The sequence below is a fragment of the Azospirillum sp. FG154 genome (assembly GCF_057809575.1).
The window spans coordinates 1-112,236 of record NZ_JBMDKF010000006.1 but is presented as its reverse complement, the minus strand read 5'-3'; the positions used below and the strand labels follow the sequence as shown (position 1 = coordinate 112,236).

The window sequence follows — 112,236 nt, the reverse complement described above, 5'->3', positions numbered from 1 at the left end:
TGCCGATGCCCAGCGCGGCGGCGATGCGGCGCACGCGGTCGGTGCCGACCTTCTCGATCAACCGGACGGTGGCGGTGTTGGACGAATGGGCCAGCGCGCTCGCCAGCGTGATCGGCCCCCGGAATTTGCCGTCGTAATTGCCGGGACTCCAGGCGCCGATCTGGATCGGCGCGTCGTCGATCAGGGTTTCCGGCGTCAATCCCGCCTCCAGCCCGGCCAGATAGACGAAGGGCTTGAAGGCCGATCCCGGTTGGCGCATCGCCTGGGTGGCGCGGTTGAACTCGCTGCTGTCATAATCGCGCCCGCCGACCAGCGCCCGCACCGCGCCGTCGGGGGCCATGGCGACCAAGGCCCCCTGCCGCACGTTGGCGGCGGGACCGGAGGAGGACAACAGCGTTTCCAGCCGCTGTTCGGCGGCGCGCTGCATCTTCAAATCCAGCGTGGTCCGCACGACGACGTCGCCGTGATCGGCCCCGACGAAGCCCGACACCAGATCCGTCACCCAGTCGGCGAAATAACGGCCATCGCCGCCCGGCTTGCGGCGCGGCGCGGGCGGGGTGGTGCGGGCGGTTTCCGCCTCTTGCGCGGTGATGAACCCGGCGTCGGCCATCGCCAGCAGAACGATGCGGGCGCGTTCGGCGGATTCGTCCGGGTTGGCGGTGGGGGCGTAGCGCGAGGGGGCCTTCAGCAACGCCGCCAGAACGGCGGATTCGCGCATGTCCACCTGAGTCGCCGGTTTGCCGAAATAGGTGCGCGAGGCCGCGTCCACCCCGAAGGTTCCCGCCCCCAGATAGACCCGATTCAGATAGGCGGTGAGGATCTGGTCCTTGGTGAAGCGGTGTTCCAGCCACAGCGCGAGCATCGCCTCCTGGATCTTGCGCTTCAGCGATTTTTCCGCCGTCAGAAACAGATTCTTGGCGAGCTGCTGGGTGATGGTCGAGCCGCCCTGCGTCGCCCGACCGGAGCGCCAATTGACGTAGACCGCGCGCGCCAAGCCAATCGGATCGATGCCGAAATGAGAATAGAACCGCCGATCCTCGATCGCCAGCACGGCGTGAATCAGATGCGGCGGCAGATCCTTCACGCCCAGCGTCGTGCCGTGCAGATCGCCAAAGCGCGCGAACTCGGTCCCATCGGCGGCCAGCACGGTGACGGAGGCCCGCCGCTCGAACTGCGCCACCTTGGAAATGTCCGGCAAATCCAGCGCGAAATAGGCCAACACCGCGCCCAGCCCAACGCCGCACCAGATGCCGACCACCAAGCCCCAATGAATCAGAACGCCAACCCACAGCCCGGCCCGCTCGCTGCGGTTGGACGGCATACGGTTGGGCGGCGGTTTGGCGGCCTTGCGCGGCGGCTTGGGAGGGGGAGGCGGCGGCGGATAAGAGGGCGGCGGCGGCGCACTCCCCGCCCCGCGCTTGCCAAAGATCGGCAGCGTCGCCAGAGAGAAGCGCGCGGCTTTCCCGCCGCCGGGCCGCTTGGATCCGGCGGTCTTGCCCCCGGTCTTCGCGGTTTTGGCGGCGTGGCCGGGGCGCGGTCCCGCGAAAAGCTGATCCGGTCGGTCGGCGGTCACGGCGCGCTTCCAGCCCCTTGCGTTGGCGACTGCGACGCCGCGCGCCGCATCCCCGCCATATAACCCCCGCCACCGCGCGGCGGAAAGGGCCGCAACGGGCCGCCGATCATTTGCCCGGCGACCGTGGCGAAAGAATGACGCTTCGCACACCCAAACCCCGCGACACGGCTCAACCGATCAAGCCGTGCTTCTTCAGCATCCCGCGAAGCTGGTGATAGCCCAACCCCAGCGCGTCGGCGGTCTGGCGCTGGTTGAAACGGTGCCGCTCCAACGCCGCGCGCAGCTTCCCGGCCTCAAACGCCCGCAACTCCTCCAGCAAGCCGCCGGGCGCGTCGTCGGAAAGGGGTGGCGGCGGCTCCACCAACGGTTCAACCGACAGCCGCGTCGGCTGCGGACGCCAGGGCGAGGCGAAGGGGTCCAGAATGATCGCGGCGACCGGCGAGTCCGGTTCAGCGGCGGCGACGGAGCGTTCGACCGCATTGCGCAGTTCGCGCACGTTGCCCGGCCAGTCATGGCCCTGCAAAGTCTCAAGCGCCGCGTCGGTGAAGCCGGGAAACACAGACCGCCCCAACTCCCGCGCCATGGCCACCGCGAAGTGACCGGCCAGCAGGGCGACGTCCTCGGGCCGGGCGCGCAGGGGCGGCAGCGTCACCACGTCGAAGGCCAGCCGGTCCAGAAGATCGGCGCGGAACCGCCCAGCCTCGGCCAGCGCCGGAAGATCGCCGTTGGTCGCGCCGATCACCCGGACATCCACCGTCGCCGTGCGCCCGCCCACCCGCTCGATCTCGCCATACTCGACGGCGCGCAGCAGCTTTTCCTGCACGGCGGGGGACGCGGTGGCGATTTCGTCGAGAAACAGGGTGCCGCCGTCGGCCTGTTCGATCCGCCCGATCTGGCGGCGGGTGGCCCCGGTGAAGGCCCCGGCCTCATGCCCGAACAGTTCGGAATCCAGCAGGCTTTCCGGCAAAGCCGCGCAATTGACCTTCACGAAGGGCCGGTCCCAGCGCCGCGACAGGTAATGCAGCCGGGCGGCGATCAACTCCTTGCCGGAGCCGCGCTCGCCGATCACCAGCACCGGACGCTCCAGCGGAGCCACCCGCGAGACATGGGCCAGCGCCGCATGGAAGGCGGGGGATTCCCCCAACAGGGGCGGCGGCGCGGTCATCATCGCAAATTCTACTACTTTATCGTCTGTTTCACCAAATTATCGCGAAATCCACAACTCGGCAAGCCGTCCCATGCCCAGCCTGACCGGGGAAAACCCAGCCTTTGCAAGGCGTCGCCCCCGCCGCGCGGGATTGGCACGACGGTTGCGATGGGAGACGCATGGAAGGAGATCACCCATGACCGACTTCAACGACTATCGCCGCCGTTACAGCGACGTCGGCCCGCTGCTTCAGCGCGCCCGCCTGTTTCTGGCCTCCCGCCCAGCGGAAAGCTGGTTGTTTTTCTTCGCCGGCATCGTCGTCGGCGCCATCCTCGGCTGAACGACAGGACACCGATCATGAGCATTTTTTCCCGCCTGACCGACATCGTGCAGTCGAACCTGAACTCCCTGCTGGACCGCGCCGAAGAGCCGGAAAAGCTGATCCGCCTGATCGTCCAGGAGATGGAGGACACGCTGGTCGAGGTCCGCTCCTCCACCGTCAAGATCATCGCGGAGAAGAAGGAGATCGAACGCCGCGTCGCCGATCTGCGCCGTGAGCGCGACGAGTGGGACCGCAAGGCCGAACTGGCCCTGACCCACGACCGCGAGGATCTGGCCAAGGGCTGCCTGCTCGCCAAATCCAAAATCGCCGAAGAGGCCGACGCCTTGACCGAGCAATTGATCCATGTCGAAACGGCGCTGTCCAAGGCCAACGAGGACATCGGGCGGCTTCAGGCCAAGCTGACCGACGCCAAAAACCGGGAAAAGGCGCTGACCGCCCGCGCCCAGACCGCCGCCAACCGGGTGAAGCTGCGCGGCAGCCTGCACGACGACCGCATCAACGAGGCGCTGTCCCGTTTCGAGCAGGTCGAACGCAATCTGGACGAGATGGAAGGCCGCGTCGAATCCTACGACCTTGGCCGGACCAAGAGCCTGGTCGAGGAAATGGCCGAGCTTGAGGCGACCCACAAGGTGGAAGGCGAGTTGGCCGCGCTGAAGGCCCGCATCGCCGCCCGCCGCGCCACCTGATCCTGACTCTCCGGCTGGAAAGGCCCATCGACCATGGGGTTCTTCGCGTTCGTCATCGGCGTTCTGTTCATGGTGGTGGTGGCGCCGGTTTGGATCGTCTTCCACTACATCACGCAATGGCGCGCCCAACGCGGCCTGAGCGCGCAGGACGAGCAACTGCTCGCCGAACTGTGGGAGATCGCCAACCGGCTGGAAGGCCGCATTCACGCGCTGGAACGGGTGCTCGACAGCGAAGCGCCCGCCTGGCGAAACAAAATCTAACAGAAGGGCACGACCATCATGGACCGCTCGTCGCCTCCCCCCGGCTCCCCTCACGGCTCCCCGTTTGAATCGCCCAACCCGCACCGGCTTTATCGGAACCCGCAACAGGGCGTGTTGGGCGGCGTGTGCGCCGGGATCGCCGATTATTTCGGGGTCAAGCCGCTCGCCATCCGGTTGGCGGTGGGGGTGGGGCTGTGTTTCTTCGCCTTCCCGCTGATGATCGGCTATGGAATCGCCATGATGGCCCTGCCGGTGCGCCCGCAACAGCTCTACCGCAACCCGGAAGAGGAAGCCTTCTGGCGCACCGTGTCCACCAAGCCCGACCGCAGTCTGGCCGGGCTGACCCAGCGCTTCCGTGATTTTGAAAAACGCATCGCCGGGTGCGAGGCCTTCGTCGCGTCCAAAGAGTTCGAGCTGAACCGCGCGATCCGCAACCTGGATCGCTGACCCCCTCTTTTGATCCCCTCTTTTGTGTCTGGAGAAACCGCGTGATGGGACCAACCGCCCCTTCCCGATGGATCCCGCTTGCCCTGATGGCGGCGATGGCGGCCTTCCAGGCCGGTTCCGCCTGGGCCGCCGACGCGCCCGCCGTCGGTTTCCGCAAGATGGCCGTGCCGGAAACGGCGCAGCATCGCGCCCTGGAGGTCGCCGTCTGGTACCCGACCAACGATCCCCGCCAAAACGCCACGCTGATCGGCGACAACCCGGCCTTCGTCGGCGTGTCGGCGCTGGTGGACGCGGTTCCGCAGCCGGGCCGTCACCCATTGGTCGTGCTGTCGCACGGCTATGGCGGCAACTGGACCAACGAACAATGGTTGGCGGCGGATCTGGCGGCGCATGGCTATGTCGTCGCCGCCGCCAACCATCCGGGAACGACCAGCCGCGACATGGCTCCGCCCGGCGCGGTCAAATTGTGGGAACGCCCGCGCGACGTCAGCCGCGTCATCGACGCGCTGAACGACGATCCGCGACTCAGCCCCAGTCTTGCGCCGCAGCGCGCGGCGGTGATCGGCCATTCCCTGGGTGGTTGGACCGCCGTGGCGCTGGCGGGCGGTCGCTTCGACCCGCAGCGGTTTGCGAAATCCTGCAAGGCCCATCCCGAGATGGCCGCCTGTGGGCGCGAGATCGGCGCCGATCAGCCCGGCGCCGAAGATTTGGCCGCGCTGTCGCAACCCTTGGCGGACGCGCGCGTCCAGGCCATCGTCACGCTGGATCTGGGCTTGTCACAGGGATTCGATCCGGCCAGCCTCGCCGCCATGACGACGCCAGCGTTGGTGATCGCCGCCGGTCCCGGCGACGCGCGGATGCCTGTGGCTCTGGAGTCGCGTCATCTGGCCGACCAGATGCCCGCCGCGACGACACACTACGCCGCCATCGAGGACGCCAGCCATTTCAGTTTCTTGAATGTCTGCAAAGCGGACGCCATCCCCTTGTTGGAGGCGAACCGGCCAGGGGATGGGATGATCTGTCGCGACGGCCACGGACGGGACCGCGCCGCCATTCACCGGCAGGTCGCCAGTCTGGTGTCGCGCTTCCTCAACACGATCATGCCGCCAACGCCCTAAGGCGTTGAAAGCGCGCCTTACCGGCGCGACCGGCGCCGGTCACGGCTGCGGATCGGAACCGGCTTGAGCGCCGGAAGAGTCGCGATCACACCGGCCAGAACCACGGCCATCGCACCACCGAGCAGAATGACGTCCATCATTGGCCTCCACCATCAACCCTGCCTACCGGACTATGGTGCGACAAGATGGTTTCAACATGGTAGCGAAAAGAGCGATGAACAACCGCTCATCCCATCGGGAGCAACCCCTATGTGACGCTCTGATGTCACACCCCAAGCGCACCCCGATCCTTGATTCATGTCAGATGCGTCAAACGGTCGCAAGCGGATGATCCGCCGGTCAATCATTAGCGTTGCGGCCCGACCTCCATGATCGCGAAGCCCTTTTGTTCGGGGTACCGCGAGTTGGCCTTTTCCCGCGCTTTTTTCTCATCCTGCGCCCAGACCAGGAAACGGCGACCACGCTTCCAACTGTCCAGGGCGATGGGATCCAGGTCGGCGTTGACCCGCTTGCTGTATTCGATGTTGACGATTCGCAGGATCCAGGCCGCGTCGGTGTCGGTGCGCCGGTCGTCCAACACATAGACCCGGCGATCCGCCGCCCCCGCCGCCTTCAAGCGCTGCTCCAACTCCTCGCACCCCAATTCCGCCATGCTTTTGCGACGGCGGGCGTCGCGCAGATCGCGCGCCTGCTGCAACGTGACGCGGGCGATCTTCTTGATGCGCTCGACCTGCGTTTGCTTGCGGCTGACCGCGTTGGCGATGCGCTCCTCCGACGTCTTCAGACGACGCAACGCCAACAGCAAGGACACCGCCAGGGAAGCGAATCCAACCAGCCCCGCGAACAGAAAAGCCATGATGCGTCGTCCTCAGCCAGCCTTGGCGGTCGAAGTGTCGGCGGCCCCGACATCCTGCATGCGCGTGATGACATAGCCGAAGGCTGGAGGGAAACGCCGTTCGACCTCCGCCCGCGCGTCGGTCATTGATTTGGCCCACACCTCGACCATCTGCGGCTGAGACCAGTGCGGGTCGATGTAGGCGTGGGGCTTCTGCTGGAAGGTGGCGGTCCCGACATATTTGTTGACCACCATGGCGATGTAGCAAGGCGTGCCCTTGACCTCCTCGCCGATCAGACGAACCAGCCGTTCGCCCGCCATCTGCGAGTCTTTCATCTGCCGTTCCAGCACCTTGCGGCGACGCAGCGCATCCTCGACCGCGTCGTCGGCCTTCTTCAACTCGGCCACGCGGTCGCTGCGGCGCGCCTCGAACTTGGTTTCCAGCTTGGCGCGCCGCACAATGGCGTCGCGCACGCCAGACGTGCCATGCCGTTTCTCGATGGCCCGTTCGCCGAACACCACAACGAGTTTGGCGATGGCGAAACCAAGACCAGCCAACCCGAACGCGGTGATGAGTGCCTGCGTGTAATCATGCCACATGAATGTGCGCCCAACTCGGCCTGATTGCCGAAGCTATCAGTATCTCTTACGGCCTATGGGTTCAACGGTGGCGGCGCAACATTTTGCGGCGAATCTTTGACCTCTTGCGACAAGCCCGCCGCCGTCAACCGCGTTCCACGCGGTTGCGGCCCGTCTGTTTGGCGGCGTAGAGCGCGCTGTCGGCGCGGCGCAGGGTCTGCTCGATGGACGCCTCATCCGGCAGCCAGTTGGCGACTCCGATGCTTCCGGTGATCGGCACGGCCCGCCCGTCCGTCAGAACCGGCGTCTGCGCCAACGAAACGCGCACCCGTTCGGCGACGATGGAGGTTCCCTCCTCGTCGGTTTCCGGCAACAGAACGACGAACTCTTCGCCGCCAAAACGCGCGATGTGGTCCGACGCCCGCAACGCTTCCCGCGTGCGCTTGACCACCGTGCGCAACACCTCGTCCCCCGCCGCATGGCCGTAGGTGTCGTTGACCAGCTTGAAACGGTCAAGGTCGAGCAGGAAAATCCCCAGATGGCGGCCATAGCGGCGCGCGCGCCCCAATTCCGCCCCAGCCAATTCCAGGAAACGGCGACGGTTCCACACGCCGGTCAGCGGATCGAGCGTCGCCAGCCGGTTCAGCCGGGCGTTCGCCTCCTCCAGCGCGCGGGTGCGTTCGGCGACCCGCAACTCCAGCGTTTCGTTCGCCTCGCGCAACCGCTCATACAGGCTGACGTTGGAAAAGCTGATGGCGATCTTGGACGCGAACACCTCGACCAGCGCGCGGTCCACCCCGTCGAGCGGGCGGTCGGTGTGAATCCAGGCGGCGACTTCATGCCCGTCCGGCACGCGGATGTAGAGGGTGGAGCCGTCGGCGCCATAGACCCCGCGCTTGCTGCGAAACGCCTCGCTGATCCCAGCGACGACGACGGGGTTGAGCGCGGCGTCGGGGTTGTCCACCGCGTCGGCGTAGCGCCCGGCTCCGGCCAGCACGGTCAGGGAACCGCTCTCCGGCTCACGCTGGGCGCACAGGATGGCGTCGGGCTTGACCCGCAGCACGCCGGACAGTTGCGTCAAAACCCCCGCCGCGAATTGCTGCATGCTGCGCAGCTCGAACAAGCGGTCGGTGGATTGAATGATCTGTTGCAGGCCGCGCCGGTTGGTTTCCAGCGCCACGATGTCGGTGTAGGCGCGCAGGGCGGCGACCACGCTGGTGAACAGCTTTTGCGAGGTCAGCTCCGACTTGCCTTTGTAATCATTGATGTCATAGGCCAGGACCACATCCTCTTCCGGGGCCTGACCCGGCTGGCCGGTGCGCAGGATGATGCGGATCGCCTGGTTGCCGATCTCTTCGCGGATGGTGCGGACCAACCGCAGCCCGGCGTCCTCCGTCTCCATCACGACGTCGAGCAGGATGATGGCGATGTCCGGCGTCTCGCGCAAAACGCGTTCGGCGTCGGCCGCCGACAGACAGTTCAACAGCTTCAGAGGACGCCCGCGATAGCGCAGCCGGGTCAACACCAAACGGGTGACGGCGTGGACCTCCGGCTCATCGTCAACGACCAGAACCAGCCAAGGGCTGGCTTCGCTGGCCGCCACGAGAGGTGGGGCGACGTCGTCTTGAGCAAACAGATCTTCGTTGGACATGGCCCCCGGCTCGGGAAACAGCTTGGCACACGTAGGGATGGAAGCATTTAGCCAAAGCCGATGCAACGGTTCCGAACCCTAATTGCGCCGGGAGCCATCCCAGCGCCCGATTGCGGGAAAGTCCAGAAAAGACGCTCAGGATATGATTGTTGAATTTGGGAGCCGTTCGACCAGACTCCGCGTTTCTCATTCGGCTCTTGCCTTGCGGCGCGTCATCGCATTAGGGATCGAAGATCGCGACACGGTCATCCCCCTTCAAACGAGCGACGAGCGACAGGAACGCCGATGGAAGCCAGCATGACAGACCGCGAGCACGCGACCAAGCTGCGCGCCATGACGCTGGGGGCGCTGGGCGTCGTCTATGGCGACATCGGCACCAGCCCGCTCTACACCCTGCGCGAATGCCTGACCCAGGGCGGCGGGTTCGATCTGTCGCCCGGCATCATCCTGGGCGTGCTGTCGCTGATTTTCTGGGCGCTCATCATCACCGTGACGGTCAAATACGTCGTCTTCGTCATGCGCGCCGACAATCAGGGCGAAGGCGGCATTCTGGCGCTCACCGCGCTGGCCCTGCGCGGCATGCGGCCCGGTCATCGCAAGACCCGCGCGGTGATGGCCATCGGCATCGTCGGGGCGGCGCTGTTCTACGGCGACAGCCTCATCACCCCAGCCATTTCCGTGTTGAGCGCGGTCGAAGGGCTGAAGGTGGTCGAGCCGGTGTTCGACGAATACGTCATCCCGATCACCGTCACCATCCTGATCGGCCTGTTCGTTCTGCAAAGCTTCGGGACGGAACGGGTCGGCAAGCTGTTCGGCCCGGTGATGCTGCTGTGGTTCGCGGTGTTGGCGGTGATGGGAATCAGCCAGATCGCTCAATACCCGGCGGTTCTTGGCGCGGTGTGGCCGAGCCATGCGGTGGAGATGCTGCTCACCCATGGCTGGAAAGGCTTTCTGCTGCTGGGCGCGGTGGTGTTGGCGGTGACGGGCGGCGAGGCGCTGTACGCCGACATGGGGCATTTCGGGCGCAAGCCGATCCGGCTGGCGTGGTTCGCGCTGGTCCTGCCCTCGCTGCTGCTGTGTTACTTCGGCCAGGGGGCCTTGCTGCTGCGCGAGCCGGGGGCCATCGAAAACCCCTTTTTCCATCTGGCCCCGGATTGGGCGCAATTGCCGCTGGTGCTGCTGGCCACCGCCGCCACGGTGATCGCCGGTCAAGCGGTCATCACCGGGGCTTATTCGGTGACGTTGCAGGCGATGCATCTGCGCTATCTGCCGCGCATGGAGGTCCGCCACACGTCGGAGCATGAGAAGGGCCAGATCTACATGCCCCAGATCAACTGGGTGCTGCTGGTCGGCGTGCTGGCTCTGGTGCTGAGCTTCAAGACGTCCAGCAATCTGGCCGCCGCCTACGGCATCGCCGTGACCGGCACCATGGTCGCCACCACCCTGCTGGCTTACAAGGTCGCCCGCAGTCTGGGCCGCTGGCCGCTGTGGCAGGCGGCGTTGGCCGCCTTGGTCTTTTTGTCGGTCGACGCCGCTTTTTTCCTGTCCAACCTCATCAAGGTGGAAGAGGGCGGTTGGTTCCCGCTGGTCATCGGCGCGCTGGTCTTCCTGCTGATGGCGACGTGGCGGGCCGGACGCGAAGTGGTGCGGCAACGGCTGGCCGAAGACGCGCTGCCGCTGGATTCTCTGCTGGAGCGTTTGCGCGGCGGCTCGATCCAACGGGTTCCGGGCACGGCGGTGTTTCTGACCGGCAACCCGCGCGGCCTGCCGCCTGGGCTTTTGCACAGCCTGAAGCATTACAAGGTGCTGCATCAGCGCATCGTCTTGTTGACCGTGGACATTGAGGACGTGCCGCATGTGCCCGACGCCCAGCGGTTCGAGTTGAAACCCTATTCGGCGGGTTTCTACCGGCTCATCATCCATTTCGGCTTCAAGGACGAGCCCGACCTTCCCAACGCCCTGGAAAAGAAAAAGATCCCCGGCCTGCCCTTCGAGTCGATGGAGACCACCTATTTCGTCAGCCGCGAAACGCTGATCCGCTCGCGGCTGGCCATCGGTCTGCCGAAATGGCAGGAGCCGATCTTCATCTTCCTGTCCAAGCTGTCGGCCAGCCCGTCGGAGTATTTCTGCATCCCGCCCAACCGGGTGGTCGAATTGGGCATGCAGGTGGAAATCTGACATAAGCCTTTTCAAAGACGAGGGCAGAAGGAGGGCGGAACGCCGCATGAGTTCCGCCGCCTTCGGCTGGAAGCGCCCGACCTGGTCAAAACCGCCGGTCAAAATTGCCGGTTCTGGCAGGAACTGCCGATGCGCGGCAAAACGACCTCCGCCCCCCACTCACCAGACAATCGAAACGGGCGGCTTGTAGGGCGACGCCGCGAACATGTTGCGGATGGCGAACTCGATCTTGATCTGCGCCTCGGATCTTTTGACAAAGGACAGATCAATATCGCCCAAGGATTTCACCACGCAGCCTGAGCGGCTGAGATTGCGCAGAGCCGCTTCGGATTGTTTTTGCTTTCCTTCGGATATGGCGGTGATGGTCGCCAACCCTTCGGGTGGCCGCACGACATAGAGGTCGAATTTCGGCATGAGCCTCTCCATTGGCGAAATGTCGCGCCACCCCACGCAAAGGTCGGGCCAATTGTCGCCCCGACCGCGCCGGATGGATGTCTTCGCCGGAGCTTGCCTGCTATACCTCTGTCCAACAGGATTGGGCGTGTGAACGGAAAGACCGGAGAGCATGGGGTTGGATGACCGTTTCGCCAACGGCGGGCCGTGGCTTGAATCCCGCCGGGACGGCGCGACGCCGGACGGAACGCGGCGGGAGCCGCGCGTCGCCCAACGACCCATGCCGAATTTTCTGACCGCCCGCCAGTCCGACCCCGACGCGCCGCCGCTCGCGCCTTTGCCAGCGCGGCTTGGTCCGCCATCGCTTGAGCCGCTCTCGGCCCCGCCGACGCCGCCCTCCGCTCCCGCCGCCTTTCCGCCCGAACCCCGGCTGCGCGACGCCTTGAACCCGCTGTTGAGCGCCGCCGCCCCGGTGTTGGCGCTGGCCGCTTCTCTGCGCGACCGCGCCACCCACGAGAATCCCGACGGCGTGCGCGATTTGGCTTTGGCCGCGCTGCGTCGATTCGAGTCTGACGGCGCCGCCGCCGGTTTGGGGCATGAGGAGTTGCGGGTCGCCCGTTTCGCGCTCTGCGCCACCTTGGACGACGTGGTTCGCGCCACCCCCTGGGGCGCCCGCTGCGCCTGGGCGCAGGACGGCTTGACGGCCCAGATCGACCCCGACGCGGGCGGCCCCGACCGACTGTTCGAGCTGCTCGACACCATGCTGGGCGACCCCCGTCTGCACCGCCGCGAGTTGGAGCTGTTCTACGCCTGCCTGTCGCTGGGCTTTGAGGGCAAATACCGCGACAAGCCGCGCGGCGCCCATGATCTGGCCCATCTGCGCGATGAATTGTACCGCATCCTGCGCCGGGCGCGTGGGGAGCGGGATCCCGCCCTCTCCCCCTCCTGGCGCGGCATGGCTGAACGCTTTCGCCCCCTAAGGGTGACGGTCCCGCCCTGGATCGCCTGGGCGGTCGTGGCGCTGGCGCTGGCGGTTCTCTACGGCCAATTGTCGGCCTCGCTGGCCCGGCAGGCGGAGCCGGTGGCCACCCGCATCGCCGCTCTGCTGCCCGACGGCCCCATCGAAATCGCCCGCCTCGCCCCGCCGCCGCCGCCGACCGCCGGTCCGGCCCTGATCGCCCGCGTCACCGGCCTGCTGGCCCCGGAAATCCGCAGCAGCGCGGTGGAGGTTCTGGCCGGGGAGGATGGCGCGCTGGTCATCCGCATCCCCGCCGCCGCCATGTTCGCCACCGGCAGCGAGGTGGTGAAGGCCCGCCACCGCGCCATCGTCGACCGCGTCGGCCAAGCGCTGGGACCGGAGTCCGGCCATGTCATGGTGGTCGGCCACACCGACGACCAGACGCCGCGCACGGGCCGCTTCCCCAGCGCGCAAAGCCTGACCGACGCGCGGGCCGACGCGGTGCGCAAGCTGCTGGAGCGCCGCCTTGATCCCAACCGCCTGTCGGCGGAGGGACGGGCCGACAGCGAACCCATCGCGCTGAACAGCACGGCCGCCGGGCGTGATTCCAACCGGCGGATCGACATCCGCCTCTATCCGCAGTAAGGCGGTTGCGATGCGTCTGCCGACCCTGCCCCTTCCCGCCCCGCTGCGCCGCCTCGCCAAACCAGCGGACGGATCATCGCCCCTCCGGCCTTCCGCCGGTTTGCCCACGGGCGTGCCCGCCGCGCTGCCGACCCGCGTGCGCTGGGGCGTCTCGCTGGGCGGGGCGGCGCTGCTTGGCCTGATCGGCTGGCTGGTGGTTCCGCATCTGGCCGACACCGATTGGACCGTGCGGCTTTTGCCTCTGCTGGCCGCGTTGGTCGGTTGGGTCGCCGCCAATCGCCACATCGACGCCCATGAGCGCGCCGCCAACGCCAAGCTGGTGGAGGCGTTGGCCGCCGCCCACGACCCCGAACTGCGCGCCTCGCTGGACGAAATCGGCGCCGTGCGCCAGCGGTTCGACGCGGTTCTCGCCCGGCTGAAGACGCAGCGGTTCGGCGCCGGGTGGACCGGGCGCTATCTCTATCAACTGCCCTGGTATCTGGTGATCGGCGCGCCCGGTTCGGGCAAATCCACCGCGCTCGCCAACGCCCGGCTGGGAACCCCGCTGGCCAGCGGCGACATCGCCGAGCCGATTTCCAATCTGGGCGGCACCCGCAATTGCGATTGGTGGTTCACCGACCAAGCCGTTCTGATCGACACCGCCGGGCGCTACACCACCCAGGACAGCCGCCGCGCCGTCGATGGTCGGGTGTGGTCCGGCCTGCTCAATCTGTTGAAGGAGCACCGGCCCCGCCAGCCCGCCAACGGCGTGCTGGTGACGCTCAGCCTGCCCGATTTGGCGCATTGGAGCACCACCGAGCGGCGTGGCCACGCCGTCACCATCCGGCAACGCCTGACGGAGCTGCGGACCCAGTTTGGCTTGCGCGTGCCGGTCTATGTCCTGCTGACCAAGGCCGATCTGGTCGAGGGCTTCGCCACCTTCTTCGACCCGCTCGACCGCGCGGGACGCACCCAAATCTGGGGCATGACCTTTCCCGCCGAAGAATCCCTGGCCGGACCGCTGCCCGCCTTTCACGGCCTGTTCGCCGGGCTGATCCAGCGGCTGGACGAGCGGCTGCTTGAACGGTTGCATCAGGAGCCGGACATCCAGAGGCGTTCCGCCGCCTTCGCCTTTCCCTTGCGCGTCGCCGAATTGGAACCGGCGCTGGCCGACCTGATCGACACCGCCTTTTCATCCGACTCGGTGGACGGCGCGCCGCTGCTGCGCGGCGTTTATTTGACCAGCGCCACCCAAGGGGTGCGTGGCCAACCCGGCCCAGCGGTCGCGACGGACGAAGACAGCGAAACCTATTTCCTCGACCGGCTGCTGCCCGAGGTGATCTTCCCAGAGGCGAATCTCGCCGGAGTCGACAGCGCGCTGGAACAGGCCCGCCGCCGCGCCGCCGCCCTGTCGGTTGGCGGCGCGCTGACCGTCGGGCTGCTGTTGGGGGCTTTCTGGCTCACCAGCTATCGTGGGAACGCCGCGCTGCTGGCCCAAGCCGACGCCGCCGCCGCCGGGGTGGAGGAGGCGTTGCGCCCCCTCGACACGCCGCCGCGTTCGCTGACGCGGGTGGACGACACCGACGCCGCCGCCATCCTGCCCGCGCTGGACGCGTTGCGCGCTCTGCCGCTGGGCTACGCGGAGCGCGCCCATTGGGCGGCGCCCGGTCTGGCCGGCGGGTTGTATCAGGGCGCCCACATCGCGCCGCCCGCCGATCACGCCTATCAACGCGCCCTGCGCACCCTGTTCCTCGCCCGGCTGGTCTTGCGGCTGGAGGAGCAATTGCGCACCAACTGGGCGCGGCCCGACATTCTGCGGCTGGCCCTGCGCGCCTATCGGATGGTCGGGGGGGAAGAGTCGATGGACTCCGCCTATTTCGCCGAATGGCTGGCCATCGACTGGCAACGCACCCTGGCGGGACCGGCCAACGATTCCCGCCGCCGGGCGCTGGGCGATCATCTGGCCGCGTTGTTCGAGATCGGCTTCGCGCCGATCCCCGTCGACGACGCGCTGGTCGCCCGCGTCAACGAAGTGCTGGCGCAAAGCCAACCAACACGCGCGGCGGAACCCTGATGGCCGCCGATCTGGCCCTGCGCGCGTCCAGTCGCGGAGCGGCGCCCGCCGCGTGGCGCGGCCTCGGCCACACGCGGGACCATTACCCGCGCGGCGGTTTCTACGGCGTCGGTTTCCACGGCAAGCTGCCCGCGCGCGGCGATTTCGTCGGCCATGGCCTGCCGCGCGAGGTGTTGGAGCCGTGGGACGATTGGCTGTCGCGCGCGTTGGGCGAGGCCGGGCGGCGGTTGGGCGGCGGGTGGGAGCGCGCCTTCGTCGCCGCGCCCATCTGGCGTTTCGCCTTGTCGGCGGGTCTGTGCGGCGACACGCCGTTGGTCGGGCTGCTGACGCCCAGCGCCGACCGGGTCGGGCGGCTCTACCCCTTCACGCTGGCCGCCACCCTGCCCGACACGGTGGAACTGGCCGCCGCCCCCGCCGCCTGCGCCAGTTGGTTCACCCGCGCCGAAGCGGTCGCCGACGACGCCTGTCGCGCGGGCGCCGACGTGGAAGGGTTGCCCGCCCGCCTCGCCATCCTCGGACGCCCGGAACCGGAGCGCGTCCATCCCGCCTCCATCGCCATGGTCGAACGTCTGGCCGGGCCATTGTCGGCGGGGTCGAGCCTGTGGTGGACGCGCGGCGGCGGCCGGGTCGCCCCGTCGCTGCTGTCCTGCCACGGCCTGCCCGACGGCGCCCGCCTGACCGCCTTCCTGGACGGCGCGTGGGAACGCTGGGGTTGGGAGGACGCGGGGGAGTAAGAGGGGCGTTGTGGTCGAGAGGAACTTGGCAAGTTGCGCGATTCTTAGTTTTTTTGACACAGATGGACACAGATTAATATACACAGATTAATATACACAGATTAATATACACAGATTAATATACACAGATTTTATAAGAAAATTACACTCACCACTCTCAATGCAATGAAAGAATGCGGCAGGCGAAATCATTTCCGATTTTTATATTAAATTTCTGGGTTATCAGCCAAAAATCATCCCGCCCAATATCCTATTTAATCTGTGTTTATCTGTGTCCATCTGTGTCCATCTGTGTCAAAAAAATCCTCGCACCCCCTCACTCACCCAGATTGACAATCTCAACCCGCCGATTCGCCGCCGCCGTTGGTTGATCGGGCAGCAGCAACTCCCGCATTCCGCGCCCGGAGGCTTCCAAACGGTTGGCGGCGATGTGGTGATGGCCGGTCAGATAGGCGACCACCGCCAAGGCCCGCCGTTCCGACAAAGCGAGATTGGCCGCGTCGCCGCCCACCGCGTCGGTGTGGCCGACGACGCGGAAACGGGTCGTTCCGGCGGCGGGCGCGGTCATGACCGCCGCCACCCGGTCCAGGATCACCCGCGATTCGGGTCGGATGGCCGTTGAATTGAAATCGAACTCCACCCGGAACGCCGCTTTCAGCTCCGGCTTCGCCGACGGAGCGGGAGGCGGCGCGGCAATCGTCCCAGGCTTGGCGGCGGTCAGCGGCGGAAGCACGGCGGGCGGCGGGGCGGCGGGGCGCTGCATCCGCAGGGGCGGGCAACCGGGACCGGCGACGCCCAACAGCGCCGCCTGAATCTCGCACTCGCTGGGGTTCGGCCCCAAGGGAACGGCGGTCATCGGAGACGCGTTCAGGGGCGAGGTCTGGGCCAGGGCGGGAAACGCCGCAGCGATCAACAGCCCGGCAAGGCCAGCAAGAGGGATCACGCGCATGGCCGCATTGTCGGGCCTGCCGACGCGCGCGTCAAATTCCGCGTGGAAGACTTGTGCGCGCCTCTGTACCATCCCGGTCCGTATCTTTCGCGCCAGGCGCTTGGGAGGAAACAAGAATGACATCGTTGAAGGCTTTGCTCACCGGCTTCGCGTTGGCCGCGCTGACCATTCCGGCTCTGCTGCCGGGCGCCGCCGCCGCCGCTGATTACAAGGCGGAGTACAAGCTCTCCACCGTTCTGGGCAAGCCCTTCCCGTGGGGCGTCGGCGGCGACCGCTGGGCCGAGCTGGTCAAGGAGAAGACCAACGGGCGCATCACCGTCAAGATGTATCCCGGCACCTCGCTGGTGAACGGCGACCAGACCAAGGAATTCACCGCGCTCCGCCAGGGCACCATCGACATGGCGGTCGGTTCGACCATCAACTGGTCGCCGCAGGTGAAGGAGCTGAACCTCTTCTCCCTGCCCTTCCTGATGCCCGACCACAAGGCCATCGACGCGCTGACCCAGGGTCCGGTCGGCAAGCAACTGTTCGACCTGCTGGCCACCAAGGACGTGGTGCCGGTGGCGTGGGGCGAGAACGGCTTCCGCGAGATCTCCAACTCCAAGCGCTCGATCAAGGCGCCGGAGGATCTGAAGGGTCTGAAGATCCGCGTCGTCGGCTCGCCGCTCTACCTCGACACCTTCAGCGCGCTGGGAGCCAACCCGACGCAAATGAGCTGGGCCGACGCGCAGCCCGCCCTGTCCACCGGCGCCGTCGATGGTCAGGAAAACCCGCTGACCATCTTCACCGCCGCCAAGCTGCCGACGCTGGGCCAAAAGCATCTGACCCTGTGGGGCTACGTCGCCGATCCGTTGATCTTCGTCGTCAACAAGGAGGTTTGGGCGAGCTGGTCGAAGGAGGATCAAGACGCCGTGCGCGCCGCCGCCGTCCAGGCCGCGACCGAAGAAATCGCCCTGTCCCGCAAGGGCATCGCGGCGGGCGACGACAGCCTGCTGAAAGAGATCGCCGCCCAGGGCGTGGACGTCGTCCAGCTCACCGCCGATCAACAGAAGGCGTTCCAGAAGGCCACCCAGGCCGTCTATGACAAGTGGGCCAAACAGATCGGTCCCGATCTGGTGAAGGCGGCGGAAAGCTCCATCGCCGCCCGCAAGTGACCAACCAGCGGCGGCGCCCGGCCCATCCGCTGAGCGCCGCCGCTTCTTTTGAGCGCGACCGCCCATGACCGCTCCCGCCCCCGATCCGAACGCCGAAGCCCTGCCGCGCGCCGCGCGGCTGCCGCTGATCGGCGGGGCGCTGGCCTTTGATTTCACCAACACCGCCTCAGGCCGGGGCGGGCCGGAGGCGCGCGATCACCTGACCACGCCGGACCATGTCCTGCTGTGGGCCGAGCATGCCGGAATTCTGGAAACAAGCGAGGCGGAGGCGTTGCGCGCCCGCGTCATCGGGCCGACGCCGGAGATTCCCGACCTGCTCGACCGCGCGCTGGAACTGCGGGAGTGCGTGCACGCCATCGCCAGCGCGGTGGCGGCCCACACATCGCCCGACGCCGACGCCCTCACCCGGCTGAGCGCGCTGACCGCCACCGCGCTGGCGGCGGCGACCCTGACGCCGCAGGATGGCGGGTTCCGCTGGGCTTGGCCAACCAACCCGCCGGGGCTGTGGACGATTCTGGGGCCAATCGCCCTGTCCGCCGTCGGCCTGCTGCGCGACGGCGATCTGCGCCGGTTGAAGCAATGCCACGGCGAGCATTGCGGCTGGATCTTTTTCGACACCAGCAAAAACAACTCCCGCCGCTGGTGCGAGATGAGCGTGTGCGGCAACCGAGCCAAGCAAAAGACATTCGCCCAAACGGCCAAACGCCGCGCGTCAGACTGACCGCGCGGCGTCGGCATGGCCGTTTCGCGGATCGTTACGGCTTGTCGGCGATCTGCGTGTAGGCGCCTTCATGCCAGCGATAGACGACGTAATCGGTGGATTTGCGGTCGCCCTTGGCGTTGAAGCCCAGCTCGCCGATCACCGTCTTGAAACTGCCCGCGCGCAGCGCGTCGGCCACCTTCGGCGCGCTGACCGAACCCGCCGTCTTCACCGCGTCGGCCCAGACCTGGATCGCCGCGTAGGTGTACAACGTATAGCCCTCCGGGTCATAACCGCTTTTGCGGAACGCCTCGACGACCGTCTGGGCTTCGGGCTTCAGGCGCGGATCGGGGCCGAAGGTGAAGAGATAGCCCTCTCCCGCCGCGCCGGTGATGCTCCAGAACTCGTTGGAGTTCAGCGCGTCGCCCGACATCATCGGAATGTTGAGGCCCTGCTCGCGCATCTGGCGGACGATCAACGCCGCTTCGGTGTGGTAGCCGCCATAATACAGAACATCGACGTTGAGCGACTTCAACTTCGTCACCACCGACGTGTAATCCCGTTCGCCCGGCGTGATGGTCTCATACAGGCTTTCCTGGACGCCCGCCCTGTTCAGGCTGGCCTTGACCGAATCCGCCAACCCTTTGGAATAGGATTGCTTGTCGTGAATGATGGCGACGCGCTTTCCGGCGAAGGTCTTCATCAGGAAATCGGCGGCGTAGGGGCCTTGCTGGTCGTCGCGACCGCAAACGCGGAACACGGTGGCGTAACCCCGGTCGGTCAAGGTCGGGTTGGTCGAGGCCGGGGAAATCTGAAGGATGCCTTCCTCGACATAGACCTGCGAGGCGGGGATGGAGGAGCCGGAGCAAAAATGCCCGGCGACCATCACCACCTTTTTCCGCGCCAGATTGTTGGCCACCGCCACCGCCTGTTTGGGGTCGCACGCGTCGTCGCCAATCTCCAGAACCACCTTTTGACCGGCCACGCCGCCAGCGGCGTTCAAATGCTTGACCGCCATCTCCGCGCCCTGCCGCATCTGATCGCCGAACGCGGCGTATTGGCCGCTCATCGGCCCCGCCACCGCGATCACCACGTCGGCGCTCGCCGATCCGCCCGCCAGCAGGACGGTCGCAAACACGCCCCCGGCGATGGTCCATGTTTTAACCATGCTCTTTTCTCCCTGTTTCGCGCGTTGTGGGTGTGTCGCGCCGTGACCGCCGGACACCGTGGCGGATCCGGAGATCACGGCGCTCGTCGGGCCATCCACTGTCCCCCCGCAGCGATGGCCTGATGAATGGCCCGGTCAAAGGTCAGCCCATCGCCGCCCCCGCCGGGCAACGGCGCCGGGTCGGCGGCGTCGTTGAAATCCGCGTCAAATGACCAGCGGCTGCGCCACAGACCGGCGTCGGTCAGCTCCAGCCTGCCCCGCAGCAGCCGGTCAACGCCGTAGCGTCGACGAAACGCGGCGCTGGCGGCGGGAGCGATCCCCCCATCGCCAGCGCCGATCAACGCCAGATCCTCTTGGTCCATGATCGGCAGCGTGATCGGCAGCGCCCGCCACGCCGCCGTCGCCGTCAGCGCCTCGCGCTGGCCGACCCCGCGCGCTCCGGCGCGGGACAGGACAAAGGCCCCGACCGAGTCGCGGATCATCAGCAAAACCAGAACCGGCGAGCGATCCGCCTGCCAAAGACGGATTCCGGCGTCGGTCAAGGCGGCGTCGAGCCGCGCCGGATCGAAGGCGACGCGCAGGCGAAAACTGCGCTCCCGCGTGCCTTGCTCGTCCATCACCTTTTTTCGGGCCAAACGATCTTCGTAGGTCAGCGTCGCCACGAAATCGGCGGGGTGATCGCGCAGAAAGGCGGTTCGCGCGTCGTCCAACAGCGCGTCGTCGCCAGTCAACCGAACGATCGCCTGCGCCATCGCCTCGGCAAGGCCACGCCGCCGCTCCGCCCCATCCTCCTGCCCAGTGACGATGGCTTCCCCCTCATGCAGCGGCCCGACCTCCGCCGCCTGGGCGAGAAGCGAGACAGCCGACAGAACAAGGGCGGTCGTCAGAATACGGCGCAGACGCATGGGGCGGCCCCGGATCGGGTGCGTGGAGGGGGGTGAACGACGGCCCGAACCTAGCACAGCCGAATAACCATCAAAACACATTTAGATGGTTTGTTGTCGATTCCGTCGTTCTCCCCTTTCTCGGAAGCCGCGCGCCAACGCAAAGCGAACGCGGCTCAGATCGCCGATATTACATTTCGTTGCAATATTCAGGGGTTTGTTTCAAGAAAGACATGATCGCCCAGAAGCACTCAAGTGAGTTTACGCCAATCACCCCCGCTGAAATCCTGTTCAAACGCTGCGCAACCCTGCGTTCTTGGCGACGCCCCCATCAGTCTTTACGAGCAAGGATGGACTCATCGAACCATTCGGCGTTAAATTCTTGCGCAATTGCGAATTTTCGCGGAACGACGACAAGGACGGAAGGGACATGACCGACCGCAAGGTCAACGCGGGCGTCCAATGACGTCCTCGTCGGCACAGGGCTTGGGCGGGGGCGACTACGTCGTTCTGCTGTCGTTGCTGTGCATGGCTGGAACCCTGCTGTTCCTGATGGTTCGCCGCGCCCTCATCACGCTGAAGGAGCGCGAGGTCAAACAGGTTGGCGCCAAATTGATGGCCGAGCGCGACGCGTTGGAGGTCCGGGCCAACGAACTGGAAGCGATGCAAACGGCGATCGAGGCGCAGAAGGCCGTTCTGGTCGAGCTGTCGGCGGAAAAGCTGATGCTGACCCGGCGCGGCAAGAAGCGCGCCTCCGGCTCCCGCCGCTTCATCCACGAGATCGGTCGGGAAGAACCGGGGCGGCATCGCTTCCGCTTCACCCTGTCGATGAGTCCCGGCGCCATGCAGCGCCCCGACGCCAAGGCGGTGATCCATCCGGCGATCTGGCCCTTCCAGAACGAGGCGTGGGTCTGGGCCAGCGATTTCCCCGCCGCGCAAATGCTGACCCGCAGCATCTTCAACGAGTCCGTCGGCGTGGTGGTCGGCGTCGTCGGCGGCGACGCGCCCGCCCCATCCCCGGTGGAGCAGGGAGCGGCGGCGCCATGACCATGCTGTGGCTGTTGGCGACGATGCTGACCTTGGGGTTTGGCGCGATGGGGGAACGTTATCTCCGCGTCCGCGCCGACCGCCAAACCGCCAAGCTGAAGGCGTTGATGGAACGCCTGGACGTCTACGACAATTACAACAAGCTCGCCGCCGTCCGCCGGGCGGAGGTTGAAGAGGCGCTGTCCACTCTGAATCAAGAGGTCGCCGCCGCGCAAGCTGAACTGCGCGGCCACCAATCCGCCTTGGAAGCGGCGGAGAGCCAGGCCCCGCTGGAGTTCCATTGCTTTGACCGGGTGGCCCGCGCCGACGGCCAACTCTGGTACGTCGCGGTGGAGGCGCTGGACGACAAGGCGCCCTGGACCGGCGTGAAGCATTACGCCCTGGTCGCCGAAAACGCCGAAGAGGCCCGCCGCCGCGTCCAGGAACGCCACCCAACCCCCAACAGCGTCGCCATCGCGCAAGCCCTGCCACTGTCACTGCCCGACCGGTGAGCCGCCGCCCCCCTCCCTCAGGCATTCTCAGGCGCGCTTCAGAGCTTCCTGAACTTGCCTCCTCTCGCCTTGTCCCACAGCCCTGACCTCGGAGCGCTGATGACCTGATTGCCGTGAGCGTCGAACGCTGCTTCGAGACGACGGCGAACCTCCTCGAAATTCGTGGCTGACGTAACCCCGTTGAGCGCGTGTGATCGGGGCGTAAGAGCGCCACTGGCAACGTTGCCATCGAACCCCGATCCGGGATCGCCGTCACGCAGATCGGCGGGCGGCCCTATCTCAAGGTTCGGCGGCATGTTCAGGAGAAGTTTTTCCAGAGAAGCCGACTCGGCGCCGACCCCCACAAGGGATTTCATCTGATCGCGCAGCAACGTCGTCAAGGCTTCTTGTTCATTTTCGTCCAGACCTTTCAAAAATTTCTTCAGATCATTGCGCGAAATCTTGTGATGCAGCGTGTACCGCTTCCCCGGGAAGATCGGGTTATCTGACTGGCTGGCGACCATCTCGATGGCTGCCCGGCGAATGGCGGTCATCGCCCAGCCGCCACCCGCCGATCCACTGGAGAGAGAGGATCCGAGGAAACGCCTGATTGAGCCGGAAACCTCATTGACCAAGTCCCTTATGCTGGTCAGCCCCAATTCCTGGATCCCGACCGGAAAATCTTTGGACGGAAATTCCATCTCCAAACCGAGATAAACGTCCAGCTCCGACGCTCCCGACAGTGGGTCCGTTGGCGAAACCTCGGTGCTCAGATAGGTCAGAATCGCTTCGACCACATCCTCATTGTCGCTGAAGGCAAGAAGTTCATCTTCCCCCTCGTCCTTTTGCTCCTCCATCCGTTGGACCACGCCCCGCCCCGGCCAAGCGGGCATCGGTGCCGGCTTGGCCTGAACAAGGCGCGCGCCGCCCCCATGCCCTGCCGGGACGGCATGGACCGGGCGTGGGGTCAGCTTGGGCTGGACAGCGGGCGGACCACCAAAACGCGTCGGCGGCGGGCTGTGCCGAACATGTGTGAACGCCAGCTTGGCCTGGACGGGCAACGCCGCCTTGTCGAATTGCGTTGGCGGAGGGTTGTGCCGGACCGGCGAGGGGGCCGACTTGGCCTGGACGGGCAACGCCGCCGCGTTGTCGAAACGGGTCGGCGGAGGATTGTGGCGGACAGTTGACGACGCGGGCTTCGCCTGGACGGGCGCCATCATGTTGTTGAAGTGGATCGGCGGCGGGGCGTGTCGAACAGGCGACGCCGCAGGTTTGGCCTGCACGGCAACGGGAGACGCCGAAATGAACTTGCCCGAATTGGACTTGCCCGAATTGGACTTGGACGGCTTGGAAGCCGATACGCGTGGATGCCGTTGACGCTCCATGGCCGCCTCCCGACGTAGCAAACGATGCAAAAGATAAAGGCCATGAAGCGATTGAAGCAATGGTTTTTCAACCGTGCCCAGACAGGCAGGGAGAGGAGCTTCACCGGTATCGAATGGTAAGCCGGACAGTTGCCGCCAACGTGCGCTCAAAACATCGACTCTTCATGCAGAGGTCGATTTTAAATATCCACAAGAACATATATGCTCAACGGACAAAATTGGTTATGTGTATTTTACACATATACAATAGTTGTTACCAGATCATCAGGAGAATCGAATTGAATTTTCACGAATACCAAGACTGCCAATCTACGCCGTTTGTCCCGGGGGCGCCAAAACGAACAAGGGCCTAGCCATCGCTGGCTAAGCCCTTGAAGAAACTGGTGCCGCAACAGGGAATTGAACCCCGGACCTACTGATTACGAATCAGTTGCTCTACCCCTGAGCTACTGCGGCGTCGTTGTGGCGGGGAACATAGCGGCGTGATTCGATGGATGCAAGCAAACAATTTCATAAAAACGCGCGGCTCAAACACCCGGCTCAGCCATGCTCGTGGATGACGTCCAGAAAGGCGGCGGCGTAGCGGTCCAGCTTGCGGCTGCCCACGCCGGGCAGGCGGGCGAAGGCGTCGGGCGTCAGTGGGCGTTGATGGACCATCTCCAACAGGGTGCTGTCGTGGAAGATGACGTAGGGCGGCACCCCCTGCTCCTTGGCCAAGCCGGTGCGGCAATCGCGCAGGGCGTGCCACAGGGCGTCGTCCGTCGCCGACAGGCTGGTGCGGGTTCCGCTCGACGACGAACCACCGCCACCGCCCGCCCCGCCCCGCCCGGTTTGGCGGCGCAAGGCGTCGTGGACGCCGCGACGGCGCTCCTGAACCGGATCCTTGCGCAGGCTGACCGACCGTTGCCCCTTGATGACCGCCACCCCGGCGTCGGTCAGGCGGAAGCCGCCATAACCTTCCAGATCGACAGTCAGAAAGCCGTTGGCCACCAACTGCCGGTACACCGATTGCCATTCGGTCTTGGCCAGATCCTTGCCGACGCCGAAGGTCTTCAGCGCGTCGTGCGCCTGCTGGATCACCTTTTCGGTGGCGTTCCCCAGCAACACGTCGATCAGATGCCCGGCGCCATAGCGCTGGCCGGTGCGGTAGACCGCCGACAGCGCCTTTTGCGCGGCGATGGTGCCGTCCCAGCTCGCCACCGGGTCCAGGCAGGTGTCGCAATTGCCGCAAGGCTCGGCCATCGTCTCGTTGAAATAATTCAGCAAGACCTGACGGCGGCAGCCCGACGTTTCGCAATAGCCCAGCAACGCCTCCAGCTTGCCGCGCTCCACCCGGCGGTGGCTGTCGCCCGCCTCCGATTGCTCCAGCATCTGGCGCAGCATCACCACGTCGGCCATGCCATAGGACATCCAGGCGTTGGCGGGCAGACCGTCGCGCCCGGCGCGCCCGGTTTCCTGGTAATAGGCCTCCAGGCTTTTCGGCGGGTCGAGATGGCAGACGAAACGGACGTTCGGCTTGTCGATGCCCATGCCGAAGGCCACCGTCGCCACCATGACGATGCCCTCGCTTTTGATGAAGCGGTCCTGGTTGGCCTCGCGCACGGAGGCGGGAAGACCGGCGTGGTAGGGCAGCGCCTCGCGCCCCTGGGCGTTCAGCCAGGCCGCCGTGTCCTCGACCTTCGCGCGCGACATGCAATAGACGATGCCCGCGTCCTCGCCATGATTCTCGTTGAGGAAGGCCAGCATCTGCTGACGCTCGCTCTTCTTCGGCACGACGCGGTAGGTGATGTTGGGGCGGTCGAAGCTGGACAGGAAGACCCGCGCCTCCGTCAGCCCCAGCTTTTCCTTGATCTCGTTGCGGGTCTGCACGTCGGCGGTGGCGGTCAGCGCGATGCGCGGCACATCCGGGTGGCGTTCGTGCAGAATCGACAGTTGCAGATATTCCGGGCGGAAATCATGCCCCCATTGCGACACGCAATGGGCCTCGTCCAACGCGAACAGCGCCAGCTTGGTGCGATCGAGCAACTCCAGGAAACGCGGCGTCACCAGCCGTTCCGGGGCGACATAGACAAGGTCGATGTCGCCGCGCGCCATGTCGCGTTCGACCTCGCGCGCTTCCGCCGCGCCCAGGGAGGAGTTGAGGAAGGCGGCGCGCACGCCCAGCTCGCGCATCGCCGTGACCTGGTCGCGCATCAGGGCGATCAGCGGCGAGACGACCACGGTCACGCCGTCGCGCACCAGCGCCGGAATTTGGTAGCACAGCGATTTGCCGCCGCCGGTCGGCATCAGCACCAGCGCGTCGCCGCCGCGCACGACATGATCGATGATGTCGGCCTGCTGCCCCCGGAAAGAGGCGTAGCCGAAAACCGTGCGCAGCGCGTTCAGCGCCGCGTCAGGGCCGTCGCCGGAGTCGCGACCAGAAAAGGAAAACAACGAATCCACGCCGATGCGGTTCAAAAGTGGGGGCCGGAACCCGGCCTTCGGATCAGGCCCCATGATGTCGCACAGATTGCCCCAACGGCAAAGCCGCAATCACGACTCGGGCGAGCGGGCCGCGCGGCGAACCGCCGCCAACTCCACACATGCGTGTGAAAATGTGGAAAGTTTTCTTGTCTGCCGTGTAAAGTGAAAACGGCGGATGGAATGGGCCATCCGCCGTTTCAGAAGGAGGAAAAAAGGCATGAAGAAGATGCCCTTCTCCCTGGTGCTCCAGTGGCGGCGTTGGCGGATCGAAATCCGCGTGACCCGCCGCTAAGCATCAGGAGCGGGCCGGTGGGTGCGCCAACACCCATCGGCCTCCTCCCATCACTATAGCGCCGTCGCCGTCCTTTTTCAACGCAAGGTCTACAGCGCAAGGTCTACAGAAGATCCCGCAGCATGGCGACCAGCGGCACGTCGGCGGGCGGCATCGGGTAGTCGCCCATCCGGTTGGGACGGACCCAGGCCAGACGCTGCCCCTCCTGCGCGACGACGTCGCCCTCCCACACCCGGCAGACATAGAGCGGCATCAGCAGATGAAAGCTTTCGTAGCTGTGCGAGGCGAAGGTGAAGGGGGCCAGACAGCTCGCCGCCGTGTCGATCCCCAACTCCTCCTTCAACTCGCGCACCAGGGCGGCTTCCGGGGTTTCGCCCGCGTCCACCTTGCCGCCGGGAAACTCCCACAGCCCCGCCAGCGATTTGCCGGGCGGGCGTTGGGCCAGCAGCACGCGGCCATCGGCGTCCACCAGGGCAACCGCGACGACGAACAAGGTCGGCAGGCTGCCGCGCGGCGGCGTGGAGGCGGGATCGAAACAGGCGGTCATCGCGCGACTCCGATGACGGTCAGCTCCGGTAGCTGCCGTTGATGTCGATGTAGCCGTGGGTCAGATCGCAGGTCCACACCTTGGCGGTTCCGCGCCCCAGGCCAAGGTCGATGTGGACGTCGATCTCCTTGCCCTTCATGTGGGCGGCGACCGGGGTTTCGTCATAGCCGGGGACTTCCATCCCTTCGGCGCAGATCAGCGTGCCGCCGACGGTGATCTTGATGAGATCGCGGTCGGCGCGCTCGCCCGCCCGCCCGATGGCGGCGACGATGCGGCCCCAATTGGCGTCCTCGCCAGCGACGGCGGTCTTGACCAGGGGGGAATTGGCGACGGTCAGCGCGATGCGCTTGGCCGCCGCGTCGCTGTCGGCCCCGTCCACCGTGATGGCGACGAATTTGGTCGCCCCCTCGCCGTCGCGGACGATCTGCAAGGCCAGATCAAGCAACAGATCTTCCAGCGCAGCGCGGAAATCGGCCAGTTCGGCGGCGGCGGCGCTGGACACCGGGGCGTTGCCCGCCTTGCCGGTGGCGAACAGCAGCAGCGTGTCGCTGGTCGAGGTGTCGCCGTCCACCGTGATGGCGTTGAAGGTGCGCTCGGTGAATTCCGACAGCATGTCCTGCAAGGCGCTGGACGCGATGGCGGCGTCGGTGAAGACGAAGCCCAGCATCGTCGCCATGTCCGGGGCGATCATGCCCGACCCCTTGGCGAAACCGGCGATCGTCACCGGCGTGCCGCCGATGGTCACGCTGCGGACAGCGCCCTTGGGGAAGGTGTCGGTGGTCATGATGGCGCGGGCGGCCTTTTCCCACGCCGCCGAATCCGCCGCGAGCGTCGGGACCATGGCGGGCAGGGATTTGCCGATGGCGTCGGCGGCCAGCGGAATGCCGATCACGCCGGTCGACGCGATGTAAACCTCGTCGGGCGCGCAGCCCGCGATCTCGGCGGCGGCCTGGACGGTCGCCTGAACGGTGGCGTCGCCCGCCTTGCCGGTGAAGGCGTTGGCGTTGCCCGCGTTGACCACGACGGCGCGGGCCGACCCCTTGGGCAGGCTGTCGCGGCACCAGATCACCGGAGCCGAGCAGGTCAGCGAACGGGTCAGCACCCCGGCCACGGCGGTGTCGGGATCCAGCACGGCCAGCAGCAAATCGTCGCGGCCCTTGTATCGGATGCCGCTGTTCGCCGTGGCGATGCGCACGCCCGCGATGGGGGGCAGCGTCGGAAAGCTGGCGGGAGCCAAGGGAGAGAGCGTCGTGGCCATGGGGGGATTCCCGTGCGGGGGGTGGGTTTTGTGCAGCGCGAACGCGGAGTGGGGTTTTGCCCCCACCCCAACCCTCCCCCGCTGACGCGGGAGAGGGGGCCTTGCGGATCAGCGACGCCCCCCTCCCCTGCGAAAGCGGGGGAGGGGGTGGGGGCAAGCGTCGCGACGGCTGGCGGAAGAACCGATCAGTTCTTCTTCGGCTCGTCCGCCTTCGGGGCGGCGGCGGGGACTTCCTTGGGCATCGGCGAGCCGTCGATCTGGAAGGTCTCGACCTTGGCGGCGGCGCGCAGCTCTTCCACCAGGGCGGTCACGATGTCCTTCGACAGGGTCTGTTCAAGCTGCGGCTTGACCTCGTCCAGCGTCGGGGCGGGCTGGGTGCGCTTGTCTTCGACCTTGATGATGTGGAAGCCGAACTGGGTCTTCACCGGCTCCTTGCTCACCTCGCCCTTCGCCATGGCGAAGGCGGCGACGGCGAACGGCTCGACCATCGCGTCCTTGGTGAAGTAACCCAGATCGCCGCCCTGCTGAGCCGCGACCGAATCCTTCGACTTTTCCTTGGCCAGCTTGGCGAAATCGCCGCCCTTGGCCAGTTCGGCGATGATGGCCTTGGCTTCGTCTTCCTTTTCGACCAGGATGTGGGCGGCCTTGACCTCGTCCTGCGGCGGGTTCTGCTTCAGATAGGCCTGATAGGCGTCATCCAGCGCCTTGGGCGTGATGCGGGTCTTCATCTCGCTTTGGATGAAGGCGCGCTGCACGGCGCGCTCCTCGGCCCGCTTGATCTCGTCCTTGACCTCGGCGCTGTCGGCCAGCTTGGCCTTGTAGCCCGCCGACGCCACCAGCTTGCCGCTGACCAACTGGTCGATGACCGCCGGATAGATCATCTCGATGGGCATCTGCTGCACCTGCGGCGGCAGTTGCGCGACCATCCGGGTGACGTCGGAGCGGTGCAGTTCCTCACCATTCACGCGCGCGACGACCGGGTCGGCGGCGGGGGTCGGGGCGGACGTCTGCGCGTGCGCGCTCAGCGCGACGCCGCAAACGGCCATCGACAGAAGAGCGGTGCGGAACACTCGATTCACCATGGCGACTCATTTCCTTCCGGCGGGTGTGGGGCGAAGCGTGACTCGCGGCGCCAGAGCCACCCGCCGCTCCGCGCCCGATTTCGTGTGGATTAAGCATGGGTTGCGCGTGCCGGGCAAGGCCCCCATCAATCCGTCACACAACTGGGCGCCCGCGCGCGGCAATACCAGCCCCGCCGCCGCTTTCGCCGCGCTTTTGCGGCGGCTCGGCGGCCCGGTCTCGTTGACAGCGCCCCGCCATAGCCCTATGTGAGACCCGTCGATAGGCTGGCCCACACTCCGTTTTACTTCCGAGGTTTTCATGTTCGGCGCTCTCGCCCGCAAGATTTTCGGCACCGCCAACACGCGCGCGGTCAAGGCGCTGCACAAAACCGTCCAGCAGATCAACGGTTTGGAGCCGTCGGTCGCGGCGCTGTCGGATGAGGCGCTGAAGGCGCGCACCGATTGGCTGCGCGAACGGCTGGCCAAGGGCGAGTCGCTGGACGACATCCTGCCCGACGCCTTCGCCACCGTGCGCGAGGCGGCCAAGCGCGTTCTGGGCCAGCGGCATTTCGACGTGCAGCTTCTCGGCGGCATGGTGCTGCACCAGGGCAAGATTTCGGAAATGCGGACGGGCGAAGGCAAGACCTTGGTCGCCACGCTGGCCGTCTATCTGAACGCGCTGGAGGGCAAGGGCGTCCACGTCGTCACCGTCAACGATTATCTGGCCCGCCGCGACAGCGGGTGGATGAGCCGGGTCTACGGCTTCCTCGGCCTGACCACCGGCTGCATCGTGCCCGGCCTGGACGACGACGAACGCCGCGCCGCCTACGCCGCCGACATCACCTATGGCACGAACAACGAGTTCGGCTTCGACTATCTGCGCGACAACATGAAGTTCCGCCTGGAGGAAATGGTCCAGCGGACGTTCAATTACGCCATCGTCGACGAGGTCGACTCGATCCTGATCGACGAGGCGCGCACCCCGCTCATCATCTCCGGCCCGTCGACCGACGCGGGCGAGATGTATCTCCAGGTGGATCGCCTGATCCCGCTGCTGACCCCCGAGGATTTCGAGAAGGACGAGAAGCACCGCTCCGTCAGCTTCTCCGAAATCGGGCAGGAGCATATGGAAAAGCTGCTGGCGGACGCTGGTTTGCTGAAGACCGGCGGGCTGTACGACATCCAGAACGTCGCTCTGGTCCATCACGCCCAACAGGCCCTGCGCGCCCACACGCTGTTCCAGCGCGACAAGGATTACATCGTCAAGGATGACAAGGTCATCATCATCGACGAGTTCACCGGGCGCATGATGGACGGTCGCCGCTTCTCCGAAGGGCTGCATCAGGCGCTGGAAGCCAAAGAGCGGGTGACGATCCAGCGCGAGAATCAGACTCTCGCCTCGATCACCTTCCAGAATTACTTCCGCATCTACCCCAAGCTGGCGGGCATGACCGGCACCGCGATGACCGAGGCCGCCGAGTTCGGCGAAATCTATGGTCTGGAAGTGGTGGACATCCCGACCAACGTGGCGGTCAAGCGCATCGACCATGACGACGAGGTCTATCGCACCGGCGCCGAAAAATACCACGCGATGATCGATTTGATCGAGGAGGCGCGCAAGCGCGGCCAGCCGGTTCTGGTCGGCACCACCTCCATCGAAAAATCGGAATTGCTGGCCGATCTGCTGACCAAGCGCGGCATCCCGCACAATGTGCTGAACGCCCGCCACCACGAGCAGGAGGCCTACATCGTCGCCCAGGCCGGACGCCCCGGCGCGGTGACGGTCGCCACCAACATGGCCGGTCGCGGCACCGACATCCAGTTGGGCGGCAACCTTCAGATGCGGATCGAAGTCGAGCTGTCCGACCTCCCGGAAGGCCCGGAGCGCGACGCCCGCGTCAAACAGATCGAGGCGGAAATCGCCGAATCGCGCGAGGTGGTGAAGGCCGCTGGCGGCCTCTACGTCATCGGCACCGAACGCCACGAAAGCCGCCGCATCGACAACCAGCTCCGTGGCCGGTCGGGCCGTCAGGGCGATCCCGGCACGTCGAAATTCTTCCTGTCGCTGGAAGACGACCTGATGCGCATCTTCGGGTCGGAGCGGATGGACGGCATGCTGCAACGCCTGGGCCTGAAGGAAGGCGAGGCGATCATCCATCCCTGGATCAACAAGGCGTTGGAGAAGGCCCAGCAAAAGGTCGAAGCGCACCATTTCGAGGTCCGCAAGAACCTGCTGAAGTTCGACAACGTCATGAACGACCAGCGCAAGGTCGTCTATGAACAGCGCCGCGAGGTGATGGACAGCGAGGACATCGCGGAAGAGATCCGCGAGATGCGCCACCAGATCATCGCCAACGTCGTCGCCACCGCGATCCCCGCCAACAGCTATTCCGAACAGTGGGACATCGATTCGCTGCATGAATCGGCCAACCGCCTGTTGGGCATGGATCTGCCGGTCCATGACTGGGCCAAGGAAGAGGGCATCGCCGAGCCGGAGATCGAGGAGCGCGTCCGCAACGCCGCCGACGAGAAATACGCGGCCAAGGAAGAGGCCTATGGCGCCGAGACCATGCGCCATGTGGAAAAGAGCCTGCTGCTCCAGATCCTCGATCAGGAATGGAAGGATCACCTGCTCCAGCTCGACCATCTCCGCCAGGGCATTTCCTTGCGCGCCTATGCGCAGAAGGATCCGCTGAACGAGTACAAGCGCGAGGCGTTCGAGCTGTTCGACACCATGCTGATGAACCTGCGCGAACAGGTCACGTCGGTGCTGATGCATGTCGAAATCCGCATGGCCCCGTCGGAGGAGGAACTCTTCGCCCGCCGCATGCAGGAGATGCAGGAGAGCCGCATGGATCCGGCGTTGACCATGGCCGGGGGCGACGGCGCCGTCATCCCGGAAGACCAGCCGCTGCCGGACGAGGTGATGGCCAACACCCCGCGCAACGCCAATTGCCCCTGCGGGTCGGGCAAGAAGTTCAAGCATTGCCACGGGCGTCTGGCGTAACCGGGTCTTTCCGAACGCAGGACCAGAATCACGAGAAACGGGCGGGCCATCGGCTCGCCCGTTTCTCGTTGATGCCGCAGCGCAAAAGACCATGCGGCACGCCGTCGCGGCCCGAGGATTCACGAATTTTGAACGCGAACGGGTGTAGTCTGATCGTGGTTCCCAAGGCGACGCCACAGGCGGCAGAGCCTGTGCGCGCCGTCCGTTCGGAGGGTTCCGATCATGGCCGCCCACACCCCGATTCATCCAACACCCAGTCGCCCGATCCCTCATCATCCAACCTCGGCGCCTCCGGCGCGTGCGCGCGCGGCCTCGCCGTCCGTCCAGCACGGACCGCACACTCCCCATCTGATCGCCACGGTTCTGATCGTCCTGTTGACGCTGGCCGGGTTGGCTTACGCGGGTTCCTTCGCCTTCAGCCATGTGTTTGAAAGCCGCCGCGTCGCCGCGCAAATGGGGCCGAAGGCCCGGCTGGCCCCCCTGCCCGCCCTGGACATCGCGCTGGGCGGCGCGCGCGCCATCGACGTGCAGGTGTCGCTGGTGCTGGCCCCCAAGGTGAAGGCCGACGCCGTTCTGCGCTATCAGGACCGCATCGCCGACCGGCTGTTTGAAAGCGTGGGCCGGGTCGAGGCCGAGCGGCTGACCGCGCCCGGATCGGCGCAATTGCTGAAGGACGCGGTCAAGGACGCGGTGCGGCGCGAGGCCGGGGCCGGGCTGATCCGCGACGTCTACATAGAACGCATGGTCGTCCGGTGAGGGACGCAGGGCTTGCCCCACCGAAAGATCTTGGTTTGTGCGACGCAATAGACTATCAAGTGCGTCTTGATCGCTGGAGGCTCGCGCGTCTCTTGAGCGAGACGCGCTTTGATTTCGCAGGGCGCCCACCCCATTGTAAGGGGTTTGGGCGGTTCATGCTTCGGATAGACGCCTCTCCCTCTCGACCTCCTCCCGGCGAAACCGCCGGCTTCTCCCACGCTCGCCATTCGGGCGCGTGTGGGCGTGCCGTCTTGTCTTGAGAAGGTTGACTGCATTGTCGTTTGCTGAACTCGGTCTGCACCCGCTCGTCCTGAAGGCCCTTGAGGCTTTTGAATACACCGTCGCGACCCCGGTCCAGGCCGCCGCGATTCCCCCGGCGATCGCTGGCCGCGACATTCTCGCCACCGCCGAAACCGGCACCGGCAAGACCGCCGCCTTCATGCTGCCCGCCCTGACCCGCATCGCCGAACTGCCGCGTTTGGGCGTCGCCGCCCCGCGCGTTCTGGTGCTGGCCCCCACCCGCGAACTGGCCAAGCAGGTCACGGACGCCGCCCGCAAATACGCGAAGTTCATGAAGCTGAACATCGTGGACGTGGTCGGCGGCATGCCCTACCGCGAGCAGCTTCGCCTGCTGTCGCGTCCGGTGGACGTCGTCGTCGCCACGCCGGGCCGTCTGATCGACCATGTGTCGCGCCGCCGCATCGACCTGGAAGCGGTCGAGGTTCTGATCCTCGACGAGGCCGACCGCATGCTGGACATGGGCTTCCACGACGACGTGGAAACCATCGCCAAATGCTGCCCGCCGACCCGCCAGACCATGCTGTTCACCGCGACGCTCGACCGCCGCATGACCGGCCTGGCCAACAACCTGCTGCGCAACCCGGAACGGGTCGCCGTGGAAACAGAAGCGACGTCGATCAACGTCGAACAGCGTCTGCACCACGCCGACGATCTCGACCACAAGCGCAAGATGCTCCAGCATTTCGCCGCCCAGCCCGAGGTCGGCAAGGCGATCATCTTCGCCGCGACCAAGCGCGACGCCGATTCGTTGGCTGAAGAGCTGGCGGACGCCGGTCACGCCGCCGCCGCCCTGCACGGCGACATGGACCAGGGCAAGCGCAACCGCACGCTCCAGCGTCTGCGCACCGGGCAGATCCGTCTGCTGGTGGCGACCGACGTCGCCGCGCGCGGCATCGACGTGCGCGACATCACCCACGTCATCAACTTCGACCTGCCGCGTTCGGCGGAAGATTACGTTCACCGCATCGGTCGCACGGGTCGTGCGGGCGCTTCGGGCATCGCGATCTCCTTCGCGGGCCGCGCCGACCGTGAGACCCTGTTCCGCATCGAGCGTTACACCAACGCCACGCTGGCGGTGCATGTGATCCCCGGTCTGGAGCCGCAGCGCCCGTTCAGCGCCGGTGGCCGTCCGCCCAGCCGCAACGCCCGTCCCAGCGGCGGTCCGAAGCCCTGGCAGCGCGGCGCCAACGACAAGTCCGCCGCCCAAGGCCCGCGCGGCCCGCGTTCGGAGCATGGCCGTTCGGATCGTCCTGACCATGGTCACGCCCGCCCGGATCACAGCCACGCCCGCCGCGAGTCCCATGGCAACGGCGGCAAGCCGGTGGCCCGCGCCAAGGCTTGGTAAGAACAAGCAGGATCGCCGGATCGCTCTGATCCGGCGCGACTGATCGGATGACGGGGCGGTTCTCTCACGAGGACCGCCCCGTTTTCGTGTCGACCCTATCGCCCCAACCCGTCCAACAGTCGCTTCGCCGTTTCAAAGCATTGCAGGCGGAGTTCCGGCACCGCGACCATTTCCCAGAAAGGGGCTTTGCTGACCGGCCCCAAGGCGACGATCCGCGCGGATGCGACGCCGTCCGCGCCAATCAAGGCGCCCGTCGCGGTGACGTCCAACCCCAGACGCAACGCATCGGGCCGCGCCAGCCCCTGATCGAGCAGGGAGCGCACCAGCGGGTGCCGCACCCGATCATAGTCGCAATTCGTGCCGATGGCGTTGATGACGACGTCGCCCTGCAAGGTCGCTCGCCGCGCCCCGCCGCGCCCCAGAACTGACAATTCCAGCCCGTCTCCCGTGGCGGCGAGATCGGTCAAACGCCCGGCCTGCACGGTCAATTGACCGCTGGCGCGCGCCGCGTCGATCCGATCGGCGACGGCGGGGGCCATACGGTGGCGGTGGATGTCCCAAAAGGGCCGGGCATGGCGCAGAAAGCGGCGGCGCTCGTCCAGCGGCAGCCCCGCCCACAGACGGTGGTGATAGGGGCGCAGCGCGTCGAAGGCCGAACGCCAGCCGTCCCCGGCCTCGTCCGCCCGCCGCGCCGCCGCCCGCAAGGCGATCAGCACGTCCAAAACCGTTCGCGGCATCCGGTCCGGGTGGAGAAAGGCGTCGATGGGTCGCGTTTCGGCGTGCCGGTGCGGCAAGAAGCCCCGGCGCGACAGGGTGGTGATCGCGCCGCGATGACCCTGGTTGAGCAGCAGCAGCGCGATGTCCACCATGGTCAGGCCGGCGCCGAGGATGACCACCCGCGCGTCGCGGTCAATCGCCGCCACCGCTTCATTGTCCCAAGGGTCGCCGAGGAAGCGGTCGCTCGCCAGAACCTGTTTCGCCGAGACCGAGGTCAGCGCGGGCGGCAGGGGCGGGAAGTTGCCGATGCACAGGGCCACCGAATCCGCCGTCAGATCGGGGCCATCGGCCAAACGCAGGCGCGCCGCGCCTCCGTCGGTCGGCGCCAAACCCACCACCTCGCCCCGCCGCTCGATCAAGCGGGCGTAAGGCGGCGCGACGGCCCGCGCCTGGGCCAGAACATCTTGAATGTAAGCCCCATAATCCGCGCGGGTGGCGAAGGATTGTCCGCGTTGCGGCGTCGCCTCCCCCCGCTCCGCGCCGACAGCCAGCGCAGAAAATGCCCCGCGTCGTCGGGAAAGGCGCTCATGTTCTGCGCCCGCACGTTCAGCAGATGCGCGTTGTTCCGGGTGGCGTAGGCGACGCCGACGCCGCGACGGTCCCGCGCCTCGATCAGATGAATCGCCAGCGGGCGTTGGGCGGCGCGCAACAGATGGGCGGCCAACAGACAACCGCTGAACCCGCCGCCAACGATGGCGATGGTCTGTTCAGGCGGGACGTCGGCGGAACGACAGGGCGCTGGGCTGGACATGGCGGTTTTCCACCTTTTGAGGTCAGGGGCGCGGGCGTCGGAGCGGCAAGACGGCGCCGTCGCCACGTTTATTCTCCTTATATCTATTATTTTAATAGAGATAAATGGTGAAGCAAGATCATTCACCATCCCCACCACCGCCACCGTGATCGGACGGTCGCCTGGAAATGGCGTAATGTTGATGAACATTGTCCATCACGCCACTGCCGACGCCCGACGATGGCCGCTATCCTGGCGACGTTGCGTTCCCATCCCAAGGATTGCCCGACCATGCTGCAACTCCGCCCCTCCTGCGAATGCTGCGACCGCGATCTGCCGCCCGAGTCCCTCGACGCGGTGATCTGCTCCTTTGAATGCACCTTCTGCGTCGATTGCCGCGACCGGCTGCCCGGTCAGCTCTGCCCCAATTGCGGCGGGGAGTTGGTCCGCCGCCCGATCCGCCCGGCGGGCAAGCTCGCGGCCAACCCGCCGACCAGTTTGCGGACGGTGAAATCCGACGGCTGCGCCTCGCTGTTCTGAAGGTTCCCGCGCCCGCGCCTTAAAAAGCTCATAGCCCGAAGGGTCGCGCTGCGGTGGCGAAGAGGGCGGTTTCTCCTGTAAGGTCGCCGCAGTTCCGTGTGTTCGACAGGGTGTGCGATGAATCGGCGCGTGTTGTTCCCCTTGGGTCTGGCCCTGACCATGCTGATGGTCCCCGGCTGCCTGCCGCGCGACCGCATCCCCAACCCGGCGGACGTGCGCAGCGCGCCCGACGCCGGCCCCGGCCTTGACCCCATCTTCGGCCAATGGGAGGCCGACAAGCCGACCCAACTGCGCGCCCAGCCGACCAACGGCGCCGCCGTCGTCGCCAGCGTCGGCGCGGGTCAAGCGGTGACGACGCTGGGCCGGGTGCGCAACAGCGACTGGGTGGCGGTGAAGGCGGGCGGCTCCACCGCCTATGTCCGTTTGCATCTGCTGCGCCTGAAAGGCAGCGCCCCCAGCGGCGCGCGCGGCGTCACGACGACGCTGGCCAAGCCGGTGGACAACGCCGGGCCGACGATCAAGGCCGCCCCGCGCAGCAAGATCGGCGCGGCCCCGATCGCGAACTGACCGGCTTTCGCGGGCGGGCGGGTTGCAATTGACCGGGAAAGCGCCTAGGTCACTCGCTCTTCGCGCCTGTTTTCCCTGAGCACCAAGGAGACCTCCGTCATGGGCTACACCGTCGCCGTCATCGGCGCCACCGGCAACGTCGGGCGGGAGATCCTGAACACGCTGGCCGAGCGGAAATTCCCCGCCGACGCCGTCGTCGCGCTGGGGACGGATCGCGCCATCGGGCATGAGGTGTCCTATGGCGACGATGGGGTTCTGAAGGTCCAGAATCTCGCCAGCTTCGATTTCTCCACCGTCGACATCGCCTTCATGGCGGTGGACGCCAAGCTGGTCGCCGCCCACGCGTCGCGCGCCGCGACGTCCGGCTGCGTGGTGATCGACACCGGGCCAACCTTCCGCATGGATCCCGACGTGCCGCTGGTCGTGCCGGAGGTCAATCCCCAGGCGCTGGCCGGGTACAAGCAGCGCTACATCGTCGCCGCCCCCAGCAGCGCGACCATCCAACTGGTCATCGCGCTGAAGCCGCTGCACGACCGCTACACCGTCCGCCGCGCCGTGGTTTCGACCTATCAGGCCGTCTCGGGCGAGGGCAAGGACGCGATGGACGAGCTGTTCACCCAGACCCGCGCCATCTTCGTGAACGATCCGGTGGTGAAAAGCGCCTTCCCCAAACAGATCGCCTTCAACGTCATCCCGCAGATCGACGGCTTCCTCGACGATGGATCGACCAACGCCGAATGGATGTTGAACGTCGAAACCCGCAAGATCCTCGATCCGAAGATCAAGATCGCGGCCACCTGCGTGCGGGTTCCGGTCTTCATCGGCGACGCGGCCTCGGTCCATGTCGAGACGGAACAGGACATCAGCGCCGAAGACGCGCTGGAGGTTCTGCGCGCCGCCCCCGGCCTGTCGGTGCTGGACAAGCCCGGAACCCCGGAAGGCTACATCACCCCGGTTGAGGTCGCGGGCGAAAACCCGGTCTTCATCAGCCGCATCCGCGACGACGTGACGGTGGGAAACGGCCTGGCCTTCTGGTCGGTCGCCGACAATCTGCGCAAGGGCGCCGCCCTGAACGCCGTGCAGATCGCCGAGATTTTGGCGCGGGATTATTTGGAGGAGTGAGGGCGGGACGAACGCGGCGGCGGGCGGCGGCGGTTCTCTCCGCCTCCGCCCCGGTCGCCTCACCGCCCAAACAGCCGGTAAAGCGCCGCGTGGTCCAACCCGCCGTCGCCCTGGTCGGCCAGCATCTCGAACAGCTCCAGCGTCAGGCCCAGCGCCGGAAGGTCGATGTCGGATTGTTCGGCCAGTTCCTCGGCTTGACGCAAATCCTTGATCTGGGTCGTCACCCGACCGCCCGGCGTGAAATCGCCCGTCACCATCCGCCCGCCATGCAGGTCGAGGATGCGGGATTCGGCGAAGCCGCCGCGAATGGCGTCGCGCACGCGGGCGGGATCGGCCCCCGCCGCCTTGGCCAGCGCCAGCGCCTCGGCCACCGCGCCGATGGTCAGGCCGACGATGACTTGATTCGCGGTCTTGGCGATCTGCCCGGCCCCGCTGTCGCCGACCAGAGTGATCCGCCGCCCCATCGCCTGGAACAGCGGCAGGGCGCGGGCGAAGGACGCCTCGCGGCCACCGGCCATGATGGTCAGCGCGGCGCTCTCCGCCGCCACCGTGCCGCCCGACACCGGGGCGTCGAGCCAATCGGCCCCGACCGCCCGAACCCGCGCGGCCAGAACGCGGGTGGCGGCGACGGCGGTGGTGCTCATGTCCACGATCAGATGACCGGGGCGCAACACCGGCAGCAACGCCTCGGCGACGCTTTCCACCGCCGGGGTGTCGGTCAGCATCAGAATGATGATCTCAGCCTGCCCGGCCACCGCCACCGATCCGGTGGCGGCGATCATGCCCTCCGCCGCCAGTTCGGCGACCGGGCCGGGGCTGCGGCTGGACACCACCAGCGCCGCGCCCGCCCGCGCCAGGGCGCGCGCCATCGGTTTGCCCATCAGCCCAAGCCCGATGAAGCCGACCGTTTGGCCGGACAGGTCGGGGCGGGAAGCGTCCTGTGTCATGGCGCCGGTCATGCGCGGGATCACAGCCGCATATGGCGGGCGCGGGCGCCGCGTTCGATGGCGGCGGCGCACAGCCGATCAACGCCCAACCGCAGGCGCAGCATCTCCAGCATGCGCAACTCCTCCTGCGAGGCTTTGGCGTCGGCGGCGGCGATGTCGCAGGCGACCGCATAGCCGGTTTCGCGCAGCTTGCTGGGCAAGGCCTGTTCGATGATGGTCAACACCGTGTCCAGCCCGTCGCTGTCGGTCAGCATGGCGGTGCATTCGCGGGTGGCGGCCATCACCGAATCGCCGTCGAAATCGCGGAAGATCGGCAGATAGCGGACGTTCTCGCCAATGGTTTCCAACTCGTCGGTGGTCATGTCGCCGTCGCAGGCCGACACCAGGACCATGACGTAAATCAGCGCGCTGTGATGGTCGATCATTGGCTCATCCTTGGAGCGGGGAATCCTCGGGAAGCGGGACGCCCCGTCGCCGCTATCTTGCCCGGCGGCGGCGGCGCGTCAAGGGTGCCATGCCGGAAACGGGGGGATCGGCGGCTCGACGCGACCATTCGCGCCCCCTATTGTCAGCGCCATGTCGGTTGTCCTGAACGTCGCCCTTCCCGTCTTCGCCATCATCCTCGCCGGAGTCCTGTCCGGCAAGGCGAAGCTGCTTGGCCCCGCCTCGTCGGAGGCGTTGAACAAGTTCGTCTATTGGATGGCCTTGCCGCCGGTGCTGTTCCTGGGCACGGCGCGGCGGTCCTTGTCGGAGATTTTCAACGGGCCGTTCATCGGCGCCTTCCTCGGCGCGATGCTGGCGGTCTACGCGCTGGGCGCGCTGATCGGCTGGCTGGTCCACCGCGAGCGCACGCAGATCCTGTGCATGCAGGGGCTGACCGCCAGCTTCTCCAACACCGGCTATATGGGAATCCCGCTGTTTCTGGCCGCGTTCGGCCCAGACCATCTGGCCCCGACCATCCTCGCCACCGTCATCATGAGCGCGATCATGGTCGGCATCGCGGTGATCTGGCTGGAGTTCGCCAACAGCCACGGCCACGGGCTGGGCAAGGCGCTGACCGACGTTGGCCGGGCGCTGGCCAAAAATCCGTTGATCGTCTCCACCGCCATCGGCATCGCCTGGGCGGCGCTGTTGCCCGGCGTGGCGGTGCCGCGCCCCATCGCCACCTTCTGCGAGCTGATGGGGGCCGCCGCCGGTCCCTGCGCGCTGTTCGCCATCGGCCTGTTCCTGGCCGGGCGCAGCCTGAAGGCCGATCTGGTCGAGGTGGGGTGGATCAGCGCCCTGAAGCTGCTGGCCCAACCGGCCCTGACCTGGGCGCTGACCGTCACCCTGTTCCCGATGGATCCCTTCTGGACCGGCTCGGCCATCATCCTGGCCGCCCTGCCCACCGGGGCGCTGACCTTCGTGGTGGCGCAGCAGTACCAGATTTACGTGGACCGCACCTCGTCCGCCATCCTGGTGTCCACGGTGCTGAGCGTCGTCACCCTGTCGGCGCTGCTGGCGGTTTACGCGCCCGCTGGGTGAAAGACGCCGGATCACAACCGGACTCAAGCCCGCGCATCGCGCCGCGATCCGGCGCTTTCCACAACGGCGAAAGGACGGAGGGGATGGGCGTTCACGCCCGAATCGCGCCCGCATGACGCCGGAAAGGCGATCCAGCTCCGTCATGCGCCGGGCCGACCAAAAATCAGGGCCGATTGCGGCGCGTCAACCTCGACCGCCGCAAGAACACGCTCACATCAAGCCGGAAAGCCGATTCTTCGGGGCGTCCGTGTTGCCATGGGTCGAAAATCCCGAATCAGCCCCCCGGTCGGACGCCGCCCTCGACTCAGCCTCCTCCTCGTCCCCCGTCAGCTCAAACGGGGTTCCCAGGAACGGGTCGCTGCCGCCGTGACCGGCGCGGACATGCCCATCCTCGGTGCAGGCCCGCCGGTAATAGGCGGCGATGAACACCCGGACCGCCGAGGTCAAGGTGACGTCCGCCTCCTCCGGCGGCACGCCGCGACGGCGCGCCTGCTCTTCGATTCGCTCCTTGATCGAGGTGCAGAGCTTGTTGACCGAAAGCCCTTCCCGACGCCCAATGTCTTCCAGAGCGTCCCACATGGACGGCTCCAACCGCATGCTCGTGCGGTGTCCGCCGATCATGATGTTCTGGCTTCTCAGCGGCTCCACCCCCTGTTTGGGGGGATCCACCCGCTTTTTCTTCGGCCCACGCTTCGCCATCCGCAGCCCCTTCCACGAAGCCGCCGACGAACACGCGAAATTTACGTCCGTCACGGCGCGATACATGGTTGCATAGGCGGCACTCTACTAAACGATACGAGAAATGCAACATCGCTCGCCGATATTTTTGTTCGCATTTATCGGAAAATCGACCGTCGGTTGCACGCGTATGTGTGCATTTCTGTGCGCAGACCCCCGATTGTCTTGGTGGGGACTTGGCTCAGCCGGTTGTTTCAGCGTCCGTCCGCGTGGTCAGCCCCAGAGCGTGGACACGCTCGCTCAACTCATCGGCCAACAGCGCGTAAACCATGCGCTGCCGCTCCACCCGTGATTTTCCGGTGAAGGCGGCGGACACCACGGTGACGTGAAAATGCGTCTCCCCCTTGGCGTCGGCTCCGGCATGTCCGGCGTGGCGGTCGGACTCGTCCACAATGTCCAATTGGACGGGCGACAGGCCAGCGGTCAGCTTCTGACGGATGCGGGCGGCGTATTCCATGAAATCCCCAGGGGTTGACGGTCAATCCGGCGAAGGCCTCTCAAAACAGGTGAGTGGGACGGCCCCATCCTGTCAAGCGGAGGATCGCCGCCCGCGCGCATGACGGAGGGACGCGCTGGCGCGCTTGCCAGACCGACCGCCGCTTCTCATACTTGCCCCATGAGCAAGAGCCGCGCCCGCAACAGCTACGACAGCCACACCGCCTCGCGGGTGGGAACCCGCGTCTGCGACCACCCGGACTGTGTGGCCTCGGGCGAGCATCGCGCGCCGAAAAGCCGCAACTCGCTGAATGAGTATTGGTGGTTCTGCCTGGAGCACGCGCGGGACTACAACCGCTCCTGGGATTATTACGCGGGCATGTCGGTCGACCAGATCGAGGCCGAGGTCCGTCGCGACGCCACCTGGCAACGGCCAAGCTGGCCGCTGGGCAAATGGGGGGCGCAGGAAAAATTCCTGCGCGACCGCGTTTTGCACGGCTTCAGCTTTGAGTTCGGCCAGGAAACCGGCAAAAGCGAGGAGGAGGCCAAGGCGGCGCAGCGCCGTCAGGCCGCCCGCACCGCCGAGGAGGAGGCTCTGGCCGTCCTCAATCTGGCGCCGCCGGTCGATTTCACCCAGATCAAGGCGCGCTATCGGGAACTGGCCAAGCTGCATCATCCCGACGCGAACGGAGGAGACAAGGCGGCGGAAGAAAAATTGAAAGAGATCAATCTCGCCTACAACACGCTGAAAGCCTGTTATGCTGCGTGACCCCACGATGGCGGGCCGGGCATCCCCCGCGACCGCCGGACAACCGACACTCGCTGGAACGTAAGAAGCCAACCCATGCCTTCCCAAGGAGCCACGCAGGCCAGTTCGGCCCTGTTCGACCACAAGCCCGACACCACCGTTTCGGTGCGCGACGTCTTCGGCATCGACAGCGCCATGCAGGTGCCGGCCTTCAGCCAACGCACCGAACATGTCCCGGACGTGGACGAAGCCTATCGCTTCGACCGCGACACGACGCTGGCGATCCTCGCCGGTTTCGCGTTCAACCGCCGCGTCATGGTGCAGGGCTATCACGGCACCGGCAAATCGACCCACATCGAGCAGGTCGCCGCCCGCCTCAACTGGCCGTGCATCCGCGTCAATCTGGACAGCCACATCAGCCGCATCGACCTGATGGGCAAGGACGCCATCGTCCTGCGCGACGGCGTCCAGGTCACGGAATACCGCGAAGGCATCCTGCCCTGGGCCTTGCAGCACGCCTGCGCCCTGGTGTTCGACGAGTATGACGCGGGGCGCCCCGACGTGATGTTCGTCATCCAGCGCGTGCTGGAGGTCGAAGGCAAGCTGACGCTGCTCGACCAGAACCGCGTCATCCGCCCGCACCCGGCCTTCCGCCTGTTCTCCACCGCCAACACGGTTGGCCTGGGCGACACCACCGGCCTGTATCACGGCACGCAGCAGATCAACCAGGGTCAGATGGACCGCTGGAACATCGTCGCGACCCTGAATTATCTGCCGGTCGAGGACGAGATCAAGATCGTCTCCGCCAAGGTCAAGGCCTATGACGATCCCAAGGGGCGCGAGCTGGTCGCCTCAATGGTGCGTCTGGCCGATCTGTCGCGGGCGGGCTTCATGAACGGCGACATCTCCACCGTGATGAGTCCGCGCACGGTCATCACCTGGGCGGAAAACGCGCGCATCTTCAACGATGTCGCCTTCGCCTTCCGCATCACCTTCCTGAACAAGTGCGACGAGGTGGAGCGTCCGACGGTCGCTGAATATTACCAGCGCTGCTTCGGCGTCGAACTGCCGGAAACCGGGGTTCAGGCGAACCTCGTGTGATCGGTCGCGGAGGAGACGATGGACCACGGCGTGATCGGACCCGACGGCGAATTGCGGCTTTCCCAAGCCGTGCGCGATCAACTCGGCCTCAAGCCGGGTGATCGCGTGCGCCTCGACGTCGATCCGGTCCATCGGTCCTTGCGGCTGTCGGGGGCGGGGGGGCGCGCGTCCAGCGCCGCCGACGCGGGCGGGTCGTCCATCGACGCGCTGATCGGCATCGGCGGGCGTTTCTCCCGCGCGGTTTCAAACGACGAGATGACCGACGCCGTCCGCCGCCGCGCCGCCGAGAGGTTCCTGAGGGAATGATCGGTCTGGACACAAACGCGCTGGTCCGGCTCATCATCGAAGACGACGCCGAACAGGCGGCGCGCGTGCGGGCCGCCGTCCGCGACGCCGTCGCTTCCGGCGAGCGCTGTTTCATCAACCGGGTGGTTCTCGTCGAATTCGTCTGGGTGATGGAAAGCGTGTTCGACCGCTCCCGGTTGGAGGTCAGCCGCTTTCTCGACGCCATCCTGAGCAACGACGATTTGCAGGTCGAAGACCGGGATGACGCGCGGGAGGCGCTGGACCGTTACCGCTCCGGCCCCGCCGACTTCTCCGACGCTTTGATCGCCATCGGCAATCAGGGCCAAGGCTGCGCCACCACGCTGACCTTTGACCGCAAGGCCGCGCGCCTGCCCGAATTCCAACATCTGGCCTGACATCCCATGACCCAGAACGACAACCCCGTCGAGGCCTTCAAGCGGTCCACCGCCGCCACGGTGCGCGCCCTGTCGCATCGGATGGAGGTGCAGGTCGCCTTTTCCTCCGACCCGCCCGGCATGGCGGGGCAGCGGGTGCGGGTGCCGCTTCCGGCGCGCGATCTCAATCCGGCGGACATAGCCAAGCTGCGCGGGGCCGCCGACGCCGTGTCGCTGCGGCTGCGCCATCACGACCCCATCATCCACGCCCACCGGCTGCCGCTGGGCGATTCCGCCCGCCAGGCCTTCGACGCGCTGGAACAGGCCCGCTGCGAGGCGCTGGGCGCCCAACATATGGCGGGCGTCGCCCGCAATCTGGAAGCGGCGCTGGACGACAAATACGCCCGCCAGGGCTTCGACCGTTTCGAGGATCGCGGGCAGGTTCCCTTGGCCGAGGCCCTGCGCATGATCGCGCGCGAGGCGATGACCGGCGCGCCGCCGCCGCCCGCAGCATCGCACGCCGTCGATCTGTGGCGCCCGTGGATCGAGGAAAAACTCGGCAAGGATCTGCATGGTCTGGCCGAGCACGCCGCCGATCAGGATTCCTACGCCCGCGCCGTCCGCCGCCTGCTGACCGATCTGGACATGGAGGTCGGCCAGGAGGCCGAAGAGGAGCAGGAGGAGGACGAGTCCAAATCCTCCTCCGAAGATTCCGAATCGCCCGAGCATGGCCAGACCCGCAGCCAGGACGATTCCGACAGCGACTCGGATTCCATGGCCTCGTCGGAGATGCAGGACTCCTCCGAAATGGGCGACAGCGCCGAAGAGGGGGCTGGCGAAGAGGGCGACATGGAGATGGGCGAGGGCGAGGGGGCCGAACAGCCCGCCGGTCCCGGCCAACCCTGGCGCAACGACCAAAGCCGCCGCAACGAACCCGATCCCAACGCCTACAAGGCCTACACCGCCCAATTCGACGAAATCGTCGAGGCCGCCGACCTGTGCGACCCGGCGGAGCTGGAGCGGCTGCGCGCCCTGCTGGACCAGCAGTTGCAGCATCTCCAGGGCGTGATTTCCAAGCTGGCCAACCGCCTGCAACGCCGCCTGATGGCCAAGCAACAGCGGTCCTGGAGCTTCGATCTGGAGGAGGGCATCCTCGACGCCGCCCGTCTGGCCCGCGTCGTCGCCAACCCGGTCCTGCCGCTGTCCTTCAAAAAGGAAAAGGAAACCGATTTCCGCGACACCGTGGTGTCGCTGTTGATCGACAATTCCGGTTCGATGCGCGGGCGCCCGATCTCCATCGCCGCGATGAGCGCCGACATCCTCGCCCGCACGCTGGAGCGCTGCGCGGTGAAGGTGGAGGTTCTGGGCTTCACCACCCGCGCCTGGAAGGGCGGCCAATCGCGCGAGGCCTGGGTGGCGGCGGGCAAACCGGCCACGCCGGGGCGTTTGAACGATCTGCGCCACATCGTCTACAAAGCCGCCGACATGCCGTGGCGGCGCGCCCGCAAGAATCTCGGCCTGATGCTGCGCGAAGGCATCCTGAAGGAGAACATCGACGGCGAAGCCCTGCAATGGGCCTACAACCGTCTGATGGGCCGCCCGGAACAGCGCCGCATCCTGATGGTGATTTCCGACGGCGCGCCGGTCGATGATTCGACCCTGTCGGTCAACGCGGGCAATTATCTGGAGCGTCACCTGCGCCAAGTGATCGAGCAGATCGAAACCCGTTCCCCGGTGGAGCTGGTCGCGATCGGCATCGGCCATGACGTGACCCGCTATTACCGCCGCGCCGTCACCATCGTGGACGCCGAACAGTTGGGCGGCACCATGATGAACAAGCTGGCCGAACTGTTCGACGAGGACGACCGGCGCGGCGGCGGGCGTCGCCGCTGGCGCTGACCGACGCCATCCTCCAGGCGGCCTGTCGACCGGGCCGCTCTTCCCTCAAGCGCCGGTTCACCGAATCGGAGACGACGCGGCGGCGCTGGCGAGGCGCATCCTCTCCAAACCATCCAGAAGCAGGTCCAGCCCGAAGGTGAAGGCGTGCAGACCGTCGTGGCGGCCTTCCGCCACCTCGGTCGTCAGCCCCCGGAAATAGGGCAGATCGGGCGGAATCATCGGCAGATAGCCGCGCGCCGCCGGGACATACTCTTCCGGCTTGAGCGGAAACTTCAGCGCCTGGACCGTAAAGCCATAGACATGGCTGTCGATGGCGTTCCACGCGTGGTCAGCCTCGGCGTAACTGAATCCCGCCTCGCGCAGGCAACCGACCGTCGCGTTGATGTAGCGCAGCATCATCGGTCCGACGTTGATCCGCGAGATGATCAGCAACGCCGCCCAGGGATGGCGCGTCAGCGTCACGTGGGCCGACACCGCCCGCCGCCGCATCTCCGCCCGCCAATCCCCATGGATGGCGGGCAAGGCGATCTCACCGACGACCCGGTCCACCAGACCGGACAGCAGCGCGTCCTTGTTGGCGACGTGGTTGTACAGCGACATCGCCTCCACGCCCAAGGCGCTGGCCACCCGCCGCATGGACAGCGCGTCCGCCCCCTCCGCGTCTGCCAGAGCCAAGGCGGCGTCCAGCACCCGATCCGGCGTCAGCGGCTGGCGCGTCGATTGGCGTGTCGCGCGCCGCGTGAGGGTGGTTTTGGGCATCGCTAGAGTCGTCCCGGCTTGACAAACTTACTGTGTAAGTTCCATCTGGTCCAAAGCTTACGCCGTAAGCACAAGACCCTCGCGACACAGGTGGTAGCCGATCATGAGCGCGCTGAACAGCCCAGCAAAGAACGGAAGCGATATGGGATCGGACCTGCTTAACCGTCGCCGTCCGAGCATGACGGCGGTGGTTACGGACCAATACGGCCCGCCCGACGTCCTACGGCTGGAAACGCTGGCGACGCCTGACGTCGGTGACGACGCGGTGCTGGTCCGGGTGGGAACGGCGGGCTTGTGCAAGGGCGATGTTCATGCGCTGACCGGTCGCCCCTACCTGATTCGGATTGCCGGATTCGGCGTCCGGCGCCCCAATCACCGAGTGCCTGGACAGAATCTGGCCGGTTGGGTCTGCGCCGTCGGTCGGAACGTCACCAACTTGCAGGTTGGGCAGGAGGTGTTCGGCTTGGTTCCCGGCGGGGCCTTCGCCGAATTCGCCGTTGCTCCGGCCGATCACCTCGTGCCGATTCCCGCCAACCGCACAGTGGAGCAGGCCGCCGCCCTGCCGGTGTCTGGCCTGACCGCGCTCCAGGCGTTGCGCAACGCCGGTCAACTGCAATCCGGACAACGCGCGCTCATCAACGGGGCGGCGGGCGGGGTGGGCAGCCTTGCGGTGCAGATCGCCAAAGCGCTGGGGGCGGAGGTCACAGCGGTGTGCAGCGGGCGAAGCGTCGCCACCATCGCCGCGTTGGGAGCCGACCGGGTGGTGGATTACCAGCGGGAGGACGTGACCCGCTGCGGCCTGCGCCATGATGTGATCCTGGATCTGGTCGGCAACCGCCCACCGTCGGACTGGATTCCTCTGATGACGACCAATGGCGTGTTCGTGTCCAGCGCCGGAGGCGACTCCGATGATTGGGTGGGTCCGCTGGCGTGGATGGTCAAGGTGGTGGCCGTTGGGGCGATGGCCCGCCGTCGGATGGCTCCGTTCCTGATGAAACCGACCCGCCCCGATCTGCTGGCGCTTGGCTCCCTTCTGGAGCAAGGGCAGGTGCTGCCCGTGATCGACCGCCGCTTTTCCCTGGCCGAGACCGCTGACGGATACCGGCATCTGATGGAAGGGCGCGCGCAGGGAATCAGCGTGATATCGATACCGCCCGGCGCCACGTGACCCATTGGTCGCGCCGTCGCCGCAATGGGCGGGCGGCAAAGAGGGCCGACACAGGACGCACAGCAAAAAGGCCACTCGAACGAGCGGCCTTGCCGATAAGCTTCTAAATTATCCTTGCACATCGCCGTGGTCTGGCGTGTCATCTGTGCGATATGGCGGAGGGGGGGAGATTCGAACTCCCGATACCCTCACAGGTATGCCGCATTTCGAGTGCGGTGCAATCGACCACTCTGCCACCCCTCCGCGCCCCCGTTTCCGGGGTGGCGGGAACCTAATCAAACCGCAGGAAACGCGCAAGCCCTTTTTTGCGGAAAAATGCCATCATCCTCAACAGCAACCTGTTGACTCTCACAGCGGGCTGCGTATAGATCCCCGCTCCCATGAACGGGCTTGCGCATCGAACGGTGGGCGAGCAGCCCGCCGTTTGTTTTGATATAGGCAGTGACGACGATGTTTGCAGTGATCCGCACCGGCGGCAAGCAGTACAAGGTCGCCAATGGCGACGTGATCCGCGTTGAAAAGATTGAAGCCGAAGCTGGCGCTTCCATCACGCTCGATGACGTGCTGATGGTCGGCGACGCCGGCAACACGACGATTGGCACCCCGACGGTGGCTGGCGCCGCTGTGGTGGCCGAGGTGGTCGCTCAGGACCGTGGTCCGAAGATCATCGTCTTCAAGAAGAAGCGCCGCCAAAATTATCGCCGTAAGAACGGCCACCGCCAGGACCTGACCGTCCTGCGCATCACCGGGATCAACGGCGCGGCCTGATTGGTCCAGCGTCGTTTTTAGGACAGGAGTCAACACACCATGGCGCATAAAAAGGCAGGCGGCTCGTCCCGCAACGGTCGCGATTCCGCTGGTCGCCGTCTCGGCGTGAAGCGTTTTGGCGGCGAGAACGTCATCTCCGGCAACATCATCGTCCGCCAGCGCGGCACGAAGTTCCATCCGGGCGTGAATGTCGGCCTGGGCCGCGATCACACCATCTTCGCGATGGCCGATGGTCAGGTGTTCTTCAAGCACAGCTCGAACGGTCGCACCTATGTGAACGTCGTTCAGGCGGCGAACGACTCGGTTCCGGCCGTCGCGGCTGAGTAACCAGAGCCTCTGTAACGGGGTCGTCGCGCGGCCCGTGTAGCAGGCCCGTACGGTTGTGGGATAAAATCGGGAGACCGGGCGACCGGACTCCCGATTTTTGTTTTTGGTTTTCCGTTTCTTTCGTTTTCGCCAACCGGGCGTCCCGATGGGCAAAGGTGCACGATGAAGTTTCTCGATCAGGCCAAGGTTTACTTGAAAAGCGGTGACGGCGGCCCCGGCGCCGTGGCCTTCCGCCGCGAGAAATACATCGAGTTCGGCGGCCCCGACGGCGGCGACGGCGGGCGCGGCGGCGACATCGTGATCGAGGCCGCCGACGGCCTGAACACGCTGATCGACTACCGTTACAAACAGCATTTCAAGGCCCAACGCGGCCATCACGGCATGGGCGGCAACCGCAACGGCGCCCGTGGCGAGGATGTCGTGCTGCGCGTGCCGGTCGGCACCCAAATCCTGGATGAAAACCAGGAAACCGTGCTGTGCGACCTGACCGAAGCCGGGCAGCGCCGCGTGTTCCTGCGCGGCGGCGACGGCGGCCACGGCAACGCCCATTTCAAGACCCCGACGAATCGCGCGCCGCGCAAGTTCCACCCCGGATGGCCGGGACAGGAGCAATGGGTGTGGCTGCGCCTGAAGCTGATCGCCGACGCCGGTCTGTTGGGCTTGCCCAACGCCGGGAAATCCACCTTCCTCGCCGCGACCACGGCGGCCAAGCCGAAGATCGCCGATTACCCCTTCACCACCCTGGCCCCCAATCTGGGCGTCGTGCGGGCGGGCGACGAGGAATTCGTCATCGCCGACATCCCCGGCTTGATCGAAGGCGCGCATGAGGGCCATGGCCTGGGCGACCGTTTCCTGGGCCATGTCGAGCGTTCGCGCATTCTGCTGCATCTGATCGACGGCACGGCGGACGACGTCGTCGCCTCCTATCGGACGATTCGCAACGAGCTGGAAGCCTATGGCGGCAATCTGGCCGACAAGCTGGAGGTCATCGGGCTGAACAAGGCCGACGCCCTGCTCGATGAGGAGATCGACGAGAAAAAGGCGGCGCTGGAAGCCGCCTCGGGGGCCGAGGTGATGGTCCTGTCCGGCGCCACCGGCCAGGGCGTGCAAAAGGTGCTGTACCGCCTGCTGACCGTCATCAAGGAATCGAAAGAGGAAGAGCCGGAGGTCATCCACGCCCCCGCCACCCGGTCGATGCCGCGCCCGCCAGTCGGCCAAAAGCTGCCGGACGAAGGCATGCAGTGGGACGACGAGGCCGGTGAATGGGTCGGCGGCGACGAGGAGCTGCTGGAGGACGAGGATCTCGACGACGACCTGATCGACGACGCCGCCGATCCGGAAGAGGGCGACCTTGAAGACGGCGATCTCGACGGGGAAGAGTCCGACGAGGACAGCGATGGCGAAGACGCCGAAGACGAAGACCAGCACGGAACCAAGCCCGATGTCGTCTGACTCCCCCACCCTTCTTGAGTCCCGCCGTCTGGTCGTCAAGATCGGCTCGGCCCTGCTGGTCGATGGCGACACCCGCCAGATTCGCCGCGACTGGCTGGACGCCCTGGCCGACGACGTCGCCGCCTGCCGCAAGCGGGGCCAGGAGGTGGTGATCGTCACCTCCGGCGCCGTGGCCTGCGGGCGCGAGCATCTCGGGCTGGTTGGCCGGACCTTGAAGCTGGAGGAGAAACAGGCGGCGGCGGCCACCGGGCAAATCCGGCTGGCCCACGCCTATCAGGAAACGCTGGCCCGCCACGACGTCACCGTCGCGCAAGTGCTGGTGACGCTGGAAGACACCGAGGAGCGGCGGCGGCACCTGAACGCGCGCAGCACCATCGACACGCTGCTGAAGCTGGGCGCGGTCCCGGTCATCAACGAAAACGACACCGTCGCCACCGCTGAAATCCGCTTTGGCGACAACGACCGCCTCGCCGCCCGCGTGGCGCAGATGATAAGCGCCGACACGCTGATCCTGCTGTCGGACATCGACGGTCTTTACACCGCCGACCCGCGCAAGGATCCTGACGCCGCCCACATCCCGACGGTGCGCGAGTTGACCCCCGCCATCGAAGGCATGGCGGGCGAGCCGCCGCCCGGCTACAGCAGCGGCGGCATGGTGACGAAGATCGCGGCGGCGCGGGTGGCTCTGTCCGCCGGATGCCGGATGGTCATCGCCAAGGGCAAGCGGATGAACCCGCTGGCCGCGTTGGAAAAGCGTCCCGAAGATGGCGGCGCGCTGTGCACCTGGTTCCTGCCGCAGGCCGAACCGTCGAGCGCGCGGAAGGCCTGGATCGCCGGGCACATGAACACGGCGGGCGTGCTGACGGTGGACGACGGCGCGTTGCGCGCCTTGGCCAACGGCGCCAGTCTGCTGCCCGCTGGCGTCACCGCCGTGTTTGGCGAGTTCGAGCGCGGCGACGTGGTGGTGGTCCGCGCCCAGGACGGGCGCGAGGTGGCGCGCGGTCTGGCCTCCTACTCCGCCGAAAACGCCCGCCGCATCGCCGGACGCAAAAGCCACGAGATCGAAACGCTGCTGGGCTACCGCGACCGCGACGAGATCATCCACCGCGACGATCTGGTGGTGCGGTGAGACGGTTTCACGCGCCCGTGCGGGCCGTTCTGTGGGACATCGACGGCACGCTGATGGACAGCGAGCCGTGGCACAAGCGCGCCATCGTCGATGTCTGCCGGGGCTATGGCCATGAGCTGAGCGAGGAGCTGTGCGCGTCGCTGGTCGGCGTGTCGTTTCGCGATCTCTGCACCCAGCTCAACGCCGCCCGCCCGATGCCGGTCACGGTGGATCAGTGCATCGACGAGATCAACGCGCTCTATTTGACCCGCGTCGCCAACGTTCAGCCGCGTCCGGGGGCCTTCGCGCTGGTCGAATCCTTCGCCGCGCGCGGCTTGCATCAGGCCTGCGTGTCGAACAGCGGGCGCGAGGTGGTGGACGCCCACATGGTGGCGATGGGGCTGCCGCATTTCCGTTTCAGCATCAGCCGGAACGACGTCGCCAACGGCAAACCGCACCCGGAACCCTATCTGACCGCCGCCGCCAAGCTGGGCCTGCCGCCCGAAGCCTGCGCGGTGATCGAAGACAGCCCCACCGGCGCGCGCAGCGCCGCCGCCGCCGGGATGCTGACCATCGCGTGGCCGCAGGATCCCGGCATCGCCTTTGACGCGGTGGACCATCTGGTCGAAGACCCCGGCGCGCTGGATTGGGACGCGCTGTGCGGGATCTCCGCCTGACGGCTCAGCCCTTCACCAGAAAGAAATAGGCCGTCATCGTCACGCCGACGGCGATGACGAATTTGCGCAGGATCGGCGGCGGGATGCGGCGGGCGATGGCGGCCCCGGCGTAGCCGCCCGCCACCGCCGCCACCAGCATGATGAGCGCCTCCGTCCAATAGACGGCGCCGCCGAAGATGAAGGCGACGACCGCCACCGCGTTCAGGCAGCCCGACACCAGGGTTTTCAGCCCGTTCATCGCGTGCAGATCGGTCAGGCCGAAGACGCCGAGCGTCGCCAAAATCAAAATGCCGATGCCGCCGCCAAAATAGCCGCCATAGACCGCGATGAAGAATTGCGTCACCAGAACCGAGGTGTAGCCGACCGTCACCGTCCGGCGGATCCAGGCCGACACCTTCGGGCCGAAGGCGAACAGCACGGTGGCGAACAGCAAAAGCCAGGGAACGATCGCCTCAAAGGTCCGTTCCGGCGTCCACAGCAGCGCCAGCGCGCCAAGCAACCCGCCAACCAGGCTGACGCCCAGGAAGGACGGCAGATGGACTTCCTTGATCTTGCCCAGTTCCCGGCGATAGCCGTAGGCGCTGGCCAGCGCGCCGGGCGCGACCGCCACGGTGCTGGTGGCGTTGGCGTTGAGCGGCGGCACCCCCGCCAAGATCAACGCCGGAAAGGTCAGAAAGCTGCCGCCACCGGCCACGGCGTTCAACGCCCCGGCGAAAAAGGCGGACACGATCAGCAGCAGCGTGAGCATCGGCAACCCTACCCCGTGGCGGTCAAAGCGCGGGGACTATGCCCTGCCCTCAACGATTGGGAACACTGCGTTTTCAGCAAGGCCGCCGTGCTCGCCGTCCGAACGGCTTTCACCATCGCGCGCAATTGGCTAAGGTCTTCGTCCCTTTTCTGAAAAGAGAGAGCCATGTCCGCCCTGCTCGACACCGCCGACGCCCTGCGCGATCAGATGCTTGCCCTTGGCCGCGCCGCCCGCGCCGCCTCGGCTGCGCTGGCGACCGCGCCAGGGCCGGACAAGGATCGGGCCTTGCGGGCGGCGGCGGCGGCGATCCGCGCCAACAAGGCGGCGATCCAGGCCGCCAACGACGCCGACCTCGCCAACGCGGGCGATCTGTCCGGCCCCCTGCGCGAACGGCTGACGCTGGACGACGACCGCATCGAGGCGATGGCCAAGGGTTTGGAGGACATCGCCGATTTCCCCGATCCCATCGGCGGCGTTTTGGCCGACTGGACCCGGCCCAACGGGTTGAACATTCAGCGCGTGCGCGTGCCGCTGGGCGTCGTCGGCATCATCTATGAAAGCCGCCCCAACGTGACCGCCGACGCGGGCGGGCTGTGCCTGAAATCGGGCAACGCCGCGATTCTGCGCGGCGGTTCGGAAAGCGTCCGATCCTCGCGCGCCATCGCCGCCTGTCTGGCCGAGGGGCTGCGCGCGGCGGGCCTGCCCGAAGAGGCGATCCAACTGGTCCCCACCACCGACCGCGCGGCGGTCGGCCTTATGCTGGGGATGCGCGAGTTCATCGACGTCATCATCCCGCGCGGCGGCAAATCGCTGATTCAGCGCATCGCCGACGAAAGCCGGGTGCCGGTCATCAAGCATCTGGACGGCAACTGCCACGTCTATGTCGACGCCGGGGCCGATCTGGACAAGGCGCGCAAGGTGGTGCTGAACGCCAAGATGCGCCGCACCTCCATCTGCGGCGCGGCGGAAACCCTGCTGGTGGACCGGGCCATCGCCGACGCGGCGTTGCCGCCGCTGGTCAAGGATCTGCTCGACGCCGGATGCGCCGTGCGCGGCGACGCGGCGACCCAGGCGGTTGACCCGCGCGTGACGGCGGCGGACGCGGCGGATTGGGACACCGAATATCTCGACGCCATCATCGCCTGCGGCGTGGTCGATGGGGTTGACGGGGCCATCGACCATGTGAATCGCCATGGCTCCCACCACACCGACTCCATCGTCACCGAGGATTCGGCGACGGCGGAACGTTTCCTGCTGCGGGTGGACAGCGCCATCGTGTTGTGGAACGCCTCCACCCAATTCGCCGACGGCGGGCAGTTCGGCATGGGGGCGGAAATCGGCATCTCCACCGACAAATTCCACGCGCGCGGCCCGGTTGGGGCGGAGCAGTTGACCAGCTACAAATACGTCGTGCGCGGCGATGGCCAGACCCGACCGTAAGATGACCCCCGACAAAGCCCTCTCCCCCCGGGGGGGAGAAGGATGCGGAGCGACGACCGCCAGGGGCGCGCTGGGCCTGTTCTCCGGCCCGCGCTACGCCCGTCTCACCGTCGGGCTGCTTGGCGGCTCCTTCAACCCGGCGCATGACGGGCACCGGCGCATCAGCCTGTACGCGCTCAAGGCGCTTGGGCTGGATCGGGTGTGGTGGCTGGTCAGCCCGCAAAACCCGCTGAAGGACCGCGCGGGCATGGCCCCGTTGGCCGAGCGGTTGGCCGAGGCCCGCCGCGTCGCCGCCCATCCGCGCGTCGAGGTGACGGCGCTTGAAACCGCGCTCGGCACCCAATTCACCGCCGACACGCTGACGGCGCTGACCCGGCGTTTCCCAAAAACCCGCTTCGTTTGGCTGATGGGGGCGGACAATTTGCGGCAAATCCCCCGTTGGCGGGCCTGGACGCGAATCTTCGAGTCGGTCCCGGTTGCGGTTTTCGCCCGTCCGACCTATTGTTTGAATGCGCTGAGCGGCCAAGCCGCCCAGCGTTACATGCGTCGACGGGTGTCCGTCTCTGGGGTGAAAGGGCTGGCGCGCCACAAGCGGCCGGCCTGGGCGTTCTTGCGCAACCCCTTGGACACGACCTCGGCGACGGCGATCCGGCAAGCACGCGCCACCCGGATCGCGCATCCGTCGTGACACGTTGCAAGAGGTTAGAGCCATCACCACGCACACCGAAACGGCCGCGCCCGCCCCGCAGCCGGTCGCCGTTGCCCAACTCCCGGATCCCCAGGAGTTGAAGGCGCTCATCGAACATGCCCTGGACGAGGATCAAGCCGACGGCGTCACCGTCATTGATCTGGCCGGGAAAGCCACCTTCGCCGATTACATGATCGTCGCGTCGGGCCGCAACACGCGGCACGTCGGCGCCATGGCCGTGAAGCTGACCGAAAAGCTGAAACAGGCCGGCTTCCGCCGCATCGAAACCGAAGGCATGGAACAGTGCGATTGGGTGCTGGTCGATGCTGGCGACATCATCGTCCATCTGTTCAAGCCAGAGGTCCGCAGCTTCTACAACATCGAAAAGATGTGGGGGGCTGAGATGCCGACGCCGTCCGACCCGGCGCTTCTGAGCGCTTGACGAACGAAAGGCGGGGAGCTGCGTCATGCGTGTGTGGCTCGCCGCCGTTGGGCGGTCGCGGGGGGGACCAACCCGCGACCTGTTCGACGAGTATGTCGGACGGCTGAGTTGGCCGTTCACCCTGCGTGAGGTCGAGGTGAAAAAACGCCTGTCCTCCGATGAATTGAAGCGGCAAGAGGCGGAACTGCTGCTCGCCGCGATTCCCGCCGGGGCGGTGGTCGTCGCGCTGGACGAGCGCGGCAAGGCCCTGCCCAGCGAAGCCTTCGCCGCCAAGCTTGGCGACTGGCGCGACCGGGGAACCGGCGATCTGGCGTTTCTGATCGGCGGCGCCGACGGACACGGCGACGCCGTGCGGGCGCGGGCCGATTTCCTGATGGCCTTTGGCCCGATGACCTGGCCGCACATGCTGGTGCGCGGCATGCTGGCCGAACAGATTTACCGCGCCCAGCAAATTCTGGCCGGGCACCCCTATCACCGAGTCTGACCACCCCAACCCCATCCCGAACACCGTCCGCAAGAGGCACCCGCGATGACCGATCCGCAGCGTCCCGCCCACTCCCCGAAGCCCGTCGTTCTCTGCATCCTGGACGGTTGGGGCTATCGCGAGGAACAGGCCGACAACGCCATCGCGCTGGGCGACACGCCGAATTGGGATCGGCTGTGGGCGAACGAACCCACCGCCCTGCTCGACGCCAGCGAGGAGGAGGTCGGGCTGCCCAAAGGCCAGATGGGCAATTCGGAGGTCGGCCACATGAATTTGGGCGCGGGCCGCATCGTCATGCAGGATCTGGTCATGATCGACCACGCTATTCTGAACGGCGATCTGGAACGCAATCAGGCGCTCTATGATCTGGTCAAGACGCTGACCAAGACCGGCGGGACCTGCCATCTGATGGGGCTGCTGTCGCCGGGCGGCGTGCATTCGCATCAGGAGCATATGGCCGCGCTCGCCGCGATTTTGGCGCGCGAGGGCGTGCCGGTCGCCATCCACGCCTTCACCGACGGGCGCGACGTGCCGCCGCAAAGCGCGAAGGACCAGGTCGCCGAATTCATGGCCGACGTGTTCGAGCTGCCGGGCGTGGAGATCGCCACGGTGATCGGGCGCTATTACGCGATGGACCGCGACAAGCGGTGGGACCGCGTCGCCAAGGCCTACGCCGCCATGACCCATGGCGAAGGCGAACGCGCCGCCGACCCGATCCAGGCCATCGAGCAGAGCTACGCCACAGGCAAGCACGACGAGTTCATCCTGCCGACCATCATCGGCGACTACAGCGGGATGAAGGACGGCGACGCCATCCTGATGGCGAATTTCCGCGCCGACCGCGCGCGGGAAATCCTCAGCGCCTATGTCCAACCGGGCTTTGACGGCTTCGACCGGGGCAACCAGCCCACCCTGGCGGCGACCGTCGGCATGGTCGAATATTCCAGCGCGCTCGGCGCCTTGATGACCACGCTGTTCCCGCCGAAATCCCTGACCAAAGTGTTGGGCGAGGTGGTCAGCGACGCCGGGTTGACGCAACTGCGCATCGCCGAGACCGAAAAATACCCGCACGTCACCTTCTTCTTCAACGGCGGCGAGGAGCGCGTCTACCCCGGCGAGGACCGCGTTCTGGTCCAGTCGCCCAAGGTCGCCACCTATGATCTTCAGCCGGAAATGTCGGCGGCGGAGGTGACGGACAAGCTGGTGGCGGCGGTCGATTCGGGCGCTTACGACCTGATCGTCGTCAATTACGCGAATCCCGACATGGTCGGCCATTCCGGCATGCTCGACGCCGCGATCAAGGCGGTCCACGCGGTGGACGTCAGCATCGGGCGGTTGGAGGAGGCCGTGCGCCGCCAGGGCGGGACCATGCTCATCACCGCCGACCACGGCAATTGCGAGCTGATGAAGGACCCCGACAATGGCGGCCCGCACACAGCCCACACGCTGGACAAGGTGCCGTTGGTTCTGGTCAACGGCCCGGCGGGGGCGAAGATCGACGGCGGGCGTCTGGCCGACATCGCGCCGACCCTGCTCGACCTGATCGGCCTGCCCAAGCCCGACGAGATGACGGGCCGCAACCTGCTGATCCGCGACGCCGCCCGCGCGGCTGCGGAATAACCAATGGCCGTCGGCCCCTCCCCCTCCGCCACCTCCCCCTCTCCCCCCCGGGGAGAGGGTCGGGGTGAGGGGGCGCCGCCTGCCGAACCAGCCCCGCCATGCGTCCCCCTCACCCTAACCCTCTCCCCGGGGGGGAGAGGGAACAGCGCGGCGGCTTTTGTGGCGGCGGTGCTGCTGAGCCTCTCCAACCCCGCCCTGGCGCAGACCGACGCCGCCGGGCAGGCGTTGAAGCGGGTGGAGCAGGAACTCCAAACCGAAAAGAACCGGCAAAAGCAGCTCGAACGCCAGTCGCAGACGCTCGACAAGGAGTTGAACGACCTGCGCGGCCAGTTGATCGGCTTGGCCGACCAGACCCGCGTCCAGGAACGCGCCCTCGACGAGCTGGAAGGCGCCCTCGTCGCCCTGGAAAGCGAGGAGCGCAGCCGCGCCGCCACGCTGGACGGCGAGCGCGGGCAGATCGCCGGGTTGCTTGGCGCGCTGCAACGGCTGGCCCGCGTGCCGCCGGAAGCGGCGCTGGCCCGCCCGGACGGGCCGGTGGACACGCTGCGCTCCGCCTTGCTGCTGCGCGACACCGTGCCGGTGCTGCGCGCGCGGGCCGACGCCCTGACCGCCGCCCTGACCGCGCTGGCCGAAACCCGCGATTCCCTGGTCGCTCAACGGGCCAAGGCGCTCGCCACCCGCAAGGCGCTGAGCGAAAAACAGGCTGAAATGAGCCGCCTCGTCAGCCGCCGCGAAGAGCTGTCGCGCCAAACCGACGCCGAACGGCTCCAGCTTTCCCAGCGTATGGGCCAGCTTTCCGGCCAAGCCAGCGACCTGCGGCAACTGATGGACCGCATCGAGGCCGAACGCCGCGCCGCCGCCGAGGCCGCCGCCAAGCGCGAGGCCGAACGGAAAGAGGCCGAACGCAAGGCGGCGGAAAAACGGCTGGCCGAACAGAAAGAGGCCGAACGCCGCCTCGCCGCGCAAAAGGAAGCCGAACGCAAGGACGCCGAACGCAAGCTGGCCGAACTGCGCGCCGCCGAAGACAAGGCCGCCGCCCTGAAAGCCGCCGAAGAGCGGCGCGCGAAGGACGAAGCGGCCAAGGAAGCCGCCCGCGCCGCCGCCGAACTGGCGCTGGCCCGCAAGGCCCCGAACGGCCCGCCGTCGGTCGGCGGGATGCCGACGCCGGTCGGCGGGCGGTTGACCACGCGCTTTGGCGAGACCGACCGATTCGGCGCGACGAGCCGGGGCGTCACCATCCAAACACGCGCCGGCGCCGCCGTGGTCGCCCCGCAAGGCGGGTCGATCATGTTCGCCGGGCCGTTCAAAGGCTATGGCCTTATCTTGATCGTTGAACACAGCAACGGATATCATAGTCTGATTGCGGGTTTGGGCCGGATCGACACGGCGGTCGGCAAAAAGGTGGCGGCGGGGGAACCCATCGCCGCCATGCCGACGGACGGGACGCCGGACCTCTATTTCGAGCTGCGACGCAATGGTCAGCCGATCAATCCGCAGCGCGGGTTCGGCGCCCCAGAGGGAAAAGGACAAGGGTAGATGAGGATGATGAAGCGAGCCGTCGCGGCGGCTGCCCTGGTGTTTCTGGGGGCTGGAGTCGCCACCGTTACCGCCCAGTCCAGCAATTCGTCGGAAACCTACCGGCAATTGAACCTGTTCGGCGACGTGTTCGAGCGCGTGCGCGCCGAATATGTCGAGAAGGTCACGGACGAGCAACTGGTCGAGGCGGCGATCAACGGGATGCTGACCTCGCTCGACCCGCACTCCAGCTATCTGAACAAGAAAAGCTTCCAGGACATGCAGGTGCAGACCCGGGGCGAGTTCGGCGGGTTGGGGATCGAGGTGACGATGGAAAACGGCCTGGTCAAGGTCGTCTCCCCCATCGACGACACCCCGGCCTTCCGCGCGGGCTTGCAGCCGGGCGACCTGATCGTCCAGCTCAACGGCGAAGCGGTGATGGGCCTGACCCTCAATGAGGCGGTCGAAAAGATGCGCGGCCCGGTGGGCAGCGACCTGAAGATCACCGTCCGTCGCGGCAACGCTGGCGAGCCGTTCGACGTCTCGTTGACCCGCGCCGTGGTCAAGGTGCAGTCGGTTCGCTCCCGCGTGGAGGGCGAGATCGGCTATCTGCGCATCACCAGCTTCAACGAACAGACCCAGGTCGGGCTGGAAAAGGCCATCGCCGGAATTCAGCAGCAGTTGGGCGACAAGCTGAAGGGCTTCGTCCTGGATCTGCGCAACAACCCCGGCGGTCTGCTCGATCAGGCGGTGTCGGTGTCCGACACCTTCCTGGACAAGGGCGAAATCGTCTCCACCCGTGGCCGCAAATCCGAAGAAGGCGCCCGCTTCAACGCCAAGCCCGGCGACCTCATCAAGGGGCTGCCGCTGGTCGTGCTCATCAATGGCGGGTCGGCGTCGGCCTCGGAAATCGTCGCGGGCGCGTTGCAGGACCACAAGCGCGCCATCATCATGGGCACCCAATCCTTCGGCAAGGGGTCGGTGCAAACCATCATCCCACTGCCCGGCCATGGCGCCATGCGCTTGACCACGGCGCGGTATTACACGCCGTCGGGCCGCTCGATCCAACAGCTTGGCATCACCCCGGACATCGAGGTGCACGTCGCCAAGGTGGAGGATCTCGACACCGCCGCCGGTCGCCGCCGCGAGGCCGATCTGAAAGGCTCGCTGCGCAACACCGACCCGGCCAACCAGAACCGTCCAGGCGTCAAGCCGCCCGCGCCGGGCGCCGCCAACAGCGCCGCCCCGACGGCGACGCCCACCACCCCGGCGGCGACGCCGACAACGACACCGGCGGCTCCCGCCGATCCCGACGAGCCGGTTTCGGCGACGGCGGGCGCTCCGGCGCCGTTCGACTTCCAGCTCACCCGCGCGTTGGATCTGTTGCGCGGCGTGGCGATGTTCCAGTCGCGCGCCGCCGCGCGCTGATCGGATCGGGAGCGCCTCGCGGTGAAAGCGCCTGCGTTTCTGGGCCGCCTGAAGTTCGACGTCCGGGGCTTGCGCCCCGGCTTCGGCTGGCTGGCGCGCCTGCGCCGCAAGATGAACCCCCACGCCGATTTCGGCGATGAGGACTCTCATCGCAAACCGCCGCCCAAGCTGTTGCTTGGCGCCATCGGCGCGGTGATCCTGCTGTTTGGCGGGATCACCGGCTGGCTGGCCCTGAACGGCGCGGAAACCACCCAGACATGGGAGGAGGCGACGCCCAAGGTCAACGTCGCCGTGGCGGCGCCTCCGGCCCCGGCGGCGCCGCCCAAGGCGCCGATGATGACGCCGCCGGCGGCCCCAACCGCCGCGCCGCCAGCGCCGCCGCCACCGTTGACCGACGCCGCGCCGCTGGCTCTGCCGGCGGCGGCGACCGCCAACGTCACCTTGACCCCCGCCCCGGTTCCCGGACTGGTGGAGGACAGCCGCAACGGCCCGCTGCCCAAAATCGCCGAGGATGGCCGCAAGCCCTGGCAGGTCTACGCCCGCCCCTTCCCCGCCGCCGACAAACGCCCGCGCATCGCCATCATCATGGCGGACATGGGAATCAGCGGCGTCACCACCGGCGCCGCGCTGGCCAAACTGCCGCCCGGCGTCACGCTGGCCTTCGTTCCCTACGCCGAACGGCTGGATGATTGGGTGGAGCGCGCCCGCGCCAAGGGGCATGAGGTGATGCTGTCGGTGCCGATGGAACCGCTGAATTACCCGCGCGACGATCCCGGCCCCAACGCCCTGCTGACCATGCTTGGCCCCGACCGCAACCTGGAACGGCTGGAATGGTCGCTGGGCAAGGTGGTCGGCTATGTCGGCGTCACCAGCACGACGGGCAGCAAATTCACCGCCAATCAAGCCGCCGTGCAGCCGATGATCGACGCGCTGAAGGCGCGCGGCCTGCTGTTCGTCGACGCCCGCGCCAACCCCAAAAGCGTCGCCGGGCCGCTGGCGACGTTGGCCGGGGTGCCGCGCGCGCTGGCCGACCGCACCATCGACCGTGACCTGTCGCGCGGCGCCATCGACGACCAGTTGCACGAGTTGGAAACCCTGGCCAAGGCCAACGGCGCCGCCGTCGGCATGGCCTCGCCCTACCCGACCACCATCGAACGCATCGCCTTGTGGATGACGGCCTTGTCGGACCGGGGTTTTGTCCTGGCCCCCGCCTCGGCGGTGGTCAACATTCAGAAGCAATAAGACGAGTCCACCGATGTCCAAGCACGACAAAGGCCATCACGCCCCCATCGATCGCGACGCGCTGCCCTACCGCCCCTGCGTCGGCGTCATGCTGCTGAACGACCGGGGCCAGGTGTTCGTCGCCCGCCGCGCCGGGTCGGAGGCCGATTGGCAAATGCCCCAGGGCGGCATCGACGAGGGGGAGGACGCCCGCGCCGCCGCCTTCCGCGAGATGGAGGAGGAGATCGGCACCGCCAAGGCCGAGTTCCTCGCCATGTCCGCCGCCGCCCATCGCTACGACCTGCCCGACGAGCTGCTGGGCCGGGTGTGGAAGGGCCGTTGGCGCGGGCAGGAACAAATGTGGATGGCCGCCCGTTTCACGGGAACCGAGGCCGACATCCGGCTCGACACCGAACATCCCGAGTTCGACGCCTGGAAATGGATCGACGCGGAAGCCCTGCCCGGCCTGATCGTCGCCTTCAAACGCCATGTTTACGAAGCCGTCCTGGCCGAGTTCCGCCCGCTCATCGCCCGATTGAAGGCGTAACCGGGCGCTCGCGCCTCGGTGTTTTGCCCCCGCAAGGGCATGGATTGCGGCCATCCCTAAGTTCTAAGACTCGTCCCACCGTGGCATTGATGTGGCCTTAACGAATCCTTGAGGCCACGTCTGGCACCGTTCAGCGTGCGCGCCGCAGAGGAGTGGGATGGGCATGACGCTGATAAAGTGGACCGAAGAGGCCGGTCGGGTTCGCTTGGCGTTGCCCAGCGATCTCGATCTGCCAATGGCGCAACCCCTGCTGGACAGCCTGCGCGCCGCCTTCGCGGCGTCCGCCGACGTGACGGTTCACGCCGACGCGGTGGAACGGGTCAGCGCGGCCTGCGTTCAGGCTCTGGTGGTCGCCACCCGCGACTCCGCCGTACGGGGGGCCGTCTTCGCGGTCGCTTCGCCATCGGAAAGCTTCGCGGAGGCGTGCGACGACCTTGGCCTCCAAGGATGGTTGAAGCAATGGAGCCAAGCGTGAAAAAGAAAGTCCTCACCGTCGATGATTCCCGCACCATGCGCGACATGGTGTCCTTCACCCTGCGCGGCGCCGGTTATGACGTGGTGGAAGCGCCCGATGGGCAAGCCGCCATGACCGCCATCGCCGCCGCCAAGGTCGATCTGGTCATCACCGATCTGAACATGCCGGTGATGGACGGCTTGACCCTGATTCGCAAGCTGCGCGCCATCCCGACGCACCGCAGCCTGCCGATCCTGATGCTGACCACCGAAGCCGATGAAAAGAAAAAGGCCGAAGGCCGCTCCGCCGGAGCCACCGGCTGGATTGTGAAACCCTTCAATCCTGACAAACTGATTTCCGTCGTGCAAAAGGTGTGCGGCTGATCCACCGTCTGGCGGGTCGAGCGAGCCAAGCCGCCGCGTACGGGCAAGGAGGGTGATCGTGGACGATCTGAGCCGGTTCAAGCAGACCTATTTCGACGAAAGCGCCGAGTTGCTGGCGGTCGCCGAGGCTGGCTTGCTGCGCCTCTCCCCCGGCGACGTCGACATGGACGAAGTGAACGCGATCTTCCGCGCCGTTCATTCCATCAAGGGCGGCGGCGGCGCCTTTGGCTTCTCCGAATTGGTCGCCTTCTCGCACGAGTTTGAAACGGTGATGGACGAGGTGCGCAACAGCGCCATCCCCGTCACCACCGAACTGGTCGACACGCTGATCCGCGCCAACGACGTGCTGGCGCAAATGCTGGCCTACGCGGGCGAAGGGGTGGACGCGCCGCCCGGCGCCACCGACGACACGGTCGCCGCGCTGCGCCGCGCTCTGGCGACTGGCGGCGGCGGCACGGTCGCCAGCGCCACGGCCCAGACAGCGCGGCCCGCAGCGTCCACGGTTCCCGACGACGAAGACGACGAGGCTGGAATCTTCGGCGACGCGATGGCCGCGATCAACGCCGCCCGTGACTCCGAAACCCCCGCGCCCGCCCCCGCCGACCGGGTGCGCTGGACCATCGTCTTCCGTCCCAAATCCGACCTGCTGCTGTCGGGCAACGAACCCGCCTACATGCTGCGCGCGCTCCGCCGCTTGGGCGACGCCGAGATCGTCTGTCATCTGGACGGCCTGCCCACGCTGGCCGACCTCGACGCCGAGCTTCTGCATCTGTCCTGGACCATCACCCTGACCGCCGACGCCGCTGTCGGGCGCGAGCGGATCGACGACGTGTTTGAGTTCGTCGCCGACGAATGCGACATCCAAATCACCGCCGACGCGCCGCTGCCCGCCGTCATCGCTCCGCCGCCAAAAGACGAGGCGCCGCCCAACACGCCGCCCGCGTTGACCGAATCGGCTTCGGCGCCAACCGGCGCGGCGGCGGCCAAGACCGACGGAGCCGCCAAACCACGCGGCGCCGGAACCAACGGCGGCGGCGGCGGCGGCGAGCATGCCGGGTTGACCACCCACACCATCCGGGTCGATCTCGACAAGATCGACCGGCTGGTCAACATGGTCGGCGAAATGGTCATCACCCAGGCGATGATCGCCGAGCATCTCCGCGACCTCCCCCCCGGCCAGTTCCAGGAGTTGCAGGAGGGGCTGGAGCAGCTCGCCCAGCACACCCGCGAATTGCGCGAAAGCGTCATGTCGATCCGCGCCCAGCCGGTGTCGAGCGTCTTTTCGCGCATGCCCCGGCTGGTCCGGGAATGCGCCGCCCTGACCGGCAAAGAGGTGCTGCTCGCCACCTCCGGCGAAAACACCGAGGTGGACAAGACGGTGGTGGAAAACCTCGTCGATCCGCTGACCCACATGATCCGCAACTCCATCGACCATGGGCTGGAAGGCCCGGACGAGCGGGAACGCATGGGCAAGCCGCGCGCCGGAACGGTGCATCTCTCGGCGCAGCATCGCTCCGGCCGCATCGTCATCGAGGTGACGGACGACGGGCGCGGCATCAACCGCGCCAAGGTGTTGTCGAAGGCCATCGAAAAGGGGCTGGTGCAACCCGGCGCCAGCATGACCGACGAGGAGATCGACCATCTGATCTTCCTGCCCGGCTTCTCCACCGCCGATCAAGTGTCGAACCTGTCCGGGCGCGGCGTCGGCATGGATGTGGTCCGGCGCAACATCTCCTCGCTGGGCGGGCGGATCGGCGTCTATTCGACGCCGGGCGAAGGCTCGCGCTTTGTCCTGTCGCTGCCGCTGACGCTGGCGGTGCTCGACGGCATGGTGATTTCGGTGGGGGAGGAACGCTTCGTCCTGCCCTTGACCAACATCGTCGAGAGCCTGCGGCCCAAACCCGCCGACCTGCACGGGCTGGTCAACAAATGCGACGTCATCATGGCGCGCGGCGAATATGTGCGGCTGGTCCATCTCCACCGCCTGTTCGGCATCCCCAAGGCCATCGACGACGCCACCAAGGGGCTGGTCGTGCTGGTGGAGACCGAAGACGGTTCGCGTCTGGGTCTGGTGGTGGACGAGGTTCTGGGGCAACAGCAGGTCGTCATCAAAAGCCTGGAGTCCAACTTCCGCCGTCTGGACGGCGTCGCCGCCGCCACCATTCTGGGCGACGGGCGCGTCGCCCTGATCCTGGACGTCGCCGGTCTGCGGGAAATGAGCCGCCACAGCGGCGACGGCGCCAGCGGCGGCGCTCGCCCCCCGCCCCCCACCGCCGCCCTGCCAGCCCCCCAATCACGTCAACGCCAAACGGTCTGAGGCCCAGCGATGAGCAGTTCCATGGCACTCGCCACGGTCGGTGGCAGCCGCGCCGACGCCCTGTCCCTCAACGGGACGGAGGACCAGTATGTGTCCTTCACCGTTGGCGCCGAGGAATACGGCGTCAACATCCTTTCCGTAAGGGAAATACGCGGCTGGACGCCGGAAAGCCGCTTGCCCAATCTGCCGGACTATGTCCGGGGCGTCATCAACCTGCGCGGCATCATCATTCCGATCTTCGACCTGCGCGCCCGTTTCGGCGGCGGCGCGACCGAGGTGACGAAACGCCACGTCGTGGTGGTGATGCAGGTGGGCGAACGCACGCGCGGCATTCTGGTGGACGCCATTTCCGACATTCTGGCCATCGGCCCGGACTCGATCAAACCGCCGCCCGACGTGGACAGCGGCCTGATCGACGCCGAATATCTCAGCGGCCTCTACACCGCCGAGAACCGCATGGTGACGTTGCTGAACGTTGAAAAGCTGTTCTCCAACGAACATGGCGATCATGAGCCGACTCCAAACCGGATCATCGCCGCCAGCGACTAGACCCCTGACGCCCCCGCCAAGGCTTCCGCGCCGACTGTCGGGCATCGTCCAAGAAAAAACCGGAGGCGACGCATGACCACGAGCCATTCAACCCCCACATCAACCAGCGCCGGTTCTTTTTTGAGCAATCTTGGCATCGCCAAGCGGCTCTGGTTGGTCTTTGGTCTGCTGCTGGCCTTGATCGTTGTTCAACTGGGCATCGGCATATTGGGGCAGAACCGGCTGAATCACCGGCTCGATCTGGTGCTGAAGGCTGGCGATCTGGCGGTGTTCGCCAAGGATCTGGAAGCCCGCCTGGCCAACCAGCGCATCCAGGGGCGGGATTACATCTTCACCGGCGACGCCGCCGCGATGGAGCGCCAGCGCGCCCTGCGCGCCGCCTTCGACACGGCCATGAGGGACCGGCAGGCCATGGTGAAGGCCTCGCCCCAGGCGACCGCCTTCGCCGATCTGACCAAGCTGCACGCTGACTATCACAACCAGTTTGAACTGGTCCGCGAATCCCGCGAAGGGTTTGATCGCATCCTGCACGAACGCATGGACCCGGTCGGCGCCCGCGTGACCGCCCTGCTGGAAGAGGTGATCGCCGCCGCGTCCGACAACCAAAACGCCGCCTTGGATGGGCAGGAAGCCGAAAAACACTGGATCACCATCCGCTTTGCCGCCAACCGGGCGCTTGGCCTGAAGGACGCCGCCGCCGTCGCCCAGGTTGACGGCCAAGGCAAGGAAATGAGCGAGCATCTGGCGGGTTTGACCACCGCCTTCCGCAACGACCCGACCCTGACCGCGAGCCTGCGTGAGATCGAAGCGCGGGCGACCGATTACCGCGCCGCCTTCAAGGACGCGCTTGCGGCCAACGACGCCATCACCCGGCGGACGACGGACGTCGGCAAGCTGGTGGCCCAGATCAACGATGTCATCGGCGGCATCGTCGCCTCGATCCAATCCGACCAAAAAGCGAACGAGGCCGCCGCTGAGCAGGAAGCGACCTTCAACACCCGTCTGTCTCTTGGCCTTGGCCTGCTGTCGCTGGTGATCGGCATGGTCGCCGCCAACCGCATCGGCGCCTCGATCATCGGCCCGATCAACGGCGTCAAGGCGGTGATGACCGATCTGACCATCGGCAAGCTGACCATCACGGTTCCCCACACCGAGGCGCGCGACGAGTTGGGCGACATGGCGCGCGCCGTCGCCGCCTTCAAAGACGAGGCGGTGGACGCCGCCCGTTCACGCATGGCGTTGGACCGGGTGTCGGCCAACATCATGATGGCCGACACCGACGGGAAAATCCTGTACGCCAACGGTTCGATCATGGACATGTTCCGCAACGCCGAAGCCGATCTGAAAAAGGTTCTGCCCTCCTTCGACACCAAAACCCTGCTGGGTCAGAATTTTGACCTGTTCCACCGCGACCCCAGCCACCAACGCCGTCTGCTCGCCAATCTGACCCAGACCTATCGCGGTTCCGCCAAGGCGGGCGGGCGCACCTTCCAGGTCATCGCCAACCCGGTGGTCAGCCGCCAGGGCGAAAAGCTGGGCACCGTCATCGAATGGCGCGATCTGACCGACGAATTGGCCATCGAGGGCGAAATCGGCGGCATGGTGGAGCAAGCGGTTCGCGGCGATTTCGAGCACCGCATCGACCTGACGAACAAGTCCGGCTTCTTCCGGCTGGTCAGCGCGGGCATCAACCGCCTGTCCGAAAATGTTTCCGCCGTCACCGAAGAGTTGGCCTCCGCGCTGGAAACCCTGTCGCGCGGCGATCTGACCCGCCGCATCGAGAAGGATTACGAGGGCGTGTTCCAGCGCCTGAAGAACGACTTCAACAACACCGTCAGCCAGCTTTCCGACACCGTGCGGCGCATCGACGGGGCGGCGGCCTCCATCGCCACCGCCAGCCGCGAGGTCGCGGCGGGCAGCCTCGACCTGTCGGAACGGACCGAACAGCAGGCCAGCAGCTTGGAAGAGACCGCCGCCAGCATGGAGGAGTTGGCCGCCACCGTGCGGTCGAACGCCGACAACGCCCAGCAGGTCAACAGCTTCGCCACCGACGCCCGCGCCGCCGCCGCGCGCGGCGGTCAAGTCGCCGGCCACGCGGTCGACGCGATGCGGCGGATTGAACAGTCCTCGCAAAAAATTTCCGACATCATCGGCGTCATCGATGAAATCGCCTTCCAAACCAACTTGCTGGCGCTGAACGCGGCGGTTGAGGCGGCGCGGGCGGGCGACGCCGGGCGCGGCTTCGCCGTGGTGGCGCAAGAGGTCCGGCAACTGGCCCAACGTTCGGCCCAGGCGTCGAAGGAGATCAAGGCGCTCATCCTGGACAGCGGCGCGCAGGTTCGCGAGGGCGTCGATCTGGTGCGGTCGGCGGGCGCCGCGCTGACCGAGATCGTCACCGGCATTGGCCGCGTCGCCGATCTGGTCGGCGAGATCGCGCGCGCCACCAACGAACAGGCTTCCGGCCTGGACGAGGTCAACATCGCCGTCGCCCAGATGGACGAAATGACCCAGAAGAACGCCGCCCTGGTCGAGGAAAGCACCGCCGCCGCCCGCTCGCTGGAAGAGCAGGCCGATCAACTGCGCGAACAGATGACCTATTTCACGCTGGAACGCCCCCCCGGCGACAGCCGCCGCGCCCGCGCTCGCGCCTGAAGACCGGCCCGCCGCCGATGACCGAAACCCTGCCTCCCCCGGACCGGCCGACCATTGACGCCAACCGCCCCCGCAGTCTTGGAACGACGGCGGACTTGCCGAGCACGCGGGAATTTCGGTTCGAGCGGCATCATTTCGACCTGATCGCCCGCCTGCTTCATCAGTTGGCGGGGATCGCGCTCGCCGCCCACAAGGTCGAGATGGTGTACGCCCGGCTGGCGCGGCGTCTGCGCGACCTGCGACTGCCCGATTTCGACGCCTATTGCGACCTGTTGCAAAGCGAGGCGGGGGCCAATGAAATCGGCTTTCTGGTCAACGCGCTGACCACCAACCTGACCAGCTTTTACCGCGAATCCCATCATTTTGAGTTTCTCGAACGGACGGTTCTGCCCGGCGTCCGTGAGCGCAACGCCGGACACCCCAAACCCCGCCTGCGGATTTGGTCGGCGGGCTGCTCGTCCGGGCCGGAGCCTTACACCATCGCCATGGTTCTCGCCTCGACGATGGGGCCGGAGTTGCGGCGCTGGGACGCGCGCATCCTGGCCACCGACATCGACACCCACATGGTGGAAACCGCCCGGCGCGGCGTTTACAACGCCGACGGCGCTTCGGGCATTCCCCCGGCCATCCGGTCCCGCTACACCCAGGCGACGACGCTGAACGGCGAACCCGCCATCGCCATGACCGACGAATTGAAGCGGCTCATCACCGTCAAGCCGCTCAATCTGCTGGAACACTGGCCGATGTCGGGGCCGTTCGACGCCATCTTCTGCCGAAACGTCCTGATCTATTTTGACCGTCCCGGCCGCACCCAGGTGATCGAGAGCTTCGCCCGCATGATCGGCGGCGGCGGCTATCTGTTTCTGGGACATTCGGAAAGCCTCTACGGCGTTTCCAACAGCTTCCGGCAGGTTGGCCCCACCATTTACCAACGGGTGTGAGCATGGCCCGTTTCCTCCCGCCCGGTTTCCCACCCGACACGCCGCCACGAAAACCCGGAACGTCCACACGAGCGTTTGGCGGCGGGAGAGCGCCCAGGCCGGAAACCATCAAGATCTTTCTTGGTCATCACATGGTCAGCGATCAGACCGATGTGATGATGGCCACCACGCTGGGATCCTGCGTGTCCGCCTGCATCCACGACCCGGTGCGCGGCGTCGGCGGGATGAATCACTTTCTCCTGCCCGATCTGCCGGAATCGGAGCTGGAAGGCGACGGGGCGGCGGCGCGCTATGGCTCGGTCGCCATGGAGCGGCTCATCAACGACCTGCTGGCGCAAGGGGCCGAGAAGCGGCGCTTGCAAGTCAAGCTGTTCGGCGGCGCCCGCGTCATCGACTCCAGCTACGACATCGGCGGCATGAACAGCCGTTTCGCCATCAACTATGTGCGGGTCGAGGGGCTGATCCTGGCCGGGCATGATCTGGGCGGCGCGGCGGCTCGCCGCATTCATTATTTTCCCCACTCGGGCCGCGCGTTGCGCCGTATGCTGAATCCAACAACGGTTGTGGATACGATCACACAGGAGCGTCACCACATGTCCAATCTGCGGCGCGATCCCATCGAGGGCGACGTGGAATTGTTCACCCCCGACCCTTCGGGAGACGCCTGACCCATGACCCGAGCGATCCGCGTCGTCATCGTCGATGACAGCGCCCTGATGCGTGAGATGCTGAAAGACATCCTCGACCGCGAGCCGGGCATCGAGGTGGTCGGCGTCGCCCGCGATCCTTTCGAGGCGCGCGAGATCATCAAGGCGACCAACCCCGACGTCATCACCCTGGACGTCGAAATGCCGAAAATGGACGGTCTGTCCTTTCTGGAAAAGATCATGACCCTGCGCCCGACGCCGGTCATCATGATCTCCTCCCTGACCCGCGAGGGTTCCGACGCCGCCATCCGCGCGCTGGAACTGGGAGCGGTCGATTGTCTGACCAAGCCCGGCGGTTCCGACGGCAAGGGGTTCGAGCAGACGGCCCGCGAGCTGGTTTCCAAGATCATGGTGGCCGCCACCGCGCGCCTGTCGATGCGCCGCGCCCCCACGACGACGACGACGACCTTGCCCACGCCACGCCGGGCCGGATCGGGCAGCCGCCTGATCGCCATCGGCGCGTCCACCGGCGGGGTCGAGCGCATCCGCGACGTGCTGGCGGCGATGCCCGCCGATTGCCCGCCCATCGTCATCACCCAGCATATGGGGCCAAGCTACGTTCCCAGCTTCGCCGCGCGGCTCGACCGGATTTCCGCCCCCAGCGTCCAGATGGCCAGCCACGGCGCGCGGCTGGCCCAGGGCGTCGTCTTCATCGCCCCCGGCGACCGCCACCTCGCCATCGTCCGCGATTCCCAGGGCTTCGTCTGCCACATTCAGGACACCCCGCCGGTCAGCGGTCATCGTCCATCGGTGGACGTGCTGTTCGCCTCGGTCGCCAAGGCCGCCGGCGCCAACGCGGTGGGCGTCATCCTGTCGGGCATGGGGCGCGACGGCGCCATCGGCATGAAGGCCATGCGCGACGCGGGCGCCCACACCATTGGCGAGCAGGAATCAAGCTGCGTCGTTTATGGGATGCCGCGCGCCGCCAAAGACAGCGGCGGCGTGGCGATCGAGTTGCCCCTGTCCCACATCCCCGCCGAAATGATGCGCGCCTTCGACGCCATCGGCGACCGCCCCCGCACCGCCTGACGCGGGTGATTTTAGGAGCTTTGACATGTCGTTTGACGGCGCCACGCCACACCTGACGCCCGCCGCCACGCCAGCCGCCCCCCCAGCCGCTGATGCCCCCAAAGGCACGGTCACGGTGTCCAGCGACCTTCTGTCCACCTGGATGGGTTTCGCCGACGTCCAGCGCCGCACGCTGGGCGTGGTGCAGACCGAGTTGACCCGCACCTCCCAGCATGTCGAGGAGGCGACGCTCGACCTGTCCGCGCGCTTCCGCATCCTGGCGGAAAAGGCGATGGAGCAGTCCGAACGCGTCGCCCAAATCGTCGCCGTCGCGGGAACGGTTCGCATCGACGAAGAGCAGGTGCCGTTGGACCAGTTGGTCGTCGGCATGCAGGACATGATAACCGACATGGTGAGCAACATCGTCACCCTGTCGCGCCACGCCATGAGCATGGTCTATCTGCTGGACGACGTGCAAAAGGACGTGGTCGAGCTGGAGAAATCCATCGGCGACATCGACGTCATCAACCGGCAAACCAATTTTCTGGCGCTCAACGCCACCATCGAAGCCAGCCGGGCGGGCGAAGCCGGGCGCACTTTCGCCGTCGTCGCCCAAGAGGTTCGTCATCTGTCCCGCTCCACCGGCGATCTGGCCGAGCGGATGCGCAGCAAGGTGACGGCGGTGGTCAAGGGCGTGCGCAACGGCCACGAGATCCTGCGCCAGATCGCCAACACCGACATGTCGCCGCAAATGCTGGCCAAGGAACGGGTCGACAAGACCATGGACAGTCTGGTCGAACAGACCACCCATTTCCAGAGCGTGCTGGAAACCGCCGCCAGCGTGTCGGCGGACATGTCGTCCACCATCGCCCACGTCATCACCGGAATGCAGTTCCAGGATCTGACCAAGCAGCGGATCGAGGCCATCAACGACAGTCTGGCGATCATGAGCGCCGGTCTGGACGAACTGGAAGGCCAGATCCGCGCCGAAGTTCCCTCCAGCATCGGCGCCCGCGAGCCTCAGGAGTGGCTCAACAATCTGCTCAACCGCTTCACGCTCAGCGAAATGCGCGGGCGCTTCGTCCGCAAACTTTTGCTGGAAGGCACCGCGTTGGATGAAAATGGCGTGCTTGACGTGGACGTCGCCCATAGCGACAGTGCCGGTGGCGACATAGAACTGTTTTGATGAAGCCAAGCCTTTGGTTGAGTGATTGCGCTCTTTATGGGGGATCTTCGATGGATTATGGCATAGAGCAGCGGGATCAAGAGGCGGCCGTCCGCCTGCGGGGCCGCCTGACTTTCAACGATCACGCCAAACTGCGCGCGTTGATTGGAGAGATGAAGCTGAACAACGCGAAGCGTCAGGTGCTGGACCTGTCGTCGCTGGAGTTCGTCGATTCAGCCGGGATCGGCATGCTGCTCATCGCCCGGGATGAAATGGACGGCGCAGAGAAGGAACTCGTGCTGCGCGGCGCGGTTGGTCAAGTCAAGCGGGTGTTGACGGTGGCGCAAATCGGCAAGATCGTCACCATCGAGGACTGAGGCTGTTGGCCGCCCGAACGCCCCCTCCCCGGACCCGATTCGCTGCTTTGCATGGTCTGGCGATCGCCGATGATCGGCTGGCGCGGTGTTCGGCGTGGCTTGGCTTGCCATCGGGAAACGGCAAGGATGACAAAGCTCCAACCCTTGCGCTGCTCGACGGCCCACAGGGCGCGTCGGAAACCGCCGCTTGGTTGCCGCCCATCGCCGCCTGGATCGAACCCACGGCGGGCGACGATGCCGAACCATCACTGGCGGCTCTGACCAAACGGGCTGGAAGCGCCGATCTTTACATCAACCTGACAACGAAAACCGCCAACAGCCTGCATCTGGCCGGACGCATCCTGACCGCGCTGGCCGCGCGCCAGCCGCTGTCGCAAAACCGGCGGGACGATTTGGAACTGGCGCTTCACGAGGCGATCAGCAACGCGCTGGTTCACGGCAATCTGGAAGTCGCGGGCATGAAGGAGTTGTCCGCTTCCGAGTTGGAGCGGTTTTCCCACGATCTTGTTCGGCAGATGGCAAACCCCGTCCTGTCGCAACGGCGGCTGGAGGTCGCCGTCACGCTGGAGCCGGGAGCCATGGCGGTGGAGGTCGCTGACGACGGAAACGGCTTCCAACCCACGCCGATGAGCTGTCGCGGCGCCTCGGGCCGTGGCCTGGATTTGATCGCCACCGTCGCCGATTCCGTTGAGCTGCGCGATGGCGGTCGCCGCATCCGCATGAGGTTCGCGCTGTGACCGGCGCCCACCCGGTGTTGAACGACGACGTCGAGGCGGAAGCCCGCGCCGCCATTCTTGATTGCCCGATCCTGGTGGTCGATGACACCGCCTTCAACCGCACTTTGATTGGGGCTATTCTGGCCGAGGCGGGGTTCCGCAACGTCTTTTTCGCCAAGGACGGGGTGGAGGCGCTGGAGACGGTCGCCGAACGGCGCCCCGACTTGTTGATCCTCGACATCATGATGCCGGGCATCGACGGCTTCGAGGTTTGCCGCCGTCTGCGCGCCGATCCCGACCTCGCGGATCTGCCGATCCTGGTGCAAACGTCGCTGACGTCAAGCGAGGACCGCAACAAGGCCTTCATCGCCGGAACCACCGATCTGGTGTCCAAGCCGCTCGACCGCACCGAACTGCTGGCCCGCGTGCGCATCCATCTGGAAAGCCGCGTGCTGATCCGCCATCTGCAAAGCTACCGGGCGCGGGTGGAAGGCGAGTTGGCCATCGCCCGCTCCATGCACGAGCATCTGTTGCCCTCCCCCACCCTGTGCAACACATTGGGGTCGTTGGCGGGGGTGACGCTGCGCTCCCACACTGAAATTTCGGCCAATTTGGGCGGCGATCTCTGGGGGATCGTGCCGCTGGACGATTGCCGCCTGGGGGTGTTCCTGCTGAACATGTCCGGGCAAGGCGTGTCGGCGGCGATGAACGCCTTTCGCATGCACACGCTGCTGCATGAGTTGGCCACCGACCATGGCCTTGATCCCGCCGCCATGCTGGCCCGGCTGAACGAGCGAGCCGTCGATTTGCTGGAGGAGGGCCAGAACGCCACCGTGATCTATGGGGTGATCGACGGAAACGCGGGTCAGTTCGTCTACGCCGCCGCCGATTCCGCCCCCCCCATGCTGCTGCCTCCTGATGGCGAGGCTCCGCGCTTTGGCGAGGTGAACGGCTTGGCGGTTGGTCTTGCCCCCGGCTCTCGCTACCAAACCGAAACGCTGCCGCTGCTTCCCGGCGCGGTGTTGGCGCTCTATTCGGTCGCCGTGTTGCAAGCCCTTGACCCAGGCGGCGCCGGAATCGGACTGGGCTGGATGATTGGCCGCGCGGTGGCGGAGGGCGGCGGCGCGGATGGTTTCGCCAGCGTCGTTCGCTCGTTGACCTTTGCTCTGGGCAGCGCCAGCCGTGACGACCACACGCTTGTTTGGATTGAACGGAACCGCCCGTGACCTCCCCACCCCCCTCGATCTTGCCCGCCCAGACGCGCGGCGCCCTGGCCGGGTTGGAGAGCGCCCGCGTTCTGGTGGTGGACGACAACCGGATCAACCGCAACCTGCTGCTGGCGCTGCTGGAACGCGGCGGAATCCATCAGGTTGAGCAGGCCGAGGACGGCAACGACGGTCTGGCCCGGCTTGAGATGTTCAACCCCGACCTGATCCTGCTGGATTTGATGATGCCGCGCCTGGACGGGTTCGAGATGTGCAAGCAATTGCGCGCCGATCCACGCTGGAAAAACCTGCCTGTCCTGGTGCAGTCGAGCCTGAACCGGGCGGAAGACCGCGCCCGCGCCTTCGCCGCCGGGGCGACCGACTATGTGACCAAACCGATCAACGCTGTGGAGTTGCTGGCCCGCGTCCGCATCCACCTGCACAAGCGCGCCCTGCTGCGCGATCTGGAGCAATATCACAACCGGGCGGAAAGCGAGTTGGCGCTCGCCCGCAGCATGCAGGAACGGCTGCTGCCCAGTTCGACGCGGCTGACCAGCACCGAAACCACCTTGGGCATCGCCATCAACGCCCATTTCGCCCCATCATCGGAGCTGGGCGGCGATTTCTGGGGCAAGCGGCGGCTGCTCGATGGACGGCTGGCGGTCTATTTGGTCGATTTTTCCGGCCATGGCGTCGGCGCCGCGCTCAACACCTTCCGCCTGCACGCCATCTGCCAACAGCTCGCCGCCATCAGCGAAGAGCCGGCGGCGTTTCTGGCGGCGGTCAACAAACGGCTGTGCGCTTTGCTGCCCAGCGGCCAGTTCGCCACCATGCTGGCCGGGGTGATCGACCCTCAAGCGGGGGTCTTCCGCTACGCGTCGGCGGGGGCCACCGCGCCAATGGTCTGGACGCCCGGCGACAGCGCCCCCCAATTGGGCGACGGCGCCGGTCTGCCGCTGGGCCTGTTGGCGTCCGTCCAGTATGACAGCCGCAGCCTGCCCCTGCCGTTCGGCGGGCGGCTGTTCCTCTACTCCGACGCCGCCATCGAAATTCCGCTGGGCGGCGACGTTCTTGACGAATCCGGGCTTGGCGCGATGGTCGCCCGCCACATGGGGGAAGAGGACGGCGCCCGCTTCCTGGACGGGCTGCTGGACGAGTTGCGGGCCACCGGCCCAATCGACGATGATTTGACCGCGCTGGTGTTGACCCGCAAACGGTGAAGGCGTCTTCCCGCCAAACCGCGCCCAAACAAAAAGGCCGCCCCCGAGGGAGCGGCCTTTCCGGTGTGCGACCGAAGCCGACCGATCAGCGCGAATAGAATTCGACGACCAGGTTCGGTTCCATCTGGACGGGGTACGGCACGTCGGCGAGCAGCGGCGCGCGGACGAAGCGGCCCTTCAGGGCGCCGCCGTCAACTTCCAGATAATCGGGGATGTCACGCTCGCCCGAGGCGGCGGCTTCCAGGATCAGGGCCATCTGCTTCGACTTGGCCTTCACCTCGACAACGTCGTTGTCCTTCAGGCGGGCCGAGGCGATGTTCAGACGACGACCATTCACCAGAATGTGGCCATGGTTGATGATCTGGCGGGCGGCGAACGGGGTCGGCGCGAACTTCATGCGGTAGACCACGGCGTCCAGACGACGCTCCAGCAGACCGATCAGGTTCTCGCCGGTGTCGCCCTTGCGACGGACGGCTTCGGCGTAAATGCGGCGGAACTGCTTCTCGCCGATGTTGCCGTAATAGCCCTTCAGCTTCTGCTTGGCCATCAACTGCAAGCCGTAATCCGACGGCTTCTTGCGACGCTGGCCATGCTGGCCGGGGCCGTACTCGCGCTTGTTCAGCGGGCTTTTGGAACGGCCCCACAGGTTGACGCCAAGGCGGCGGTCAATCTTAAACTTGGACTCTTGACGCTTGCTCATAACGAACTTCCTCGTTGACGCACGAGTTGATGTTGTCCCGGTAGTTCCATCCCCTTGCGGCGACGGACGGGGCGCCAACGCTACGCGCGCCCGCTTTCCCAGGAGGTGAAGGCGCGCACTATACGCATCCCTGGCGTTGAGTCAAACGCCACGTCTCTGCGCGGCGCGCCAGGCACCGTTGCGCCGTCGCCCGCGCGCTGGACCGCTTGCGCCGCGCGCCGCTTTGCGCTCCCCTGCCCGTCGCGGGGATTGATGGATAAGGACGACGGCGATGGAGCGGGTGGAGTGCGTGGTGGTCGGGGCCGGGGTGGTCGGCTTGGCGGTCGCCCGGCGGCTGGCGCAGGCCGGGCGCGAGGTCATCCTGTTGGAGGCCGCCGACGCCATCGGCACGGGAACCAGCTCGCGCAATTCGGAGGTGATCCACGCGGGCATCTATTACCCCACCGGCAGCCTGCGCGCCCGGCTGTGCGTGGCCGGGCGGGACGCGCTTTATGAGTATTGCCGCGCCCATGGGGTGGAGCATCGCCGCGTCGGCAAGCTGATCGTCGCCAGCGACGACAGCCAATTGCCGAAGCTCGACGCCATCCGGGCGCAGGCCGTCGCCAACGGCGTCACCGATCTGCACGCCATCGACGCCGCCACCGCGAAAGACTGGGAACCCAACCTGCGCGTTGCCGGCGCCCTCGTCTCCCCCTCGACCGGGATCATCGACAGCCACGGGCTGATGCTGGCCCTGTTGGGCGACGCCGAGGACGCGGGCGCCATGCTGGCGCTGCTCAGCCCGTTGGAGCGCAGCCGCCGCGCGCCCGACGGTTTCATTCTGGAGGTTGGCGGGGCCGAGCCGATGCGGCTGGGCTGCGCCACGCTGGTCAACGCCGCCGGGTTGGGCGCCTGGGCCGTGGCCGCCGGGCTGGAGGGCTTCCCCGCCGACCGGATTCCGCCGCGCGTGCTGGCCAAGGGCAGCTATTACGCGCTGGGCCAAGGCCGTTCGCCCTTTTCCCGTCTGGTCTATCCGGTGCCGGTCGATGGCGGGCTGGGCGTCCATCTGACGCTCGACCTCGCCGGGCAGGCGCGCTTTGGCCCGGACGTCGAATGGTTGGGCGATCCGGCGACCACCCCCAGCGGCGGCGGCCTCGATTACGCCGTCGATCCGGCGCGGGCCGAAAGCTTTTACGACTCGGTGCGCGCCTATTGGCCGGGGCTGCCCGACGGCGCGCTGGTTCCCGCCTATTCCGGCGTCCGCCCGAAATTGAGCGGCCCCGGCCAGCCCCAGCGGGATTTCCTGCTGCAAGGGCCGGAGAGCCATGGGATTCCCGGGCTGGTCAACCTGTTCGGCATCGAATCGCCGGGTCTGACCTCGTGCTTGGCCATCGCCGACGCGGTGGCGGAAATGACCGGCGTGGTCGATCCCTGACGGAGATCCTTGACCCCGACCCCCCATCTCCCAATCTAATGTCAGGACAGCGCCGAACATGTTTGGGCTGCCGCTTCGCCGGGCGCCGGAAACGGGCCTTTGATTGTGCAACTCGCTCGCGTCAAGAGGAGGATGCGCCGTGACGACCACACGTCTGTCTCTGTTCAACAGCCCGCTGCTGTTGGGCTTCGACCAGTTCGAGCGCACGCTCGACCGGATCGCCAAGAATTCCGCCGAGGGCTATCCGCCCTACAACATCGAGCAGATCGGCGATGACGGTCTGCGCATCACCCTGGCGGTCGCTGGCTTCACGTCCGAAGATCTGTCGGTGCAGATCGAGGACAACCAACTGGTCATCCGAGGCCGCCAAGGCGACGACAAGTCGCGCATTTACCTGCATCGCGGCATCGCCGCCCGTCAGTTCCAGCGCAGCTTCGTGTTGGCCGACGGGATCGAGGTGATCGGCTGCTCGCTCGACAACGGCCTGCTGAACATCGATCTGACCCGCCCGCTGCCCGAACCGAAGGTGCGGACGATCAAGATTGAACAGCCCGGCGTCGCCCCCGGCGGCGCCCCGCAGACCATTGACGTCGCCGCCGACCGCAACGAAGGCTGACCCGCGCACGCCGGAACACGTCCAACACACTCCGTTTCGCGGCCCGCCGGATGTTGGGGGCCGCAAAGGACCACGATCATGATGAACAGCACGCTCGACCATCTCCGCCAGCTTTCCACCCAGGATTTCGCGGCCTTCGGCGTCGATCACCTCGCCTATGTCCGCCCGATCCAGGTCGATGGCGCGCCCGCCTTTTCCATCCACGCCGCCGACGGGGCGCAACTCAGCGTTCTGCCCCAGCGCGAGGTCGCCTTCGCCGCCATCCGGCAGAACGACATGGAGCCGATGAGCGTCCATTGACGCGAAATTCGGCCCGCGCGCTCGCGAAAAGGCCGGTTTCTGCGCGGGAACCGGCCTTTCTTGTGATCGGAAGCGGCGTGCGCCCCTAATGGTTTTGCGTCGCAAATCGTGGCATCTGGATCCTTGCCACAAGAATCGTCTGCTGTATGGTGCAAGCGCACAATGACGGTTTCGTAACACGCTGCACGTTTTGGGAGAGACCCGGGTGAACGGCGACGCAAGTTCTGCCGAGGCAAACGCCGAATCCGACGCAGCCCCCCACGCCGACACGCCCAAACGCCGGGCGTCGGACGACGAGGCGCGCGATTCGCTGCACATTCTGCCCCTGTCTAGCATCCCGTTGGAAACTCCCGGTCTTCAGCACGCCCGGCTCATCAAGAATGTCCGGCTCCAGACCGTCGTTGAGATGTTTCGCGACATCCAGACCGGCAGCGGGCAGGTGGTTCCCCGCCACATCCCCGCCTATTTTGAATCCTACAAGGACGAGGTCGAACGCGATCTGGTGAAGATCGAAAAGATCGCCACCGCGTCCAGCTTCGACGTCTATTCCTCGCGCATTGAGCTGCGGCGGCTGAAGATCGACGTGAACAACGTCGAATGCCTGACCTTGTCAGACCGCAAAAAGGCGGAACTGACCAATTACATGCGCGTCTTCACCCGCCCGCTGATGGAATATGTCTATGGGCATGAGGAAATCCAGGTCGCCGACGTCAGCGACATCATCCGCATGTTCGCCACCCCCAACCGGGACGAGGCGCTGCGCAACCTGCGCATGATGGCCGACCGCCTCGACATCGAGCTGACCGAGATTCCGCAGTTTCTCGAAGAGTATGGCGACATCTTCCTGTCGCTGGCCTATTTCCGCAAATGCTTGGATGAAATCGTGCCGGAGGTTCAGCGTTTCGTCACCTGGATGGGCGAAATCCGCAGCTCGGCCGAGGTCAAACGCGATCAACGCCAGATGAAGATGCTGGACGACATCGCCCGCGATCTGACCGACATCTCGACCTCGATCACCGGGCGTTTCGAGAGCTTCGACAACCGCTCGAAGGATTTTTGGAGCGACATCAACGCCGACACCTTCCGCACCATCCGCGAATTGATCGCCTCGCACCACGTCACCATCGGCGGCGTGCTGTGCGGTTTGGCGGTGAAGATGGATTTGTGGAAAAGCCGCTTCCAGCGCGGCGGCGGCGGCCCCAACCGCCGGATGGAATTCGTGAAGTCGGAGATCCTGCCCGGCCTGTCGCACATCAAGGCGCTGGAAAATTCGGCGCGCACCGGGCACAGCTAAGCCTCGTCCCTTCCACGCAGGCGGCCCCTATGCCCAACAGCGACCACGCCCGTCTTGACCATGCGGCCCGTCTTGACCACGTCAATGTGATTGTGCGCGACATGGACCGCGCCGTCGCCTTTTACAGCGCCGTCTTCGCCATGACGGTGACGCTCTGCAAAACCCTGTCCGGCCCCTGGTTCGAGGCGCTGCTGGAACGCCCCGGGGCAACCGCTGACTGCGTGATCCTGGTGGACGCCAGCAAGCGCCTGCGCATCGAGCTGCTGCGCTTTCCCGACCGAACCGGCGCGCCCGACGGGCCGCAGGCCATCGGTCATTTCGCCGTGGCGGTGGACGACATCGCGACGACGCGCGCCCGCGCCCTGGCGGCGGGCGCCGTCGCCGTCGGCCCGGTCGTCACCGTGCCCGACAGCGTCCTGCCGCGCGGCAAGCTGATGTGCTACCTGCGCGACCCCGACGGCGCATTGTTCGAGTTGGCGCAATACCCCCAACCGCTGCCCGCCGCCGCCTGAAATTTGTCTGGCGCGCCCCTCTGGGAACCTCCGCGTCCGCCCCCATATGCACGGGCGGTTCAACAATGACGGAGTTTTCCCATGGGCCTGTTCGACAAGTTCAAAGGCGCCGCCCCGCTGGACATCACCCCCCGCCGCGCTTTGGCGGTGGCCCTGATCCAATGCATGGCCTCGGATGGCGAGATCGACCCGGAAGAGGTCGCGCATCTCGTGTCCGTTCTTGGCCGCAACGCGACGCGCGACGAGTTGGACCGCTGCCTGAAGCACGCCCGCAGCACGCCCCCCGCCACCTTCCTGCAAGAGGCGGCGCCCAAGCTGAACCAACAGCAGCGCCTGTGCATCCTGTTGAACATGATCGACAGCGCCATGGCCGACGGCGAAGCCGAGCAAGGCGAGCGCGATCTCATCATCCAGTACCAGCGCGCCTTCGGCTTCGACGACGCGACGATGGAGCCGTATTTCAACGCGCTGGTCGCCAAGAACGAACGCGCGGTTCTTGACGTCTGACGCCGTTGGACGAATTTTCGTCCGACGACGCCAACCTCCTGACAGCACGCTGTCAGGAGGGGGGGCGTACAAAGGGTGCGTGCCGGCACACACCCTGTTTACGACCCTCCCTCTTTTGTCAGGAGTTTGTTCCGATGAAGTCCCCCAACGTCGCCGTCTGGTTCGAGATCCCCGTCGCCGATCTCGCCCGCGCCATCGCCTTTTACGAATCGGTGTTCGCCGTCAGCTTGAGCCAAGGCGGATGCCCAAGCGGCATGCCGATCCGTCTGGCCCTGTTCCCCGCCGAAAAAGACGCCGTCACCGGCTGTCTGATCGAGCATGAGGACGTGAAGCCCGGCGGCGACGGCCCCGTGATTTATCTGAACGGCGGCTCCGATCTGTCGGAACCGCTGGCCCGCGCCGAGGCCGCCGGCGCCCGGATCGTCGTGCCCAAGACGCCGATCACCCCCGAACTCGGTTTCTTCGCGCAATTCATCGACAGCGAAGGCAACCGCGTCGGCCTTCATTCCCTGAACTGACGTCGGCCATGCGCCGCGCCGACCGCCTGTTTCAAATCGTCCAAGCGCTCCGCAAGGGGCGGCTGTTGACGGCGGCGGATCTCGCGCGGCGCCTGGAGGTGTCGGAACGCACCATCTACCGCGACATCCGCGACCTCGCCGCCTCCGGCGTGCCGGTGGAGGGCGAGGCCGGTGTCGGCTATCTGCTGCGCGACGGCTATGATTTGCCGCCGCTGATGTTCACCCGCGACGAGGTGGAGGCGCTGGTGGTCGGCGCCCGGCTGGCCCGCGCCTGGACCGGCGGCGAATTGGCCGCCGCCGCCGCCCGCGTGCTGGAAAAAGTCGAAGCGGTGGTGCCGGAGGCCCGGCGGCGCGAATTGGCCGACAGCCGCCTGTTCGCCCCCGATTTCTTCCCGCCCGCCCTGCGCGACCGCATGGACCAATTGCGCGTGGCGATCAACCAGCGTCGGGTGGCGTTGTTCGATTACCGGCGCGAGGATGGGACGGGGTCGGCCCGCGCCGCCCACCCCCTCGGCCTGTATTTCTGGGGCCGGGTGTGGACGCTCGCCGCCTGGTGCGAGTTGCGTCAGGAGTTCCGCAATTTCCGCATCGACCGCATGGACGCCTTGCAGATTCTGGAGCGTGGATTCGAGGACGCGCCGGGGCGGCGGCTGTCTGATTTCCTGGCGACCTGCGACGCTCCAGACTGATCTCCAGACTGGCCGACAAGACGCTCAGGTCCCGCGATTCCGCTTGACCGCACCGCTCGCATTGGGTGGCCGCCCAGCGGCGGTGGAGCGGAACGCCGATGGCCGATTGACGCTGATCCTGGTCAACGACCGACGCGTTCCGGTGAGCCGAAGCGACAGCGCCGCCGTGCGCGCCGCCGGATGGGCGGAGCGCGACGGCGGCGCGTCAAACACACCGCGTTGAGTTTACGACTTGCTGGACAGCAACGCGGCGCTGCGCGCCGCCAGCAGAGCCGAGGCTTGGTTGGCCGCGACACGGGCGCGGGCGTCGTCCAACCACGGCTCATAGGCCTTGGCCGACGCGCCTTCCAGCGTGCCAAGCAGTTCAACCGTCGCAACCAGATCGCCCGAAGCCAGCAAAACGCCCGCCTTCTCCAGCACGGTCGCGGCCTTGCGGACCTCGCCGCCGTTGAAGGACACGACCCGCAGCAGGTCGGCGGCGCTGTAAAGCGCCGACCACAATTGATCGACAATGCCCGGACCGGCGTCCGCCACGGCCATCTCGTCCGTGGGCGGGGCGTCAGCGGGGGCGGCGGCGGTCGCGTCGGCAGCCGGGGCGGCGGGCGCGACCGGAGCGGGGGCGGCTTCAGGGGCCGCAGGCGCCGCTGCGGCCTGGGCTTCGGCGGCGGCCTTGGCTTCTTCAGCGGCGGCGCGCAGATCGGCGGCCAACGCGTCCGGCACAATCAGAACGAAGCTTTCGGCCAAAGAATCAAAAGTCGGGATGCCGGTCGCGGCGCGCGGGGTCAGGGCGTCCAGCGCCTTCTTCAAGGGATCGTCGGCCACGCCCGAGGCGCGAACCGCCACCAGTTCCGCCGCGAACGGTTCGGAATCGTCCAACGCCGAGGTCAGTTGCGAAATCGCCAGCGCGCCAAACGCCTTGGGATCGGGCAACGCGGCGATCTTGCGGTCGAGCGCCGCCAGCGTGCCTTCCAACGCGGTGATGCGGTCGGACAACGGCCCACCGGCGGCGGTCGCCGCGCCAAGGCGGGCTTCAACCGACGTCACACGTTCATCCAGGGCGCGGCTGGCGACCACCTGCCGCTTGAATTGAGGGGACCACAGCGGCGTGGTCGCCGCCGCCGCCAGACCGGCGGTCGCCAGCACCACCGCAACCGTCGCCAGAAGGCCACCGGACGACCGGGCCGGGGGCGGAGCCGGAATGAAGGCGGGCTGAGAGATGGAGGCAGGGGTCGGCTTTTCGACCGCGTCGCTGGGAGCAGAGGACACAACGGTCTCCATGACAGGGGTGACGATGACGGAGGAAGCGGCGGGAACCGCAACGGGAGGGGGCGCAGATTCGACCGCAGGAGCGGGCGACGCTGCGGGAACAGGTTCGACCGCTTCCATGGCGGGAGGCGCCTCAACAACCGAAGAGGCCTCGACCGCCGGACTCTCGGCAGGAGGCTCGACGACGACCGTTTCGGCGGAAACAGGGGCGACGCTTTCGGAAACGCCCGCCTCCTCGGCAACGGCGATGGCGATCGCCGGAAGCGCGTCCAACGTCGCCTCGGCGACAGGCTCCGCCGTCGGAGCGGCGGCCAACGCGTCGGCAACCACGCTCTCGACCGGCGCGACGGCCTCCACAACCTCAACCGTGACCGCGACCGGCGCGGCGTCGACCGCCGCCGTTTTCACCTTGGCTTTCGCCCGCGTCTTGGTGGGTGGCGCGGCGGCGTCGCTGGGCGTGAGGTTGTCGCGCAAGGAGGGCCGCTTCCTGGGAGCCATCACTTCACCCTTTTGACAATAGCCGCGAGAACTTCAATTTCCCCATGAGCCGCCGACCGGGGCGCGTAGGCTCCCACCCATTCGCCCGCCGTGAAGGCGTCGACATGGGCGGTGCGCTGGCCGATGGCCGGGGCCACCGGCTCGCCAAAATCATGGAGAACCGCCTCAATTTCCTTACCGGCGGCGGTGCGGCGGTCAACCCGCGACGGCACCAGCAGGCAGGCGGGGCGACCGTCGTCGCGCTGGGACCGCGCCCTCCGCAACAGTTCGATCGCCTTGGTCGTCGCCTTCAGATCGGCGCCGCTGGCCGTCACCGGCACAACGAAGAGATTGGCCCCAATCAACGCGTTGAGAATCGCGTCGCTCAACTGCGGCGGCAGGTCGATCACGACGAAATCATGGTCGTCCTTCAGGCCATCGACCACCGCGCTCCAGTTCGCCGCGCCTTGATTCTCCACGCCGTTGACGTGGCTCGCGCCATGCCCCGTGCCTTGCGCCTCTTCAAACGGAAGCGCGTGAACGGTCAAGCCCAAGCGACCTTTGGCGCCCCAATCGCTGGCCGTACCCTGGCCATCGGCGTCAACGACGGCGACCGTCGCCTTCCCGCCATTTCGCAGCGCGCACGCCAAATTGATGGCCACCGTGCTTTTGCCGGTGCCACCCTTCAGATTTCCAACGGCGATGATCTTTCCAGACATAGGAAAAACGGTATCGCAGATATCGGACCAAAGAAAAGCGCAGACATGGCCAAGGGAGTGCAATTCCAAGAGTTTTTTGGCATTGCAACAAAGGCGGGGGCAATCGCGAGGCCACCGCGCAACGAAAGGACGCATCGCCAACCATCGCCGCCGGACTTTCCCCGGCGGCGGCGGCGCGACACACTCATCAGGAAGGCTGAAGCGCCGCGTTGCCAGCGACCACGACCAACGCCCGGCGAATCGGCCCCAGGCGCTGGCGGCTCTCCCTGAAGATGGTCACGTCACCGCGCCAAACTGCGCAGCACCGCGTTCAGGACCCCGCCATTCCGGTAGTAATCAACCTCATCCGCCGTGTCGACGCGCAGGAGCAGGCTGTGCGTTTCCTGCCCGCCGTCCGCGCGGGTCAGGGTCAGGGTCACGTCCTTGCGCGGGCGCAAATCATCTTCGATCCCGGCGACGTCGAAGCGTTCCGACCCATCCAGGCACAGGTCGGCGCGGGTCACGCCATCCTTGAACTGCAAAGGCAGAACGCCCATGCCGACCAGATTGGAGCGATGGATCCGCTCAAAGCTTTCGGCGATGACCGCCTTGACGCCCAGCAGCCGGGTTCCCTTCGCCGCCCAGTCGCGCGACGATCCCGTGCCATACTCCTTGCCCGCGACGATGACCAGCGGCACGCCCTCCTCGGCGTAGCGCATGGCGGCGGCGTAGATCGGCAGCCGCTCGCCCGACGGATAATGGCGGGTCTCGCCGCCCTCGACGCCGGGCAGCAGTTCGTTGCGGATGCGGATGTTGGCGAAGGTCCCGCGCATCATCACCTCATGATTGCCGCGCCGGGCGCCGTAGGAGTTGAAATCCTGCGGGCGGACCTGATGGTCGACCAGATAGGCCCCCGCCGGGCTGGCCGTCTTGATCGACCCCGCCGGGGAGATATGGTCGGTGGTGATCGAATCGCCGAACACCGCCAGCGGGCGGGCGCCCCGCACGTCCGACACCGGATCGGGCGTCGCGGTCAACCCGTCGAAGAAGGGCGGGCGCTTCACATAGGTGGAGCTGTCCTGCCAGCGATAGGTCCGCCCCTGCGCGGTGGCGATGCTTCGCCACGCCTCCGGCCCCTGGAAAACGTTGGAATAGCGGTCGCGGAACATCGCGGCGGTCAGCGACGCGTCAATGACCGCCTGAACCTCCTGGTTGGTCGGCCAGATGTCCTTGAGGTGAACCGGCTGACCGTCCGCGCCGACTCCCAGCGCGTCGCGCGTCAAATCAACCCGCAAATTGCCCGCCAACGCGTAGGCGACGCAGAGCGGCGGCGAGGCGAGGTAGTTGGCGCGGGTCAGCGGGTTGACGCGGCCTTCAAAATTGCGGTTGCCCGAGAGCACGGCGGCGACCACCAGATCGCCCCCCTCCACCGCCGCCGCGACGGCGTCGGGCAACGGGCCGGAGTTGCCGATGCAGGTGGTGCAGCCATAGCCGACGACGTTGAAGCCAAGCTGGTCCAGATAGGGTCGCAGCCCGGCCTTGGCCAGATAATCGCTGACCACCTGCGATCCGGGGGCCAACGAGGTCTTGACCCAGGGCTTTTGCCGCAGCCCTTTTTCCACCGCCTTTTTGGCGACCAGACCGGCGGCGACCAGCACGGCGGGATTCGACGTGTTGGTGCAAGAGGTGATGGCGGCGATGACCACCGCGCCATGCTCCAGACTGTAGTCGCCGCCCGTCACCGGAACCGCCTTGCCCGGCTCGGCGGCCTTGAAGGAGCCGGTCAGTTCGGCGGCGAAGCTGGACGCCGCGTTCGACAGGGCGACGCGGTCCTGCGGGCGCTTTGGACCGGCCAGCGACGGTTCGACCGTCGCCATGTCCAACTCCATCACCTCGGTGAAAACCGGATCGGGGCTGTCGGCGTCGCGCCACATCCCTTGCGCCTTGGCGTAGGCCTCGACCAGCGCCACCCGGTCGGCGTCGCGGCCCGTGAAGGTCAGATAGCGGATGGTCTCGGCGTCGATTGGGAAGATGCCGCAGGTCGCGCCATATTCCGGGGCCATGTTGGCGATGGTCGCCCGGTCGGGCAGGCTGAGGCCGTCAAGGCCCGGCCCGAAAAACTCGACGAATTTGCCGACCACCCCCTTCTTGCGCAGCATCTGGGTGACGGTCAGCACCAGATCGGTGGCGGTGGCGCCCTCTTTCATCCGTCCGGTCAGTTTGAAGCCGACGACCTCGGGAATCAGCATGGAGATCGGCTGGCCCAGCATCGCCGCCTCCGCCTCAATCCCCCCGACGCCCCAGCCCAGCACGGCCAAACCGTTGACCATCGTCGTGTGGCTGTCCGTGCCGACCAGCGTGTCGGGATAGGCGACGCGGCGGCCCGATGCATCATCGTCGGTCCAGACCACTTGGGCCAGATGTTCGATGTTCACCTGATGGCAGATGCCGGTGCCGGGCGGCACGACGCGGAAATTGTCAAACGCCCCCTGGCCCCAGCGCAAAAAGGCGTAGCGCTCCAGATTGCGCTCGAACTCAAGCGCGACATTCTTGGCGAAGGCGTCGGGGTTGGCGAAGTGATCGACCATCACGGAATGGTCGATGACCAGATCGACCGGCACCAGCGGGTTGATGCGGGCCGGATCGCCGCCCAGCGCCGCCATCGCCTCGCGCATCGCCGCCAGATCGCAGACTGCCGGAACGCCGGTGAAATCCTGCATCAGCACGCGGGCCGGGCGGTAGGCGATTTCCCGCTCCGACCGCCGGTCCGCCAGCCATTGCGCCACCGCCGTGACGTCCGCGACGGACACCGTGCGGCCATCCTCGAAACGCAGAAGATTTTCCAGCAGAACTTTCAGCGAAAAGGGCAAGCGCGACAGGTCGCCCAACCCCGCCTCTTCCGCCGCCTTCAGGCTGAAATAATCAAAACTCCGCCCGGCGGCGTCAAGGGAGCGGCGGGTCTTCAGCGTGTCCTGGCCGGTGGCGATGGTCACGGGGCGTCTCCTTGGCGGGGGTGGTCGTCAGCGATGCTCTGATGAGGATGATATGGTTTGCCGCCGCCCGCCGGGGACGCCCGCCGCCCCTAGACTTTCATCATATGGCCGGTTGACCGATGCCGCGCCACCGTGACCAGAAACACCAGCATCGAGGCGATGGTCAGCAGCGCGCCGACCTGCGCCAACACCTCCGTCTTGCCCTGGATCGCCAGGATGATCCCTGGCGTGAACAGAAGGATGGCGACGACCGACAGCCCCAAATGCAGCCGCGCCAGCGGACGGGCCGACGCTTCGGGCACAAGGTGATAGTAGAAACCAAAAATCGCCATCGACACCCAACCCAGCAGGTTGAGATGGGCGTGAGCCGGGGACAGCCCATGATCCTGCGACGCCGCCATCACGACGCCGCCCACCATGCCGATCAGCGCGCACAGCGCCGCGATGAGAAGAAACCAGAAAGCCACGCCACGCATGTTTCAATCGCCTTTCGGAAAACAACGATGCGCAGACAGTTTAGCCTGTGAACATCGCGCCCGAAATCTCAATGGTCTTACACGCTGATTTCACGGTGGACATGCGGCTGCAACCAACCGGAAAGGCATTGGCGACGGCGCCCGTCAACCCGGCTTGATCGCGACATAGCGGCAGAAACGCAGGCCATTCCCCAGCACGGACAGGCGCGACCACCACAAATTAAGTTCCCGCGCCAGCGCGCGCAGAACCGGGCCGGCAGGCGCGCAGTTCTTCAGCGTTTCGCCCAGCTTGCGCACCCGTTCGATGATTTGACGTCGGTGCAGTTGCGTCAAGTCTTCGCTGATGCGCAGATCCAGATTGCGTTGGGTGAGTTCATCGGCCAGACGGGTTCCGGTCCAGGGATAGACCTCCATCGGTTCTTCTTCCCGCCATGTGTTCCAATTGTCCCAGGAACCGGGCGTGCCGTCGATGACGTAATCGAACATCAGGATCCCGCCCTTGGGCTTGACGCAATCGCCGATGCGGTCGAGGAACGCCTCCTTGTCGCGAACCCGGTGAATGACGCGGTCGGCCATCACCAGATCGAAGCTGCCCGCCTGGTTGAAATGCTCCGGGTCATAATGGGTGATCGGGGCCTTTTTCGACACGCCCAACGCCTTGGAACGGTCCATCGCCAGCTTGGCCAGGAGCGGTGACGGCTCCAACCCCGTCACCCAGGTGTCGCAGGTGTTGACCAACGCCCGCGCGGCCCCGCCCAGCCCGGCGGACAGATCCAGCACGCTCTTGGCCGCGTTCAGGCCAAAGGGGCGCACCGAATCGACCACCCATTGCTCATCGCCCGGCCCGGTCAGATCCTCCCCCCACAGCAGTTGCGCGCCCTCGCTGCGGGCGGGCGACCACACCGGCTCGCCGTGGCGGTCAAGCTGCATCAGGGACAAGCGGTCCAATTCCGGATTGCCCGCCTCAGGCGCGGGCGCCTCCGCCGCCGCTTCTGCGCCCGGCGCGGCGGCGGGCAAAGGCGAAGTCGGTCCGGCGACCGGCAAGCCACCAGCCCCGCCCACAGCGTTGACCGGGCGAAGGTTCGGGCGACGGTCGAAAGACGAACGACCCGACGAGCGCGCCGACGGACGCGGAACGCGGGACAGGTCATAGCCTTCCCACCACGCCGCCAGCCGGGTGCGCCAATTCGGATTCTGCCATCGTTCGAGATCGCGCGGAACCAACGTCATCCCCTTCGCACACTCGCCCAATTGAAAGGAATTTTAATCAAATTATCCAACGACATCTTCGCCATCTTTTCTTCTTGTCTCTAGAAGTAAGCGCGCGGATGTTGTCTGTCAAGAAACCAATATTTAACGATTTTCTTTTGGTTGTGATTAATTCTGAGAAAATTTTATCTAGTTTTGTCCTGGCTGACCTGTTGCGGGGCGACGGGCGGCTGCCTATAGTCCGCTCGCAATCAACGGAGGGCTTCGGCGTGCCGCAAGAGACCGGCAATCCCTGGACGGTGCTGACCAGCACGACCAAATACGAAAACGCCTGGATTGAGGTGGTGGAGCACAAGGTGCTGACGCCAAAGGGAAATCCCGGCATCTACGGCGTGGTCCGCCCGCGCGGCGTCGCCACCGGCGTGGTGCCGATCGACGATCAAGGCCGCGTGACGTTGGTTGGCCAGTACCGCTTTCCGTTGGAACAATACAGTTGGGAAATACCGGAAGGCGGCGGAGACAAAAGCGTCGATCCACAGAAATCCGCCGCGCGCGAGTTGCTGGAGGAAACCGGACAGACCGCCCGCCATTGGTTGCCGTTGATGACTCTGCACCTGTCGAACTGCGTCACCGACGAAACCGCCCACACCTTCCTCGCCTGGGGGTTGGAGCAGGGAACCCCCTGCCCCGACGACACCGAGGTTCTGACCGTCCGCCGCGTTCCTTTCGCCGAGGCCGTCGCCATGGCGATGCGAGGCGAGATCACGGATTCCATGGCGGTGGCCAGCCTGTTCAAGGTACAGCTCATGGCGCTGGACGGCTCGTTGCCCGATGAGGTCGCCCGGCTGATCCGCCCCTGACGCCGGGTTCCCCATGCTGTTTGCGACAAGCAACGGCGATCTTGCGGTCGCCATCGATTTTGAAACCGCCAACGAATCCCGCACCAGCGCCTGTTCCATCGGCGTCGCCTGGATCGAGAATGGCCGGGTGACGGCGACCGAAGAGCATCTGATCCGCCCCCGCGAGATGCGCTTCAACCCGTTCAATTCGACCATCCACGGCATCCGGGCCGAGGACGTCGCCGACGCCCCGGAATTTCCCGCCGTGTGGGCGCGTCTGCGGGAGCGGCTGGATGGCCGCTTGATCCTCGCCCACAACGCCGCCTTCGACCTCAGCGTGTTGCGCCACACCTTGACCGATTACGGGCTGGCTTGGCCGGTGTGCCCTTACCTGTGCACCGTGACGCTGGCCCGGCGGGCCTGGCCGACGCTGACGGCGCACAAGCTGAACCATCTGGCCGATTTCCTCGGCATCGCCTTGGACCATCATCGCGCGGGCAGCGACGCCGAAGCCTGCGGGCGGATCGCGCTGGCCGCCACGCAAGAGTTGGGGCTGGACAGGCTGGCGGCGATTCCCAAAGGCGCCGGCATCACCTTTGGCCAGCTCACCGCCAACGGCTACACCGCCTGCAAGGGGGCCAAGGCCCAGCCGCGCCGGACCAAAGTGGCGGCCCAAGGATAAGCGACGCGCTGGCCGCTTGATCGCGATCAAGACGATGGGCGACGAACCTGGATGGAATGGCGATCATGACCACGCCGCTTCTGCTCGCCGCCACGCTTCTGTTTCTCAGCCACGCCGCGCCGTCCTGGCCGGGGGTTCGCCCCGCTTTGATCGCGCGGCTGGGTCGTCCCGGCTTCATCGCCTTGCATTCTCTGGGATCGTTGGCGACCCTGGCCCTGTTCGTTTTCGCCTACCGCGCCGCTGACGGTGGGGAGAGTCTGTTCACCCCGGCGGGTTGGGCGGCGCCGCTGGTCGTCGTCGCCATGCCGCTGGTCTTCCTGCTTCTGGTCGCCCGGATCACCACGCGCTTTGGCGCGCTCGACGCCCCCAACCCGCCGCGCGGGATTTACCGGATCGGCCGCTGTCCGGGCAGTCTGGGGCTGTTGGCGTGGGCGCTGCTGCATCTGAACGCCACCGGCGACGGGCGACGGGTGGTTCTGTTCGTCACCATGGCCGCCATCGCCCTGTTCGCCATCGTCAAAAACGAGATCGTCCTGAGCCGCAGCCCTGGCGGTCGAGCCTTCCGTGCGGCGACCCGTCTTTTGCCGTGGCCTGCGCCAATCGGCGGTTGGCGGGTTGCGCTGGGTGAAATCGGGTGGGCGCGGTTGGTCGGCGGCGCTGCGGCCTATTTAGCCATGCTGACCGCTCATCCCTGGCTGTTCGGCGTCAACCCGCTCTATTGGCTGGGGTGATCGCGGCGTCGCGGCTTCGTCACGCCATGCGAGGCGTGAGGTTTGACACCGATGAACACCGATGAACACAGATAAAAAATGATGATCTTGCGCGCTTCATCGCCTCGGGTCTGATCTCCCCAGGCGATGACAGCCGATCCCTGTTCATCGGTGTTTATCTGTGTTCATCGGTGTCAAAGATTAAAAACGCTCCAGCCCGTCACTCCGCCGACAGGCTGACCGCTTCCATGCCCTTTTCGCCCTGACGAACGGTCATCCGCACGCGCTGGCCATCGTCCAGGCCGCGCAGACCGGCGCGTTCCAGCGCGCGGGCGGGGATGAAGACGTCGCGGCCACCGGCGTCGGGGGTGGCGAAGCCGAATCCCTTGCCGCTGTTGAACCACTTGACCGTGCCGGTCATTTCCGAGGTTGGACCGGCGTCCGCCGACCGACGGGGCGCCGCGCCGCGCGGCCCGGCGTCGCGCCCGCCATCACGACCGCCGTCGCGCCCGCCAAAGCCGCCCGGACGGGGGCCATAATTGCGCTCGCCGCCACGGTCGCCGAAACCGCCGCGATCACCACCGCGATCCCGGAACCCGCCACGATCGCCAAAACCGCCCCGGTCGCCGCCCCGATCACCCATGCGCGGGCGCGACGGCGTCGCGGTGGACAGATCGACGGAGTGCAAGACGCTGACCTGCTGGCCCTTGCGGTCCTCGACCAGATCGACCACCACGGTGGCCCCCTCCGGCAAGGTCGCGTGCCCGGCGGGAACGACGATGGAGGCGGGAATCAGCGCGTCCTTGCCCGCCGGACCAAGCGTGACGAAACCGAACCCACGCTCCGGGTCGAACCACTTGACGGTGGCCGTCACCTGGGTGCCGACGACGTTGGGTTGGCGATACACATGCTGACGGGGCGGTTGCTGACTCATGGGAATACCCGAACTCCGGCGGAACAGAAACAGCGCCCTCAAACCTCGCGGGCGGGCGCAATCATCACACATCGCCCGTTGCGGGCCGCTTGGCAAGCCGCCTTGACGCGAATCGGGGTTTTCCCGCGTCGATTTCTGGAAAGCCGCCCGCTGACCGCCATCCGGCGGCTGCCGCGCAAAGGCGTTTCGGCCATGCGCGTTGCTCATTTCGCGGGCAGAGGCCGGACGTCGTAGAGTGCTGGCCGTTTCAACCATCGGTCCTCTCATCATCATGCTTGCAACGTTGGCCGCGCTCGGCACCGCGCTGTGTTGGGCGACCGGCGGTTTGATCGCCATCGGCCCGGTCCGGGCGCTCGGCTCCATCGCTTTCAACCGGCTGCGCCTGTGCGTCGTGTCTTGCGGGTTGCTGATCGCCACCGCGTCGTTGGGCGGTTGGCAAACGCTGGACGCCAACGCTGTTTTGATGCTGGTCCTGTCCGGCGCCACGGGCATCGTGATGGGGGATCTGGCGCTGTTCTGGTCGCTCAGCCGCCTCGGCCCCCGCCGCAACGTCGTCATCTACGCCGCCAACGCTCCGCTGACCGCGCTGTTGGGTTGGATCGTCCTGGGCGAAGCCTTAGGCCCCTGGACGACGCTGGGCATTGTCCTGGTGACGCTGGGGGTGATGCTGGCGGTCGCCCTGCGCTCCGGCTCCAGCCATTCCTGGGAGGCCGTGCAAGGCAGCCTGCTGGCTGGCGTCTGCGTCTGTCTGATCGGCGCCTGCGGGCAGGCGGTCGGCTCGATCATCGCCAAGCCGGTGATGGCGGCGGGAACAGACCCGGTGGCGGCGGCGGCGGTGCGGGTGACTGCGGCGGCGGCGATGCTGACGGTGATCGGTCTGTTGCCGGGCCAAAGCCTGGGCTTTGGCGGCAAGCTGACGCCGCGCATCGTCCTTTTGGTGGTGGTCAACGGCGTCATCGGCATCGGGCTGGGCATGACGCTGCTGTTGGTCGCCCTGGCGAACGGCAACGCCGGGGTGGTCGCCACCTTGTCCGCGCTCAGCCCCGTTCTGATTTTGCCGATGCTGTGGTTGTGGACCGGCCAGCGTCCTGGCCTGGGGGCTTGGGCCGGCGCCGCCGTCGCCGTCGCCGGGGTCGCGTTGATCGTCAACCGTTGAGGGTCGCGTCGCCTTAAGCGTCGGTCCCCTGCGCCACCGCCGTTTCCAGCCCTCCCGGCACGGCGCCGTGCAGCGCGTGCGAGGCGCGGTTGACCGCCTCGCGCACCTGCTCCTTCAGCGCCAGCGCGTCGGGCCGCTCCTGCTCGCAGGCGTGCTGAAGCGCACGGGCCAGCCGCGACAGCTCGACCAAGCCCAGATTGCCCGCCAGAGACACCATGGCGTGCGCGTCGAACCCGGCGTCCTTCAGACGTTCGGCTTCCAGAATGCGGTCGATGCGCAAGGCCAATTCGCTCATCGTGCCGATGATGAAACGGGGCATCGCTTCCGGCCCCAGCGTCTCCGCCAGCGTGTCGAGCTTGGCCCGGTTCAGCACCGGATCGGCGGGCGTCTCCACCCCGGCCAGCACGGCGGCTTGAGCTTCCGGCTCCGCGCCCAGCCAGCGGTCAACGGCGCTCAGCAGAGTGTCCCGATCGATCGGCTTGGTCACGTGATCGTTCATGCCCGCGTCCAGGCAGCGCTGCAACTGGTCGGCCAGCGCGTTGGCGGTCAGGGCGATGATCGGGATGCCGCCCCGCTGGCCCGGCATCCGACGGATTTCGGCGGTCGCCTGCAACCCGTCCATGCGCGGCATTTGCATGTCCATCAGAACCAAATCGAACGCGCCCGCGCGCAACGCTTCGACGGCGGCCAAACCGTCTTCCGCCACCTCAACGCTATGCCCGGCCTTGCAGAGAATGGACGAGGTGACGATCTGGTTCATCGGCACGTCTTCGGCCAACAAAATCCGCCCTATGCGGGCTTGACCGCTGGCGACCGGCTGTTCGGCGACCGCGCGGATCTCGGCGGCGATGGGGAGAGGAATTTCAAACCAAAAGGTGCTGCCCACGCCGGGGCTGCTCTGGAATCCGATGCGCCCGCCCATCAACTCCGACAATTGTTTGGAGATAATCAACCCCAACCCGGTCCCGCCATAGCGGCGGGTGGTGGAACGGTCGCCTTGGCTGAAACGCTGAAACAGATTGGGCTGTTCGGCCAACGGGATGCCGGCGCCGGTGTCGCTGACGGAAAAACGCATCAAAGGGGCCGCGTCCCCCTCGACCAAGGTCTCTTCCCCCGACAACCGCCCGATGGACAGCAGAACCGACCCTTGTTCGGTGAATTTGACCGCGTTGCCGACCAGATTCAGCAGGATTTGGCGGATGCGCGCCTCGTCGCCGCGCACGAAGCGCGGCACCGACGCGCCCAGCGCCAATTGCAGCAGAAGCCCCTTTTGCGACGCGGCGTTGCTCATCAGATCCCGGCAATCCCGCATCAGCCGGTGCAGGTCAAAGGGACGCTCGTCAAGCTCCAGCTTGCCCGCCTCAATCTTGGAGTAATCCAGGATGTCGCCAATGATCGCCAACAGCCCGCGCCCAGCCTCGCGCTGAAGCGCGACATACTGGCGTTGCTCCGGCGTGAGATCGGTGCCGAGCAGGAGATCGGCAAAGCCGATCACACCATTCAACGGCGTGCGGATCTCGTGGCTCATCGCCGCGAGAAATTCGGATTTGACCCGATTCGCCGATTCCGCTTCGGACCGGGCGTCGTGGAGTTGCGCCTCGTACCGCTTGCGTTCGGTCACATCGCGAATGGCGGCGACCACGTTGATGCTGCCGTCATCGTTGCGGGCCGGGCGCATGCTCGACTCCACCCACAAATAGCGACCGTCCTTATGGAGAAGCCGGTGGGTGATGGTGAGGGCGGACGCCCCGGCCTGCATCCCGGAAAAAGCGCTGACGGCGTGTTGCTGGTCATCCGGGTGCACAAACGCGACTGGAAGCCGGTTGACAAGCTCGTCCGGGTCATACCCCAAAATCTCGCGCGCCGACGGCGACACATAGGCGACCGTGCGATCCGCCCGCATGACCAGAATCAGATCGGTCACATTGTCGGCCAACAGGCGATAACGCGCCTCGCTCTCCGCCACATGCAGTTCGGCGTCGCGCTGGCGCTGCTCGCGCAGCAGCAGACCACCCAGAAACAGCGTGCCGATTGGAATGATGATTTGCAGCGGCAGCCCGGTCTTGGTCAACACGTCCAGCGCCAACTCCCAACTGGGCAGCAGAACCAGCGAGCTGAGCGTCACCACACTCAGCAAAAAGCCGAACACCAGCAGATCCAGCGCCTGCATCGGCGTCGCCCGACGCTGGATCCAGCGGGCGAAGCCAACGCCGACCAGCAGGGACAGCGTGACGTTCATCACCCCGGCGGGCATGCCGACGCCGCCCAACCACACCCGATAGCCGCCGCCGACCAGCGCCGCCAGCAGACCGGCGATCGGCCCGCCAAACAAGGTGGTCAACCCAACCAGCGGAGAACGCGCGTCGATGAAAATGCCGGGTTGGACGTTGATCGGATGAACCATCGTGAAAATGATGGTCAACCCCATGAACAGGCCGAACACACACTGACGGATGCGACGACCCCAACCGTCGGATCGGCGGATGATGAAGGTGTAGGCGAGAACGACGAAAGCGCTTGCCGCAATGTTCTCGGCAAGGTCATAGGCCACTGATGAGAAATTGCCCAGCATTGATCCGCTGCTCGCCCGTCCGCCGCGCCGTCCGTCCCACGCCATGATGACGCAGTGCGGCAGGGCCGTCTTTCTTTATACCACGCGGCGCGGTCGGTGAACCGGGAAAGCTGTGGAAAACCCTGTGGCGGTGGAATGGCAGAGCGGCGTCACCCCTCGGCGTCCGGCTGATTTTCCGGGGCCGCCGCAAGGAAGGCGGGCAGCGCGCGACAGGCCGCGTCAATCCGCGACAGGGTCGGGAAACCGTCGAGCGGGCAGTCCATCCGCCGGGCGTTGTAGAGCTGCGGAACCAACAGAATGTCCGCCAGCCCCGGCGCCTCGCCATGGCAAAAGCGCCCCGTGCGCGGATCTCCCGCCAGCTTGGCCTCCAACGCGCCAAGGCCGACGGCGATCCAATGGCGGTACCAGCCATCAACCTCCGCCTGGGAATGGCCCATGGCCGATTTCAAATGCTTCAACACCCGCAGATTGTCGAGCGGGTGGATGTCGCAGGCAACCGCCAGCGCCAGCGCCCGCACCCGCGCCCGGCCCAACGGGTCGGTGGGCAACAGCGGCGGCGTCGGGTGGATTTCGTCGAGATATTCGATGATCGCCAGCGATTGGGTCAGCGTCTGACCGTCCACCTCCAGCGCCGGAACCAGCTTTTCCGGGTTCAACGCGGCGAAGGGCGGCTGCGTCTGCTCGCCAAGGCGCAGATGGACGAAGGCCATCTCCGGCTGCAAGCCCTTGAGGTTCAAGGCGATGCGCACCCGGTAGGCGGCGGAGGAACGGAAATAGCTGTGAAGCTTCACGGGGCGGAGTTCCTGGATGGAGAGGTGGTTGCGGCGCTTGCCCCCTCCCCATCCCTCCCCCGCTTGTCAGCGGGAGAGGGGGCAGGACGCTTGTCAGCCGACGATTTTACGTCAAGCGGTCACGCCTGCAACGCCGCCCACATGTCGCGGTCGCGCTCGGCGGTCCAGACGCGCGGGTCGCGGACGCCGCCGGACTCGTCATAGGCGCGCGACACGTCGAACGGCAGGCAATGCTCGAAGATCACCCATTGGCCAAAACGCGGCTCCAACGCGCTGCGCGTCTGGGCGAAGGCGTCGCCCAGCGAGGCCCCCGCCGCCCGCGCCGCCGCCACCGACCCATACATGGCGGTCAGGAACGCCTTGGTCTCCTCAATCGCCTGGGCGCACAGCTCCGGCGTGGTCAGCGCGTCGCCCCGGCCCGGCACCAGCTTTTCCGGCTTCAGCGCCGACAGGGCGTCGAGCGTCGCCGGCCATTCCTGCAAATAGGCGTCGCCGGTGTAGGGGGTGGCGCCGAACTCCACCAGATCGCCGGAAAACAGAACCTTGCTGTCGGGCAGCCACGCCACCGTGTCGCCCTTGGTGTGGCCGCGCCCAAGCTGCATGATCTCGACCCGCGTCTTGCCCAGCCACAGGGTCATGTGCTTTTCAAAGACGATGGTCGGCCAGGTCAGGCCGGGGATCGAATCGGCGCCCTGGAACAGGCGGGGGAAGCGGCCAAGCTCCGATTCATAATCCTGCTGGCCGCGCTCGACGATCAAATCATAGGTGTCGCGGCTGGCGATGATGTGCTCGGCCTTGTAGCCCGACGCGCCCAGCACGCGCACGGCGTGGTAATGGGTCAGCAACACGTATTTGATCGGCTTGTCGGTGACGGCGCGGACCTTGGCGATCACGTCCTCCGCCATCAGCGGCGTGGCCTGGGCGTCGATCACCATCACGCCGTCGTCGCCGACGATGATGCCGGTGTTGGGATCGCCCTCGGCGGTGTAGGCGTAGGCACCGGGCGCCAGTTCGGCGAAGGTGACGGTCTTCGGTTCAAGATCGCCGGTGGAGGCGAAGGCTTTGGTCGGCGCGGTGCTGGACATGGATTCCCGTCCTCTGTTTTCTGAAAAAGATCAAAGGCCCAGATAGGCTTGGCGCACCCGCTCGTTGCTCAGCAGCGCCGGGCCGGTGTCGCTCAGCACGATCTCGCCGGTTTCGATGACATAGCCACGGTCGGCGATGGACAGGGCGGCGTGGGCGTTCTGCTCGACCAGCAGGATGGTGACGCCCTCGCGCTTGAGCCGCTGCACCGCCTCGAAAATCTCGGCCACCAGCAGCGGGGCGAGGCCCATGCTGGGTTCGTCGAGCAGCAGCAGGCGCGGTTTGGCCATCAGCGCGCGGCCCAGGGCGACGATCTGCTGCTGGCCGCCCGACAGGGTGCCCGCCGGTTGGTCGCGCTTGACCCGCAGCATCGGGAACATCTCGTAAAGACGCTCCAGATCGGCGTCGGGATCGCCGCTGCCCCGGCGGAAGGCGCCGAGCCGCAGATTGTCTTCGACCGATTGCGGGCCGAAAAGCTGGCGACCTTCGGGCACCTGGATCACCCCCTCGGCGACGCGGCGCACCGCCTTCATCCGGGTGATGTCGAGGCCGTCGAATGTGACGACGCCGCTCGACGCCGGATGGACGCCCGACAGGGTGCGCAACAGCGTCGTCTTGCCCGCGCCGTTGGCGCCGACCAACGCCACCAGTTCGCCCTCGCGCACCGTCAGGCTGGCCGATTTCAGGGCGTGGATGCGCCCGTAATGGCTGTTCAGACCGTCAATTTCCAGAAGCATGGATCCGGTTCCTTACGGGGCCGCGCCGAGATAGGCGGCGATGACGTCGGGGTTCGCCGCCACCTCCGCCGGGGTTCCTTCGGCCAGCTTGCGCCCGTGATTCAGCGCGGTGATGTGATCGGAAATCCCCATCACCATCTTCATGTCGTGTTCGACCAGGATGATGGTGACGCCGTTGGCGGCGACCTTCTTGATAACCGCGTCGATCTCGCGGCTTTCGGTGGCGTTCAGCCCCGCCGCCGGTTCGTCGAGCAGCAGCATTTTCGGTTCCGACGCCAGCGCGCGGGCGATTTCCAGCCGTTTCAACGCGCCATAGGGCATGGAATCGGCGTCGGCCCCGACGTAGCGCGACAAACCGACGTCGGCCATCAGTTGCGCCGCCCGGTCGCGGGCTTCGGAATCCTTGCGGACCAGCGAGGGGAAGCGGAACAGCGCGGGCAGCAGCCGGGTGTCCAGATGCAGATGCCGCCCGACCATGACGTTTTCCAGCGCCGTCATGTTGAAGAAGATCTGCAAATTCTGGAAGGTGCGCGACATGCCGCGCGCCGCCAGCTTGTAGGGCGCCTGCCCCGACACGTCGGCCCCGTCGAACAGCACCCGCCCGCCCGAGGGCTTGTAGACGCCGGTGACGAGGTTGAAGAGCGTCGTCTTGCCCGCCCCGTTCGGCCCGATGATCGAATGGATGTCCCCCGCCGCCACGGTGAAGCTGAGATCGCCGATGGCGAGCACGCCGCCAAATTCGCGGCTGAGATTGTCCACCCGCAGCAGGGGCGGCCCCGCGCGCCGGGCGGCGGGCGCGGCGTCGGAAGACGGATCTTGCGCTGTCAGCATGTTCATGCCCGCCTCCGCGACGGGAGAAATCCGGCCAGGGTGGGAAGCAGCCCCTTCGGCATGAAGACCATGGTCGCCATCAGGATCGCGCCCAGCACGATCTGCTGATAGTCCTGGAACACGGTCAGCGCCTGCGGCAGCAGGGTCAGCACGACCGCGCCGACCACCGCCCCGAAGGTGGAGGCCATGCCGCCGAACACCACCATCGTGACCAGTTCGATGGATTTGAAGAAATCGGCCTTGGCCGGAGTGATGAGTCCGGCGTAATGGGCGAACAGGCTGCCCGCCACGCTGGCGAACACCGCCGACAGCACGAAGACCATGACCTTGAAGCGCGCGGTGTCGACGCCGACCACCTCCGCCGCCACCTCCGACCCGTGGACCGCGCGCAGCGCCCGGCCCATCGGGCTGTCGATCAGGTTCAAGGACAGCCAGACCACGACGAACAGCAGAACGCCGACGACCCAGTACCAAATCTTTTCGCCATACAGCTCGACGCCGAAGATCTTGAACGGTTCGACCATCATGCCGTCGGGACCGCCGGTCAGGCCGCTTTCGGTGCGCAGCACGATGGAGACGATGATGCCGATGCCCAGCGTCGCCATCGCCAGATAATGGCCCTTCAACCGCAAGATCGGCTTGGCCACGGCGAAGGCGAGGACGCCGACGAAGACCGCCCCAGCCAGCAGAGCGGCGATGGGCGGCCAGCCATAGACGCCGACCAACACGCCCGAGGCGTAGGCGCCGATCCCGAAGAAACCGGCGTGGCCCAAACTGATTTGCCCGGCGTAGCCGATCAGCAAATTCAGGCCGACGCAGACCACCGCGTTGAACCCGGAGAGGATCGCCACGTCCAGATAGAAATTGTTGGTCAGAAAGACCGGCAGGACGGCGATGATCGCGCCCAGAACGGCCAGGCCGGTCAAACGGCCATGGAGAATGCGGTTCATCCGATCAATCCCCTTACACCCGCTCGGCGCCGCGTTTGCCGAACAGCCCGTTCGGCATGAAAAGCAGGACGGCCAGGATGATGACGAAGGCGACCGCGTCCTTGTAAGCGGACGAGATGTAGCCCGCGCCCAACGCCTCGGCGACGCCGACGATCAAGCCCCCGGCGACGGCCCCCGGCCCATGGCCCAAGCCCCCCAGAACGGCGGCGGTGAAACCCTTCAGCCCCAGCATGATGCCCATCTCGGTGTAGGAGAAGGTGATGGGCGCGACCACAGCCCCGCCGACCGCCCCCAAGGCCGCCGACAGCGCGAAGGAGGCCAGCACCACCCGCTTCACGTCGATGCCGACCAGTTGCGCGGCCAGCCGGTTGTGCGAGGTGGCCAGCATCGCCTTGCCGGTCAGCGTCCTGTTGAAGAACAGGCCGATGGCGACGATCAGCACGCCCGCGCAGCCGACCACCCACAGCGATTGCGGTTGCATCGACGCGCCGAGGAACTGGATCGGCGTTTCGCCGGAAAAGGCGTCGAGCCGCTTGAAATCCTTGCCCCAGACCAGCTCCGCCAAGCCGCGCAGGAAGATCGACGCGCCGATGGTGATGATGATGAGGGTGACGGTGGAGGCGTTGCGCGCCCGTTCCACCGCGAATTTCGCCACGGCCACGCCGACCAGCATCGCCCCGCCGCAGCCGATCAGGATCGCCAGCGGCAGCGGAACGCCCGACGCGGTCAAGGTGGCCGACGCCATGCCGCCGATCATGATAAACTCGCCCTGGGCGAAGTTGATGACGTGGCTGGCGTTGTAGATGATCGAGAAACCAAGACCGGCGAGCGCGTAAATCGCGCCGATGGTCAGCCCCGACAGCATGTATTGCAGCAGTTCCGCGAACATTCTCGTTCTTCCGCATCTCTTTTCCCTCTCCCGCTCCGGGAGAGGGAAGGGGCCCATGCGCAGCATGGGAAGGGTGAGGGGCTATCGGGTAAGATTGGACTCCATGTTCCGGCAGCCCCTCACCCTCCCCGCCTTCGGCGGGTCCCCTCCCTCTCCCGGGGCGGGAGAGGGAGCCGTTGCGCCCCTGGCTCTACTTCACCAGCGCCCAATCGCCTTGCTTGACCTCCACCATGTGGAAGGCGTCGAGCGACAGGCCCATATGGTCCTTGGCGCTCATCGTCACCGTGCCGCCGGTGCCGACATAGCCTTTGGTCTGTTCGATGGCGTCGCGCAGCTTGGCCTTGTCCGTGCCGCCCGCCCGCTTCACGGCGTCCAACGCGATCATCAACCCGTCATAGGCGTGACCGGCGAAGGTCGAAACCTCCGAGCTGAAGGCCTCTTCGTAGACTTTGGTGAACTCGACGACGACTTTCTTCTGCGGATCGCTGTCGGGGAGTTGCGAGGCCACCACCAGACCCGCCGCCGGAAGCCGCACGCCCTCCGCCGCGCCGCCCGCCAAGCGGATGTATTCCTTCGACGCCACGCCGTGCGACTGGTAGAGCGGCAGGGTCACGCCAAGCTGGCGGTAATTCTTTGTCACCACCGCTGGCCCCTGCCCCAGCCCGAACACCAGAACGGCCTGCGCCGCCGCGTTGTTGCGGATCTTGGTGAGCTGCGCCGTCACGTCGGTGTCCTTGGCGCCATAGGTTTCGTCGGCCACCAGCTCAACGCCGCGCTCTTTGGCGACGATCAGCGTCTGCTCCCGGCCCGATTTGCCGAAGCCGGAGTCTTCCGACAGCAACGCCAGCTTGGTCAGCCCACGCTTTTTCAGATCGTCCATCACCTTTTCCGCCGCCATGCGGTCGGTGTGCGGAGTCTTGAACACCCATTTCTTCACCGGCTCGACGATCACCACCGCCCCGGCCAGCGAGATGAAGGGAATCTCGCCACGCTCGACCAGCGGGGCCGCCGCCATGGTCGCCGCCGTCGTCGTGCCGCCGACGATGACGTCCACCTTGTCGCTTTCAATCAAGCGCTTGGTGAAGGACGCCGCCTTGTCCGCCGCCCCGCCATCGTCATAAACGGTGAGCTGAATCGGACGCCCGGCGACGCCGCCCGCCTGGTTCACGCGGTCGGCGTAGAGTTCCAGCACCTTCTTTTCCGGGTCGCCCAGGAACGAGGCCGGGCCGGTCGCCGAGATGATCGCCCCAACCTTGATCGGGTCGGCGGCGGACGCCGTTCCCACCACAGCGCCGGTGGCCACAGCGCCCAGAGTGAGACCGACCACAGCGGCCATGGTGGAGAGCAAGCGGATACGCATGGTGTCCTCCCTTTTGGATGCGCCCCCGTTTTCGCGCCGGGGGACGATTTGCCAACCATAATGTTTCAAACGAAATGATTTCGGAAGAAAAAATTTTCCCCTAATGATAAAGTGGTTTTTCTGGATGTTGCGCGCGCAGACCGTGGGGCAGACTGTTCCGATCCCGTTCGCCCTCATTGCTTACGCTTCGTTATATGACACACTTTCTTTTATCATCATGACCGTAGTGTATCATATTAATGATTGTCAAACGGAAAGTCCGGCGCCGCGACTATCCGGCGCCGCCACGCCCCTCCGGGCGGCCCGCCGCCCTTGGCGCTGGCCCTGGATGGGGCAGGTTGCGTATACAGAAGCCTCGTTCCGCCCCGACAGAAGGACACCTCGTCCGCATGGCCCGCCCGCGCCGTCCCGAAGACCTTGCCGCCCAACTGCTCGACGCGGTGGCCCCCCGCGCCAAGTCGCTCATCATCACCGTTTATGGCGACGCCGTGCTGCCCCATGGCGGATCGGCGTGGCTGGGCGGGCTGATCGACCTGATGGCGCATTTCGGCATGAGCGAGCGGATCGTCCGCACCTCCGTCTTCCGGCTGTGCAAGGATGATTGGCTGGACAACACCCAGATCGGGCGGCGCAGCTTCTACCGTGTTACCGACAGCGGGACGGAGCGATTCGCCGCCGCCGAACGGCGCATCTACGCGCCGCTGGCCAGCGCGTGGGATCGCGGCTGGGACATTCTGATGGTGCCGCCCAACGCGCTGGACGCCGAGGCCCGCGATTCGCTGAAGCGCGAGCTGCTGTGGCAGGGCTTCGGCGCGGCCTCCCCCACCGTCTACGCCCACCCCAATTGCGACGAGGCGGCGATGCACCGGCTGCTGGCCGGGCTGGGGGTGGCCGACAAAATCGTCCACATGAAGGCGACGTTGGACCGGGCGGGCGGCTTTGGCGCGCTGCGCGATCTGGTGCGCGGCTGCTGGGACGTGGATCAATTGGAACGCGATTACGCCGCCTTTCTGGATCGCTTCCGTCCGGTCTGGACGGCGTTGGACGCCATGGACACGCCCGAACCCCGGCTGTGCTTCGTCCTGCGCACGCTGATGATCCATGATTTTCGCCGGATTCTGCTGCGCGATCCGATGCTGCCGCAGGATTTGCTGCCGTCGGATTGGCCGGGCCAGGAATCGCGGATGCTGACGCGCAACCTCTACCGCCGCCTGTCCGCGCCGTCGGAAGCCTATCTGATGTCGGCCCTGACCACCGCCAACGGCCCGTTGCCCGAGGCCCAACCCAGCTTCTTCAGCCGATTCGGCGGGTTGACGCCGGTGGATCAGGACAGCGTCGCCGTCGCCTGAACCGACGCCCCCGCCCCAGACGGAACAGCCGCGCGCGCCCGGCGCGGCGCTTGCTCCTGCCCCCGCCCCGCCCATCTTTTTGATACAGTTCGCACCTGCAAAATCTGTTCGTTGGCGCGAATTGATATAGATCAATTTTCATAATCATCGATAAAATCCTTTAGATTCAATTGGTTGATCCGAGTTTTCGTCCGAGCTTAATATGATACAAAAAATGTTGATTGAACTGAAAATATGCGTCATAAAATCCCCACAAGGCGCCGATGGTCAAACGCGAGCGCCCCCATGAATTCCAGGAGGACACGCCCCCATGGCCAAGGACTACAGCCCCATCGCCAACACGATGGAATTTCCCCCGGCCACCCCGCAGCCCAACGTCTACCCGCTGTCGTGGGAATCCCAGACGAAGAAGCTGGAAGAGGTCTACGCCGCCGCCCAGCGTGAAAACTGGGATCCGCTCAAGCTGTGCTGGGACACCTTCGACGTCACCCGCTACACATGGGAAGAGCGCGAGGCCATCGCCTATTGGTGGACGATCCTGTCGGTGTTCGACGCCTCGGCCCCGCCGGTCTTCGCCCACGCCCTCATCAAGACCTATGAGGTTCACGAAGAGGATCCCGTCCGCCGCTGCTTCTTCTCCGTCACCCGCGACGAGCAGAACCACGAGCAGATGTGCGGTCTGGCCATCACCAAGCTGTTGGAAGCCTCCAGCCCGTTGACCTACGAGCCGAAGACCGACATCGGTCGCCGCCTGCAAAAGAACGCCCATTGGCTCTACTACAACGGCGGGCGCTATTGGGACGGCTACAAGAAGGCCGTGCCGAAATACTCGCTGGCCGTGCTGTTCAGCTCCTTCCTGATGGGCGAAATCGCGGCGGCCACCATCTTCCACCAGATGGCGGCGGGCTGCGCCGAGCCGGTCTTCAAGGAAGCCTTCCGCAACATCGGTCGCGACGAAGGCCGCCACATGGCGATCTGCATGTCGGTGATGGAGCGCGACTATCCCAAGCTGGCGCCGGAGGATCGTTCGGTCATCACCAAGCAGATCCGCGCGGGCTATCTGTTCCTGTCCGCCGTGCTGTTCGAGCCGCCGCCCCAGTTCTGGGATCTGCCCGACGACTTCATCGCCAACCAGCGTGAGGGCGAGGAGATCGCCCGCAAGGCCGGCTTCCACATCCCGACCTATGAAGCCAAGAAGGACAATTGGCGCAACGCCATGCTGAACCTCAAGGGCGTGCTCGACCGCTACAGCATCCCCTTCCCGGCGATCCCCGAGGTGGACATCACCGGCGAAGAAGTCCGCGACATCGACATGGACGAAATCATCCCCGTCTTCTGATTCGCCCGTCTTGTAATTTTCTCGTGTCGCTCTCCCCTCTCCCAGAGGGAGCTACAGCATTCACACATCTTTTTCTTGCTGCAACTAATTGAAATAAAACGGACTTTCCGTCATCCCCGCGCAGGCGGGGATCCAGAGTTTGCCAGACGAACCCTATAGGTAAGTCTGGATTCCCGCCTTCGCGGGAATGACGGAGAAAAGTTCTTTTTCTTCCAATGAGTTGCCTAAACCGAAGATGTGTGAATGCCGTAGCCCGCCTGCGGGAGAGGGCTTCTTTCCCTCACCCACACCCAAAGGACCTTGCCGGTGAGCCGCATTCGCCTTCATCCCTCGGGCCGCACGGTGGAGTGCCGCGACGGCGAAACCGTTCTGTCGGCGCTTGAGCAGGCGGGCTACGCCCTGCCCAACAATTGCCGCGCCGGAGCCTGCGGCGAATGCAAGGTCAAGGTGGTCAGCGGCCAGTTCGACCAGGGCATGGTGCTGGACATGGCGCTGTCCCAGGCCGAACGGAAAGACGGCTATGGCCTGATGTGCATGGCCAAGCCGATTTCCGAAGAGTTGGTCATCGAGTTCGGCACCGCCGACGCCAAGCCCAAGCTGTTTCCGCCGCGTGAAAACGCGTTGTTCGTCGTCACCGACCGCATCGCCCGCACGCCGCGCATCGTCGAATTGCGCCTGCGTCCGCTGGGTCAGCCGCTGCGCTATTGGCCGGGGCAATATGTGATGCTGGGCGACGCGGCGGCGGGCGCGCCGCCGCGCTGCTACTCCATCGCCAACGCCCCACGCCCGGACGGCGAAATCGTCTTGCAAATCACGCGAGTGGACGGCGGTCCGACCAGCGGCTGGGCGCATGACCGCTTGACCGTCGGCGATCAGGTCCGCTTGTCCGGCCCTTACGGAACCTTCATCGGCGATCCGTCGGTGGACAGCCCGGTTCTGTGCATGGCCGCCGGGTCGGGGCTGGCGCCGATTTTGGCGCTGACCGACGCGGCGCTGCGCCGGGGCTACCGTCCGCCGGTGACGCTGCTGTTCTCCGCCGCGACCAAGCTGGACGTCTATGAACAGGGGTTGCTGGCCTATTGGCAGGCGAAACATCGCAATTTCAAGGTTCTGGTGACGCTGACCCGCGAGGCGCCGGAACAGGGCCTAACCGGCAGAATCCCGACCATCCTGCCCGGCCTGTTCCCCGATTTGTCGAACCACGTCCTCTTCGTCGCGGGCAGCCCGCCCTTCGTCAGCGATTGCGTCGCCGCCGCCAAGGCGCTGGGGGCCAAGGACGATCAAATCCACAGCGAAGGCTACGTCTCCCAACAACTCCCCGAAGCGCCGCCGCCGGACCGGTTGATGGCGAACGCCCTGGCGTAATTCCACCAAAAGACAGCCGCCCACGCCAAACGCCCCGATGAGTCACTCTCATCGGGGCGTTTGGCGTGGGCGGCTGCCCTCAATCAGCGCGACCGCGTTGCTTTCTGCGCATTCGCTTATGGAAACAATGTGTCCGCAAGAATTACCTAAGATTTCCCCTTGCGCCTCTCAAGGGCGCCACCGAAAGATTCTTCAAAACCGAAGATTCGCCACTCATGCGGGAAATTTCATACGCGCGCCGAAAGAGGCGTCTTCGGCCAACGTCTTTGCCACAATCAGTATTTGCAATTTTTCCACTTTCTCTCCCCTTACAACCCTCCAATCACCTGGAAATAATCACGATCTATTTCTATCGAGAGAAAACAATTATTCTACAATAACAACCATGATAAATTTTTGAAAATTCTCTCGTTTCTTGAATTTAACAAAAATTGCGGAAATAAATTTTTATGAAAATCGATAATTCCAACAAACTTAGTCACGCAGCACGCCCCGTGGTAACTTTTTGTTAATATGATTGGCGCAATTTTTTGTACGTCCGAACAAAAATAGAAAACAAACAAACCGATCATTCCACTATTGAACTTTCAGAAAACACATACGTCTGCACACGGTCAACGCGGCGATTTTCTGCGTTTGTTGAACAAACAACGATGCTGAAAAGGGAGGTTTGTCGTGGGAACGTTTGAGAGCAATCCTGGCGCTTTCTATTCCATGTCTGATCTCATTCGATCCGATGATGACTCCATTTTGTCTTTGTGGATGGAGCCGGATGGAAAGTATCAAACACGTGATTTTCGGCTGAATGATCTGACCGACACCGTCGTGTCCATCCTTTCCGCCGATTTCCATCGGATCCCAACCGAGGATTTCCCGCATTTGTATTATGGTTGGGGCCGCTGCCGCGTCGGCTCCACCGCCATCGCCAATTTGTTTGGCGAAGCTGGCGTCCCGTCTTACTACCAGCCGGTCAAGTCAGCCATGCGCAACAGCCTGACCGGCGACCCGCAATCCCACTGGACGCCGCCCTTCGCCCACGACACCCCCCACATCTTCAGCAAGGAAGTGGCCGGCCCCTATCTGATGGCCGAATGCCTCTACATCCCTCTGCAAATTCTGATCGAGGCGGGTTATCCGCCCGACCGCCTGCATCTCATCATGCTGGATCGCGATCCGGTTCTGTCGCTCGCCTCCTGGCTCAACAAATGGTCCGACCGAATGCCGCGCGAACGGCTGGTGCGGCATTTCGTTCTGGCGTCCCTCAACGCGGTCCGCGTCGAAGGCTACGCCAAGCGTCATGGCGTGGCGACCACCCACTATGTCCACGAAGCCAGCCGCGATCCGGTGCGCGCCGCCGCCGCCCTGTTCCACCATCTGGGGCTGTCCGATTGTTTCTCGGCCAAGTCCGTCACCGACTGGGGCGAGGTCGAGACGTTCGACAGCGACAAATCCAGCGTGATCTTCGTCAAGGAACCCGACGTCTATTTTGTCCCCGGCCTTCACAGCGCCGGGTCGGGCTATCGCTACATCGACCGCGACCGGGGAAGCGTCACCGACGCCGATCTCGATCTTCTGACCCACATGGGCGTTCCGCAGCTTTACGAAGCCTGCGCGGTCGCCTGCATGGGGGAGCTTCACCTGTCCCTTGACCTGTCCGAAACGGTTCTTGGCCGACGCATGACCTTCTCCCCCGAAACAGTCGCGCCGGAAGCCCTTTACGAAACGCCCCCCACCGAACGGCTCATCCTGGTTTCCTGAAGACCAACGGTCGCCACCCCGCAGCGGCGTCCGGTTGCCTCCGTCCGCGACCGAACGCCCGACAACGATGACTGAAGCACGAGGGCGCCATGCTGAAACGACTTCGCATTTCCCACCGACTGATGCTGTTCATCCCGGTGCTGTTGATCGCCCTGATGGTGGTCATCGGCTTTGGCCTGAGCGTCCTGAAGGACAGCCTTCTGGAGGACCGCAAGGAGCAACTGCGCCAGACCGTCGGCGTCGTGCGCGGCATGGTGCAGGGCTGGCAGGACAAGGAAGCGGCCGGCCAGATGACCCGCGAACAGGCCCAGCAAGCGGCCCGCGACCAGATCCGCCCGCTGCGCTTTGGCGCCGGAGACTATTTTTTCGCCACGCGCTACGACGGCGTGACCATGGTTCATGTCAACACCGCCTTTGAAGGCAAGAACCGCATGGATTTCAAAACGGCTGACGGCGTGCCCACGGTTCGTTTGCAGATCGAGGCGGCTCAGCGGGGCGGCGATTTCTTCCGCTACCGCTTCCCCCGTTCCGGCCAGACCGATCCGGTGGAAAAGATCGCCTACGCGGCGGAGTTCAAACCTTGGCAATGGTCGATCGGCACCGGCCTGTATCTCGACGACGTCGACGCCATCTACAACCGCATTCTGAAAATCTACCTTGGCATCTCGGCCATCGTCGTTCTGGTCGGCAGCGCCTTGGCCTACGCGCTGGCCCACAGCATCAGCCGCCCGGTGGCGATGATGGCCGACCGCATGGGCCGCTTGGCCGACGGCGATCTGACCGTCGAGATTCCCCATCTCGATGACCGCCACGAAATCGGCGTGCTGGCTCGCGCGTTGGAGATCTTCAAGCAGAACCGCCAGCGGGCCGACGACCTGATCGCCTCGCAAGCCGCCGAGCAGACGGCCAAGCAACGGCGGCAGGAGTCCATCGAACGCTCGCTCGACGAATTTCGCGGTCAAATCGGTCAGATCGTCGCGGCGGTGGTCGCGGCGGCCCAGCAGGTCCGCTCCAACGCGGGCGGCCTGTCGGCGATGGCCCAGCAAAGCCGGGGCATGATCGACGCGGTGAACCACGCCGCCAACGAGACCTCCGGCAACGTCGAAACCATCGCCAGCGCCGCCGAAGAGCTGTCGGCGGCGGTCAGCGAGGTCAACCAACAGGTCGCCAACTCCACCGAAGTCAGCGAGCGCGCGGTCAACGAGGCCGAACGGACCAACGCCACCATGCAGGGGCTGGCCAGCGCCGCCCAGCGGATCGAGGCCATCGTCAAGGTCATTCAGGACATCGCCACCCAGACCAACCTTCTGGCGCTGAACGCCACCATCGAGGCGGCGCGCGCCGGAGAAGCGGGCCGGGGATTCGCCATCGTGGCGAACGAAGTGAAGGCGCTGGCCAGCCAGACGACCCAGGCGACCGTGGAAATTCAATCCTTCGTCGGCGAGATCCAGGGCGAGACGGACCGCGCTGTGGCGGCCATCTCCACCATCGGCGGCATCGTCGCCAACATGCGGAACATCTCCATCGGCATCGCCTCAGCGATGGAGCAGCAGGGGGCGACGTCTCAGGAAATCGCGCGCAGCATCGGGCGCGCCGCCGACGGTGCCCGCGACGTCTCGACCCACATCAACGGCGTGGCCGGGGCGGCGGAATCCACCAGCCGGGCCGCCGGGGATCTGCATGGAGCCTCCGACGCTTTGCAACATGAGGCGGCAGAACTGAACAGCAAAGTCACCAGCTTTTTCGAGCGACTGCGCGCGATCTGAGCGGCCACACCCGCCCTGCCCCCTCTGACCGGAAAGCCAACCGATGAGCGACCGCTCCGACCGCGACCGATCCAACCACAACCGTTCAGCCGACCCCATCGCCCCGGCCCCGCCGCCCAAACGCGACGTCCATTTCTCCGTCGCGATGCATCTCCGCATCCTGTTGCGGCTGGATCGGACCTTCAGCGTCAAACAGGCGGTGCGGGCCGCCGTGACGCCGGGCGCGCGCGTGCTCGACGCCGGATGCGGCACGGGCATCCTGTCCCTTTTGGCCTTGGAAGCCGGGGCTGGAGACGTGGTGGCGGTGGATCGCGATCACGTCGATCTGGCCCGCGATCTGGCCCGCGTCAACGGCTGCGCCGACCGCATCCGCTTTCTGGAAGCCGATCTGAGGGAACTCACGCCCTCCGATCTGTCCGGGCGTTTCGACGTGCTGCTCGCCTTCATCTACACCAACCACATCATCGTTGATGAAACGCGCTCAACCGCCGTCTGCGATCTGCGCCACCGTTTCGGCACGCCCGCTTGCGTGACCGTGCCCAATCGGGTCCGCTACCGCGCCATTCCCTGCGATTGGCCGCCGGTTGACGCCTATTCCGAACTCGCCGATCTGCGGCGCTCCGTCGGCGATCTGGAAAACCGCTACGCGCTCAATCTCGGGCCGCTGCTCGACGCGATGACGACGGAGATTTGCTACAACCGCTCCCGCCCGGTGACGTTCGGCGATTACGACTGGTCGCCCGGCTCCACCAACGGCGGCTACCGCCACCAGCGCGGCGGCGGGCGTTTCTTGGGCGATCCAACCCTGGTGACGGAGATCCGTTATGATGGGGGCGAACGCTTCACCGGCTTGCCCAGTCGCACGACGCTGGCCGTTGAATCCGCTGGAACCTTGAACGCGGTGATGTGGGTTCAAGAATTGTGGTTCAACGATTTCCTAATCTGGTCCACCGAGGTGTTCAGCCCGTTGGCGCACGCCATCCCGGTTCGCGGCGGCGACCGCGTGACCGTTCTGTTGGACGACGGGTGGCGCGCGACAAACGCCCTGTCGGTGGCTGATCCACGCTGAGTTGAAATGCCAAAAAGCCGCTGATCCATGTTCTGGATCAACGGCTTGGTGTTTGGTTGCGGGGGCAGGATTTGAACCTGCGGCCTTCAGGTTATGAGCCTGACGA

The 112,236-nt window shown here is 66.1% G+C and carries 108 protein-coding genes, 2 tRNA genes and 1 pseudogene (1 of these 111 only partly in view); 72 read left to right on the top strand and 39 right to left on the bottom strand.

Features of this window, described 5'->3' with window-relative positions:
• Window positions 1-1,573, bottom strand: the 5' portion of a protein-coding gene (locus tag ACODS4_RS09145; RefSeq protein ID WP_488862863.1) for a transglycosylase domain-containing protein. 680 nt of this gene lie to the left of the window's left edge; the window shows 1,573 of its 2,253 coding nt (coding positions 1-1,573); its start codon is at window positions 1,571-1,573; the stop codon falls past the left edge of the window.
• 169 nt (window positions 1,574-1,742) lie between these two features.
• A complete protein-coding gene (gene pspF, locus ACODS4_RS09140; RefSeq protein WP_488862861.1) occupies window positions 1,743-2,741 on the bottom strand; it encodes a phage shock protein operon transcriptional activator in 999 nt (332 codons plus the stop codon).
• A 175-nt stretch (window positions 2,742-2,916) separates the two neighbouring features.
• Between pspF and ACODS4_RS09135 the strand changes: the two genes are divergently transcribed.
• The 5 genes from ACODS4_RS09135 to ACODS4_RS09115 are packed head-to-tail and all read left to right on the top strand — an operon-like array spanning window position 2,917 to window position 5,575.
• Complete coding sequence (locus ACODS4_RS09135; protein WP_488862859.1) at window positions 2,917-3,060, top strand: hypothetical protein; 144 nt, start codon at window positions 2,917-2,919, stop codon at window positions 3,058-3,060.
• Window positions 3,061-3,077: 17 nt separating this feature from the next.
• Window positions 3,078-3,749 (top strand): phage shock protein PspA, encoded by a 672-nt coding sequence (gene pspA / locus ACODS4_RS09130; protein ID WP_488862857.1) that lies wholly within the window; start codon window positions 3,078-3,080, stop codon window positions 3,747-3,749.
• Window positions 3,750-3,782: 33 nt separating this feature from the next.
• Window positions 3,783-4,010 (top strand): envelope stress response membrane protein PspB, encoded by a 228-nt coding sequence (pspB, locus tag ACODS4_RS09125; protein ID WP_298374361.1) that lies wholly within the window; start codon window positions 3,783-3,785, stop codon window positions 4,008-4,010.
• An 18-nt stretch (window positions 4,011-4,028) separates the two neighbouring features.
• Window positions 4,029-4,457, top strand: a complete 429-nt coding sequence (locus ACODS4_RS09120; protein WP_488862854.1) for a PspC domain-containing protein — start codon at window positions 4,029-4,031, stop codon at window positions 4,455-4,457.
• Between the two features lie 44 nt (window positions 4,458-4,501).
• Window positions 4,502-5,575, top strand: a complete 1,074-nt coding sequence (locus tag ACODS4_RS09115; protein ID WP_488863156.1) for an alpha/beta hydrolase family protein — start codon at window positions 4,502-4,504, stop codon at window positions 5,573-5,575.
• Window positions 5,576-5,592: 17 nt separating this feature from the next.
• On the opposite strand, the gene ACODS4_RS09110 is transcribed toward ACODS4_RS09115, so the two are convergent.
• From ACODS4_RS09110 to ACODS4_RS09095, 4 genes are all read right to left on the bottom strand, one after another.
• Window positions 5,593-5,715, bottom strand: a complete 123-nt coding sequence (locus tag ACODS4_RS09110; protein WP_488862852.1) for a hypothetical protein — start codon at window positions 5,713-5,715, stop codon at window positions 5,593-5,595.
• Between the two features lie 206 nt (window positions 5,716-5,921).
• Window positions 5,922-6,431 carry a hypothetical protein gene (locus ACODS4_RS09105; protein ID WP_488862851.1) on the bottom strand — a complete coding sequence of 170 codons (510 nt, stop codon included), beginning with the start codon at window positions 6,429-6,431 and terminating at the stop codon, window positions 5,922-5,924.
• A 12-nt stretch (window positions 6,432-6,443) separates the two neighbouring features.
• Window positions 6,444-7,010 carry a hypothetical protein gene (locus ACODS4_RS09100; RefSeq protein ID WP_488862849.1) on the bottom strand — a complete coding sequence of 189 codons (567 nt, stop codon included), beginning with the start codon at window positions 7,008-7,010 and terminating at the stop codon, window positions 6,444-6,446.
• Between the two features lie 124 nt (window positions 7,011-7,134).
• Complete coding sequence (locus tag ACODS4_RS09095) at window positions 7,135-8,640, bottom strand: diguanylate cyclase (RefSeq protein WP_488862847.1); 1,506 nt, start codon at window positions 8,638-8,640, stop codon at window positions 7,135-7,137.
• A gap of 297 nt (window positions 8,641-8,937) precedes the next feature.
• Here ACODS4_RS09095 and ACODS4_RS09090 point away from each other — a divergent pair, with 297 nt between their 5' ends.
• On the top strand, window positions 8,938-10,818 hold the full coding sequence (locus ACODS4_RS09090; protein WP_488862845.1) for a potassium transporter Kup: 1,881 nt from the start codon (window positions 8,938-8,940) through the stop codon (window positions 10,816-10,818).
• A 159-nt stretch (window positions 10,819-10,977) separates the two neighbouring features.
• On the opposite strand, the gene ACODS4_RS09085 is transcribed toward ACODS4_RS09090, so the two are convergent.
• On the bottom strand, window positions 10,978-11,232 hold the full coding sequence (locus ACODS4_RS09085) for a hypothetical protein (protein ID WP_488862843.1): 255 nt from the start codon (window positions 11,230-11,232) through the stop codon (window positions 10,978-10,980).
• Window positions 11,233-11,383: 151 nt separating this feature from the next.
• Here ACODS4_RS09085 and icmH point away from each other — a divergent pair, with 151 nt between their 5' ends.
• From icmH to tagF, 3 genes are read left to right on the top strand one after another with little or no spacing between them, the layout of a single operon-like run.
• The gene (gene icmH, locus ACODS4_RS09080) at window positions 11,384-12,814 is read left to right on the top strand and encodes a type IVB secretion system protein IcmH/DotU (protein ID WP_488862841.1); all 1,431 of its coding nucleotides are present in this window, start codon (window positions 11,384-11,386) and stop codon (window positions 12,812-12,814) included.
• A 10-nt stretch (window positions 12,815-12,824) separates the two neighbouring features.
• Window positions 12,825-14,867 (top strand): type VI secretion system membrane subunit TssM, encoded by a 2,043-nt coding sequence (gene tssM / locus ACODS4_RS09075; RefSeq protein ID WP_488862839.1) that lies wholly within the window; start codon window positions 12,825-12,827, stop codon window positions 14,865-14,867.
• Window positions 14,867-15,601 carry a type VI secretion system-associated protein TagF gene (tagF, locus tag ACODS4_RS09070; protein ID WP_488862837.1) on the top strand — a complete coding sequence of 245 codons (735 nt, stop codon included), beginning with the start codon at window positions 14,867-14,869 and terminating at the stop codon, window positions 15,599-15,601. Before tssM ends, tagF begins: the two co-directional genes overlap by 1 nt.
• Before the next feature lie 316 nt (window positions 15,602-15,917).
• Here the strand turns inward: tagF and ACODS4_RS09065 are convergent, their stop codons facing one another.
• The gene (locus ACODS4_RS09065; RefSeq protein WP_488862835.1) at window positions 15,918-16,550 is read right to left on the bottom strand and encodes an OmpA family protein; all 633 of its coding nucleotides are present in this window, start codon (window positions 16,548-16,550) and stop codon (window positions 15,918-15,920) included.
• Window positions 16,551-16,666: 116 nt separating this feature from the next.
• Between ACODS4_RS09065 and ACODS4_RS09060 the strand changes: the two genes are divergently transcribed.
• Both ACODS4_RS09060 and ACODS4_RS09055 read left to right on the top strand, forming a co-directional pair.
• Complete coding sequence (locus ACODS4_RS09060; protein WP_488862833.1) at window positions 16,667-17,704, top strand: DctP family TRAP transporter solute-binding subunit; 1,038 nt, start codon at window positions 16,667-16,669, stop codon at window positions 17,702-17,704.
• 64 nt (window positions 17,705-17,768) lie between these two features.
• A complete protein-coding gene (locus ACODS4_RS09055; RefSeq protein ID WP_488862831.1) occupies window positions 17,769-18,425 on the top strand; it encodes a CGNR zinc finger domain-containing protein in 657 nt (218 codons plus the stop codon).
• Between the two features lie 34 nt (window positions 18,426-18,459).
• Here the strand turns inward: ACODS4_RS09055 and ACODS4_RS09050 are convergent, their stop codons facing one another.
• Together ACODS4_RS09050 and ACODS4_RS09045 are read right to left on the bottom strand one after the other, a co-directional pair.
• Window positions 18,460-19,572 (bottom strand): branched-chain amino acid ABC transporter substrate-binding protein, encoded by a 1,113-nt coding sequence (locus tag ACODS4_RS09050; RefSeq protein WP_488862829.1) that lies wholly within the window; start codon window positions 19,570-19,572, stop codon window positions 18,460-18,462.
• Between the two features lie 74 nt (window positions 19,573-19,646).
• Window positions 19,647-20,477, bottom strand: coding sequence for a DUF8605 domain-containing protein (locus tag ACODS4_RS09045; protein WP_488862827.1), 831 nt, complete (start codon window positions 20,475-20,477; stop codon window positions 19,647-19,649).
• A gap of 441 nt (window positions 20,478-20,918) precedes the next feature.
• Between ACODS4_RS09045 and ACODS4_RS09040 the strand changes: the two genes are divergently transcribed.
• Together ACODS4_RS09040 and ACODS4_RS09035 are read left to right on the top strand one after the other, a co-directional pair.
• Window positions 20,919-21,503, top strand: coding sequence for a hypothetical protein (locus ACODS4_RS09040; RefSeq protein WP_488862825.1), 585 nt, complete (start codon window positions 20,919-20,921; stop codon window positions 21,501-21,503).
• A complete protein-coding gene (locus tag ACODS4_RS09035; RefSeq protein ID WP_488862823.1) occupies window positions 21,500-21,994 on the top strand; it encodes a hypothetical protein in 495 nt (164 codons plus the stop codon). Before ACODS4_RS09040 ends, ACODS4_RS09035 begins: the two co-directional genes overlap by 4 nt.
• A gap of 38 nt (window positions 21,995-22,032) precedes the next feature.
• Here ACODS4_RS09035 and ACODS4_RS09030 read toward each other — a convergent pair whose 3' ends face one another.
• From ACODS4_RS09030 to ACODS4_RS09005, 6 genes are all read right to left on the bottom strand, one after another.
• Window positions 22,033-23,508 (bottom strand): hypothetical protein, encoded by a 1,476-nt coding sequence (locus tag ACODS4_RS09030; RefSeq protein ID WP_488862821.1) that lies wholly within the window; start codon window positions 23,506-23,508, stop codon window positions 22,033-22,035.
• Between the two features lie 231 nt (window positions 23,509-23,739).
• A tRNA-Thr gene (locus ACODS4_RS09025) sits at window positions 23,740-23,814 on the bottom strand.
• A gap of 84 nt (window positions 23,815-23,898) precedes the next feature.
• Window positions 23,899-25,800: a DNA helicase RecQ gene (gene recQ, locus ACODS4_RS09020; protein WP_488862819.1), complete on the bottom strand. Its 1,902-nt coding sequence runs from the start codon at window positions 25,798-25,800 to the stop codon at window positions 23,899-23,901.
• Between the two features lie 416 nt (window positions 25,801-26,216).
• Window positions 26,217-26,660 (bottom strand): (deoxy)nucleoside triphosphate pyrophosphohydrolase, encoded by a 444-nt coding sequence (locus ACODS4_RS09015; protein WP_488862817.1) that lies wholly within the window; start codon window positions 26,658-26,660, stop codon window positions 26,217-26,219.
• Window positions 26,661-26,679: 19 nt separating this feature from the next.
• The gene (argJ, locus tag ACODS4_RS09010) at window positions 26,680-27,918 is read right to left on the bottom strand and encodes a bifunctional glutamate N-acetyltransferase/amino-acid acetyltransferase ArgJ (protein ID WP_488862816.1); all 1,239 of its coding nucleotides are present in this window, start codon (window positions 27,916-27,918) and stop codon (window positions 26,680-26,682) included.
• A 185-nt stretch (window positions 27,919-28,103) separates the two neighbouring features.
• Complete coding sequence (locus tag ACODS4_RS09005) at window positions 28,104-29,000, bottom strand: peptidylprolyl isomerase (RefSeq protein ID WP_488862814.1); 897 nt, start codon at window positions 28,998-29,000, stop codon at window positions 28,104-28,106.
• A 298-nt stretch (window positions 29,001-29,298) separates the two neighbouring features.
• Between ACODS4_RS09005 and secA the strand changes: the two genes are divergently transcribed.
• From secA to ACODS4_RS08990, 3 genes are all read left to right on the top strand, one after another.
• The gene (secA, locus tag ACODS4_RS09000) at window positions 29,299-31,986 is read left to right on the top strand and encodes a preprotein translocase subunit SecA (protein ID WP_488862812.1); all 2,688 of its coding nucleotides are present in this window, start codon (window positions 29,299-29,301) and stop codon (window positions 31,984-31,986) included.
• A 222-nt stretch (window positions 31,987-32,208) separates the two neighbouring features.
• Window positions 32,209-32,742 (top strand): flagellar basal body-associated FliL family protein, encoded by a 534-nt coding sequence (locus ACODS4_RS08995; protein WP_488862810.1) that lies wholly within the window; start codon window positions 32,209-32,211, stop codon window positions 32,740-32,742.
• 274 nt (window positions 32,743-33,016) lie between these two features.
• Complete coding sequence (locus ACODS4_RS08990; protein WP_488862808.1) at window positions 33,017-34,387, top strand: DEAD/DEAH box helicase; 1,371 nt, start codon at window positions 33,017-33,019, stop codon at window positions 34,385-34,387.
• Between the two features lie 95 nt (window positions 34,388-34,482).
• Here ACODS4_RS08990 and ACODS4_RS08985 read toward each other — a convergent pair.
• A pseudogene (locus tag ACODS4_RS08985) lies at window positions 34,483-35,915 on the bottom strand (FAD/NAD(P)-binding protein).
• Between the two features lie 219 nt (window positions 35,916-36,134).
• On the opposite strand from ACODS4_RS08985, the gene ACODS4_RS08980 reads away from it, so the two are divergent.
• From ACODS4_RS08980 to ACODS4_RS08970, 3 genes are all read left to right on the top strand, one after another.
• A complete protein-coding gene (locus ACODS4_RS08980; protein ID WP_488862806.1) occupies window positions 36,135-36,434 on the top strand; it encodes a DUF1272 domain-containing protein in 300 nt (99 codons plus the stop codon).
• A 129-nt stretch (window positions 36,435-36,563) separates the two neighbouring features.
• Window positions 36,564-37,001 carry an SH3 domain-containing protein gene (locus tag ACODS4_RS08975; RefSeq protein WP_488862804.1) on the top strand — a complete coding sequence of 146 codons (438 nt, stop codon included), beginning with the start codon at window positions 36,564-36,566 and terminating at the stop codon, window positions 36,999-37,001.
• A 99-nt stretch (window positions 37,002-37,100) separates the two neighbouring features.
• Complete coding sequence (locus tag ACODS4_RS08970; RefSeq protein WP_488862802.1) at window positions 37,101-38,123, top strand: aspartate-semialdehyde dehydrogenase; 1,023 nt, start codon at window positions 37,101-37,103, stop codon at window positions 38,121-38,123.
• Between the two features lie 59 nt (window positions 38,124-38,182).
• Here ACODS4_RS08970 and ACODS4_RS08965 read toward each other — a convergent pair whose 3' ends face one another.
• Together ACODS4_RS08965 and ACODS4_RS08960 are read right to left on the bottom strand one after the other, a co-directional pair.
• On the bottom strand, window positions 38,183-39,070 hold the full coding sequence (locus tag ACODS4_RS08965; protein WP_488862801.1) for an NAD(P)-dependent oxidoreductase: 888 nt from the start codon (window positions 39,068-39,070) through the stop codon (window positions 38,183-38,185).
• Window positions 39,071-39,090: 20 nt separating this feature from the next.
• Window positions 39,091-39,495, bottom strand: a complete 405-nt coding sequence (locus tag ACODS4_RS08960; RefSeq protein ID WP_488862799.1) for a tellurite resistance TerB family protein — start codon at window positions 39,493-39,495, stop codon at window positions 39,091-39,093.
• Between the two features lie 151 nt (window positions 39,496-39,646).
• Between ACODS4_RS08960 and ACODS4_RS08955 the strand changes: the two genes are divergently transcribed.
• Complete coding sequence (locus tag ACODS4_RS08955) at window positions 39,647-40,594, top strand: AEC family transporter (protein ID WP_488862797.1); 948 nt, start codon at window positions 39,647-39,649, stop codon at window positions 40,592-40,594.
• A 210-nt stretch (window positions 40,595-40,804) separates the two neighbouring features.
• On the opposite strand, the gene ACODS4_RS08950 is transcribed toward ACODS4_RS08955, so the two are convergent.
• Together ACODS4_RS08950 and ACODS4_RS08945 are read right to left on the bottom strand one after the other, a co-directional pair.
• Entirely contained in the window at window positions 40,805-41,293 is a 489-nt protein-coding gene (locus tag ACODS4_RS08950) for a ribbon-helix-helix domain-containing protein (RefSeq protein ID WP_488862795.1), read from the bottom strand.
• Window positions 41,294-41,513: 220 nt separating this feature from the next.
• Window positions 41,514-41,789: a BolA family protein gene (locus tag ACODS4_RS08945; protein ID WP_488862793.1), complete on the bottom strand. Its 276-nt coding sequence runs from the start codon at window positions 41,787-41,789 to the stop codon at window positions 41,514-41,516.
• 159 nt (window positions 41,790-41,948) lie between these two features.
• On the opposite strand from ACODS4_RS08945, the gene ACODS4_RS08940 reads away from it, so the two are divergent.
• The 5 genes from ACODS4_RS08940 to cobT all read left to right on the top strand — a co-directional run bounded on the left by ACODS4_RS08940 (window position 41,949) and on the right by cobT (window position 46,195).
• Complete coding sequence (locus ACODS4_RS08940) at window positions 41,949-42,536, top strand: J domain-containing protein (protein ID WP_488862792.1); 588 nt, start codon at window positions 41,949-41,951, stop codon at window positions 42,534-42,536.
• 75 nt (window positions 42,537-42,611) lie between these two features.
• The gene (gene cobS, locus ACODS4_RS08935; RefSeq protein ID WP_298368856.1) at window positions 42,612-43,616 is read left to right on the top strand and encodes a cobaltochelatase subunit CobS; all 1,005 of its coding nucleotides are present in this window, start codon (window positions 42,612-42,614) and stop codon (window positions 43,614-43,616) included.
• A gap of 30 nt (window positions 43,617-43,646) precedes the next feature.
• Complete coding sequence (locus tag ACODS4_RS08930; protein WP_488862790.1) at window positions 43,647-43,922, top strand: AbrB/MazE/SpoVT family DNA-binding domain-containing protein; 276 nt, start codon at window positions 43,647-43,649, stop codon at window positions 43,920-43,922.
• The gene (locus ACODS4_RS08925; RefSeq protein WP_488862788.1) at window positions 43,919-44,317 is read left to right on the top strand and encodes a type II toxin-antitoxin system VapC family toxin; all 399 of its coding nucleotides are present in this window, start codon (window positions 43,919-43,921) and stop codon (window positions 44,315-44,317) included. The genes ACODS4_RS08930 and ACODS4_RS08925 overlap by 4 nt, the downstream gene beginning before the upstream one ends.
• 6 nt (window positions 44,318-44,323) lie before the next feature.
• Window positions 44,324-46,195, top strand: a complete 1,872-nt coding sequence (cobT, locus tag ACODS4_RS08920; RefSeq protein WP_488862786.1) for a cobaltochelatase subunit CobT — start codon at window positions 44,324-44,326, stop codon at window positions 46,193-46,195.
• 57 nt (window positions 46,196-46,252) lie between these two features.
• Here cobT and ACODS4_RS08915 read toward each other — a convergent pair whose 3' ends face one another.
• Window positions 46,253-46,954 carry a TetR/AcrR family transcriptional regulator gene (locus tag ACODS4_RS08915; RefSeq protein WP_488862784.1) on the bottom strand — a complete coding sequence of 234 codons (702 nt, stop codon included), beginning with the start codon at window positions 46,952-46,954 and terminating at the stop codon, window positions 46,253-46,255.
• 142 nt (window positions 46,955-47,096) lie between these two features.
• Between ACODS4_RS08915 and ACODS4_RS08910 the strand changes: the two genes are divergently transcribed.
• Window positions 47,097-48,122 (top strand): NAD(P)-dependent alcohol dehydrogenase, encoded by a 1,026-nt coding sequence (locus ACODS4_RS08910; RefSeq protein ID WP_488862782.1) that lies wholly within the window; start codon window positions 47,097-47,099, stop codon window positions 48,120-48,122.
• A 153-nt stretch (window positions 48,123-48,275) separates the two neighbouring features.
• Here ACODS4_RS08910 and ACODS4_RS08905 read toward each other — a convergent pair.
• Window positions 48,276-48,365 (bottom strand) — tRNA-Ser (locus ACODS4_RS08905).
• Window positions 48,366-48,572: 207 nt separating this feature from the next.
• On the opposite strand from ACODS4_RS08905, the gene rplU reads away from it, so the two are divergent.
• The 5 genes from rplU (at window position 48,573) to ACODS4_RS08880 (ending at window position 52,454) form a co-directional block, all read left to right on the top strand.
• Window positions 48,573-48,890 carry a 50S ribosomal protein L21 gene (gene rplU, locus ACODS4_RS08900; RefSeq protein WP_085555236.1) on the top strand — a complete coding sequence of 106 codons (318 nt, stop codon included), beginning with the start codon at window positions 48,573-48,575 and terminating at the stop codon, window positions 48,888-48,890.
• A gap of 39 nt (window positions 48,891-48,929) precedes the next feature.
• Entirely contained in the window at window positions 48,930-49,217 is a 288-nt protein-coding gene (gene rpmA / locus ACODS4_RS08895) for a 50S ribosomal protein L27 (RefSeq protein ID WP_119829044.1), read from the top strand.
• 162 nt (window positions 49,218-49,379) lie between these two features.
• Window positions 49,380-50,669, top strand: a complete 1,290-nt coding sequence (gene obgE / locus ACODS4_RS08890; protein WP_488862780.1) for a GTPase ObgE — start codon at window positions 49,380-49,382, stop codon at window positions 50,667-50,669.
• A complete protein-coding gene (gene proB, locus ACODS4_RS08885) occupies window positions 50,659-51,798 on the top strand; it encodes a glutamate 5-kinase (protein WP_488862778.1) in 1,140 nt (379 codons plus the stop codon). Before obgE ends, proB begins: the two co-directional genes overlap by 11 nt.
• A gap of 17 nt (window positions 51,799-51,815) precedes the next feature.
• Window positions 51,816-52,454: an HAD family hydrolase gene (locus ACODS4_RS08880; protein ID WP_488862776.1), complete on the top strand. Its 639-nt coding sequence runs from the start codon at window positions 51,816-51,818 to the stop codon at window positions 52,452-52,454.
• A gap of 4 nt (window positions 52,455-52,458) precedes the next feature.
• Here the strand turns inward: ACODS4_RS08880 and ACODS4_RS08875 are convergent, their stop codons facing one another.
• Complete coding sequence (locus ACODS4_RS08875; RefSeq protein WP_488862774.1) at window positions 52,459-53,202, bottom strand: sulfite exporter TauE/SafE family protein; 744 nt, start codon at window positions 53,200-53,202, stop codon at window positions 52,459-52,461.
• Window positions 53,203-53,367: 165 nt separating this feature from the next.
• Here ACODS4_RS08875 and ACODS4_RS08870 point away from each other — a divergent pair, with 165 nt between their 5' ends.
• The 22 genes from ACODS4_RS08870 to ACODS4_RS08765 all read left to right on the top strand — a co-directional run bounded on the left by ACODS4_RS08870 (window position 53,368) and on the right by ACODS4_RS08765 (window position 76,281).
• A complete protein-coding gene (locus ACODS4_RS08870) occupies window positions 53,368-54,642 on the top strand; it encodes a glutamate-5-semialdehyde dehydrogenase (RefSeq protein ID WP_488862772.1) in 1,275 nt (424 codons plus the stop codon).
• Window position 54,643: 1 nt separating this feature from the next.
• Window positions 54,644-55,330, top strand: a complete 687-nt coding sequence (locus ACODS4_RS08865) for a nicotinate-nucleotide adenylyltransferase (protein WP_488862770.1) — start codon at window positions 54,644-54,646, stop codon at window positions 55,328-55,330.
• A 4-nt stretch (window positions 55,331-55,334) separates the two neighbouring features.
• Window positions 55,335-55,772 carry a ribosome silencing factor gene (gene rsfS / locus ACODS4_RS08860; RefSeq protein WP_488862768.1) on the top strand — a complete coding sequence of 146 codons (438 nt, stop codon included), beginning with the start codon at window positions 55,335-55,337 and terminating at the stop codon, window positions 55,770-55,772.
• 25 nt (window positions 55,773-55,797) lie between these two features.
• Window positions 55,798-56,256 carry a 23S rRNA (pseudouridine(1915)-N(3))-methyltransferase RlmH gene (gene rlmH / locus ACODS4_RS08855; protein WP_119829037.1) on the top strand — a complete coding sequence of 153 codons (459 nt, stop codon included), beginning with the start codon at window positions 55,798-55,800 and terminating at the stop codon, window positions 56,254-56,256.
• 45 nt (window positions 56,257-56,301) lie between these two features.
• Window positions 56,302-57,876 carry a 2,3-bisphosphoglycerate-independent phosphoglycerate mutase gene (gene gpmI / locus ACODS4_RS08850; protein WP_488862766.1) on the top strand — a complete coding sequence of 525 codons (1,575 nt, stop codon included), beginning with the start codon at window positions 56,302-56,304 and terminating at the stop codon, window positions 57,874-57,876.
• 159 nt (window positions 57,877-58,035) lie between these two features.
• Complete coding sequence (locus ACODS4_RS08845; protein WP_488862764.1) at window positions 58,036-59,412, top strand: murein hydrolase activator EnvC family protein; 1,377 nt, start codon at window positions 58,036-58,038, stop codon at window positions 59,410-59,412.
• Entirely contained in the window at window positions 59,413-60,819 is a 1,407-nt protein-coding gene (locus ACODS4_RS08840; protein WP_488862762.1) for a S41 family peptidase, read from the top strand.
• Between the two features lie 21 nt (window positions 60,820-60,840).
• Window positions 60,841-62,061: a divergent polysaccharide deacetylase family protein gene (locus ACODS4_RS08835; protein WP_488862760.1), complete on the top strand. Its 1,221-nt coding sequence runs from the start codon at window positions 60,841-60,843 to the stop codon at window positions 62,059-62,061.
• A gap of 13 nt (window positions 62,062-62,074) precedes the next feature.
• The gene (locus ACODS4_RS08830; RefSeq protein ID WP_488862758.1) at window positions 62,075-62,587 is read left to right on the top strand and encodes an RNA pyrophosphohydrolase; all 513 of its coding nucleotides are present in this window, start codon (window positions 62,075-62,077) and stop codon (window positions 62,585-62,587) included.
• 163 nt (window positions 62,588-62,750) lie between these two features.
• Window positions 62,751-63,062, top strand: coding sequence for an STAS domain-containing protein (locus tag ACODS4_RS08825; protein WP_488862756.1), 312 nt, complete (start codon window positions 62,751-62,753; stop codon window positions 63,060-63,062).
• The gene (locus tag ACODS4_RS08820; RefSeq protein ID WP_488862754.1) at window positions 63,047-63,424 is read left to right on the top strand and encodes a response regulator; all 378 of its coding nucleotides are present in this window, start codon (window positions 63,047-63,049) and stop codon (window positions 63,422-63,424) included. Before ACODS4_RS08825 ends, ACODS4_RS08820 begins: the two co-directional genes overlap by 16 nt.
• 58 nt (window positions 63,425-63,482) lie before the next feature.
• Window positions 63,483-65,741 (top strand): chemotaxis protein CheA, encoded by a 2,259-nt coding sequence (locus tag ACODS4_RS08815; protein WP_488862752.1) that lies wholly within the window; start codon window positions 63,483-63,485, stop codon window positions 65,739-65,741.
• Between the two features lie 21 nt (window positions 65,742-65,762).
• Window positions 65,763-66,290: a chemotaxis protein CheW gene (locus ACODS4_RS08810; protein WP_488862750.1), complete on the top strand. Its 528-nt coding sequence runs from the start codon at window positions 65,763-65,765 to the stop codon at window positions 66,288-66,290.
• A gap of 72 nt (window positions 66,291-66,362) precedes the next feature.
• Window positions 66,363-68,942, top strand: coding sequence for a methyl-accepting chemotaxis protein (locus ACODS4_RS08805; protein ID WP_488862748.1), 2,580 nt, complete (start codon window positions 66,363-66,365; stop codon window positions 68,940-68,942).
• Window positions 68,943-68,959: 17 nt separating this feature from the next.
• The gene (locus ACODS4_RS08800) at window positions 68,960-69,883 is read left to right on the top strand and encodes a CheR family methyltransferase (RefSeq protein ID WP_488862746.1); all 924 of its coding nucleotides are present in this window, start codon (window positions 68,960-68,962) and stop codon (window positions 69,881-69,883) included.
• Window positions 69,884-70,014: 131 nt separating this feature from the next.
• Window positions 70,015-70,551: a chemotaxis protein gene (locus tag ACODS4_RS08795; protein WP_488862744.1), complete on the top strand. Its 537-nt coding sequence runs from the start codon at window positions 70,015-70,017 to the stop codon at window positions 70,549-70,551.
• Window positions 70,552-70,554: 3 nt separating this feature from the next.
• Window positions 70,555-71,619, top strand: coding sequence for a protein-glutamate methylesterase/protein-glutamine glutaminase (locus ACODS4_RS08790; RefSeq protein WP_488862742.1), 1,065 nt, complete (start codon window positions 70,555-70,557; stop codon window positions 71,617-71,619).
• 25 nt (window positions 71,620-71,644) lie between these two features.
• Window positions 71,645-72,784: a methyl-accepting chemotaxis protein gene (locus ACODS4_RS08785; protein ID WP_488862740.1), complete on the top strand. Its 1,140-nt coding sequence runs from the start codon at window positions 71,645-71,647 to the stop codon at window positions 72,782-72,784.
• Complete coding sequence (locus tag ACODS4_RS08780) at window positions 72,784-73,140, top strand: STAS domain-containing protein (protein ID WP_488862738.1); 357 nt, start codon at window positions 72,784-72,786, stop codon at window positions 73,138-73,140. The genes ACODS4_RS08785 and ACODS4_RS08780 overlap by 1 nt, the downstream gene beginning before the upstream one ends.
• A gap of 47 nt (window positions 73,141-73,187) precedes the next feature.
• Window positions 73,188-73,877: an ATP-binding protein gene (locus tag ACODS4_RS08775; RefSeq protein WP_488862736.1), complete on the top strand. Its 690-nt coding sequence runs from the start codon at window positions 73,188-73,190 to the stop codon at window positions 73,875-73,877.
• Window positions 73,874-75,082: a response regulator gene (locus ACODS4_RS08770; RefSeq protein ID WP_488862734.1), complete on the top strand. Its 1,209-nt coding sequence runs from the start codon at window positions 73,874-73,876 to the stop codon at window positions 75,080-75,082. Before ACODS4_RS08775 ends, ACODS4_RS08770 begins: the two co-directional genes overlap by 4 nt.
• A complete protein-coding gene (locus ACODS4_RS08765) occupies window positions 75,079-76,281 on the top strand; it encodes a PP2C family protein-serine/threonine phosphatase (protein WP_488862732.1) in 1,203 nt (400 codons plus the stop codon). The genes ACODS4_RS08770 and ACODS4_RS08765 overlap by 4 nt, the downstream gene beginning before the upstream one ends.
• An 85-nt stretch (window positions 76,282-76,366) precedes the next feature.
• Here the strand turns inward: ACODS4_RS08765 and rpsD are convergent, their stop codons facing one another.
• Window positions 76,367-76,981, bottom strand: a complete 615-nt coding sequence (gene rpsD, locus ACODS4_RS08760; RefSeq protein WP_119829021.1) for a 30S ribosomal protein S4 — start codon at window positions 76,979-76,981, stop codon at window positions 76,367-76,369.
• 271 nt (window positions 76,982-77,252) lie between these two features.
• Here rpsD and ACODS4_RS08755 point away from each other — a divergent pair, with 271 nt between their 5' ends.
• The 9 genes from ACODS4_RS08755 to ACODS4_RS08715 all read left to right on the top strand — a co-directional run bounded on the left by ACODS4_RS08755 (window position 77,253) and on the right by ACODS4_RS08715 (window position 83,054).
• Window positions 77,253-78,395 (top strand): NAD(P)/FAD-dependent oxidoreductase, encoded by a 1,143-nt coding sequence (locus tag ACODS4_RS08755; RefSeq protein WP_488862729.1) that lies wholly within the window; start codon window positions 77,253-77,255, stop codon window positions 78,393-78,395.
• Window positions 78,396-78,534: 139 nt separating this feature from the next.
• A complete protein-coding gene (locus tag ACODS4_RS08750; RefSeq protein ID WP_488862727.1) occupies window positions 78,535-79,011 on the top strand; it encodes an Hsp20 family protein in 477 nt (158 codons plus the stop codon).
• Window positions 79,012-79,089: 78 nt separating this feature from the next.
• Window positions 79,090-79,311, top strand: a complete 222-nt coding sequence (locus tag ACODS4_RS08745; protein ID WP_298377358.1) for a DUF1150 family protein — start codon at window positions 79,090-79,092, stop codon at window positions 79,309-79,311.
• 205 nt (window positions 79,312-79,516) lie between these two features.
• A complete protein-coding gene (locus ACODS4_RS08740) occupies window positions 79,517-80,605 on the top strand; it encodes a hypothetical protein (RefSeq protein WP_488862725.1) in 1,089 nt (362 codons plus the stop codon).
• A 29-nt stretch (window positions 80,606-80,634) separates the two neighbouring features.
• A complete protein-coding gene (locus tag ACODS4_RS08735) occupies window positions 80,635-81,117 on the top strand; it encodes a VOC family protein (RefSeq protein ID WP_488862723.1) in 483 nt (160 codons plus the stop codon).
• An 81-nt stretch (window positions 81,118-81,198) separates the two neighbouring features.
• Window positions 81,199-81,624: a tellurite resistance TerB family protein gene (locus tag ACODS4_RS08730; protein ID WP_488862721.1), complete on the top strand. Its 426-nt coding sequence runs from the start codon at window positions 81,199-81,201 to the stop codon at window positions 81,622-81,624.
• 134 nt (window positions 81,625-81,758) lie between these two features.
• Complete coding sequence (locus tag ACODS4_RS08725; RefSeq protein ID WP_488862719.1) at window positions 81,759-82,142, top strand: VOC family protein; 384 nt, start codon at window positions 81,759-81,761, stop codon at window positions 82,140-82,142.
• Window positions 82,143-82,150: 8 nt separating this feature from the next.
• Window positions 82,151-82,831, top strand: a complete 681-nt coding sequence (locus ACODS4_RS08720) for a helix-turn-helix transcriptional regulator (protein ID WP_488862717.1) — start codon at window positions 82,151-82,153, stop codon at window positions 82,829-82,831.
• A 43-nt stretch (window positions 82,832-82,874) separates the two neighbouring features.
• On the top strand, window positions 82,875-83,054 hold the full coding sequence (locus ACODS4_RS08715; RefSeq protein ID WP_488862715.1) for a hypothetical protein: 180 nt from the start codon (window positions 82,875-82,877) through the stop codon (window positions 83,052-83,054).
• Window positions 83,055-83,056: 2 nt separating this feature from the next.
• Here ACODS4_RS08715 and ACODS4_RS08710 read toward each other — a convergent pair whose 3' ends face one another.
• The 5 genes from ACODS4_RS08710 to ACODS4_RS08690 all read right to left on the bottom strand — a co-directional run bounded on the left by ACODS4_RS08710 (window position 83,057) and on the right by ACODS4_RS08690 (window position 89,971).
• On the bottom strand, window positions 83,057-84,571 hold the full coding sequence (locus tag ACODS4_RS08710; protein ID WP_488862713.1) for a hypothetical protein: 1,515 nt from the start codon (window positions 84,569-84,571) through the stop codon (window positions 83,057-83,059).
• A gap of 23 nt (window positions 84,572-84,594) precedes the next feature.
• Window positions 84,595-85,293, bottom strand: a complete 699-nt coding sequence (locus tag ACODS4_RS08705; protein WP_488862711.1) for an AAA family ATPase — start codon at window positions 85,291-85,293, stop codon at window positions 84,595-84,597.
• A gap of 281 nt (window positions 85,294-85,574) precedes the next feature.
• Window positions 85,575-88,265 (bottom strand): aconitate hydratase AcnA, encoded by a 2,691-nt coding sequence (gene acnA, locus ACODS4_RS08700; RefSeq protein ID WP_488862709.1) that lies wholly within the window; start codon window positions 88,263-88,265, stop codon window positions 85,575-85,577.
• Window positions 88,266-88,354: 89 nt separating this feature from the next.
• Entirely contained in the window at window positions 88,355-88,741 is a 387-nt protein-coding gene (locus ACODS4_RS08695; RefSeq protein ID WP_488862707.1) for a hypothetical protein, read from the bottom strand.
• Between the two features lie 144 nt (window positions 88,742-88,885).
• Window positions 88,886-89,971 carry a class I SAM-dependent methyltransferase gene (locus ACODS4_RS08690; protein ID WP_488862705.1) on the bottom strand — a complete coding sequence of 362 codons (1,086 nt, stop codon included), beginning with the start codon at window positions 89,969-89,971 and terminating at the stop codon, window positions 88,886-88,888.
• A 248-nt stretch (window positions 89,972-90,219) separates the two neighbouring features.
• On the opposite strand from ACODS4_RS08690, the gene ACODS4_RS08685 reads away from it, so the two are divergent.
• The 3 genes from ACODS4_RS08685 to ACODS4_RS08675 all read left to right on the top strand — a co-directional run bounded on the left by ACODS4_RS08685 (window position 90,220) and on the right by ACODS4_RS08675 (window position 92,202).
• A complete protein-coding gene (locus ACODS4_RS08685) occupies window positions 90,220-90,810 on the top strand; it encodes an NUDIX domain-containing protein (protein ID WP_488862703.1) in 591 nt (196 codons plus the stop codon).
• 13 nt (window positions 90,811-90,823) lie between these two features.
• Window positions 90,824-91,471: a 3'-5' exonuclease gene (locus ACODS4_RS08680; RefSeq protein ID WP_488862701.1), complete on the top strand. Its 648-nt coding sequence runs from the start codon at window positions 90,824-90,826 to the stop codon at window positions 91,469-91,471.
• A 65-nt stretch (window positions 91,472-91,536) separates the two neighbouring features.
• Entirely contained in the window at window positions 91,537-92,202 is a 666-nt protein-coding gene (locus ACODS4_RS08675) for an NnrU family protein (protein ID WP_488862699.1), read from the top strand.
• Between the two features lie 199 nt (window positions 92,203-92,401).
• Here the strand turns inward: ACODS4_RS08675 and ACODS4_RS08670 are convergent, their stop codons facing one another.
• Window positions 92,402-93,115: a cold-shock protein gene (locus tag ACODS4_RS08670; protein WP_488862697.1), complete on the bottom strand. Its 714-nt coding sequence runs from the start codon at window positions 93,113-93,115 to the stop codon at window positions 92,402-92,404.
• A 235-nt stretch (window positions 93,116-93,350) separates the two neighbouring features.
• Here ACODS4_RS08670 and ACODS4_RS08665 point away from each other — a divergent pair, with 235 nt between their 5' ends.
• Entirely contained in the window at window positions 93,351-94,271 is a 921-nt protein-coding gene (locus ACODS4_RS08665) for a DMT family transporter (RefSeq protein WP_488862695.1), read from the top strand.
• A 13-nt stretch (window positions 94,272-94,284) separates the two neighbouring features.
• On the opposite strand, the gene ACODS4_RS08660 is transcribed toward ACODS4_RS08665, so the two are convergent.
• From ACODS4_RS08660 to ACODS4_RS08625, 8 genes are all read right to left on the bottom strand, one after another.
• Window positions 94,285-96,843, bottom strand: coding sequence for an ATP-binding protein (locus ACODS4_RS08660; protein ID WP_488862693.1), 2,559 nt, complete (start codon window positions 96,841-96,843; stop codon window positions 94,285-94,287).
• A 149-nt stretch (window positions 96,844-96,992) separates the two neighbouring features.
• The gene (maiA, locus tag ACODS4_RS08655) at window positions 96,993-97,634 is read right to left on the bottom strand and encodes a maleylacetoacetate isomerase (protein ID WP_488862691.1); all 642 of its coding nucleotides are present in this window, start codon (window positions 97,632-97,634) and stop codon (window positions 96,993-96,995) included.
• A 119-nt stretch (window positions 97,635-97,753) separates the two neighbouring features.
• Complete coding sequence (locus tag ACODS4_RS08650) at window positions 97,754-98,719, bottom strand: MBL fold metallo-hydrolase (RefSeq protein ID WP_488862689.1); 966 nt, start codon at window positions 98,717-98,719, stop codon at window positions 97,754-97,756.
• Window positions 98,720-98,749: 30 nt separating this feature from the next.
• The gene (locus tag ACODS4_RS08645) at window positions 98,750-99,454 is read right to left on the bottom strand and encodes an ABC transporter ATP-binding protein (protein WP_488862688.1); all 705 of its coding nucleotides are present in this window, start codon (window positions 99,452-99,454) and stop codon (window positions 98,750-98,752) included.
• 12 nt (window positions 99,455-99,466) lie between these two features.
• Entirely contained in the window at window positions 99,467-100,291 is an 825-nt protein-coding gene (locus ACODS4_RS08640; RefSeq protein WP_488862686.1) for an ABC transporter ATP-binding protein, read from the bottom strand.
• Window positions 100,288-101,235, bottom strand: coding sequence for a branched-chain amino acid ABC transporter permease (locus tag ACODS4_RS08635; RefSeq protein ID WP_488862684.1), 948 nt, complete (start codon window positions 101,233-101,235; stop codon window positions 100,288-100,290). The genes ACODS4_RS08640 and ACODS4_RS08635 overlap by 4 nt, the downstream gene beginning before the upstream one ends.
• A gap of 13 nt (window positions 101,236-101,248) precedes the next feature.
• Window positions 101,249-102,124 carry a branched-chain amino acid ABC transporter permease gene (locus tag ACODS4_RS08630; protein ID WP_488862682.1) on the bottom strand — a complete coding sequence of 292 codons (876 nt, stop codon included), beginning with the start codon at window positions 102,122-102,124 and terminating at the stop codon, window positions 101,249-101,251.
• Between the two features lie 190 nt (window positions 102,125-102,314).
• Complete coding sequence (locus ACODS4_RS08625; protein WP_488862680.1) at window positions 102,315-103,484, bottom strand: ABC transporter substrate-binding protein; 1,170 nt, start codon at window positions 103,482-103,484, stop codon at window positions 102,315-102,317.
• A gap of 389 nt (window positions 103,485-103,873) precedes the next feature.
• Here ACODS4_RS08625 and paaX point away from each other — a divergent pair, with 389 nt between their 5' ends.
• From paaX to ACODS4_RS08595, 6 genes are all read left to right on the top strand, one after another.
• Window positions 103,874-104,833, top strand: a complete 960-nt coding sequence (paaX, locus tag ACODS4_RS08620) for a phenylacetic acid degradation operon negative regulatory protein PaaX (protein WP_488862678.1) — start codon at window positions 103,874-103,876, stop codon at window positions 104,831-104,833.
• A 310-nt stretch (window positions 104,834-105,143) separates the two neighbouring features.
• A complete protein-coding gene (locus tag ACODS4_RS08615; protein ID WP_488862676.1) occupies window positions 105,144-106,172 on the top strand; it encodes a hypothetical protein in 1,029 nt (342 codons plus the stop codon).
• Window positions 106,173-106,478: 306 nt separating this feature from the next.
• Window positions 106,479-107,537: a 2Fe-2S iron-sulfur cluster-binding protein gene (locus ACODS4_RS08610; RefSeq protein WP_488862674.1), complete on the top strand. Its 1,059-nt coding sequence runs from the start codon at window positions 106,479-106,481 to the stop codon at window positions 107,535-107,537.
• Window positions 107,538-108,251: 714 nt separating this feature from the next.
• Complete coding sequence (locus ACODS4_RS08605) at window positions 108,252-109,295, top strand: sulfotransferase family protein (RefSeq protein WP_488862672.1); 1,044 nt, start codon at window positions 108,252-108,254, stop codon at window positions 109,293-109,295.
• Window positions 109,296-109,384: 89 nt separating this feature from the next.
• Complete coding sequence (locus ACODS4_RS08600; protein WP_488862670.1) at window positions 109,385-111,061, top strand: methyl-accepting chemotaxis protein; 1,677 nt, start codon at window positions 109,385-109,387, stop codon at window positions 111,059-111,061.
• A gap of 43 nt (window positions 111,062-111,104) precedes the next feature.
• Window positions 111,105-112,130: a 50S ribosomal protein L11 methyltransferase gene (locus tag ACODS4_RS08595; protein ID WP_488862668.1), complete on the top strand. Its 1,026-nt coding sequence runs from the start codon at window positions 111,105-111,107 to the stop codon at window positions 112,128-112,130.
• The last annotated feature ends 106 nt before the right edge of the window (window positions 112,131-112,236 follow it).

Excerpts from the sequence above, each read along its gene's own strand:
- ACODS4_RS09115 (WP_488863156.1), top strand. The coding sequence starts at position 4,502 with ATGGGACCAACCGCCCCTTCCCGATGGATCCCGCTTGCCCTGATGGCG.
- cobS (WP_298368856.1), top strand. The coding sequence starts at position 42,612 with ATGCCTTCCCAAGGAGCCACGCAGGCCAGTTCGGCCCTGTTCGACCAC.
- ACODS4_RS08910 (WP_488862782.1), top strand. The coding sequence starts at position 47,097 with ATGGGATCGGACCTGCTTAACCGTCGCCGTCCGAGCATGACGGCGGTG.
- ACODS4_RS09105 (WP_488862851.1), bottom strand. The coding sequence starts at position 6,431 with ATGGCTTTTCTGTTCGCGGGGCTGGTTGGATTCGCTTCCCTGGCGGTG.
- pspF (WP_488862861.1), bottom strand. The coding sequence starts at position 2,741 with ATGATGACCGCGCCGCCGCCCCTGTTGGGGGAATCCCCCGCCTTCCAT.
- ACODS4_RS09065 (WP_488862835.1), bottom strand. The coding sequence starts at position 16,550 with ATGCGCGTGATCCCTCTTGCTGGCCTTGCCGGGCTGTTGATCGCTGCG.
- ACODS4_RS08675 (WP_488862699.1), top strand. The coding sequence starts at position 91,537 with ATGACCACGCCGCTTCTGCTCGCCGCCACGCTTCTGTTTCTCAGCCAC.
- gpmI (WP_488862766.1), top strand. The coding sequence starts at position 56,302 with ATGACCGATCCGCAGCGTCCCGCCCACTCCCCGAAGCCCGTCGTTCTC.
- ACODS4_RS08995 (WP_488862810.1), top strand. The coding sequence starts at position 32,209 with ATGGCCGCCCACACCCCGATTCATCCAACACCCAGTCGCCCGATCCCT.
- pspB (WP_298374361.1), top strand. The coding sequence starts at position 3,783 with ATGGGGTTCTTCGCGTTCGTCATCGGCGTTCTGTTCATGGTGGTGGTG.
- ACODS4_RS08800 (WP_488862746.1), top strand. The coding sequence starts at position 68,960 with ATGACCGAAACCCTGCCTCCCCCGGACCGGCCGACCATTGACGCCAAC.
- ACODS4_RS08615 (WP_488862676.1), top strand. The coding sequence starts at position 105,144 with ATGGCCAAGGACTACAGCCCCATCGCCAACACGATGGAATTTCCCCCG.
- ACODS4_RS08810 (WP_488862750.1), top strand. The coding sequence starts at position 65,763 with ATGGCACTCGCCACGGTCGGTGGCAGCCGCGCCGACGCCCTGTCCCTC.
- rpmA (WP_119829044.1), top strand. The coding sequence starts at position 48,930 with ATGGCGCATAAAAAGGCAGGCGGCTCGTCCCGCAACGGTCGCGATTCC.
- ACODS4_RS08865 (WP_488862770.1), top strand. The coding sequence starts at position 54,644 with ATGACCCCCGACAAAGCCCTCTCCCCCCGGGGGGGAGAAGGATGCGGA.
- ACODS4_RS08680 (WP_488862701.1), top strand. The coding sequence starts at position 90,824 with ATGCTGTTTGCGACAAGCAACGGCGATCTTGCGGTCGCCATCGATTTT.
- ACODS4_RS08915 (WP_488862784.1), bottom strand. The coding sequence starts at position 46,954 with ATGCCCAAAACCACCCTCACGCGGCGCGCGACACGCCAATCGACGCGC.
- tagF (WP_488862837.1), top strand. The coding sequence starts at position 14,867 with ATGGCCGCCGATCTGGCCCTGCGCGCGTCCAGTCGCGGAGCGGCGCCC.
- rplU (WP_085555236.1), top strand. The coding sequence starts at position 48,573 with ATGTTTGCAGTGATCCGCACCGGCGGCAAGCAGTACAAGGTCGCCAAT.
- ACODS4_RS08875 (WP_488862774.1), bottom strand. The coding sequence starts at position 53,202 with ATGCTCACGCTGCTGCTGATCGTGTCCGCCTTTTTCGCCGGGGCGTTG.
- ACODS4_RS08795 (WP_488862744.1), top strand. The coding sequence starts at position 70,015 with ATGGTCAGCGATCAGACCGATGTGATGATGGCCACCACGCTGGGATCC.
- icmH (WP_488862841.1), top strand. The coding sequence starts at position 11,384 with ATGGGGTTGGATGACCGTTTCGCCAACGGCGGGCCGTGGCTTGAATCC.
- ACODS4_RS08950 (WP_488862795.1), bottom strand. The coding sequence starts at position 41,293 with ATGGCGAAGCGTGGGCCGAAGAAAAAGCGGGTGGATCCCCCCAAACAG.
- ACODS4_RS08695 (WP_488862707.1), bottom strand. The coding sequence starts at position 88,741 with ATGCGTGGCGTGGCTTTCTGGTTTCTTCTCATCGCGGCGCTGTGCGCG.
- ACODS4_RS08755 (WP_488862729.1), top strand. The coding sequence starts at position 77,253 with ATGGAGCGGGTGGAGTGCGTGGTGGTCGGGGCCGGGGTGGTCGGCTTG.
- ACODS4_RS09005 (WP_488862814.1), bottom strand. The coding sequence starts at position 29,000 with ATGGTGAATCGAGTGTTCCGCACCGCTCTTCTGTCGATGGCCGTTTGC.
- cobT (WP_488862786.1), top strand. The coding sequence starts at position 44,324 with ATGACCCAGAACGACAACCCCGTCGAGGCCTTCAAGCGGTCCACCGCC.
- ACODS4_RS08805 (WP_488862748.1), top strand. The coding sequence starts at position 66,363 with ATGACCACGAGCCATTCAACCCCCACATCAACCAGCGCCGGTTCTTTT.
- ACODS4_RS08955 (WP_488862797.1), top strand. The coding sequence starts at position 39,647 with ATGTCGGTTGTCCTGAACGTCGCCCTTCCCGTCTTCGCCATCATCCTC.
- ACODS4_RS08630 (WP_488862682.1), bottom strand. The coding sequence starts at position 102,124 with ATGTTCGCGGAACTGCTGCAATACATGCTGTCGGGGCTGACCATCGGC.
- ACODS4_RS08635 (WP_488862684.1), bottom strand. The coding sequence starts at position 101,235 with ATGAACCGCATTCTCCATGGCCGTTTGACCGGCCTGGCCGTTCTGGGC.
- ACODS4_RS08690 (WP_488862705.1), bottom strand. The coding sequence starts at position 89,971 with ATGACGTTGGTTCCGCGCGATCTCGAACGATGGCAGAATCCGAATTGG.
- ACODS4_RS08605 (WP_488862672.1), top strand. The coding sequence starts at position 108,252 with ATGTCTGATCTCATTCGATCCGATGATGACTCCATTTTGTCTTTGTGG.
- ACODS4_RS08730 (WP_488862721.1), top strand. The coding sequence starts at position 81,199 with ATGGGCCTGTTCGACAAGTTCAAAGGCGCCGCCCCGCTGGACATCACC.
- ACODS4_RS08840 (WP_488862762.1), top strand. The coding sequence starts at position 59,413 with ATGAGGATGATGAAGCGAGCCGTCGCGGCGGCTGCCCTGGTGTTTCTG.
- ACODS4_RS09135 (WP_488862859.1), top strand. The coding sequence starts at position 2,917 with ATGACCGACTTCAACGACTATCGCCGCCGTTACAGCGACGTCGGCCCG.
- ACODS4_RS08980 (WP_488862806.1), top strand. The coding sequence starts at position 36,135 with ATGGCCGCTATCCTGGCGACGTTGCGTTCCCATCCCAAGGATTGCCCG.
- rlmH (WP_119829037.1), top strand. The coding sequence starts at position 55,798 with ATGCGTGTGTGGCTCGCCGCCGTTGGGCGGTCGCGGGGGGGACCAACC.
- ACODS4_RS09035 (WP_488862823.1), top strand. The coding sequence starts at position 21,500 with ATGACCATGCTGTGGCTGTTGGCGACGATGCTGACCTTGGGGTTTGGC.
- ACODS4_RS09015 (WP_488862817.1), bottom strand. The coding sequence starts at position 26,660 with ATGACCGCCTGTTTCGATCCCGCCTCCACGCCGCCGCGCGGCAGCCTG.
- ACODS4_RS08705 (WP_488862711.1), bottom strand. The coding sequence starts at position 85,293 with ATGTCTGGAAAGATCATCGCCGTTGGAAATCTGAAGGGTGGCACCGGC.
- obgE (WP_488862780.1), top strand. The coding sequence starts at position 49,380 with ATGAAGTTTCTCGATCAGGCCAAGGTTTACTTGAAAAGCGGTGACGGC.
- ACODS4_RS08640 (WP_488862686.1), bottom strand. The coding sequence starts at position 100,291 with ATGAACATGCTGACAGCGCAAGATCCGTCTTCCGACGCCGCGCCCGCC.
- secA (WP_488862812.1), top strand. The coding sequence starts at position 29,299 with ATGTTCGGCGCTCTCGCCCGCAAGATTTTCGGCACCGCCAACACGCGC.
- ACODS4_RS09050 (WP_488862829.1), bottom strand. The coding sequence starts at position 19,572 with ATGGTTAAAACATGGACCATCGCCGGGGGCGTGTTTGCGACCGTCCTG.
- ACODS4_RS09045 (WP_488862827.1), bottom strand. The coding sequence starts at position 20,477 with ATGCGTCTGCGCCGTATTCTGACGACCGCCCTTGTTCTGTCGGCTGTC.
- ACODS4_RS08670 (WP_488862697.1), bottom strand. The coding sequence starts at position 93,115 with ATGAGTCAGCAACCGCCCCGTCAGCATGTGTATCGCCAACCCAACGTC.
- ACODS4_RS08735 (WP_488862723.1), top strand. The coding sequence starts at position 80,635 with ATGCCCAACAGCGACCACGCCCGTCTTGACCATGCGGCCCGTCTTGAC.
- ACODS4_RS08945 (WP_488862793.1), bottom strand. The coding sequence starts at position 41,789 with ATGGAATACGCCGCCCGCATCCGTCAGAAGCTGACCGCTGGCCTGTCG.
- ACODS4_RS09085 (WP_488862843.1), bottom strand. The coding sequence starts at position 11,232 with ATGCCGAAATTCGACCTCTATGTCGTGCGGCCACCCGAAGGGTTGGCG.
- ACODS4_RS08925 (WP_488862788.1), top strand. The coding sequence starts at position 43,919 with ATGATCGGTCTGGACACAAACGCGCTGGTCCGGCTCATCATCGAAGAC.
- ACODS4_RS08785 (WP_488862740.1), top strand. The coding sequence starts at position 71,645 with ATGTCGTTTGACGGCGCCACGCCACACCTGACGCCCGCCGCCACGCCA.
- ACODS4_RS08600 (WP_488862670.1), top strand. The coding sequence starts at position 109,385 with ATGCTGAAACGACTTCGCATTTCCCACCGACTGATGCTGTTCATCCCG.
- ACODS4_RS09095 (WP_488862847.1), bottom strand. The coding sequence starts at position 8,640 with ATGTCCAACGAAGATCTGTTTGCTCAAGACGACGTCGCCCCACCTCTC.
- ACODS4_RS09110 (WP_488862852.1), bottom strand. The coding sequence starts at position 5,715 with ATGATGGACGTCATTCTGCTCGGTGGTGCGATGGCCGTGGTTCTGGCC.
- ACODS4_RS08830 (WP_488862758.1), top strand. The coding sequence starts at position 62,075 with ATGTCCAAGCACGACAAAGGCCATCACGCCCCCATCGATCGCGACGCG.
- tssM (WP_488862839.1), top strand. The coding sequence starts at position 12,825 with ATGCGTCTGCCGACCCTGCCCCTTCCCGCCCCGCTGCGCCGCCTCGCC.
- ACODS4_RS09055 (WP_488862831.1), top strand. The coding sequence starts at position 17,769 with ATGACCGCTCCCGCCCCCGATCCGAACGCCGAAGCCCTGCCGCGCGCC.
- ACODS4_RS08940 (WP_488862792.1), top strand. The coding sequence starts at position 41,949 with ATGAGCAAGAGCCGCGCCCGCAACAGCTACGACAGCCACACCGCCTCG.
- ACODS4_RS08970 (WP_488862802.1), top strand. The coding sequence starts at position 37,101 with ATGGGCTACACCGTCGCCGTCATCGGCGCCACCGGCAACGTCGGGCGG.
- ACODS4_RS08825 (WP_488862756.1), top strand. The coding sequence starts at position 62,751 with ATGACGCTGATAAAGTGGACCGAAGAGGCCGGTCGGGTTCGCTTGGCG.
- ACODS4_RS09060 (WP_488862833.1), top strand. The coding sequence starts at position 16,667 with ATGACATCGTTGAAGGCTTTGCTCACCGGCTTCGCGTTGGCCGCGCTG.
- argJ (WP_488862816.1), bottom strand. The coding sequence starts at position 27,918 with ATGGCCACGACGCTCTCTCCCTTGGCTCCCGCCAGCTTTCCGACGCTG.
- ACODS4_RS08645 (WP_488862688.1), bottom strand. The coding sequence starts at position 99,454 with ATGCTTCTGGAAATTGACGGTCTGAACAGCCATTACGGGCGCATCCAC.
- ACODS4_RS09040 (WP_488862825.1), top strand. The coding sequence starts at position 20,919 with ATGACGTCCTCGTCGGCACAGGGCTTGGGCGGGGGCGACTACGTCGTT.
- ACODS4_RS08960 (WP_488862799.1), bottom strand. The coding sequence starts at position 39,495 with ATGATCGACCATCACAGCGCGCTGATTTACGTCATGGTCCTGGTGTCG.
- ACODS4_RS08595 (WP_488862668.1), top strand. The coding sequence starts at position 111,105 with ATGAGCGACCGCTCCGACCGCGACCGATCCAACCACAACCGTTCAGCC.
- ACODS4_RS08660 (WP_488862693.1), bottom strand. The coding sequence starts at position 96,843 with ATGCTGGGCAATTTCTCATCAGTGGCCTATGACCTTGCCGAGAACATT.
- ACODS4_RS08965 (WP_488862801.1), bottom strand. The coding sequence starts at position 39,070 with ATGACACAGGACGCTTCCCGCCCCGACCTGTCCGGCCAAACGGTCGGC.
- ACODS4_RS08725 (WP_488862719.1), top strand. The coding sequence starts at position 81,759 with ATGAAGTCCCCCAACGTCGCCGTCTGGTTCGAGATCCCCGTCGCCGAT.
- rpsD (WP_119829021.1), bottom strand. The coding sequence starts at position 76,981 with ATGAGCAAGCGTCAAGAGTCCAAGTTTAAGATTGACCGCCGCCTTGGC.
- proB (WP_488862778.1), top strand. The coding sequence starts at position 50,659 with ATGTCGTCTGACTCCCCCACCCTTCTTGAGTCCCGCCGTCTGGTCGTC.
- ACODS4_RS08790 (WP_488862742.1), top strand. The coding sequence starts at position 70,555 with ATGACCCGAGCGATCCGCGTCGTCATCGTCGATGACAGCGCCCTGATG.
- ACODS4_RS08625 (WP_488862680.1), bottom strand. The coding sequence starts at position 103,484 with ATGCGTATCCGCTTGCTCTCCACCATGGCCGCTGTGGTCGGTCTCACT.
- ACODS4_RS09090 (WP_488862845.1), top strand. The coding sequence starts at position 8,938 with ATGACAGACCGCGAGCACGCGACCAAGCTGCGCGCCATGACGCTGGGG.
- ACODS4_RS08745 (WP_298377358.1), top strand. The coding sequence starts at position 79,090 with ATGATGAACAGCACGCTCGACCATCTCCGCCAGCTTTCCACCCAGGAT.
- ACODS4_RS08780 (WP_488862738.1), top strand. The coding sequence starts at position 72,784 with ATGAAGCCAAGCCTTTGGTTGAGTGATTGCGCTCTTTATGGGGGATCT.
- pspA (WP_488862857.1), top strand. The coding sequence starts at position 3,078 with ATGAGCATTTTTTCCCGCCTGACCGACATCGTGCAGTCGAACCTGAAC.
- ACODS4_RS08820 (WP_488862754.1), top strand. The coding sequence starts at position 63,047 with ATGGAGCCAAGCGTGAAAAAGAAAGTCCTCACCGTCGATGATTCCCGC.
- ACODS4_RS08870 (WP_488862772.1), top strand. The coding sequence starts at position 53,368 with ATGTCCGCCCTGCTCGACACCGCCGACGCCCTGCGCGATCAGATGCTT.
- ACODS4_RS08650 (WP_488862689.1), bottom strand. The coding sequence starts at position 98,719 with ATGTCCAGCACCGCGCCGACCAAAGCCTTCGCCTCCACCGGCGATCTT.
- ACODS4_RS09100 (WP_488862849.1), bottom strand. The coding sequence starts at position 7,010 with ATGTGGCATGATTACACGCAGGCACTCATCACCGCGTTCGGGTTGGCT.
- ACODS4_RS08720 (WP_488862717.1), top strand. The coding sequence starts at position 82,151 with ATGCGCCGCGCCGACCGCCTGTTTCAAATCGTCCAAGCGCTCCGCAAG.
- paaX (WP_488862678.1), top strand. The coding sequence starts at position 103,874 with ATGGCCCGCCCGCGCCGTCCCGAAGACCTTGCCGCCCAACTGCTCGAC.
- ACODS4_RS09120 (WP_488862854.1), top strand. The coding sequence starts at position 4,029 with ATGGACCGCTCGTCGCCTCCCCCCGGCTCCCCTCACGGCTCCCCGTTT.